The 84790-nt window shown below is 68.1% G+C and carries 76 protein-coding genes (1 of these 76 only partly in view); 50 read left to right on the top strand and 26 right to left on the bottom strand.

Translation table 11 applies throughout. From position 1 onward, the window contains the following. From ABH933_RS30560 to ABH933_RS30575, 4 genes are all read left to right on the top strand, one after another. Positions 1-209, top strand: the 3' end of a protein-coding gene (locus ABH933_RS30560) for a S28 family serine protease (protein WP_429422115.1). It extends 1165 nt beyond the left edge of the window; only the last 209 of its 1374 coding nucleotides appear in the window; its start codon lies beyond the left edge, outside the window; it ends in the stop codon at positions 207-209. A 119-nt stretch (positions 210-328) separates the two neighbouring features. Beyond that, positions 329-1480 carry an aminotransferase class I/II-fold pyridoxal phosphate-dependent enzyme gene (locus ABH933_RS30565; RefSeq protein WP_429422113.1) on the top strand — a complete coding sequence of 384 codons (1152 nt, stop codon included), beginning with the start codon at positions 329-331 and terminating at the stop codon, positions 1478-1480. 170 nt (positions 1481-1650) lie between these two features. Then, on the top strand, positions 1651-2382 hold the full coding sequence (locus ABH933_RS30570) for a hypothetical protein (RefSeq protein WP_429422111.1): 732 nt from the start codon (positions 1651-1653) through the stop codon (positions 2380-2382). 465 nt (positions 2383-2847) lie between these two features. Beyond that, positions 2848-3222 carry an ankyrin repeat domain-containing protein gene (locus tag ABH933_RS30575; protein ID WP_429422581.1) on the top strand — a complete coding sequence of 125 codons (375 nt, stop codon included), beginning with the start codon at positions 2848-2850 and terminating at the stop codon, positions 3220-3222. A 6-nt stretch (positions 3223-3228) separates the two neighbouring features. On the opposite strand, the gene ABH933_RS30580 is transcribed toward ABH933_RS30575, so the two are convergent. Further along, complete coding sequence (locus ABH933_RS30580; RefSeq protein WP_429422109.1) at positions 3229-3678, bottom strand: nucleoside deaminase; 450 nt, start codon at positions 3676-3678, stop codon at positions 3229-3231. Between the two features lie 172 nt (positions 3679-3850). On the opposite strand from ABH933_RS30580, the gene ABH933_RS30585 reads away from it, so the two are divergent. After that, positions 3851-4771, top strand: a complete 921-nt coding sequence (locus ABH933_RS30585; RefSeq protein ID WP_429422107.1) for an SMP-30/gluconolactonase/LRE family protein — start codon at positions 3851-3853, stop codon at positions 4769-4771. 52 nt (positions 4772-4823) lie between these two features. On the opposite strand, the gene ABH933_RS30590 is transcribed toward ABH933_RS30585, so the two are convergent. Together ABH933_RS30590 and ABH933_RS30595 are read right to left on the bottom strand one after the other, a co-directional pair. After that, positions 4824-5045 carry a hypothetical protein gene (locus ABH933_RS30590; protein WP_215922429.1) on the bottom strand — a complete coding sequence of 74 codons (222 nt, stop codon included), beginning with the start codon at positions 5043-5045 and terminating at the stop codon, positions 4824-4826. A gap of 247 nt (positions 5046-5292) precedes the next feature. Next, complete coding sequence (locus tag ABH933_RS30595; protein WP_429455172.1) at positions 5293-6450, bottom strand: epoxide hydrolase family protein; 1158 nt, start codon at positions 6448-6450, stop codon at positions 5293-5295. A gap of 61 nt (positions 6451-6511) precedes the next feature. Here ABH933_RS30595 and ABH933_RS30600 point away from each other — a divergent pair, with 61 nt between their 5' ends. Beyond that, positions 6512-7474 carry a helix-turn-helix transcriptional regulator gene (locus ABH933_RS30600; RefSeq protein WP_429422103.1) on the top strand — a complete coding sequence of 321 codons (963 nt, stop codon included), beginning with the start codon at positions 6512-6514 and terminating at the stop codon, positions 7472-7474. Positions 7475-7627: 153 nt separating this feature from the next. After that, positions 7628-8509, top strand: a complete 882-nt coding sequence (locus ABH933_RS30605; protein WP_429422101.1) for a hypothetical protein — start codon at positions 7628-7630, stop codon at positions 8507-8509. A gap of 315 nt (positions 8510-8824) precedes the next feature. Here the strand turns inward: ABH933_RS30605 and ABH933_RS30610 are convergent, their stop codons facing one another. The 3 genes from ABH933_RS30610 to ABH933_RS30620 all read right to left on the bottom strand — a co-directional run bounded on the left by ABH933_RS30610 (position 8825) and on the right by ABH933_RS30620 (position 12372). Continuing rightward, positions 8825-10369, bottom strand: a complete 1545-nt coding sequence (locus ABH933_RS30610) for an acyl-CoA synthetase (protein WP_429422099.1) — start codon at positions 10367-10369, stop codon at positions 8825-8827. An 8-nt stretch (positions 10370-10377) separates the two neighbouring features. Further along, complete coding sequence (locus ABH933_RS30615; protein ID WP_215922435.1) at positions 10378-11505, bottom strand: DUF5938 domain-containing protein; 1128 nt, start codon at positions 11503-11505, stop codon at positions 10378-10380. 63 nt (positions 11506-11568) lie between these two features. Next, positions 11569-12372, bottom strand: coding sequence for an SDR family NAD(P)-dependent oxidoreductase (locus ABH933_RS30620; protein ID WP_429422097.1), 804 nt, complete (start codon positions 12370-12372; stop codon positions 11569-11571). Between the two features lie 223 nt (positions 12373-12595). Here ABH933_RS30620 and ABH933_RS30625 point away from each other — a divergent pair, with 223 nt between their 5' ends. After that, entirely contained in the window at positions 12596-13243 is a 648-nt protein-coding gene (locus ABH933_RS30625; RefSeq protein ID WP_429422095.1) for a TetR/AcrR family transcriptional regulator, read from the top strand. Between the two features lie 46 nt (positions 13244-13289). On the opposite strand, the gene ABH933_RS30630 is transcribed toward ABH933_RS30625, so the two are convergent. From ABH933_RS30630 to ABH933_RS30640, 3 genes are all read right to left on the bottom strand, one after another. Further along, entirely contained in the window at positions 13290-13781 is a 492-nt protein-coding gene (locus ABH933_RS30630; RefSeq protein ID WP_429422579.1) for a VOC family protein, read from the bottom strand. Positions 13782-13840: 59 nt separating this feature from the next. Then, entirely contained in the window at positions 13841-14608 is a 768-nt protein-coding gene (locus tag ABH933_RS30635) for a pirin family protein (protein ID WP_429422093.1), read from the bottom strand. 171 nt (positions 14609-14779) lie between these two features. Next, positions 14780-15421, bottom strand: coding sequence for a TetR/AcrR family transcriptional regulator (locus ABH933_RS30640; RefSeq protein WP_429422091.1), 642 nt, complete (start codon positions 15419-15421; stop codon positions 14780-14782). Between the two features lie 101 nt (positions 15422-15522). On the opposite strand from ABH933_RS30640, the gene ABH933_RS30645 reads away from it, so the two are divergent. Continuing rightward, positions 15523-16767, top strand: a complete 1245-nt coding sequence (locus ABH933_RS30645; RefSeq protein WP_429422089.1) for a cytochrome P450 — start codon at positions 15523-15525, stop codon at positions 16765-16767. Positions 16768-16889: 122 nt separating this feature from the next. Here ABH933_RS30645 and ABH933_RS30650 read toward each other — a convergent pair whose 3' ends face one another. After that, a complete protein-coding gene (locus ABH933_RS30650; protein ID WP_429422087.1) occupies positions 16890-17816 on the bottom strand; it encodes a LysR family transcriptional regulator in 927 nt (308 codons plus the stop codon). Between the two features lie 80 nt (positions 17817-17896). Here ABH933_RS30650 and ABH933_RS30655 point away from each other — a divergent pair, with 80 nt between their 5' ends. Next, the gene (locus ABH933_RS30655) at positions 17897-18823 is read left to right on the top strand and encodes a serine/threonine dehydratase (RefSeq protein ID WP_429422085.1); all 927 of its coding nucleotides are present in this window, start codon (positions 17897-17899) and stop codon (positions 18821-18823) included. 84 nt (positions 18824-18907) lie between these two features. Here ABH933_RS30655 and ABH933_RS30660 read toward each other — a convergent pair whose 3' ends face one another. Then, positions 18908-20086, bottom strand: a complete 1179-nt coding sequence (locus tag ABH933_RS30660; RefSeq protein WP_429422083.1) for an MFS transporter — start codon at positions 20084-20086, stop codon at positions 18908-18910. A 281-nt stretch (positions 20087-20367) separates the two neighbouring features. Between ABH933_RS30660 and ABH933_RS30665 the strand changes: the two genes are divergently transcribed. Further along, positions 20368-21414: a maleylpyruvate isomerase family mycothiol-dependent enzyme gene (locus ABH933_RS30665; RefSeq protein ID WP_429422081.1), complete on the top strand. Its 1047-nt coding sequence runs from the start codon at positions 20368-20370 to the stop codon at positions 21412-21414. Positions 21415-21512: 98 nt separating this feature from the next. After that, positions 21513-22409: a TIGR03619 family F420-dependent LLM class oxidoreductase gene (locus ABH933_RS30670; RefSeq protein ID WP_429422079.1), complete on the top strand. Its 897-nt coding sequence runs from the start codon at positions 21513-21515 to the stop codon at positions 22407-22409. Positions 22410-22470: 61 nt separating this feature from the next. Here ABH933_RS30670 and mctP read toward each other — a convergent pair whose 3' ends face one another. The 3 genes from mctP to ABH933_RS30685 form a co-directional block, all read right to left on the bottom strand. Beyond that, positions 22471-24060, bottom strand: coding sequence for a monocarboxylate uptake permease MctP (gene mctP / locus ABH933_RS30675; protein ID WP_429422077.1), 1590 nt, complete (start codon positions 24058-24060; stop codon positions 22471-22473). After that, positions 24057-24272 carry a DUF3311 domain-containing protein gene (locus ABH933_RS30680; RefSeq protein ID WP_215922449.1) on the bottom strand — a complete coding sequence of 72 codons (216 nt, stop codon included), beginning with the start codon at positions 24270-24272 and terminating at the stop codon, positions 24057-24059. Before ABH933_RS30680 ends, mctP begins: the two co-directional genes overlap by 4 nt. A gap of 437 nt (positions 24273-24709) precedes the next feature. Next, the gene (locus tag ABH933_RS30685) at positions 24710-26233 is read right to left on the bottom strand and encodes an MFS transporter (RefSeq protein WP_429422074.1); all 1524 of its coding nucleotides are present in this window, start codon (positions 26231-26233) and stop codon (positions 24710-24712) included. Positions 26234-26387: 154 nt separating this feature from the next. On the opposite strand from ABH933_RS30685, the gene ABH933_RS30690 reads away from it, so the two are divergent. Further along, positions 26388-27116, top strand: a complete 729-nt coding sequence (locus ABH933_RS30690; RefSeq protein ID WP_429422072.1) for a TetR/AcrR family transcriptional regulator — start codon at positions 26388-26390, stop codon at positions 27114-27116. Between the two features lie 34 nt (positions 27117-27150). On the opposite strand, the gene ABH933_RS30695 is transcribed toward ABH933_RS30690, so the two are convergent. Next, entirely contained in the window at positions 27151-29100 is a 1950-nt protein-coding gene (locus ABH933_RS30695) for an AfsR/SARP family transcriptional regulator (protein ID WP_429422070.1), read from the bottom strand. A 107-nt stretch (positions 29101-29207) separates the two neighbouring features. Here ABH933_RS30695 and ABH933_RS30700 point away from each other — a divergent pair, with 107 nt between their 5' ends. The 4 genes from ABH933_RS30700 to ABH933_RS30715 all read left to right on the top strand — a co-directional run bounded on the left by ABH933_RS30700 (position 29208) and on the right by ABH933_RS30715 (position 33231). Next, positions 29208-30086: an alpha/beta hydrolase gene (locus tag ABH933_RS30700; protein WP_429422068.1), complete on the top strand. Its 879-nt coding sequence runs from the start codon at positions 29208-29210 to the stop codon at positions 30084-30086. An 18-nt stretch (positions 30087-30104) separates the two neighbouring features. Next, positions 30105-31781 (top strand): DUF885 domain-containing protein, encoded by a 1677-nt coding sequence (locus ABH933_RS30705; protein WP_429422066.1) that lies wholly within the window; start codon positions 30105-30107, stop codon positions 31779-31781. Between the two features lie 207 nt (positions 31782-31988). After that, positions 31989-32228 carry a hypothetical protein gene (locus tag ABH933_RS30710; protein WP_429422064.1) on the top strand — a complete coding sequence of 80 codons (240 nt, stop codon included), beginning with the start codon at positions 31989-31991 and terminating at the stop codon, positions 32226-32228. Positions 32229-32373: 145 nt separating this feature from the next. After that, positions 32374-33231 carry a cyclopropane mycolic acid synthase family methyltransferase gene (locus ABH933_RS30715; protein ID WP_429422062.1) on the top strand — a complete coding sequence of 286 codons (858 nt, stop codon included), beginning with the start codon at positions 32374-32376 and terminating at the stop codon, positions 33229-33231. Positions 33232-33324: 93 nt separating this feature from the next. Here the strand turns inward: ABH933_RS30715 and ABH933_RS30720 are convergent, their stop codons facing one another. Together ABH933_RS30720 and ABH933_RS30725 are read right to left on the bottom strand one after the other, a co-directional pair. Further along, the gene (locus ABH933_RS30720) at positions 33325-34527 is read right to left on the bottom strand and encodes a lipid-transfer protein (protein ID WP_215922458.1); all 1203 of its coding nucleotides are present in this window, start codon (positions 34525-34527) and stop codon (positions 33325-33327) included. Further along, the gene (locus ABH933_RS30725; RefSeq protein WP_429422060.1) at positions 34520-34966 is read right to left on the bottom strand and encodes a Zn-ribbon domain-containing OB-fold protein; all 447 of its coding nucleotides are present in this window, start codon (positions 34964-34966) and stop codon (positions 34520-34522) included. The genes ABH933_RS30720 and ABH933_RS30725 overlap by 8 nt, the downstream gene beginning before the upstream one ends. A 72-nt stretch (positions 34967-35038) precedes the next feature. Between ABH933_RS30725 and ABH933_RS30730 the strand changes: the two genes are divergently transcribed. The 3 genes from ABH933_RS30730 (at position 35039) to ABH933_RS30740 (ending at position 38033) form a co-directional block, all read left to right on the top strand. Next, positions 35039-35857, top strand: a complete 819-nt coding sequence (locus tag ABH933_RS30730) for a GTP-binding protein (protein ID WP_429422058.1) — start codon at positions 35039-35041, stop codon at positions 35855-35857. A 156-nt stretch (positions 35858-36013) separates the two neighbouring features. Next, the gene (locus ABH933_RS30735) at positions 36014-36925 is read left to right on the top strand and encodes an SGNH/GDSL hydrolase family protein (RefSeq protein ID WP_429422056.1); all 912 of its coding nucleotides are present in this window, start codon (positions 36014-36016) and stop codon (positions 36923-36925) included. A gap of 181 nt (positions 36926-37106) precedes the next feature. Continuing rightward, entirely contained in the window at positions 37107-38033 is a 927-nt protein-coding gene (locus ABH933_RS30740) for an SGNH/GDSL hydrolase family protein (protein ID WP_429422054.1), read from the top strand. A 131-nt stretch (positions 38034-38164) separates the two neighbouring features. On the opposite strand, the gene ABH933_RS30745 is transcribed toward ABH933_RS30740, so the two are convergent. Beyond that, positions 38165-39379, bottom strand: a complete 1215-nt coding sequence (locus ABH933_RS30745) for an alpha/beta fold hydrolase (protein WP_429422052.1) — start codon at positions 39377-39379, stop codon at positions 38165-38167. Between the two features lie 88 nt (positions 39380-39467). Between ABH933_RS30745 and ABH933_RS30750 the strand changes: the two genes are divergently transcribed. The 5 genes from ABH933_RS30750 (at position 39468) to ABH933_RS30770 (ending at position 45130) form a co-directional block, all read left to right on the top strand. Then, on the top strand, positions 39468-40046 hold the full coding sequence (locus ABH933_RS30750) for a TetR/AcrR family transcriptional regulator (RefSeq protein ID WP_429422050.1): 579 nt from the start codon (positions 39468-39470) through the stop codon (positions 40044-40046). A gap of 185 nt (positions 40047-40231) precedes the next feature. Then, a complete protein-coding gene (locus ABH933_RS30755) occupies positions 40232-40570 on the top strand; it encodes a hypothetical protein (RefSeq protein ID WP_429422048.1) in 339 nt (112 codons plus the stop codon). Between the two features lie 171 nt (positions 40571-40741). Next, entirely contained in the window at positions 40742-42289 is a 1548-nt protein-coding gene (locus tag ABH933_RS30760; protein ID WP_429422046.1) for an acyl-CoA synthetase, read from the top strand. Between the two features lie 65 nt (positions 42290-42354). Beyond that, positions 42355-43536, top strand: a complete 1182-nt coding sequence (locus tag ABH933_RS30765; RefSeq protein ID WP_429422044.1) for a TetR/AcrR family transcriptional regulator — start codon at positions 42355-42357, stop codon at positions 43534-43536. Between the two features lie 358 nt (positions 43537-43894). Further along, complete coding sequence (locus ABH933_RS30770; protein ID WP_429422042.1) at positions 43895-45130, top strand: acyltransferase family protein; 1236 nt, start codon at positions 43895-43897, stop codon at positions 45128-45130. Positions 45131-45281: 151 nt separating this feature from the next. On the opposite strand, the gene ABH933_RS30775 is transcribed toward ABH933_RS30770, so the two are convergent. Beyond that, positions 45282-46058 carry a methyltransferase domain-containing protein gene (locus tag ABH933_RS30775; RefSeq protein WP_429422040.1) on the bottom strand — a complete coding sequence of 259 codons (777 nt, stop codon included), beginning with the start codon at positions 46056-46058 and terminating at the stop codon, positions 45282-45284. A 331-nt stretch (positions 46059-46389) separates the two neighbouring features. Between ABH933_RS30775 and ABH933_RS30780 the strand changes: the two genes are divergently transcribed. Both ABH933_RS30780 and ABH933_RS30785 read left to right on the top strand, forming a co-directional pair. Next, positions 46390-46935 carry a Rieske (2Fe-2S) protein gene (locus ABH933_RS30780; RefSeq protein WP_429422038.1) on the top strand — a complete coding sequence of 182 codons (546 nt, stop codon included), beginning with the start codon at positions 46390-46392 and terminating at the stop codon, positions 46933-46935. A gap of 830 nt (positions 46936-47765) precedes the next feature. Beyond that, the gene (locus ABH933_RS30785; RefSeq protein ID WP_429422037.1) at positions 47766-48440 is read left to right on the top strand and encodes a DUF6875 domain-containing protein; all 675 of its coding nucleotides are present in this window, start codon (positions 47766-47768) and stop codon (positions 48438-48440) included. A gap of 239 nt (positions 48441-48679) precedes the next feature. Here the strand turns inward: ABH933_RS30785 and ABH933_RS30790 are convergent, their stop codons facing one another. Both ABH933_RS30790 and ABH933_RS30795 read right to left on the bottom strand, forming a co-directional pair. Continuing rightward, positions 48680-49873 carry a M20 family metallopeptidase gene (locus ABH933_RS30790; protein ID WP_429422035.1) on the bottom strand — a complete coding sequence of 398 codons (1194 nt, stop codon included), beginning with the start codon at positions 49871-49873 and terminating at the stop codon, positions 48680-48682. A 47-nt stretch (positions 49874-49920) separates the two neighbouring features. Further along, positions 49921-51474, bottom strand: coding sequence for an AbgT family transporter (locus tag ABH933_RS30795; protein ID WP_429422033.1), 1554 nt, complete (start codon positions 51472-51474; stop codon positions 49921-49923). 116 nt (positions 51475-51590) lie between these two features. On the opposite strand from ABH933_RS30795, the gene ABH933_RS30800 reads away from it, so the two are divergent. After that, positions 51591-52616, top strand: coding sequence for a winged helix-turn-helix transcriptional regulator (locus ABH933_RS30800; RefSeq protein WP_429422031.1), 1026 nt, complete (start codon positions 51591-51593; stop codon positions 52614-52616). Positions 52617-52874: 258 nt separating this feature from the next. Here ABH933_RS30800 and ABH933_RS30805 read toward each other — a convergent pair whose 3' ends face one another. Continuing rightward, positions 52875-53234 (bottom strand): Rv2640c family ArsR-like transcriptional regulator, encoded by a 360-nt coding sequence (locus ABH933_RS30805; protein WP_215922482.1) that lies wholly within the window; start codon positions 53232-53234, stop codon positions 52875-52877. A gap of 96 nt (positions 53235-53330) precedes the next feature. Here ABH933_RS30805 and ABH933_RS30810 point away from each other — a divergent pair, with 96 nt between their 5' ends. From ABH933_RS30810 to ABH933_RS30830, 5 genes are all read left to right on the top strand, one after another. Beyond that, positions 53331-53846: an ArsI/CadI family heavy metal resistance metalloenzyme gene (locus ABH933_RS30810; protein WP_429422029.1), complete on the top strand. Its 516-nt coding sequence runs from the start codon at positions 53331-53333 to the stop codon at positions 53844-53846. 71 nt (positions 53847-53917) lie between these two features. Then, positions 53918-54298: an ArsR/SmtB family transcription factor gene (locus ABH933_RS30815; RefSeq protein WP_429422027.1), complete on the top strand. Its 381-nt coding sequence runs from the start codon at positions 53918-53920 to the stop codon at positions 54296-54298. Continuing rightward, positions 54295-55056 (top strand): aquaporin, encoded by a 762-nt coding sequence (locus ABH933_RS30820; RefSeq protein ID WP_429422026.1) that lies wholly within the window; start codon positions 54295-54297, stop codon positions 55054-55056. Before ABH933_RS30815 ends, ABH933_RS30820 begins: the two co-directional genes overlap by 4 nt. An 82-nt stretch (positions 55057-55138) precedes the next feature. Further along, a complete protein-coding gene (locus ABH933_RS30825; protein ID WP_429422024.1) occupies positions 55139-55552 on the top strand; it encodes an arsenate reductase ArsC in 414 nt (137 codons plus the stop codon). Then, positions 55549-56058 (top strand): N-acetyltransferase family protein, encoded by a 510-nt coding sequence (locus tag ABH933_RS30830; RefSeq protein ID WP_429422022.1) that lies wholly within the window; start codon positions 55549-55551, stop codon positions 56056-56058. Before ABH933_RS30825 ends, ABH933_RS30830 begins: the two co-directional genes overlap by 4 nt. Before the next feature lie 102 nt (positions 56059-56160). Here the strand turns inward: ABH933_RS30830 and car are convergent, their stop codons facing one another. After that, positions 56161-59697 (bottom strand): carboxylic acid reductase, encoded by a 3537-nt coding sequence (gene car, locus ABH933_RS30835; RefSeq protein ID WP_429422577.1) that lies wholly within the window; start codon positions 59695-59697, stop codon positions 56161-56163. 166 nt (positions 59698-59863) lie between these two features. After that, positions 59864-60181 carry a hypothetical protein gene (locus ABH933_RS30840; RefSeq protein WP_429422020.1) on the bottom strand — a complete coding sequence of 106 codons (318 nt, stop codon included), beginning with the start codon at positions 60179-60181 and terminating at the stop codon, positions 59864-59866. A gap of 116 nt (positions 60182-60297) precedes the next feature. Here ABH933_RS30840 and ABH933_RS30845 point away from each other — a divergent pair, with 116 nt between their 5' ends. Beyond that, positions 60298-60909 (top strand): TetR/AcrR family transcriptional regulator, encoded by a 612-nt coding sequence (locus ABH933_RS30845; RefSeq protein WP_429422018.1) that lies wholly within the window; start codon positions 60298-60300, stop codon positions 60907-60909. A gap of 892 nt (positions 60910-61801) precedes the next feature. Next, positions 61802-62437 (top strand): hypothetical protein, encoded by a 636-nt coding sequence (locus ABH933_RS30850; protein ID WP_429422016.1) that lies wholly within the window; start codon positions 61802-61804, stop codon positions 62435-62437. Between the two features lie 132 nt (positions 62438-62569). Here ABH933_RS30850 and ABH933_RS30855 read toward each other — a convergent pair whose 3' ends face one another. Beyond that, positions 62570-63133, bottom strand: coding sequence for a hypothetical protein (locus ABH933_RS30855; protein ID WP_429422014.1), 564 nt, complete (start codon positions 63131-63133; stop codon positions 62570-62572). Positions 63134-63787: 654 nt separating this feature from the next. Here ABH933_RS30855 and ABH933_RS30860 point away from each other — a divergent pair. The 14 genes from ABH933_RS30860 (at position 63788) to ABH933_RS30925 (ending at position 79093) form a co-directional block, all read left to right on the top strand. Further along, positions 63788-64528 carry a hypothetical protein gene (locus ABH933_RS30860; protein ID WP_429422012.1) on the top strand — a complete coding sequence of 247 codons (741 nt, stop codon included), beginning with the start codon at positions 63788-63790 and terminating at the stop codon, positions 64526-64528. Next, positions 64516-65289 carry a class II glutamine amidotransferase gene (locus ABH933_RS30865; protein ID WP_429422010.1) on the top strand — a complete coding sequence of 258 codons (774 nt, stop codon included), beginning with the start codon at positions 64516-64518 and terminating at the stop codon, positions 65287-65289. The genes ABH933_RS30860 and ABH933_RS30865 overlap by 13 nt, the downstream gene beginning before the upstream one ends. Before the next feature lie 123 nt (positions 65290-65412). Then, the gene (locus ABH933_RS30870) at positions 65413-66642 is read left to right on the top strand and encodes a hypothetical protein (protein WP_429422008.1); all 1230 of its coding nucleotides are present in this window, start codon (positions 65413-65415) and stop codon (positions 66640-66642) included. Next, complete coding sequence (locus ABH933_RS30875; RefSeq protein ID WP_429422007.1) at positions 66630-67403, top strand: class II glutamine amidotransferase; 774 nt, start codon at positions 66630-66632, stop codon at positions 67401-67403. The genes ABH933_RS30870 and ABH933_RS30875 overlap by 13 nt, the downstream gene beginning before the upstream one ends. Positions 67404-67487: 84 nt before the next feature. Then, entirely contained in the window at positions 67488-67721 is a 234-nt protein-coding gene (locus ABH933_RS30880; protein ID WP_429422005.1) for a hypothetical protein, read from the top strand. Further along, positions 67711-68295, top strand: coding sequence for a hypothetical protein (locus ABH933_RS30885; RefSeq protein ID WP_429422003.1), 585 nt, complete (start codon positions 67711-67713; stop codon positions 68293-68295). The genes ABH933_RS30880 and ABH933_RS30885 overlap by 11 nt, the downstream gene beginning before the upstream one ends. Before the next feature lie 92 nt (positions 68296-68387). Beyond that, entirely contained in the window at positions 68388-69134 is a 747-nt protein-coding gene (locus ABH933_RS30890) for a hypothetical protein (RefSeq protein WP_429422001.1), read from the top strand. Beyond that, a complete protein-coding gene (locus ABH933_RS30895; protein ID WP_429421999.1) occupies positions 69131-69742 on the top strand; it encodes a hypothetical protein in 612 nt (203 codons plus the stop codon). Before ABH933_RS30890 ends, ABH933_RS30895 begins: the two co-directional genes overlap by 4 nt. 10 nt (positions 69743-69752) lie before the next feature. Then, positions 69753-70826: a DUF4192 domain-containing protein gene (locus tag ABH933_RS30900; protein ID WP_429421997.1), complete on the top strand. Its 1074-nt coding sequence runs from the start codon at positions 69753-69755 to the stop codon at positions 70824-70826. Positions 70827-71038: 212 nt separating this feature from the next. Continuing rightward, positions 71039-71857 (top strand): hypothetical protein, encoded by an 819-nt coding sequence (locus tag ABH933_RS30905; protein WP_429421995.1) that lies wholly within the window; start codon positions 71039-71041, stop codon positions 71855-71857. Positions 71858-72137: 280 nt separating this feature from the next. Next, positions 72138-73673: a ParB/RepB/Spo0J family partition protein gene (locus ABH933_RS30910; protein WP_429421994.1), complete on the top strand. Its 1536-nt coding sequence runs from the start codon at positions 72138-72140 to the stop codon at positions 73671-73673. 144 nt (positions 73674-73817) lie between these two features. Beyond that, positions 73818-74384: a single-stranded DNA-binding protein gene (locus ABH933_RS30915; protein WP_429421992.1), complete on the top strand. Its 567-nt coding sequence runs from the start codon at positions 73818-73820 to the stop codon at positions 74382-74384. 397 nt (positions 74385-74781) lie between these two features. Further along, positions 74782-76173, top strand: coding sequence for a hypothetical protein (locus ABH933_RS30920; protein WP_429421990.1), 1392 nt, complete (start codon positions 74782-74784; stop codon positions 76171-76173). A 910-nt stretch (positions 76174-77083) separates the two neighbouring features. After that, on the top strand, positions 77084-79093 hold the full coding sequence (locus ABH933_RS30925; protein WP_429421988.1) for a polyprenyl synthetase family protein: 2010 nt from the start codon (positions 77084-77086) through the stop codon (positions 79091-79093). A 190-nt stretch (positions 79094-79283) separates the two neighbouring features. Here ABH933_RS30925 and ABH933_RS30930 read toward each other — a convergent pair whose 3' ends face one another. Beyond that, positions 79284-79661 carry a hypothetical protein gene (locus tag ABH933_RS30930; RefSeq protein ID WP_429421986.1) on the bottom strand — a complete coding sequence of 126 codons (378 nt, stop codon included), beginning with the start codon at positions 79659-79661 and terminating at the stop codon, positions 79284-79286. A 286-nt stretch (positions 79662-79947) separates the two neighbouring features. Between ABH933_RS30930 and mobF the strand changes: the two genes are divergently transcribed. After that, positions 79948-84790: MobF family relaxase (mobF, locus tag ABH933_RS30935; protein WP_429421984.1), on the top strand; the 4843-nt coding region annotated here is incomplete at its 3' end.

Genomic DNA, 84790 nt, shown 5'->3' on the forward strand with positions numbered 1-84790 from the left:
CGTTCCGGCTCGGCCCCGGCACAACGAATTCCGCCGTGTACATAGCCCCGGCCACCAATCACCTCACCCGGCTTGCGAATCTCACCGGCCCGGATGGCGCGGCCGCCCGCGCAACGCTGACCGGTTGGGCGTCCGGCGAACATCCGGACCCCCACCAACACCAGATCGATTGCAGTCCGCACCGCTTGGAAGCAGGTCCGGCGCACTGAACGTCAGAGTTTCGTCATCGCTTCCTGAGCCTTCTCGCCACCCAGGTGGGTAATGATCGTGACAGGCGGCGAGTACGACCCGAATCGTTGCCGCCCGCACGCATCGAAAGGGAGCGGAAGTGGTCACCGTCGCCGCACGGATCAGGGACCGGATCGAGCATTTCTATGCCGAACGAGCCACCGGCGCGCCGGGGACCAGGCCGTTTCTACACGGCCGCAGACCCACGGCAGCCGACGTGGTGCTCACTGGCAACGACTACCTGGCCCTGGCGGGCGACCGGGATATCGCCGCGGCGGCGGCCGCCGCGGCGCACAGTGACGCCGCCGCGCCCCAGCCCGGCCCGGATCAAAGCATGCTGGAGCGGCGGCTGGCTCGATACATGCACGCCGGCGCGGGCGTCGTGTGCCAGTCCGGCTGGGACGCGAATCTCGGTCTGCTGCAAGCCATTGCGGACCCACGGACGCAGATCCACATCGATGCGAAGGCACACATGTCGCTGCGGCAGGGCGCCATTGCGGCCGGGGCGCCCATCCGCACCTTCCGGCACCACGACCCCGGGCACCTGCGCGCGCAGATCGCCACGCACGGTCCAGGCATCATCGCCGTCGACGCGATCTGCAGCACCAGCGGCAGCCACAGCCCGCTGCCCGAACTGTGCCGGGTCGCGGAGGACACCGGCAGCGTGCTGGTGGTCGACGAGTCCCATTCGCTGGGCGTCGACGGTCCGCACGGGGCGGGCACCGTGGTGGCGCTCGGACTCACCGACCGGGTGGCCTTCCGCACCGCCAGCCTCGCGAAGGCCTTCGCCGGACGCGCCGGATTCATCGCGGTGCACGACCCGGATTTCGTCGACTACTTCCGGTCGGCGTCGTACCCGGCGGTGTTCTCCTCCGCACTGCGGTACCCCGACATCGTCGGCCTGGCGGCGACCCTGGACGCCGTGCGCGCCGCGGACGACCGCCGCACGCGGGTGCACGAGGTATCGATCGCGGTGCGAAAGGCCATGGCGGATCTCGGATTCGACCTGTCGGGCTCGGACAGCCAGATCGTCGCCGTGCCGACCGGGCCCGAAACACACGCGCTGCGAGTGCGCGACATCCTCGAACGACACGGAATCCTGGGCGCACCCTTCTGCGCACCGGCCACGCCATCGGGTCGTACCCTGATCCGATTCTCCCTTCACGCCGCCCTCACCGATCGCGACGTGGACCGATTCCTGATGGCCTGCAACGAGATTCGAGACAAGCTTGGAGCGGCACCGCCGAGCTGACGAATATTCGGATGCACACTCGCCCGCAGTCCCGTACCGTCGGTTCGGCGCTGGGGGCCAACACTTCCCGGCTCAGACATCACTCGCGGGTCCACTTCGGAATCCATCTCGGGTGTGGCGGAACACTTTTCGGAATCGAAGCACGGAGACTGTGCGGGGAGGGAGGCATCATGGCGAAGCTCAATCAGATCATCGCGGTGGAGAAGGGCGTCAAGAGCGGAGCGCTGCGCGATCTCGCCGGAGTGCACGCCACCCTGCAGAAGCCCGCCCTGCTCGCGGGCATCTCCCGGACGTACCAGCCCAAGGACGAGGAGGGCGAGCAGCTGCCGCCGGAATCGACTCGCGTGCAGGTGAAGTCGGAGGATGTGCTGCGCCGCACCGCGGACACGCTGACCCGGCTGTTCGACGTGACCGCGACGAAGGACTGGGCGAACTGCGAGGCCCGGGCGGATGTGACCATCGACGGCCGCACGCTGCTGTCCGAAGCACCCGTCACGTACCTGCTGTTTCTCGAGAAGCAGCTGACCGATCTGCTCGCCTTCGTCAAGAAGCTGCCGGTGCTCGATGCCGCGGAGGCGTGGGTGTTCGACGACTCCGCGGACACGTGGCGTACCGATCCGGTGCGCACCATCCGCACCAAGAAGGTGCCGCGCAACCACGTCAAGGCCGAGGCCACCGAGAAGCACCCGGCGCAGGTCGAGGTGTACTACGAGGACATCGCGATCGGCTACTGGACGACCACCAAGTTCTCCGGCGCGCTGCCGGCCCGGCGCATCAACGAGCTGACCGGCCGGATCGAAAAGCTGCGCCAGGCAGTACAATTCGCACGGGAAGAGGCCAATTCGACGGAGGTGGCCGATCACAAGGTCGGCGCGACCCTGTTCGAATACCTGTTCCGCTGATCGAATCCGGGTTCCGCCCGGATCCATGGAATTCCCCCGCCTTCACAGGGCGGGGGAAGCGCGAGGAGCGCGAAGCTCAAACTGAAGATGAACCTGATTCAGCGGTATCAGTGCGGGTTCGAATCCCGCCCCGGGCAGCCTTCGGCCCGGGTAGCCCAAGTGGTAGAGGCAGCCGCCGCAAGCTCAGACTCTCGCTCCAGATTGAGTATTCGCCGCCGAACCACAGGAGGCTGAGGAACGGGCGACCGCGACGAGGTGCCGGCTCGTATCCGGCTCTCCGCGCTCTCATGCGGAGATGGTCCAACGGTAGGACGCGTCGCAGACCAGCCTGATCCGTTCCCTCCCCCGCAACGTGGTGCGAAATGGGCGGCACGATGGAGCCCGGCGGGCGGCAAAACCGCCGGGCTCCCCTCGCAGCCGCCATTCGCCGGCGGTGGTAGAAGTAGTTTCGTGGACACCGACGGGATGGATCCGGAACTGATCGAACTCGCGGGCCGGATCTTCGACACGGCCCGCACGGGTGATGCGGCCGCGTTGGCCGCGTACCTCGATGCCGGGGCGCCGGTGAACCTGACCAACGACCGGGGCGACACGCTGCTGATGCTGGCCGCGTACCACGGGCATCCGGACGCGGTCGCGGTGCTGCTGGATCGCGGCGCCGACCCCGACCGGGCCAACGACCGGGGCCAGACGCCCGCCGCCGGGGCGGTGTTCAAGGGCGAGGACGAGATCCTGCGCAAGCTGCTGGCCGCGGGCGCCGATCCGGACGCCGGAACCCCCTCCGCGCGGGATACCGCCACCATGTTCGGCAAGACCGACCTGCTGAAACTGTTCGGCTGACACCCGCTACTCGGGGACGCCGATGTCCTCGAACCAGAGTTCGGGCCGCTCGGCGATGAAACTGGTCATCAGATCGACACAGCGTGGATCGTCCAGCACCGTGATCGATACGCCGTGCTCGGCGAGCCAGTCGTGGCCGCCGGTGAAGGTTCGCGACTCCCCGACGACCACCGCGCCGATCCCGAATTGCCGCACCAGCCCGCTGCAGTACCAGCACGGCGAGAGCGTGGTGACCATGATGGTGTCGCGATAGTCGCGCCGGCGCCCGGCATTGCGGAACGCATCGGTCTCCGCGTGCAGGCTCGGATCCCCGGACTGCACGCGCCGATTGCGCCCGCGACCCAGCAGCTTTCCGTCCGCGTCGAACAACGCCGCACCGATCGGGATGCCACCCTCCGACAGTCCAAGCCTGGCCTCCGCGAGGGCCGTGTCCAAGAGCCGGGCCGCGTCGATCATGAAATCCATCGTGCCCTACGCCGTCGGCGTCGTCCGCGACGCACATCATTCGGCCCGAACGGTACCGACGGGACCGCCTCGACGGTACGTTTCGGGTATGCCGCTACAGCCTCAGCGTTGGACGCCGCCGCAGGCGCCCGCACGTGCTCGCGAACCTCATAGTGTGCCGCCGATGCCCGTGCCCCGGCTGCTGCCGCTGCCCGGGAGCAGTCCCGAGGATGTGGTGCTGGCCGCGGACGGCAGGCTGGTCACCGGGATCAGCGGCGGGCCGATCCTGGCCGTGCATCCCGCCGACGGCACGGTCGAGCAGATCGCGCACACCGGTGGGCGGCCGCTGGGCCTGCACGCGGAACCCGATGGCGCGCTGCTGATCTGCGATTCCGAGCGAGGTCTGCTCCGGCTGGACAAGCCGCACGGCGAGTTGGAGGTGCTCGTCGACGAGGTGGACGGCGAGCGCCTGAACTTCGCCAGCAACGTGGTCGCCGACACCGACGGCACGATCTATTTCTCGGCCTCCACCCGGCGGTACCCGTTCGAGCACTACATGGCCGATTTTTACGAGCATTCCGGCACCGGCCGCCTGCTGCGCCGCCTGCCCGACGGCCGGGTCGAAACCCTGTTGGACGGACTGCAATTCGCCAACGGGGTGGTGCTGGCGCCGGACCGCTCCTGTGTGCTGGTCGCCGAGACCGCCGGGTACCGGGTGGCCCGCTACCACCTGTCCGGCCCACGCGCCGGAACCAGCGACTACCTGGTGGAGAACCTGCCCGGATTCCCCGACAACATGGCCCTGGGCAGTGACGGCCTGTGCTGGGTCACCCTCGTCAGCCCGCGAAATCCCCTACTGGACAAGCTTCTTCCGCTACCGGGCATCCTGCGCCGGCTCGCCTACGCGATCCCGGACGCGCTGCAGCCCAAGCCGATCCGCTCCGCATGGGTGCAGGCCTACTCGCTCGACGGCGCCCTCGTGCACGACCTGCAACGCGAACCCGACCACTACGCGATGGTCACGGGCGTCGTCGAACAGGACGGCACGCTCTACCTCGGCAGCCTGGCCGCGTCGGCCATCGCGGTGGTCGAGCTGCCCTCCTGAGCACGGGCGGGCGGGTGCTCGGCGTCGCCTTCGGCGATGTCGAGCCGCGCACCTAGCCGCGCGGCGGCGCAAGGATGTGGACGGCCGCGTTCATGCGGCAGCGCAGGCACATCGCGTCACTGCTGCGATGCGTGTCGAGCATCCACCTGGAGCAACGATGGCAGTGGGTCGATTTCGGCGGGGCGGGAAGCTCGGACAGGCCCATGGCGAGCATGATGATGATCGTCGCCAGAAGTATCACTGCCAGGGAGAACGCCAGGGTGTCCAACACCATGAGGCCTCAGCTCCTCCGATAGTCACCAGCCTGTATCGCCTGTTGCACCCGATCAGCCGCCGCCTCGGCGCCGCTAGGGCTGGTCGACGCATCCGATGCGAGCGCACCCTCCACGGTAGTCCCAACCAGCGAAAACTCCACTCAGGTGGCGAATTTCCCATACACAACTCCAACCACAAATGAGCACTACGCAACAGTTGCATACTGCTTGAAGTGTCCTGGTGATCACATTGCACTCCCCGAACCCTCATCGATCGAGGGAGCCGAAGAACTCGCGGATGTCGGTGACGAGTTCGGCCGGGGCCTGGAGAGCCGCGAAGTGGCCGCCGACCGGGTACTCGTTCCAGCGGGCGATGCGGTGGGCCTGCTCGGCCAGGCCGCGGACGGCGCGGTCGCCTTGGAAGTTGGCTACGGCGGTCGGGACGCCCGAGGGGGCGGGTTTGCTGCCCCAGGACGAGCCCGACTCGCGGTAGATCCGGGCCGCCGAGCCGGCGGTGCCGGTCAGCCAGAGGGTGGTGACGTCGGTCAGGATGGCGTCGCGGGCGATGGGCGTCTGCTCGGTGGCGGTTGGGTCCCAGTCGACGAACCATTCCAGGTTCCAGGCCAGCTGGCCTGCCGGGGAGTCGTTGAGCGAGTAGGCGATGGTCTGCGGGCGCAGGGCCATCTGGGTCGCGTAGCCGTTGTGCCCGAACCACCAGATCTGGTTCGCTGCGGCCTTGGCGCGGTCCGACTCCGACAGAACCGCCAGATCATGGCCGGACCCGCTCGGTGTCGCGGCGTCGGCGAGCGCGTTCAGGTGCACTCCGATCACGTTGTCCGGGGCGACTCGCCCCAGCGCACCGGAGATGAGGCTGCCGTAGTCGCCACCCTGGGCACCGTAGTGCCGATAGCCCAAGCGCCGCATCAGTTCCGCCCACGCCCGCGCGATCCGGGGCACGTCCCAGCCCGAGTCGAGGGTCGGGCCGGAGAACCCGAAGCCGGGCACCGACGGCGCCACCACGTGGAACGCGCGGGCCGGATCCGCGCCGTGCGCCCGCGGATCGGTCAGCGGGCCGATGATGTCCGAGAAGTCCGCCGGTGTGCTGGGCCAGCCGTGGGTCACGATCAGCGGAGTCGCGTCCGGCTCGGGTGAGCGCACGTGCAGGAAATGCAGGTGCTGCCCGTCGATTTCCGTGGTGAACTGCGGAACCTTGTTCAGCCGGGCCTCCTGTTCGCGCCAGTCGTAGCCGGTGCGCCAGTACTCGATCAGGTCGATCAGGTAGTCCCGATCGACGCCGTAGGACCAGCCGACGCCCGGCAATACGTCGGGCAGGCGGGTGCGGGCCAGCCGGTCGTCGAGGTCGTCCAGGTCTGCCTGCGGAATGTCGATGCGGAAAGGCGTGATCGCGGAAGAGGTTTCGGTCATGAGACGATCTTCGACCGCATGTAGGACAGGATCGGTCCTACTGGTGCGAGATGATCGAGACATGCCGGATACCACCCCCGCCCGCCTGCTGCGCCTGCTGTCGCTGCTGCAGATGCATCGCGCCTGGACCGGAACCGAACTGGCCGAGCGGCTCGCGGTCACCACTCGCACGGTCCGCCGCGACGTGGATCGGTTGCGCGCGTTGGGATATCCGGTGCACGCGGTGATGGGACCGGTCGGCGGATATCGTCTTGGCGCGGGCGCGGCCCTGCCCCCGCTGCTGCTCGACGACGACGAGGCAGTAGCCGTCACCCTGGGCCTGCAGGCCAATACGACCAGCTCGGTCGCCGGTATCGAGGACGCATCCGTGCGCGCGCTGACCAAGGTCGAGCAGGTGCTGCCGGCTCGGCTGCGCCACCGCGTCGACATGCTGCGCGGGGCGGTGGTCACCATGTCGCCCCGGCGCGACCCGGCCCCGGCCGTCGACGCCGGCACGCTGACCGCGATTTCCGCCGCCATCCGCGTCGCGGAGACTCTGCGCTTCGACTACACCAGCCATACCGGCGAGCAGGCCCGCCGCACGGTCGAACCACACCGCATCGCGCACTGGGGCGACCGGTGGTACCTCGTCGGCTGGGACACCGGCCGCGCCGACTGGCGCACCTTCCGCATCGACCGAATATCGTTGCGAACCCCCAACGGTCCGCGCTTCACCCCGCGCTCCTCCCCGGACGGGGATGTCGCCGCGTACCTGCGCCGCACCCTGGGCTTCGCCATGTGGCCGTACCGCTGCATCATCCGCGTCCACGCCCCCGCCGAGGCGCTCGCCGGCCGCGCCCAGGGCATCGTCACACCCATCGACGAACACACCTGCCGCCTCGAAATGGCAACGGACTCCTACGCATTGGCCGCGCTGGCAATCGGCATACTCGACCTCGACTTCGATGTCGAATCGCCTCCGGAGTTGTCGACTCATCTCCGGGCGCTCGCGGCCCGGTTCACCCGCGCAACCGGTGCACACTAGCGCCGGAAATCAGGCGTTGGCCGCAACGGAACCCCCGGTGAGCCGCTCGCACTCGGTCCACAGTGGGGAGCGGGCGGACTTGTCCCCGCGCGCCCCGCAGCTCATCGTGGCGACTCGCGGAGCGGGGCGCGGACGACGGATACCATCGGCCGCGTGCTGCGGACTGTGCTGAGCCGGGACTGCCTGGAACTGTGCGTCGAGCGACCGGCGAGGCCCGGGCTGCGGTGGGAGGTCACCTCGGGTCGTCGTCTGTTACTGCGGCAGGACACCGGCGTGGTGGTGCTGGCCCGGGTGGAGACGGACCGGTCCGGGGTGCACGTCGCGCGCACGGACCGATACCGGTCCCCGATTCCACCGATCCGGGTCACACAGGCGCGGCGACTCCCGCCGCCGGGATCAACGCCGGAGCCGTCGTTGTCGTGGGCGCATTGGTTCGCCGGCCACCTGTCGGATAATCCGTTGGGGCCCTTACACAATGGACGCTGGCTCCTCCGCGCCCCGAAGTCGCTGCCGCCGTATACATTTCGCAGCGACCTGACGTCCGAGCATCCGCACGCATATCTGAGCTGGACGCGCGGCTGGAACGGGGTGCTGCCGCTGCGACCGTTGCCCGAGGTCGATGCGGCCCGGGTGAAGGCCTTTCGCAGGCAGGTTCGTGAGCAGGTGCTGCCGCCGGTCCTGCTGTGGGATGCCAGCTGCCTGGACGGGTACGTGCTGCTGGACGGTCATGCCCGGCTGGTGGCGGCGCTCGCGGAAAACGTCACTCCCCCAGCGCTTCTGCTGGGACGCGGCGACACCGACGACTCCCGTTCGGCACTGCTCGACCTCATCGCGGCCGAGCACCGCTCGGTCCTCGCGGACATCGCGCGGACCAAGGGCGAGGACCACCCGGCGTACCGGACATTCGCCGAGCGCGCGCAGCGGCAGATCGCCGACCTGTGCGTCACGGAACCGATGCGATTCACCCGCACGCGTGCCTGGACGATGCCGGGTGGTGCCCCCGCCTGGGATCGACTCGCCGCTGACCTTCACTAGCGCAGCAGTCCCCACTCCAGCGCCGAGGTGGCGCGCCAGGCCCTCGCGGTGACCGCCTCCGGCCTGTTGGCCCGCTGACCGGTCACCACCCCGACCCGCCGACTCCGCATCGTGACCGGTTCGGCTCGCGGGACAGGCTGTTCGGTCAAGCCGGACCCGGCGCGCCGCCGAAATCGAACGAGATGACTACCAAGGCGACCAGCAGGGCGGACGATGCGAACGATGCCGTCGCGATGATGGCGATCAAGCGCGTTCGCCTGCCTTCCCGACGCCACTTGCCGAATCCTTGATACACACAAGGTGCGACGACCCGGTTCAGCTCGTCCGCGCCTCCAGCATCGTCGCGCGAACCTCCTTCTTCAGGATCTTGCCCACCTTGGAGCGCGGAAGTTCGGACCAAATCTCGATGTCCTTGGGCGCCTTCACACTTCCGATTCGCTCCTTGACGAAGGCGATGATGTCCGCGCTCGCGATCTCGTGGCCGGCGCGCAGTTCGACAGCGGCCGTTACACGTTCGCCCCACTTGGGATCGGGGAGCCCGACGACCGCCGAATCCTTGACCGCGGGATGGGCGAGCAGGGCCTGCTCCACCTCCGCCGAGTACACGTTGAACCCGCCGGTGATGATCATGTCCTTCGCGCGGTCGACGACGAACAGCAGCCCCTCGTCGTCCAGATATCCGATATCACCGGTGTGATGCCACCCGAAGGCACCGACTTCCGCTGTCGCCTCGGGGTTTTCGTGATAGCCGTCCATCACCAGCGGGCCGCGCACGACGATCTCGCCGCGCTCGCCCCGGGGCAGCAGGGCGCCCTTGCCGTCCATGATGGCCACCGTGGTCAGTGGCGTCGGCCGGCCCGCCGAGGTCAGCCGCTCGGTCGCGATCGAACCGTCCGGGCGGAAATGGTCGGCCGGTGCGAGGGTGGCGATCATGTTGGGTGCCTCGGTCTGGCCGAACAGCTGGCCGAGCACGGGCCCGATCCGATGCAGCGCCTCCTCGAGCCGGGTCGGCGACATCGGGGCCGCCCCGTACCAGAGGCATCGCAGCGAACGGAGGTCGCGGCGGTCGAGATCCGGATGGTCCAGGACACCGTAGATGACCGTCGGCGGCAGGAACGCGTGCGTGATGCGATGCCGCTCGATCAACGCGAGGAACTCGCCGATGTCGGGCGCCGACATGATCACGACCTCACCGCCGAGGCTCAGGATCGGGAAGGTCAGCACGCCCGCCGAATGGGTCAGCGGCGCGAGCGCGAGATACCTGGGCCGCTCGCCGAACGGATAGCTCATCAGGGCCAGGGCGGTCGCGGTCATCATGTTGTCCTCGGTGAGCCGCACGCCCTTCGGCCGCCCGGTGGTACCTCCGGTGCCCGCCAGCATGCACAGGCCGCCGTCGGGCCGGCGCGACTCGTCGGGTTCGCCCCCGTGCGCGGCAAGCCAGTCGTCGAACCGGGTCGCCCACTCGACGTCACCGTCGAGGCAGACGAGCCACTGCAACTGCGGAAGCTCACCACGGATCCGGTCGACCAGCCCGGCGAACTTCTCCTGGAAGAACAGCAGCCGACAACCGAAGAGCGCGAACAGTTCCCGGTTCTCCCCGGCCTCGTTGCGGGGATTGACCGGGCACCACACCGCACCCGCCCGCGAGATGCCGAAGACGCAGGTGAGTGCGAGCGGGTCGTTGGCCGACAGCACCGCCACCCGATCCCCCGCGGCAACGCCCGTGTGCTGGAGTGCACCGGCGATGCGGACGGATCGGTCCTGAACCTCGCCGTAGCTGGCGCTCACGCCACCGGTGGTGAGGCAGGGCGCCTCGCGGCCGAGCGAGGCGCCCTTGTCGAGATAATCCGCGAGACGCATCGTCGGCCTCAGCGGTGAACGGAGACAATCGGATCCAGCACAAGGCCGAACGAGCGCAGCGTCCCGAGCAGTTCGCGGTACCCGAAAGCCTGGCAGCTGGAGGCGAATCCGGTGCGCCGCGGCGGGCCCTGCACCAGTGCGGCGGCGGCGTGCGCGTTGAGCAGCGCGGTCTGCTTGTAGTTGCAGTTACCGTGAATCACACAGTGCGCGCGTCCGAGTGGACCGGAGGCGTAGACCGAATCCAGCGAGGTATTGACCCGGGGATTCTCCCGCGGAGGCATCTCGCTGCGGATGGCCGCCGACTGCTCGTCGATGATGCGGTACTTCTCCTGCTCGGACTTGCCCTCCATCTGCTGCAGCGCCGCGGCCACCAGCACCGGAACTCCCTGCATCAGTGGACGATTGAACACCCCGCCCAGCGCCCGGACATTGGCGACGCGCGGATCGTTCTTGAACCACACCGGATGCGAGGTGCCGCCCCAGGGCAGCGCCAGGCCCAGTTCGTGCTGGCCCGGCACGCTGACCGTGTACAGCCCCTCCTCGGGCGGCCACTCGACATATTCGTTCTGTTCGAGGTAGTACGCCTTGGCGAAGGCCGCGTTGGTGAGGATGGTGTTGGTCGAGGCGACGGTGGGATGCCCCTTCCAGAACACCTCGATGTCGAGGGTATCCAGCCCCGGAGTCTCGAGGCAGATGTTCGCGGCGATCTCGCCGATCGAGTACATCTGCGCCAGGCCGGGCGTGAGAAGCAGTCCGCGCGAGATGAATTCGGCGCTGTACGCGGCTTCCGCCTCGATCATCCAGTTCTGCTCGCCGTTGGTGTCGGTGTAGTGGGCCCCGATCTCCAGGCAGGCCCGCACCACCTCGTGACCGTAGCGGGCGAAGGGCCCGACGGTGTTGAGCACGACACTCGCCCCGCGGAACGCCTCGGTCAGCGCGGCGGCGGTGTGCTCGACCTCGGCGATCTCGTGGTCGACGGTGTCGATGCCCGGTACGGCATCGATCGCGGCCTTGACGCGCCCGTGGTCGCGGCCGGCGGCCAGGAACGGAATATTGTACTCGCGCAGGTACTCACAGATGAGGCGGCCGGTGTAGCCGGAGGCCCCGTAGACGACGACGCGCTTGTCGGTGGGCATGACTGAACTCCTCGATAGGTCGGGTATCGGTGAAAGCTGTTGTGATGTATGGGAACTGGCTGGCTACATGCCCATGCCGCCGTCGACGGGCAGGCCCGCGCCGGTGATGAATTTCGCCGCGTCCGAGGCGAGGAAGACGACGGCATCGGCCATGTCGTCGATCTGGCCGAGGCGGCCGAGTGGGGTCAGCTCGGCGACCGCCTGAGCGGCGGCCTCGGGAGAGGGAAACAGGCCGAGCTCGGCGCAGTCGACGGCGAGCTTGTTACCCATGGCGGTCGGAGTCAGCGCCGGGTAGATGCAATTGACCCGCACCCCGTACCCGAGCCTGCCGGATTCGGCCGCCGCGACCCTGGTCAGACGGTCGATGCCGGACTTGGTCGCGGAGTACATGCTGATGCCGGGGAAGGCGATGGTCGCCGCGACCGACGCGATGTTGACAATGGCTCCGCCGTTTCCGGCCGCGCCGCCCGGGCGCATGGCGCGAAACGCGTGCTTGATGCCCAGGGCCGTACCGAGAAGGTTGACCTCCAGCATCTTCGTGGCCGCGACGGGGTCGAGATCGACCAGCAGATCGGTGACCTCGATGCCCGCGTTGTTGACGACGATGTCCAGCCCGCCCAGAGCCTGCACCGTCGTGGCGACCGCGGCCTCCCAGGCGGCGTCGTCGGTGACGTCGAAGGCGACGAACTCGGCCTTGACACCGGTCTGCCGGAGATTCTCGACGGCCATCTGGCCGCCCTCGACGTTGACATCGCCGATCGCCACCGAGGCGCCCGCCGCCGCCAGCGCCTGCGCCATGCCCGCTCCCAGACCCTGGGCCCCGCCGGTCACCAGCGCGGTACGTCCGGCCAGGTTGTCACTAGTCATGTCGATACCTCTTCGTCGAGTGTGGAGAAATCCGCGAGTGCGATGTGGGACACAACCGCCATGCGATGTGTTCCAGGCCACAGTAGGTGGAAATCTTGACAGTCGTCAAGACTTTTCTTGACAGTCGTCAAGACTTCTCTGGACACTTGTCAAAAGAGCGCGAAACACGCACCGCTACACTCATCAGGACAGCTATGACGTGACCCGGCCGACAGGACATAACGTGACTCAGGTCGCCGACCCCAAAGCCCGCGTGGAAGAGCGCGCCCGCGACAAGTTCCAGGCGCGCCGAACCGAGCTGGCCAGGGCGACCCTGCACACGCTGGCCGAGCTCGGTTACGCCCGCACGAGCCTGCGCGAGATCGCACAGAACTCCGAGTACTCGCACGGGGTGCTGCACTACTACTTCACCGACAAGCTGGACCTGATCGCCCACGCCGTGCGCCAGTACGAGGCCGTCTGCGTCACCCGGTACGACGAGGTCGTCGCCGCGGCGCAGAGCGCGCAGCAGCTCCACACCGATTTCGCCGCAATGTATTTCGGCACGCTGAAGGCCGACGCCGCGGTTCATCGGCTCTGGTACGACTTGCGCAACCAGAGCCTGTTCGACGACTCCTTCCGCGACGACGTGCTGGACATCGAGTCGCGCCGCGAGGAGATGATCTGGCGGGTGGTCTCGCGCTACTGCGAACTCTCGGGCGCCGAGCCCGCATGGACGTCCGCCACGGTCTACGTGACCATCGACGGCATCTTCCAGCGGGCACTGCTGCACCACTTTGCCGGGCGCGCAACGGAAATCGACCAGGCCCACGATCAGCTGGATGCGGTCTTCGCATCGCTCACCGCCCCCGCGGGGCCGACCGGCGCTTAGCCAGCTAAACCCGTTGCGCACCAGCGCAATCCGGACGATCCCGGTTCTACAGCACCGTGTGGCCGTACATCTCGCCGAGCCGGTCGGCGATCAACTCGATCCGGGCCCCGTCGGGATCGCGGAGGTACGCGGAGACCTGGCTGTGCGTCTCGTACGCCACGCCCGCCGCGTCCAGGCGCCCCAGAACCTCTTGCCAGCGCGAGGGTTCCATCGAGATCGCCAGGTGGTGCAGCCCGCCCAGCACCTCGGCGTAGGGCCCGACGTCCAGGCCCGGGAAATCGAAGAACGCGAGCAGATTGCCGTTGCCGATGTCGAAGAAGAAGTGCGAGGACCCGGCGTAGTCGCGGTTCTCGATCAGCTCGGTGAGCGGAAACCCGAGCAGATCCTGATAGAACCGGATTGTTCGCTCCACGTCGCTGCTGATCAGCGCCGTGTGATGCAGGCCGCGGGCGGTCGAGCCACCGCGCTCGGCGGGCGGGCGCAGGTAGGCCTCGCGCAGGCGCTGCCGGTCCGCGGGCGCATCGGAGGTGTAGGTCATATCGGCCTCCCGGGAGTTGCGGGTATATCCATGGTGGCGGTCATCGACACGCGCCGAGGTCACAACCGGACGGTGGCGTGCATTTCCCACACCAGGATTTCGGCCGGTTCCGTCGCTGTCACCTGCTGGCCGCCGGTCGCGGTGAACCGCACCGCGTCGCCGGCGCGCAACTCACCCGCACCCTCGAGCTGCACGGTGCCGCGGGGCACGAACAGGTGCAGGAACGGAGCCTCCGGCAGTTGCACCGACTGGCCCGGCGCGAGCCGCGCGGCGTGCAGGGCCGCGTACTTGTTCCGGATCCGGATGGCGGCGTTGCCATCGTGCTCGGGCATTCCGGACGCGACCGGCACCAATCCGCCTGCCAGCAGCTCGGATTCGATCTCCAGCTGCTCGTAGCCCGGCGTGATGCCCGGCTCGTCGGGCACGACCCACATCTGGACGAAGTGCACGGGATCGCGGTGCTCCTCCCCCTGCAGCCGCCAGGAGTCGTTCTTCTCCGAGTGCAGGATGCCGGTTCCGGCGCTCATGCGCTGGGCCAGGCCGGGGTAGATGACGCCGTTGTGGCCGGTCGAATCCTGGTGCACCAGCGAGCCCTGTAGCACCCAGGTGACGATCTCCATGTCGCGATGCGGATGGGTCTCGAAACCCGTTCCGGGATCCACGATGTCGTCATTGTTGACCAACAGCAGCCCGTGATGGGTGTTGGACGGGTCGTAGTGCTGGCCGAAGGAGAACGAGTGCTTGGAATCCAGCCAGTCGAAGCGGGACTTCATCCGGTCCTCGGCGCGGCGGACATCGATCTCGGGGGTCAGTTGGATGGTGCTCATGGTGTGAGTGCCCTCCTTGAGGGTTCCGGGGAACCTATTTGGTTTCCATGTCCACCAACTGGCGGCCGGGCTATTCTATTCCCACTCGGCCTTCAGAGCAGCGGAACCAGCGGGGCGCGGGCGTCGTCGAGATTGGGGACGAGGTCGACCAGCCCAGGCGATCCCGTTCGATCAGGCCCCTTCGGCGTCGCCCGCCCGCACTGGCCGGCGGAGCGGAAGATCCGCGATCATGTCCGCGGCGAACCTCGAAATGCGTTCGGGGGGAAAGGCTTCCGGTTCGGCGAGGGTGAGCCTGCCGGCATCCCAAATGAAGGCGTGCAGCGCGCGGGCGGTCATCTCGACGTCGCGGTCGGTGGTGGTGGCGCGGACGAAATCCTCCAGGACGCCGACCAGGGCGGCACGCAGGCGCTCCAGGTGCCGGCGGAAGGTCGGATTACTGCTGTCGACCAGGAGGAAGGCGGCGCGCCAGCGGTCGGGTTCGGCCGTGACCGCGCCCAGGAAGCCGGTGAGGAATTCGACGATCGCGGCGGCCGGGTCGCCGGGGCGCAGCGGCAACAGCGCCGCCACCTGAGCCAGGCCCCGCTCCTCCTCGCGGGCCAGCGAGGCGCGCAGCAGCTCGTCGGAATCGGCGAACACGCTGTAGACGACCGGGCGGGTAACCCCGGCCGCGCGGGCGACCGTGTCGATGGACACCTTGTGAATGCCCTGGTCGACGATGACGCGCAGGGTGGCGTCGAGCACGTGCTCGCGGCGCTGCTCGGGCGACCGCCGCGGCGCGTACGGACGATTGCGCCTGCTCGCGGGTTCGGTCACGGAATCTCCCTTTCGCAGCCTCTGGCGGTTTGCCCATCCTACAGCTACCGTAGCTTCGGTAAGTGAAGCTTCACTACCTGTAGCTTTTGGAGGTTTCCCCGGTGACAACCCCGACCGACGAGCACTCCGGCGCGGCCGCGTACCTGCGCCTCATCGACCCCGCGGTGCGTGCGGACCCGTACCCGGTGTACGCGCGGATTCGCGACGGCGGACCGTTCCGCGTGGCCGGCGCGCCGATCGTGGTGCTCTCCGGCTATGCCGACTGCGCCGCGATGCTGCGCCATCCGGCCGCCGGCGTCGACCGGACGCTGTCCACGGCGCGGCTGGCGACGATGCCCGTCTATCGCGCGGGCTCCGACGACCGGACGGACGAGGCGGTGCCGTCGTTTCTGTTCCTCGATCCCCCGGACCACACCCGGCTACGCCGGCTGGTGTCCAAGGCGTTCACGCCCCGCGTCGTGGCCCGGCTCGAGCCACGGATCACCGAAATCGTCGACACACTACTGGATTCCGCGCTCACCGCCGGCGGCTTCGACGCCGTCGCCGACCTCGCCTACCCACTGCCGGTGACGGTCATCTGCGAACTACTCGGCGTGCCGCTGGCCGACGAACAACGCCTCGGGCACTGGTCGCGCATCGTCTCGCGCTGCCTCGACCCGACCTCGCGCTCGCTGCCGCAGTTCCGCGCCGATCCGGACGAGCTACGCCGCGCCGCCGACGACATGTACGCCTACTTCGAAGAGCTCATCGACGTCCGGCGTGCGCACCCCGGCCCGGACCTGCTCTCGGAGTTGATCGCCGCCGAGGAGGCCGGCGACACGCTGACCCATGGCGAGTTGATCTCGACCTGCGCCCTGCTGCTGACCGCCGGACACGAGACCACCGTCAATCTCATCGCCAACGCGGTCCTGGCACTCCTGCGCGACCCGCGGCACCTCGCCGCGCTGCGCGCCGATCCCGGATCCGCGGCCGGCATCGTCGAGGAGACCCTGCGCTACGACCCACCGGTCCAGCTGATCCCCCGCATCGCCGCCGACGATCTGGATATCGGCGGCACCCGCATCGACCACGGCGACATCGTCATCATGCTGATCGCCGCCGCGCATCGCGACCCAGTGGTCTTCTCCGACCCCGACCGCTTCGACCCCACCCGGGAGAACCGGCATCTGGCATTCGGCCTCGGCGCGCATTTCTGCCTCGGTGCGCCCCTGGCCCGCCGCGAGGCGATCGTCGCGCTCACCCGATTCGCACAGCGCGTGGAATCTCCACGCCTGCACTCGGATCCGCCGCCCTACCGGCCCCACATCAACCTGCGCGGGCCGGAGGCCATCCAGATAACCCTGTGAGCCGCAACCGATCCTCGGATAGTCGTCTGCAGAAAGTTACCCGGAACCGCCTGCGCTACAACGCAGATCGAACCATGACCACCCCTGGCGCGCAGAACAACGCCGCTCGGCGTCATGCCCCCTCAGCGCTCACCGACGCCCGTCGCCGCGGTGTGCAGGTCCGTAATCAGTTCCCGCACAAGCGCTGTCGGCCTTCGGCGATGGACAATGCTGATCTCGCGGGCGGGCCGGTACCCCCGCAGGCCGTGAACCGCGACGCGGCGGCCGTCGGCCGCGGCGAGAATGCTCTGCGGGACGAGCGCGATCCCCAGCCCCGCGTCGACCAGCGCCAGGATGACGTGGTAATCGGCGGACTCGTAGGCGACGCGCGGTGCGATATCGGCCTGGCGCGCAAGGGTTTCCAGACACGTCCTGTTCGGGATGCCCGGCGCGCCGGAGATCCACGTCTCGTCCGAGAGGCGGGTGAGGTCCAGTCCGCGCGGAGCGGCCTTGCGCGCCAGGCGATGATCCGCAGGCACCGCCAGCCGGAGTGGGTCCTCGAGCAACACCCGCCGCTCGAGCCCCGGATGCGGGACCTGCGCCACGCCCGGGTAGCGATGGGTGATCAACACGTCGAGGTCGCCGGACGTCACCAGCCCGTAGCCGTCGGGCGGCTCGATGTCGACGAGCGACAGCTCCGCGCGCGGATGCCGGGATTGCAGCGCCGCCAGCGCCGCGGGCACCAGCAGCTGCGTGGCAGTGGAGAAGGATCCGAGCGCGAGCCGCTGCGGCTGCATCGCCAGTGCGGCATCGAGCGCGGTCCGCGCCTGGCGGAGCTCGCCGATCACGCGTTCCGCGTGTTCCACCAGCACCGCACCGACCGGTGTCGGGGTGACACCGGTCGGATGACGTTCCAGCAGACGGGTTCCCAGCTCGGCCTCGAGTTTGGCGATCTGTTGCGACAGCGCCGAGGGCGTGAAGGACAGGGTGCGCGCGGCCTCGGCAATGGACCTGGCGTGGGCCACCTCCATCAGCACCCGTAGGCGGTTCACATCGAGCTCTCGCACCATGCACTCATATTAAGCGTTGCTAATGTCAGCTTATTGATCGTTGCTTGTGCTAATGGGGCGGCGCGCGAAGCATGAAGGTCATGCCGAGCCCAACCACCAGTCCCACCCCCGCACTGTCGGTCACCGACGTCCACGCGGCCGCCGAGCGGATCCGCCCGTACATTCGCCGAACCCCCGTGTTCGAGCTGGAGATCGACGGCCGGCGGGTGCTGCTGAAGCTCGAATACCTCCAGCGCAGCGGCTCGTTCAAACTGCGCGGCGCGGTCAACGCGCTGCTGTCCGGCGCGCGGGAGGATCGGGTGATCGCCGCGTCCGGCGGCAACCACGGCCTCGCGGTCGCGACCGCGGCGTCGCTGCTCGACCTGCCCGCGACAATCTATGTGCCCCAGTCTGTTCCGGACGCGAAGGCGCGGCGCATCGAGGCCGCGGGCGCGAAACTGATCCGGCACGGCGCCACCTTCGCCGAGGCCGCGGCGGTCGCATCGGAGGTCGCCGCGCGGCCGGGGCACCGGATGGTGCACCCCTTCGACGATCCGGCCGTTGTCGCCGGACAGGGCACGGTGACGGCCGAGATCGTCACCGACGCACCGGAGGTCGACACGATCGCCGTGGCCGCCGGCGGCGGTGGGCTGGCCGCCGGAACGGCCCTGGCCGCCGGGGACCGCCGCGTCGTCGCGATAGAACCCGAGCACTGCTGCTGCCTGCACGACGCGCTCGCCGCGGGCCACCCGACGGATTCCGAGGTGCGCTCCGTCGCCGCGTCCGCGACGGGAGCCAGCCGGGTCGGCCGGGTGCCATTCGATGTCCTGACCTCCCACGCGGTGTCCTCCCAGCTGGTCGACGACGAGCAGATCCTGCGGGCCCGCGACCGACTGTGGGAGGAATGCCGGATCGCGGTCGAACCCGCCGCCGCGATTCCGTTCGCCGCATGGCTCGCCGGGCTGGTGCCCGGAGAACTGCCGTGCCTGATCGTCTGCGGCGCGAATGCGGACTGGACGGCCGCCTGAGCCCACTCCCCCACGGCCCTGATGGGCGCCGTCGGCGAAGCCGTCCGAAACCCGCGCATGGCCGGAGCGAATGCGGAGGTACGCCTAACCGATCTCGACCCGATCCGGGCTCGCCGCACGCCGAACGGGCCTGCGCAGCAGGGTTCCCGCGATCGCCGCGGCGGCGATTCCCAGCGCGGCGGCCAGCACGAACGCCGCGCGGTAGCCCGCGGTGACGGCCAGCACGCCACCTATCGGACCGGCCGCGAGAATGCCCATATCCCACGAGGAGGTGACCGCCCCTACCGCGGCGCCGGGGCGCGGAGTGCGGATGCGCCGCAAGGTGACCGCTACCGTCGCCGGGTACATCAGCGCCAGCCCGGCGCCGGTCAGCGTCGCGCCGATCAGGATCGCCGGTTCGGTGCGCAGCAGACCCGCGAGCAGCAGGCCCGCGGCCTCGACACTCAGCGACCAGATCGCCACCCGCACGCCACCCACCCGATCGACCAGCGGGCTGCCCGCGAACCGCGTCGTCACGAACGCCACCGCGAACAGGGGCAGGGCCGCGGCCTGGCCGCCGCCGTGGAAGCTGCGCAAATACAGTACCGCCAGCGCGGAGACGGTGCCGTACCCGTAGGCCGAGAGCCCGAAAACCATGCCGGGCAACCCGATTCCGGCGGGCATCACCTCCGCCGGCCGCCACGGTACGGCGGTGCCGGGGCGGTCGGCCTGACGCGGGGTCGCGATCGTGAGCGCGGCGGAGAACAGTGCCAGCGCCGTCACCATCCACCAGACGCCGCGATACCCCGCCGCCGGGTCCACCAGCGCGGCCAGCACCGGCCCCACCGACAGCCCGCCCCACATCGACAGCCCGAACCATCCGGCCACGCGTCCGCGCTGCCCGGGGTCCGCACCCGAAAGCACCCACGGCAGCGCCCCGGAGAACAGGGCGGCCTCTCCGGCTCCCATCACCAGTCGGGACGCCAGCAGCGCGGCGGGGGCGGGCGCCACCAGGTGCCCGATGCCACCGAGCGCGGTCAGGATCCCCCCGAGGATCACCACCGTCCGCGCCCGGCCGTTGTCCGCGGCGGCGCCGGCGAACGGGCGCCCCAGCGCGGTGGCCAGGAATGCGATGCCCACGGCGCCGGCGCTGAGGACGGGCCCGCCGCCGAATCGGTGTACCACGAAGGCAGGCATCTCCTGAATGGTGGCGCCGAGGGCCAGATAACCGGCCAGCACCGCCAGCCAGAGCCGGATCAGAGGAACCTTCGAGCGTTCGATCATCCTCGGATAGTAACGATCGTTACCATCAATTGGCAATCGTTGTCCGGCAAGGGCTTCGGGTATTGATATCCACCGGCGCGATGACCGGACCCAGCACCGTTACGGTCGGCGGCACCACCCGGGTGGAGCCGGGAGTGGCGTGGGCACAACGGCGTTGCTCCGCTGGGTCCAGCTCTGCGACCACCGCGTCCGCCGCGCACTCGGGCGCGCCCGCGACGATAAGGTGGGATGTATCGGGCCGATGCACCTACCGCCCGGCCTGTCATCGGAAGGGCCACGTCATGGACTGCGCGGAATTCGCCGAGCTGGCCTCGGAATTCCTGGACGGCGCACTGGACGAGGTCACCGAGATGCGATTCGTCGAGCACCTGGCCGGCTGTGCGGACTGCGAAACCCACCTGGCCCGGATGCGGGAGACGACCCGGCTGATCGGCGCCCTGGGCACCCCGGAGCAGCCACAGCTCGGCGCCCCGGCCCGCGACCGGCTGCTCAGCGAATTCCGGCAGTGGCATCACGACACGACCACCGAACACTGGCTTCAGGTGTTGCGCGACGCCTCCGCGTGGTGCCCCTACGCGGCGCAGGTGCTGGCCCTGAATACACTGCTGGACACGGTCCCGGAGTCCGAATGGCAGCGCCCGGTGCGATATCGCTGGAGCAACCACGCCCCCGACTGGACCGTCGGCAATCTGATCAGCCGTCTGTCGGCCGTGGACAGCCTGCTCGCGCAGCGGCTCGGCCTGGACCCGGTGCTCCCCGGGGAGGCCGCATCCGCCGCGGACCCGCTGATCAGGACCGAATCCGTACTCGCGGCGGACACCTCGCCGACCCCCGATCTCATCCGGGCGCGCTGGTTCGCCCAGGCCGCGCGAATCTGCCTGACGCTGCCTACGATTCCGCCGGGCACGATCATCGATATGCCGGTGCCGCTGCCACTGCCCGACACAATGGCCCGCCGCGCCTTCGAAACCTGGGTGCACGCAGTCGACGTCGCCGACACGTCCGGCGCGGCCGCCCCCACCCCGCAGCCCCGGCACCTGAACGCGATGGCGGGCCTGGGCGTTCGCATGTTGCCGCGGGCATTCGGGCAGCGGCCCGGCGCCACCGTGGAGGTGATCCTGTCCGGACCGGGCGGTGACCGGTGGACCGTTGCCCTCGGCCCGCACCCGCCCGCCCAGCCGGATGCCCGGATCACGATGGATGTGATCGACTTCTGCCTGCTCTCCGGCGGCAGGCTCGACCCCGGCACCATTTCCTATGCCGTCGAGGGTGATTCGGCGCTCGCCCGCGAGATCATCGCGGCGGCACCGGCATTCGCGGAGTCCTGAGTCGGGACCGGCTTTCATGCACCGGCCACGCCGGAGGCGAGCGGGGAACGGTGCGCTAATGTCGAAAATCGGTTCGGCGTCGACTCGAAGGGAACGCAATGAAGGTCGGATTCTCGCTACCGCAATACGGAGGTCAGGCCAGCGGCGGCGCCCACATCGCCCGATTCGCCCGGGAGTTGGAACAGGCGGGCGCGGATAGCCTCTGGGTCGGCGATCGGCTGCTGGCGGCGGTGAATCCCAGCGTCGGCTACGGCGGCAGGCCCACCATCCCGGCACAGTTCAACGCGGTGCTGGACCCCTTCGCCGTGCTCGCCGTGGCCGCCGGGGTCACCGAACGAGTCCGGCTGGGCACCAACGTGCTCATCGCCCCGCTGTATCCCCCGGCGATCCTGGCGCGGATGCTGACCACCCTGGATGTCGTCAGCGCCGGGCGGCTCGTCCCCGGGCTCGGGATCGGCTGGTCCCCCGAGGAATACGCCGCCGCCGGAATCCCGTTCAGCCACCGCGGCGCCCGGTTCGACGAGACCCTCGATGCGCTGCAGGCGATCTGGGGCGCGGACCGAGCCGAGTACCGGGGCGCCTGGGTCACGGTGCCGGACCACCACACCGAACTGGCGACTGTGCAGCGCCCCCACCCGCCGATTCACCTGGGCGCCTTCAGCGCCGCAGGTATCGCCCGGATCGGGCGCCGCGCCGACGGCTGGCTGCCCGTGCTGATGGTCCCGGGCCCGCCCGAGCAGCCCGCCGGACTGCTGCGGCAGCGCCGGGCCATCGACGAGAGCGCGGAGCGAGCCGGGCGCGACCCCGGCGCCATCGCCACGATCGTCCGCGTGAATGCGGCGGCGGGCAGCACGCCGCAGGTGATCGCGGACGCCGTCCGGCGGCTCGTCGACGAGACCGGGTTCGACGACCTGTTCATCGACCCGCTGCACCTCGCCGATTCCGTCGACGGCACGCTGGAGGTGGCGCTCCAACTCCTGAAACTCCTCGCCTGAACCGGACTCCGGCCCGGGACGACTGCCGATCGACGGTCGTCCCGGGCTGCGGAACGCGGCGTCAGGCCGCTACTTCGACCTCGGGCTCACTGGGCTCGGTCACGTCGAAGAAGTAATCGTCGGCCTGCGTGCTGTCGGTGCCGTCGGACACCTTGGCGGCCCGCACGATCAGCGTGACGACCACCGCCACAACGAGATTCACCACCAGCGCGAGCAGCCCCGGATAGACCGTGGCCTTGGTGACGAAGCCCAGGTGCGAGAGCGCGTACGCCGAACCGCCGAAATGCTTCTGGTGCACAGCGGGATTCGGGGTCACCCACAGCATCCACAGCGCCGCGACCAGGCCCGCGAGCACGCCGGCGACCAGCCCGACCCGATGGAACCAGCGGGTGAACAGGCCCAGCGCCACCGGCGGCAGCGTCTGCAGCACGATGGCGCCGCCGATGAGTTGCAGGTTGATCGAGAACTGCGGATTCAGGGCCAGGATCGCTACCAGTGCACCGAGTTTCACCACCAGCGAGGCCGCCTTGCTGACCCTGGCCTCCTCCGCCGGGGTGGCGTTGCGGCGGAAGTACTCCTTGTAGATGTTGCGGGTGAACAGGTTTGCCGCCGCGATGGACATGATCGCCGCGGGCACCAGCGCGCCGATCCCGATCGCCGCGAACGCGATGCCGGTGAACCAGCTCGGGAACAGATGCTGGAACAGCTCCGGAACGATGGTGCTGCTGTTGGCCTTTCCGTTCTCGACCAGCGGTTTGACGCCGGCCGCGATCGCGGCGTACCCCAGCATCGCCAGCAGGGCGAGCAGGAAGCTGTAGGCGGGCAGCGCGGACATGTTCCGCTTGATCACCCCGCGGTTCTTGCTGGCCAGGGCGCCGGTGATGCTGTGCGGGTAGAGGAACAGCGCCAGGGCCGAGCCGAGAGCCAGTGTGGCGTACTGCAACTGGTCCGACCCGTGCAGGGTGATACCGCCGGTGTGCGCCTTGGTGAACTTCGCCTGCGAGACGTCGAAGATGTGCCCCCAGCCGCCGAGGCGAGTGGGCACGTAGATCACCGCGACGATGATCACCGCGTAGATCAGCAGATCCTTGACGAAGGCGATGAGCGCCGGCGCCCGCAGCCCGGACTGATACGTGTACGCGGCCAGGATCGCGAACGCCACGATCAGCGGCCAGTCGCCGTGCAGGCCGATCGAGGCCAGCACCGCCTGAATACCGGTGAGCTGCAACGCGATATACGGCATCGTCGCGACGATGCCGGCCAGCGCCACCACCAGCGCCAGGGTCGGGGATCCGAACCGGGCGCGCACGAAGTCGGCGGGGGTGACGAAGCCGTTCACGTGCGACACCGACCAGAGCCGGATCACCACCAGATACACCATCGGATACAGGATCACGGTGTAGGGCAGGGCATAGAAGCCGATCGCCCCCGCGCCGAATACCAGCGCGGGCACCGCGACGAAGGTGTAGGCGGTGTAGAGGTCGCCGCCGACCAGGAACCAGGTGACCCAGGTGCCGAAGCTGCGTCCGCCCAGACCCCATTCGTCGAGGTGGTCCATGGTGGCGGGGCGGCGCCAGCGCGCGGCCAGGAAGCCGACGACGGTCACCACGAGGAACAGGATGACGAAGATGACCAGTTCGGTGACGTTCACTTGCCGCTCCGCTTCTTACCCACCCAGTACACGATCGTCGTGCTGGCCACGGACAGCAGGATGAACAGCATCTGGAGCCAGTAGAACATCGGGAAGCCCGCGATCCGGGGCTTGTCGAAGTTGAACAGGAAGGTCAGCAGGGGCACGACGACCGGTACCAGGAGCAGCCAGTTCCATGGTGTTCGGTCGGAGCGGTCGGGTTGTGTGGCCACGGGGCTCCTTCAGCGATCAGATTCGGCGGCAACCTTACTGCGTTCACGCAGCGAGTGGTTTCGAATTCGGACATGATGGGCATTGTGGGCGCGCTCCGGCGTCACCGGGTGTCCGCAGGATCCGCTCCGGAGGCGCAGGTGACGTGCCCGAAACGGTCAGCGGATGTGGCCGCGCAGAGGGCGTGGAGCGTGCCGCAGCCGGACGCGACCGTCCCCGCGGATATCGGCGGCATCCGCTCGACGCCAGGTGTATTCGTCGTCCATCGTGGGTAATCCTTTGCGCCCGGCAACCTACGGCGGAACACTACCGGGGAGCGGGGCGATGTGACAGCCGAGCGAGAGATGGCGGCCCGCAGCCGGTTCCCGCCCGGGTCCGCACACAACGAAGGCGGCGGGCGCATCGTGTGATGCACCCGCCGCCCGGCCGGTCGCGTCGCTCAGTGGGTGCGGACCAGTTCCTCCTCCTGCGCCGAGTCCTCCTGCGCCGCAACAGTGCCGGTGCCGCGCATAAGGAAGAAGGCGACCACCGCCGCGGCCAGCGAGCACACCGCGCCGACACCGAAGGTGACGTGCATGGCCGTGACGAAGGCGTCCCGCGCCAGGCCGAACACGTTGACGTTGCCCACGGCGCCCGCGATCGACTGGCGGGCGGCGGCGGGAGCCGAGTGCGGCATCGCGCCGGTGTAGGTGCCGGCCAGGACCGCGCCCAGCACGGCCACGCCCAGCGCGCCGCCGGTCTGCTGGATGGTGTCGTTCAGCGCGGAACCGACACCGGCGTGCTCGGCGGGCACCGCGCTCATCAGCGCACCCACCGCGGCGGGCATGGCCAGCCCGGCACCGGCGCCGATCAGCGCCATGGCCAGGGCGGGGAGCCAGAAGCCGGAGCCCGCCGACAGCACGGCCAGCACCGCGAAGCCCACCGCGACGACCGCCAGCCCGATCACCGCCATCGCCCGGGCGCCGAACTTGTTCACCAGTGCCGCGCCGGCGCCGTTGCAGACCAGCGCCGCGATCGCCAGCGGGGTGAAGGCCAGGGCGGTGCGCATCGGGGTGTAGCCGAGCACGAACTGCAGGTACTGCGTCAGCACCAGGGCCAGACCGGCATTGGCGAACGAGGCCAGCACCAGGGAGAAGCTGGATCCGGTGAAGGTGCGGTTGCGGAACAGGTGCAGCGGAATCATCGGCACGTCGGTGGTGAGCTCGCGAACCGCGAAGGCACCCAACGCGATCACGGCCACGGCCGCCGCGCTCAGGGTCTGCGCACCGGTCCAGCCGTACTGCGGCACCCCGATGATCGTCCACACCAGCGCGGTCACGCCCACGATCGAGGTCACCATGCCGGGCACGTCCAGCGGCCGGGCCGGGCCCTTGGACTCGGGCATGAACACCAGTGCCGCCACGATCGCGACCACGGCGATCGGCACGTTCAGCACGAAGACCGCGCCCCACCAGAAGTGCGCCAGCAGCACGCCGCCCAGCGCGGGACCGCCCACCATGCCGAGCACGGACACCGCGGTCCAGGCGGAGATCGCCTTCGGACGCTCCTGCTCGTCGAACACCGTGATCAGGATGGACAACGTACTGGGCAGGATCAGCACCCCACCCACGGCCATCGCGGCCCGGCTCGCGATGAGCAGATCCGGGCTGCTCGCGTACGCGGCCAGCAGTGAGGCCGCACCGAACAGGACCAGGCCGATGATCATCACCAGCCGACGGCCGAACCGGTCGGAAAGGCTGCCCGAGGTGAGCAGCAGGCCCGCGAACACCAGCAGGTAGGCGTCGATGACCCACTGAATCTGCTGCGCACCGGCGTGCAGGCTGGTCGAGATCTGCGGGATCGCCACGGTCAGCACCATGTTGTCGATCACCAGCACCAGGGAGCTGAGGCACAGCACCGCCAGGACCAGCCAGCGGCGCGGATTGCGGGTGACCGCCGCGGCGGTCGAGTCGAGCGTTTGCATCGGGGACTCCTTCGAGAAGCGTTCCGCACACTGTGCGGTATGACGAACACTGTACGGCCAATCGCACACTGTGTGCAAGAGGTACACCGTTCGGGGCTACGCACAGTGTTCGGATCGGGCGTATGCTCGGTCCGGACAAGGGAAGGAGGCCACCGTGGCCGCAGTGAAGCCCCGCGCGATCCCATCGGTCTGGGCCCGCCCGGAACGCGGGCGCCGCGATCTACCCGCACTGAGTCGCGACCAGATCGTCGCCGAGTCGGTCGCGCTGCTCGATGCCGACGGATTCGAGGCGCTGAGCATGCGCAAGCTCGGCGCCCGGCTCGGCGCCGGCGCCACCTCGCTCTACACCCACGTCGCCAACAAGGAGGAGCTGCTCGAGCTCGTCGTGGACCAGGTGCTCGGCGAAATCGAGCTGCCCGCACCGGATCCCGTCCGGTGGCGCGCGGCCGCGACCGAACTCCTCGGCAACGTGCGCGCGACGATCCTGCGGCATCCGTGGATCAGCACCGTGCTGTCCACCGCTGGGCTGGTCTACCTGGGCCCCAACATGATGCGCCTGTCCGAGGCGATCCTGGCCATCCTGGAGACCGCGGGCTTCTCCGAGACCGACGCCGATCTGGCCTCCAACGCGATGTTCTCCTACGTCGTGGGCGCCAGTACCACCGAGGCCGCCATGTTGACCACCGTCGCCCGCTCGGGCATGGGCGAACAGCAGTGGCTGGACCAGCTGATGCGCGCGGCCGAATCCGCCTCGACCCCCTACCCCCGAATGCACAAGCGCTACAGCGCATTCCGCGACACCGACGCCGCCACCGAACGCGCCAGCGGTTTCGAGACCCAGCTGGAGCTGATCCTGGACGGACTGGAGCAACGCGCCCACTGAGCACGACGAGCGAAACCTCCTGGGGGATGCGCTCCTATCGTCGCTCGAGCCACCGGTCGAGGGTCGCCAGGATGTCGTCGACGGGGCCGAAGCTGAGTAGGGCGGTTGTGCCACCGGCGATTTCGCCACGCAACGGAGTGAGGGCGTCACGTGTTCGAACGGCGAGCGAATCGTCCCCTAGCAGAATCGCGGTGTGCGCGTTGATCGCCCAGAGCGCGTCGTACAGGTGGTCGGCGGGCGGCGTCGGCAGGACCGCGGCTGCGCGGCGGGCCGCGGGGAGGTCGCCGCGGGCGAGGTCCAGTAAAGGCTGCGCCCAGGGCCGGTAGGGACCCCAGTCCAGGACGGGATCCGTTGGTGCGGAAAGCTTGTGACGGATACCGATCGACAGCAGGGCGAGCGGGAGTATTCCGGCCTCGAGTCCGGGCATGCCCGCGGCGGTGAGGTCGGCCGCCAGGGCGCGATAGGCGTGCACGACCTCGGCGGGGTCATTCGCTCTCCGCGCCAGGCACATCACCCGGAATGCGGCGGTGAGTACGTGCACCGCCGGGCTCTCATGAGCCAGCGCCAGCCCCTCGGCGGCCGCCGCGTGCTGGGCGGCCGTCTCGGTGTCGCCCCGGGCCGCGCAGACCTGGATGCCGATCAGGTGGCCGAGGATCTCGAAGGTCGTGATGTCGTGCCGCGCAGCGACATCGATGAGCTCGCGGGCGATGGCGTCTCGTTCGCCGGTGCCGCCCGGACGCTGGAACGATTGCACGAAGCGGGCGTTGAGCGCGAGCACCAGCACGGCGGGATCGTGGAGATCCCGGGCCAGGCGCTCGGCCTCGATCGCCGCCTCGGCGGCCCAGCGGTCCCGGGTGCCGCGATGCTCGAGCCCGATGGTCGCCAGCAGGCGCGCGCGCAACGCGGGCGAGACGTCTGGCCCGATCCGCCGCAGGGTGCGCCGTGCGGTCGCGACCAGCGCGTCCGATCGTTCGAGATCGTCGGAGCGCGTCCAGATCGTCGGGACCGCATACGCCGCGATCACGCGGGCGGTCAGGACCGGATCCCCGGCCCGTTCGGCCTCCGCGACGGCCGCGGCCCGCTGTTGCTGAGCGAGAACGAGATTGGTGCCGCCGGTGATCGCGGCGGCCCCGGCGACGGTGCTCATCGAACGCAGCCGGGTGTAGATCCCCGTCGCCTCCGTGCGAGAGAGCAGGCGCAACCGGTCCTCGTCCCGCGGTGCGGGCGTGAGATGCGCCGCGTGCCCGAGGATGTCACGTTCGAGATGATCGAGACCGTCCGCCGACTCCAGTCCGAATCGATCCAGCAGCGCGGCTCGCGCACCACGCAGCGAGTCCACCGCATCGACCTGACGACCGGCCTGATAGAGGGCATGAGAGAGCAGGACCCACGCGTGCTCTCGCCACGGATGCGCGCTCGCGTACGCCTCCAACTCGGCAATGAGGGCCGCGCCGCCGCCGAGGTCGAGCACGGCGCGGGCGCGCAGTTCGACGGCTCGACCGTGGAGTTCGCTCAGGCGGGCGCGCTCGGCCGTGACCCAGCGCGCGGCATCCAGGTCCTCGTACGGCTCGCCCCGCCACCGGGAAAGCGCATCGCCCAGCCCCTCGGCGACCTCCCCACTGGACGAATTGCGCAGTGCCGCAAGAGTATCCTCGAAACGGCAGACGTCGATTCCGGCCCGCGGAATCCGCAGGGCGTATCCGGTTCCGACGGTCTCGATGGCCTGCGATCGCGCTCGCGGCCGCCGGTCGGGCTCGAGGGCGCGGCGCAACTCGGCGACGAAGGTGCGGATCGCGCCGGACGCCGCAGGCGGAGGGGCACTCCCCCAGAGGTCGTCGACCAGCGCCTCCAGCGGGACGGCCCGGCCGCCGGCCGCGACAAGCCGCCCCAGCAACTCGCGGCGACGCCGGCTGCCCACCGCCACGGGGCGACCCTCGGCGTCCGTGACCTCGATCGGCCCGAGCACCTTGACGAGGATCTCCATGTCCGCATTGTCGTCGGTCGCGGACCGGCATCGCTAATCGGTTGCTGATCCGGCTCACCGAACCTCTTCCGGACGGATATTCGCGCGTTCGGAAGAAGGAGACAACGGTGAGCATCACCATCCCACGATTCGAAACCAGGTCGATCGGCGTGGCCGCCGACGTCGAACTGCACACGGCGATCGGCGGGGACGGACCGGCCCTGGTGCTGCTGCACGGATTCCCCCAGACCCACCTGATGTGGCGGCACGTCGCTCCCCTCCTCGCCGAGCGCCACACCGTGATCTGCCCCGACCTGCGCGGCTACGGCGCCAGCAGCAAGCCGGGCGCGACCACCCCGGACACCTACTCCAAGCGAACCATGGCCGCGGACATCGTCGCGCTGGCCGATGTGCTCGGATTCGACCGGTTCGCGCTGGTCGGGCACGACCGCGGCGCGCACGTCGCCTTCCGGGCCGGCCTGGACCACCCCGGGCGGATCAGCCACCTGGGCATCCTGGACATCGTCCCGACCCTGGACATCTGGAACGTCCTGCACGGCCTCGATGCCGCGGTCGCCTTCCATCTGTACCTGATGGCCCAGCCGCCCGGCCTGCCCGAGCAGATGATCGCGCACAGCGCCGACGCGTTCTTCGGCCACTTCCTCGACGCCTGGTCCGCGACCCCCGACGCGATCCCCGCCGACGTGCGCGCCGAATACCTGCGCGCCTGCCGCACTGCGGTGCCCTCGATCGTCGCGGACTATCGGGCCACCGCGACGATCGACATCGAGCACGACCGGGCCGACCTGGACGCCGGCACCCGGCTCACGATGCCGGTGACGGTCGTGCAGCAGGATTGGGGCAGCGCGCTAGGATTCGACGCCACCGCGATCTGGCGGCCGTGGACCACCGACCTGCGGCACTTCACCACCTGCGCAGGCCATTTCATGGCCGAGGAGGCTCCGGCGGACATCGCGGGGCTGATCCTGGAGCTGACGACGTGGTGACGATGCGATGATGATGCGATGGACAGCCACGACGAACTTATCGACCTGGCCGAACGGTACTGGGACAGCGTGCTAGAGGCCGCGCCCAGCGAGGCGACCCTGCTGGGCGACCGCCGCTTCGACGACCGCATCGAGGACTACTCCCAGGCAGCCGAGGACCGGCTGCTGGCCACCTGGCGGGGCCTGCTCGCCGAGGTGCGGCAGCTGGATCCGGCCGGCCTGTCCGACGCCGACCGCACCACGCACAGCCTGCTGCGCGCCGAATTGGATTCGGCGATAGATCATGTGGGGTGGCGGCCGGTGGAGCTGGCGTCGGATCAGATGGACGGCGTGCACGCGCGACTGCTCACCGCCGCACCACAGCTGAATGCTCCGCGTCCGGAGAACGCCGAGGCGCTGGTGCGCCGCTTCGAGCAGATCGGTACTTCGCTGAAGAGTGCGACGGACCGGTTCCGGGCGGGCCTGGCCGCCGGGCGTACCCCCGCCCGGGTCGCCATGGAACGCTCGCTCAACCAGCTGGACGGATACCTGGCCGGTGATCCCGAGTCGGACCCGTTCGTCACCTTCTCCGGGCCGTCCGACTGGGACGGCGAAAAGCAATGGCGCGCAACGCTGGCCGAGGTCGCGCGCGATGTCGTCCGTCCGGCATTCGCGTCCTACCGCCGGGTGCTCGCCGAGGAACTGCTGCCCGCCGCCCGCCCGGACGAGCGGGCCGGGCTGTGCTGGCTCGGGTCCGACGGTGAGGATATCTATCGGCGCCTGCTGCGTTACCACACCACCCTGCCCGACCTGGGCGCGGACGAGATCCACGAGCTCGGACTGGCCGAAATCGACCGGCTGCGTGCGGAATACGCCGAACTGGGTGCGCGCCTGTTCGGCCGCACCGAGCAGGCGGAGATCTTCGAACGGCTGCGCAACGATCCGGGCCTGCACTACACCGACGGCGATCAGATCATGGCCGACGCGCGGAAGGCCTTGGCGGCGGCCGAGACCGAGATGCCGAACTGGTTCGGCCGGCTGCCCCGCCAGTCCTGCGACATCGTGCCGGTCCCGGAGTTCCTGGCCGCCGATGCGCCCGGGGCGTACTACTTCCCACCCGCGGCCGACGGCTCGCGCCCCGGCACGTACTTCGTGAATCAGCACGATCCGGCCGATCAACCGCGCTACAAGACCGCCGCTATCGCGTATCACGAGGCGATTCCCGGCCACCACCTGCAGCTCACCATCGCCGGCGAACTCGAGAATGTGCCGCGCTTCCAACGGCAATCGCTGACCAACACCGCCTTCGTCGAGGGGTGGGCGCTCTATACCGAACGCCTCGCCGACGAAATGGGTTTGTACGCGGACGATCTGGCCCGCATCGGCATGCTGGCCGCCGATTCCTTCCGGTCCTGCCGCCTGGTCGTGGACACCGGCCTGCACGCCAAGGGCTGGTCCCGGCAGCAAGCCCTGGACTACATGATCGCCACGGTTCCGATCGGCCTGACCGAGATCGCCTCCGAGATCGACCGCTACATCGCGATGCCCGGCCAGGCCGTAGCCTACAAGGTCGGCCAGCTCGAAATCCGCCGCCTGCGTGCGCAAGCCACCGAACGACTCGGAAATGCCTTCGACATCAAGGCATTCCACGACACCGTGCTGGGATCCGGATCGATCAGCCTGCCGGTGCTGCGGGAGCTTGCCGCCGCACTGTGAGAGACGAGGCGAACGACCGCGCGCGCAGCGGCACTTCGTCGCCGACACCAGGTGCGGTCTCGCTCGCCGGCGCCCCTGAGCGGGGGGCCGCACGCACGGCCGGTCACGACTAACCAAGGTCCCCGAAACGGATGGACCTGCGATTATGCGGCGAAACCGGAGTAAACTGACCGCCTACGGGACCAAGGAGGCTCAGCGATGTCGTTAATGTCCGCTTCTCTCATAGCGACCGGGGCCGCCGTCGGCATCGTCCTGGCCGGCGCGATCGCCCAGGCCGACCCGCTCGGCCCGCCGGGATCCTCCTGCGACACGAACAAGGTGGTCACCGACAACCACACGTGCGAGGCGTTCAACGCACCCTGCACCGGCTACGACATGATGGTCATCGGACGGGTCGACCACCAGGGACACTGCGTGATCCCCGGCGTGAACGGCACATCACCGTAACGGCGACGAACACCCCCGGGTGGTGACCGCCAGCGTCGACGGCACCTTTCACCAGCTTCATCCCGGCAGACGACGCCCGTGAACCCCGAGCCGGTCCCGAACGTAATGACAAGTGCAGCCTTGCCACGTAACGAGGGAGGCCACCATGACCCGGCTGGCTCCGTTCTATCGGAACGTACAGTCGCACTACGACGTGTCCGACGACTTCTACCGCCTGTTCCTCGATCCATCGATGACCTACAGCTGCGCGTATTTCGAACGCCCGGACATGTCGCTGGAGCAGGCACAACTGGCCAAGATCGACCTGTCGCTCGGCAAACTCGACCTGCACGCGGGGCAGACCCTGCTCGACGTCGGCTGCGGCTGGGGCGCAACGATGTTCCGGGCGGCCGCCCGATACGACGTACATGTCACCGGACTCACCTTGAGCCGCAACCAGTTCGACCATGTCCGGAGCGAGATCGAGCGCCGGGGGCTGACCGGCGTCGAGGTGCGATTGCAGGGCTGGGAGGAATTCCACGAGCCGGTGGACCGCATCGTCAGCATCGGCGCGTTCGAGCATTTCCGCCGCGAACGGTACGAGGAGTTCTTCGACAGCTGCTACCGGAACCTGCCCGAGGACGGACGGATGCTGCTGCACACCATCATCGGACACACCCTCGCCGATCTGCACCGCCTCGGAATCCCGGTCACCCGCGAGGATGCCCGGTTCCACATCTTCATCCGGCGCGAGATCTTCCCCGGCGGGCAGCTACCCCAACCGGCCGTGATCACCCGGCTCGCCGGGCAGGCCGGATTCGGCACCGAACAGATCCAATCCCTGCAATCGCACTACGCCCGCACCCTCGATCTGTGGGCGAGCGCGCTGCGGGAAAACCGTTCCGAGGCAGAGCGAATCACCTCACCGGAGACCTACGAGCGCTACCTGCGATACCTCACCGGATCCGCCGACCACTTCCGCAGCGGTCACATCGACGTCATGCAGTTCACCCTCGCCAAGTGAGCGGAGCGAAGCGGAGTGAACCGATGGGCCAGCGTGCCGTGCGCACGACGGAGCCGAGCGCCAGCGAGGTGGAGTCGTGAGTAGGTTCCTCGTTCAACGTGTGGCGATGATTGCCGAGCCGTGGCCGAACAGGCCCTGGTTCACCGCGATTCCCGCACGCGCGTCCTCCACCTGACGACCGTCGGCCTGGCCGCGCAGCTGCCAGGTGAGCTCGCAGATCTGCGCGATGGCCTGCGCGGGTATCGCCTCGCCGAAACAGGCCAGCCCGCCGCTGGGGTTCACCGGCACCCGTCCGCCCAATGTCGTTGCGCCGCTGCGCAGTAACTCCTCGGCGCCGCCGGTCTCGCAGAGCCCGATGTCCTCGTACCAGTCCAGCTCCAGCGCGGTGGACAGGTCGTAGACCTCCGCGAAGGACAGGTCGGCGGGCCCGAGCCCGGCCTCCTCGTACGCGGCATCCGCGATGGCGGAACGGAATGCGCGCGGCGGGGCCGGCACGGCCACGGCGGAATCGGTCGCGAAGTCCGGCAGATCGAGCACGGTCTTAGGGAAGGTCGGCGTCACCGTGGACAGCGCCCGAATCCGGACCGGATCGGAAATCCCGTGGCGGCGTGCGTATTCCATCGATGTGAGCACCAGCGCCGCGCCGCCGTCGCTGGTCGCGCAGATGTCCAGCAGCCGCAGCGGATCCGAGACGACCGCCGAGGCCGCGATCTCCTCGACCGAAACCTCCTTGCGATAGCGGGCATACGGGTTGTTCAGCCCGTGCCGGGCGTTCTTCACCTTGACCGCGGCGAAATCGTCGAGCGTCGCGCCGTGCATCGCCATCCGGCGGCGGGCGTACAGCGCGAAATAGATGGGGTTGGTGGCGCCGATCAGGTGAAAACGCAGCCAGTCCGGATCGTCGCGGCGCTCGCCGCCGACCGGCTGGAAGAAGCCCTTCGGGGCCGCATCCGCGCCGACCACCAGCGCCACATCGGTCAGCCCGGCCAGAATCTGGGCGCGCGCGTTGGCGATGGCCTGCGCGCCGGAGGCGCAGGCGGCGTAGCTGCTCGAGATCCGCGCGCCCGACCACCCCAGCGCCTGGGCGAACGTGGCGCCGGAGACGAATCCGGGGTACCCGTTGCGAATGGTGTCCGCGCCCGCGATGTACCCGACGTCGAGCAGGTTCACCCCGGCATCCGCGAGCGCCGCCCGGGCGGCGACCAGCCCGTATTCGACGAAGTTGCGGCCCCACTTGCCCCACTGGTGCATGCCCGCACCGAGGACGGCGATGTCGCGATCGTTCGTGTCAGTCATTGACCGGCCTCCACATCCACACCGTGTGCTCCGCTTCGTCGTCCTCGTACAGCGTGCCCAGCGCCAATTCGACCGGCATCCCGACGGCCAGATCGTCCACCGTGAACCCGCGCACGACCTGCCCGAGGATCACCATCTGCTCGACCTCGAGCTCGACCGCCGCGACGACGTACGGCTCGAACGGATCGGCGGAGACATAGGGGCCGGGTGGCTTGTACCGGGCATCGGCATACGACCAGATCCGCCCACGCGTCGAGAACAGGTACTCGATCAGCTCGGAGCCGTCGTGCGGACCCGCACAGCGCGGATTGCGGCAGGCCAGTGTGTTGCGCGGGAAATACGGTGTGCCGCAGGACTTACAGCGGGTGCCCTGCAGACGCACCGCGCCGTCTTCCGCGGTGAACCAGTCGGCCACGGCGGGGCGTTGTTCTTTCTGCACAACCCGACGTTATAGGAACACGTTCTACTTTGGGGCGGAAATCCCGCACAGCGGCCCGCGGCCGGGAGTACGGTGAGCGAATCGGGAAGCCACGACACCCGAGCCGACCTGGAGTACCGCAGCACGATGGGCGCCGAAGTCATTGAACCGCAGTCGATCCGCAACGTCACCATCGTCGGGGAGCCCGGCGAGACGGCCGGAGTTCTCGACCGCCTGCGCCGCCGTTTCGGCATCGCCGGTTACCCCGCGATCTCCTGGCTGACGGGCCAGGAACCGCACACGATCCGCATCGCGGAGCTGTCGAGCCGCGCCCCCGGCCCGGACCTGGAGCGATCCATCCGGTTGGCCGACGGCCTGATCGCGGTCGTGCCTGCCGCCGCCCCCAGCACCCCGCGACTCGAGACGGTGCTGCGGGTCGCCGACGACCACCAGGTCGCCCGCCTGTGCCTGGTCACCGGACTGGATCGGCCCGGCGCCGACTTCGACCGCGCGGTCCGCACCATCGCCGACACCCGCGGGGCGGCGCCGCTGACACTGCAGATTCCGCTCGGCCTCGGCGCCGCCGGAGAGGGCGTCGCCGATCTGCTCGCGACCGGGGCGCTCGGCCCACTCGCCGCCGAAATCTACGGTCCCCATTGGCAACTCGCACAGCAGCGATACCACGCCCTCGCGGCGGCCGTACTGGAACGCGACGACCACCATCCCGCCACCAAGCACCCGCACGAGGTTCCCCCGGCACACCTGCGGCGCCGCATCCGCGACCTCACGCGTCTCGGCGATGTCGTGCCCGTCCTGTGCGGCACGGACCTCACCCCGCTCCTGGACGCGATCGTCCGATACCTGCCGTCCCCCCTGGACGTCTGCCAGCCGGAGCACGCCCTCGACTACTGACCGCGCGCCGATCCGCTGCGGCCGTGGGTCCACCCGGCACCGGGTGCTGGGTCACACTGCGCGGCCTGATCCAATAGTGGTGGGCCACGGTGGTCCCGGCGATCATGGATTCGAATATCGCGATGATCCGCTCCGAAGACCCAGGAAGGCTCCGCAATGAGGTTTGCGCGCTGCGCGGCGGTGGTAGCCCTAACGGCTGGACTGTCGGCCCTGGCGGGCGGCACCGTGTCCGCCCACACGGAGACCCAGCACTCCTCCTACCGCTACGTGGCCCTGGGCAGCTCCTACGCCTCGGGCCCCGGGATCGCCCCGCAGATCGACACGCGCTGCGCGCGTTCGGCCGCCGACTATCCCCATCTCCTCGCGCAACGAATCGGCGCGACCCTCACGGACGTCACCTGTGCCGGAGCCACCACGACCAACATTCTCACCCGCGGTCAGCACACCCGCAGCGGCGTGACCGTTCCCCCGCAGATCGACGCCGTCACCGCCGACACGACGCTGGTGACCGTCAGCGTCGGCGGCAACGATCTGAACCTGATCGGCGGCATGATCGGCCGCAGCTGCCACTCGGCCCTCATCGCCGCCGCCCCCACCGCGGCCGCGACCACCTCACGGATGTGCGCGGTGTTCGGTTCCGGCGCCGCGCCGAGCGCGGCCAAGGTGACCGCGGTCGAGCACGCCCTGTCCGACGTCGTGCGCGCCGTGCGGGTGCGGGCGCCGCAGGCCACGGTGCTGCTCGTGCAGTACCTCCCCGCGATCGACGCCCGCGCCACCACGTGCCCGGGCGTCGTGGTCATGTCCCCCGCCGACGCGGCGACCCTGCGGCGCACCTACAACTCCCTGATCAGCGCCACCCGCGCCGCCGCGGCGGCCACCGGCGCGATGAGCATCGCGGTCCCCGACTCCGAGCAGCACACCGCGTGCAGCGCGACGCCCTGGGTCAACGGCTTCCACAATCCGCTCGCCACCGGGAACATCGCCTCGATCACCAGCTCGTACCATCCGAACCTCGCCGGAATGCAGGCGATCGCCGACCGCCTGGCGGACATGCTGCCCGAGTACTGAGGCCCGGTCGTGCGTGGCCGCTTCGCGCCAAGTTTTTCGTTCGGCTAGGCGCATTGCGGCTCGGGCTGATCAAATAGAGCCGGACCACCGTGGTCCCGCACCGACGGCCAGGGAGATTTCCTCGATGAGGTTAGCGCGAAGTGCGACGGTGACGGCCCTTGCGGCCGGACTGTCGGCCCTCGTGAGCACGGTATCTGCCCAAGCGCAGCCCCAGCACGGGGATCGCTATGTCGCCCTGGGCAGTTCGTATGCCTCGGGCCCCGGGATCGCCCCGCAGATCGATACGAAGTGTGCGCGCTCGGGCGTCGACTATCCCCATCTGCTGGCGCAGCGGATCGGCGCCGATCTGACCGACGTCACCTGCAGCGGCGCGGTTACCGCCGACATTCTCAGCCGCGGCCAGCGCATCCGCAGCGGCGGCACCGTCCCCCCGCAGATCGACGCGGTCACTCCCGATACCAAGCTGGTCACCGTCAGCATCGGCGGCAACGATCTGAACCTGATCGGCGGCATGATCGGCCGCAGCTGCCGCTCGGCCCTCACCGCCGCGGCCCCGTCCGTGGCCACCGTCCCCGCCGCGGCTGTGCGCGCGCTGCGCACGTGCACCTCATTCGCCTCCACCGCCGAACCGTCGGCAGCGGAGGTGGCTACGCTCGGGCGTGACCTGACCGATGTCGTCCGCGCGGTCCGTGCGAGGGCGCCCCACGCCAAAGTGCTGCTCGTGCAGTATCTTCCCGTTCTCGACACCCACGCCACCACGTGCCCCGGCGTCGTCATGTCACCGGCCGACGCGAGCGCCACGCGGCGCACCTACGACGAACTCGTCACCGCCACCCGCGCCGCCGCCACCGCATCGGGCGCGACGGTCGTCGACATGCCCGACGCCGACTCACACACCGCCTGCAGCTCGACCCCCTGGGTCAACGGATTCCACAACCCGCTGTCCGGCGACAACAACTCGATCGGCACGTCCTACCACCCGAACCAGGCCGGCATGCAGGCCGTCGCCGACCGCCTGGCCACCTTCGCGCCGTCCAACGAAACCCTGCTCCCAGCCATCGACAGCGCTCCCCGCATCCTCGCGCCCCTGGTGTCGCACACCGGTTAGCGAGGGCGGCCAGGCCGGGGTATCGCCGGGTGCGCATCGCCTGCAGGCCAGCTCTACCCGGCCCGAGGGGCGGTCGCATCGACGAGGAAGTGCAGGCATCGCCAGGGGCAGGGCGAAAGCTCGCGACTCCGTCAGCCCTGGCCGACGGTCGATGACGTTGCAGCCGGCGGCTTTCCGGATTCGCGGATATGCAGCCAGGTCAGGATGACCTGTAGGCAGAGGCCGATATTGCCTATCTGGCAATGGTTTTGGGCCTGTTCGGCGGGGGTGAACACGCGGGTCGTGATCGAATTGGCGTTCGTGAGCGCGGCGGCCTGGCGGCGGAGCTGGTGAGCGGGCACGTAGTGGTCCTCGGCACCGGCCAGTAGCAGGACATCGGCGGTCACGCGGGCGGAATCGGCGTGGGTCGACAGGCTTTGGGCGGCACGGAAAAATCCGTAGGCGTCGCGGGTTCCGGTGACGTGCATGCCGTGGCGCAGGCCCCATGCAGCGATCGGTTTCCGTGCCGCGGCGAGACCGGCGACGCGGTGGATCAGGCGGCGGGCGCGGCACGCGAGGGCGATGCGCAGGAGCGGCCCGGCGGCGGGAAAGGCCTGGCGGGTAAGGCATTCGAGGAAGTCGTCGAGCACGTCGAGCGCGACGACCCGGCGAATCCTGGGTTCGTGGGCGGCAGCGCGGATCACGAGCCCGCCGCCGAGCGAGACGCCGATGAGAGTGACCTCGTCAAGTCCGAAATGGTCCAGCACGGCAGCCACCGGACGTTCCCAGGCCGCGGTGAGGGGCAGGGCATGGTCCTCGAGTGCGCCGCCCTGGCCGGGGCCGTCGAAGGCGATGAGGCGGTATCCGGCGCGGGCGCCGGCGAGCAGGAGCGGGAAGACCTCCTCGGGGTATTCGTCGAATCCGCCGCAGACCACGATGACCCCGCGCGGCGGCGCATCCGGCGGCGCGACGTCGTAGGCGGGCAGGGCCGCCGCGCCGTAGGGCACATCCACCGGCTGCAGCTGATAGAGCTCGCGCATGGCGTGCACGAAGCGGCCGCGCGCCGGGCCGCGACGCGGGTCGCCGGCCACCATGAAGAATTCCGCGGCGCGATCGTAGTAGGCGCCGGCCATCGCACGCCCAGAATCCCTTGCCTGCTCGGCCAGTTCGAGAAATACCGTCACCCACTCCGCGTAGGTCCCGATCCGGCCCGCGGCGGTCCGGATCTCGGGCAGCGCCGACGGGCCGATCCATTGCAGGAATCGGTTGAGCTGGAACTCCATCCCCCGATCCGGATGCATGCGGTGATAGCCGACCGCCACCGCGGCCGGATCGATGTCGGTGATCGGCGCATCCCAGTTGACCATGCCCACTCCTTAACGCAGGTATACTTGCGATAAGCAGCATCACACGGTCGAGATGTAAACGCAAGAACACTTGCGTTAGATTGGATCGATGCCCGAGCCATCACCCCCCGTGCGCCGTACCGGCGGCCGCAGCGCGCGAGTCCGCGGCGCGGTCGTCGAGTCCGCGTTGCACGTGCTGTTCGAGCTGGGCCCGGACCAGTTCACCGTCGCGGAGGTGGCCGCGCGCGCCGGCGTCCACGAGACGTCGATCTACCGCCGCTGGCGCACCCGGGAGAACCTGATCGTCGACGCCATGCTCGCGAACACCGGCGAGATGATCCCGACGCCCGACACCGGTTCGGTCCGTGGCGATCTCACCGCGCTGGTCCGCGCCCTCGCGGCATTCCTGGCGCAGCCGGCCGGGGAGACCTTCGTGCGCGCGGCGGCGATGACGGTCGACGACTCCGACGTCGCCGAGGCCCGGCGCACGTTCTGGCAATCGCGCCTGCACCTCGCCACGGCCATCGTCGAACGGGGAATCGAGCGGGGAGAACTACCCCCGGACACCGATGCGGGCCTATTGCTGGAAACCGTTGTGGCGCCGCTGTATCTGCGGATCCTGCTCACGCACGAACCCATCGATGGGACGTTTCCGGAGCGAGTGGTGGACCTGGTCCTACATCCCTGACATGGACTGGCGTTCCTGGTTCATGAGCAGGTCGGCAAGAGCGCGCACGAACTCGCCTCGGAACTCCAGTAATCCGCCGAGCCAAGTCATGAGATCGAGGCCACGAAACCCTGACCGAGCCTTGCCCACCGGACGACTCGGCGCCATTGCCCGCAACAGCCCGTCACGCTATTATCACTTCGATAGTGAACGACTGTGCACCGAGTTTCTCCGAGTCGATCGAGGTGTGGACGATCATGCGCAAACGGCAGACCGCGGAGCCGCGTACCGCTTCGGACGTGATTCGCCGCTACTCCCGGACCCTGGAGGCCGAGGCCGCATGGGTGGAGGAACTCGCTCGGGAGGTGCGCGCCACCTCCGCCGACCACACCCGCCGGGCGCATCGCTCGATGCGGGAGGCGATGCAGGACACGGACGTAGAGCTCCGCGGCCTGGTCGCGGAGATCGCGGCCCTGACCCGAGGCGCGCTCCGGGCCCGATCGGCACAGCGCACGCAGCACAGGCGGCGTCGGATCTGGAAGTAGCCGGTCTCGGGCCGCAATCGAGTGCACAGGCATTCACCCCACCGGGTTGAGGCACCACATCGATTCGCCCGGTATCTCGGCCGGCTCGCGGTCGGGATGGTAGAGCCGCTGCTCGCACCCGCATCACTCCTACTCTCTTAAGAGAATCATCATTAGGTTGGAGAGGACGCGATGCACCTGACCCAGTTCCTGCACCGAGCGGTGCAACAGCATCCGGACGCGAACGCGACGGTGTTCGGCGATCGGGTCCGGACCGTCTCGGAGTCCGCGGACCGGATCGCGCGGCTCGCGGGCGGACTGGCCAGGCTGGGCGTCGAGCGGGGCGACCGGGTGGCGATGCTGGCTCTCAACTCCGACCGATATCACGAGTACTTCCTGGCCACCGCCTGGCTGGGGGCCGTGGCGACCCCCGTCAACACCCGCTGGAGCCCCGGCGAGATCGCTTACTCGCTGCTCGATTCCGGCACCGGCACCCTGCTGGTCGACGACGCCTTCGCCGCGCTCGTACCGGAATTGCGCGACCGCTGCCCGGACGTGCACCGCATCGTCTTCCTCGGCGAGGGCGAGCTGCCCGCCGGCACCACCGGCTACGAAGAACTGATCGCGTCCGCCGACCCGATACCTGACACCCGGACCGGCGGCGACGAGCTGCTCGGCATCTTCTACACCGGCGGGACCACCGGAAATCCCAAGGGCGTCATGCTGAGTCACGACAACGTCTGCGCCTCGGCAGCCGGTTCGATGGTGACCACCGAGCTGCTCACGCGAGGCGGGCGAATGCTGCACGCCGCGCCCATGTTCCACCTGGCCGACTTCGCACAGTGGGTGTGCGGGAACATGATCGGCTCGACGCACGTCATCGTGCCCGCCTTCACCCCCGCCGGGGTCCGCGAGGCCGTCGAACGGCACACGGTCACCGATGCGCTGTTGGTGCCCACCATGATTCAGATGCTCGTCGACGATCCCGCCACCGCCGCAGCCGATCTCGGCTCGGTCCGGCACATCCTCTACGGCGCGTCACCGATCTCGACCGCGGTGCTGGAACGCGCCCGAAAGGCCTTCCCGGCAGCGGCTTTCACCCAGCTCTACGGCATGACGGAGGTGGCGCCCGTGGCGACGGTGCTCGATGCCGCCGACCACGAGGACCCGGCGCTGCGGCGATCGGCCGGACGCGCGGCCGTCCACGCCGAGGTCCGGATCGTCGACCCGGAGGACGCCGAGGTGCCACGCGGGACCGTCGGCGAGGTCGTGGTGCGCGGGGACGGGGTGATGCTCGGCTACTGGAATCGACCGCAGGAGACGGCGGCGGCCCTGCGCGACGGCTGGATGCACACCGGCGACGGCGGCCGCATGGACGAGAACGGCTACGTGTTCATCGTCGATCGACTCAAGGACATGATCATCACCGGCGGCGAGAACGTCTACTCCGCGGAGGTGGAGAACGCGCTGGCCCAGCATCCGGCGGTGGCGTCCTGCGCGGTGATCGGAATTCCGGATCCCGCCTGGGGCGAACGGGTGCACGCGGTGGTGGTCCTGCATCCGGACGCGCGCCTGACCACGGAGCAGATGCAAGCGCACTGCAAGGCCCTGATCGCGAACTACAAGATCCCCCGCAGCCTCGCGATCATGGATGCGCTACCGCTGTCCGGGGCGGGCAAGATCCTCAAACGCGAACTGCGCGAGCAGTTCTGGGGTGACGCGGACTCCCAGGTGTCCTGAGGAATCCTCCGTTTGCTCACCGGATGTGAATCTGCACTAGTTTCCGAGCATGGAGGGACGGGTGGATGACGGCGACCGGTGAGCGCCCGGCGCGCGGGACGCGCCCGGCCAACCGGCGCGAGCTGATCGTCGCGGCGGCGGGACCGCTGTTCTACCGGGACGGCTACGCGGGCACCAGCATGAGCGGCATCGCCGAGGCCGTCGCCATGGGCCCGTCGGCGCTGTACCGGCACTTCCGGTCCAAGCAGAAGGTGCTCGACGCCGTCGTGCTCGGCTCCATCGACCGGGTGCACGAGCAGCTGGCCACCGCGACGAGCGCCGACCTGGCCGCCGCCGCGGCGCGCGCCACCGTGCGCGACCGCAATCTGGGGGTGATCTGGCATCGCGAGGCCCGCTACCTCACCCCCGAGGATCGCCGGGCCGCCGCGCGGCGGATCGGCCGGGTACTGGCCGACCTCGCCGCGCTGATCCGGGTGCGACGTCCTGGATCGAGCCCCGCGGACGCGGAGTTCCTGGCCGCCTGCGTGCTGGGCATCATGACCGGCCTCTCGTTCCAGCGCATCCAGATGCCCGATGATCGCCTGACCCGTCTGGTGGAGCGGTTGATGCTCGCCGCACTCGACTGCGAGCTGCCCGCGCTCGCGCCGACTGCCGCCGGGACACCCTCCCGAACCGGCGTCGCCGCCACCGGTCGCCGCAACGTCATCCTCGATACCGCCACGGAACTGTTTGCCGGGCAGGGCTATTCGAGTGTCGGCATGGAGGACATCGGGCGGGCGGTGGGCATGGCGGGCCCCAGCCTCTACCACCATTTCGAGGGCAAGACCGAGATTCTCGAGGCGGCGTTCCTGCGGGCCAACGAATGGTTGCAGCGGGACCTGCAGCGCGCGCTGGCCGAGGCCGGCGACGAGGCGGACGGGCTGCGCCGCCTGCTGACCGGCTACACCGATTTCGCGCTCGAGCGTCCCGCCGAGGTCCGGCTGCTGCTCACCGAGACCGTCGAGCTGCCCGAGCCACGCGGTCATCGGGTGCGGGCGATACAGCATCAGTACGTCAGCGAATGGGTGCGGTTGCTGCGCCGGGTGCGGCCCGACATGGATGCCACCACCGCGCGAGTACGGGTGCAATCGGCCATACACATCGCCAATGACGTGGCGCTGTCCCCGCGGCTGCGCGCGGCGGGCGGGACCGGGGCACGCGTGTCGGCCGTCGGCACGCGACTGCTGGAGTTGCCCCCGCAGTTCTGATCGCGCCGCAGGAGAACGCCGACTATCCTGCCCGACATGGATCGGGAAGACTTCGCCCACACCGCCGACGCGCATGGCGCTGTCCAGCCCATGACGACGCACCGCGGCGCGGCGCGCACCGGCCGTTGATCGGCCGCAACTCCCCGCTGCGACTGGATGATTCGCGGCCGGCGGCACAAAAGATCACCCGGTTCGATTCGATTCCGACCATAGTGGGCATACTGGTCGCCGACAGAGTCAGTACATCTGTGGTTCAGACGGGCCTCTACTCGAGCCGATCGGAATCGGCCACACCGCCGATTCCGGTTGGGGAGCACCTGATCACCAGCACAGGTGACAGGATTGTGGAGGGTACGGTATGACCGAAGCAGCCAGCCCGATCAGGGCCGCCGATCCGGCCGACGCGGCCCCGGGCGGTGTCCGGACCGCGCCCGCCGAGGCGGCGAGCCCGCCAAAGATCAAGCGGCCCTACCTGTATCAGGCCGACCTGTTCCGGATCATCACGTTCCTGTGTGTCATCGGCGGACACGTCGTCGACGGTGCCAACTCCATGAATCCCGGGAACGTGACCGCCCAGGGCGCGGAGGTGCTGCTGCACTACACGCGCCAGGCGTTCTTCACGCTCACCGCATTCGTGCTGGTGTACCAGTACGCCCGGCGGCCGTTCTCGGCGCGGGGCTTCTGGCGGCGCCGGTTCGCCCTGGTCGGAATCCCGTACGTGGCATGGTCGGTGGTCTACTGGGCGTATCCGCTGATCACCGGCATGTGGCACGAGACGGTGCCGCAGGCGCTGCAGCAGTTGCTCGTCGAACTCGCCACCGGCAATGCCTGGTATCAGATGTACTTCCTGCTGGTGACCATGCAGGTGTATCTGCTGTTCCCGCTGATCCTGAAGCTGCTGGACGCGACGCAGGGGTATCACCGATGGCTGGTGGCCGCCGGCGCGGCCCTGCAGCTGGTCTTCCTGTGGTACTTCGTCCATCCGCCGGAGTTCACGGGCCTCGTCGCCTCGATCTGGAACCACGTCTACGCGCTGGTCATCGCCTACCCGTTCTACGTGATCTTCGGCGCGGTCGCGGCCTGGCACATGGACACCGTCATCAGGATCGTGCGCCGGTTCGGGCCGCTGCTCGTCGCGGGCGGGATCACCGCGGCCGTCTTCGCGGAGTGGTACTATCTGCGCTCGGTCGACCTCGGCATGCCCCCCTGGACGGCCAGCAACGTCTTCATGCCGCACCTGCTCCCGGTCTTCGCACTGATCATCCTGGGCCAGTACACGGTCTGCTACTGGTGGGCCGGAATCCGGCGCGACGGCACCCTCGTCGCCCGCACGGTGAGCTGGGGCGCCGACCGCTCCTTCGGCGTCTTCCTACTGCACCCGCTGGCCCTGCAACTCCTGGCCCCCTACATCGTTCCGCTGCAGCAGCAGGTCGGCTCCCTCCTGTGCACGACGATCATCTTCGTGTCCGTCCTGGCGATGTCCCTCGCGGGAACCGAAGTCCTCCGCCGCATCCCCGGCAGCCTCTGGCTCACCGGCCGGCCGATGATCCACACCGACTTCACCCCCCTAACCCGCCGGTCCCGCACCACGTAACCGGACCCCTATCTCGACCGCGGTCAGATCATCGCAGGGAGCGTAGGCGACGAAATTCCGCGAGGCGCTCAGCCAACGCCGAGCCGATGCTTGCGACACTGCTGTGGCACCTTCTCCGTGCCGGACCGGATAATCGCCATGCGCCCCCGGCTTACGCGGTTCGGGTCGCGCTCACGATGAACAGGGTCACGGATGCGAAAAACGGTTCGGCGGCAAGGCCTTCGAGCCAGCGGTCCGCTTGCTCGCGCGTCAGGTACTCGGCCTCGACGGCGCGGTGACACACTCGCGCGAACCCGAGTACTCGATCCGCCGGCTCGAGGTCGCGAAAGACGGTCGTGATCGGTAGCACGTCCCCGACCTCCAGCCCGGCTCGCAAGGCAAGGGCCGGGAGCTGTCGGCCGATCGCACCGTTGCGGACCGCCACGTCGGCGACGAAACGGGTGTAAGCGCGCGACAATTCACGATCCCGGCTGTCGACGACCAGGGTCTCCCAGTCCGGTTCGGCGAAAACCACCGTGCCCCCGGGCCGGAGAAGCCGACGGATCTCGTCGAGGACGACATCCGGCCGATTCACATGCTGCAGAACACGATCCGTGCGTGCCCGATCGGCGCTGCCGTCGGCGAGCGGAAGGTCGTGGATATCACCGTGGTGCACCTCGATCCGCGAATCGAGAGCATGCTCGGCCCGCGCCTGCTCGACGGCCGCGGCATCGACGTCGACCCCGATGACACGCCCATCCGGCCCAACGGCCTCCGCCAGCGCGACCAGATCGGCCCCCGGACCACACCCGAGATCCACCACGGTATCCCCACCCCGAACCCCCAACTGCTCCACCGCAATCGCCTTGTACCGCCGTCCGATATCGGAATCGGCGAGCCGACGCAGGTAGTCGTCCGGGCGAGTTGTCTCGAGCACAAGTTTTTCCACCGGATCGAGCCTACCGAGGACCGCCCCGAGGGCGTCCGGAACCGAAGGGTGGAGTCGTGCCTTCGGGCCCGAGCTGTCGCTGCTGCGCGCCGAGTTCGGCTTCTCCTACACGATGATCAGCGTCTACTCAGCACTGTGGGCGGCTGGGTCGATCGTGGCCGGGCTGGTCTTTCCAGCTCTGGCCGCCCGGGTCGAGCGGCGCGCACTCGCGCTCGCGATGCTCTGGCCGCCGACCGCAGCCGACGAGTGCGCCACTCGTAGTCAGCCTCTTGTATCACTGGCGCCTTGGTGCGGTACTGGAAATGTAGCGGCCCTACTGTAAGGAGTGGATATGTCCGGGCAAGAACTGAACTCAGCAGATTCCGGTATCAATCGGCGCACCGTGATGTTTGCCGGTGTCGGGGCGGCCGTCGCAGCCACGGCACTGACGTCGGTCGATCAGAGCGGCGCGCCGAGAGCAACCGCCGCGCCCGCCGCGGGACAGGCCGAGTGCTCTGCGGTCGCGAAGGTGATCGCCAAGACCGCCGATATCCCGGTCGGCGGCGGCGTAATTCTCGGCGATGTGGTTGTGACGCAGCCTATGGCCGGCGAATTTCGGGCATTCTGTGCAACCTGCACTCATCTCGGCTGCCATCTCGGGTCGGTGACCAACGGCACCATCAATTGCCCGTGCCACGGCAGTAAGTTCCACCTCGACGGCGAGGTAGCGCACGGCCCCGCATTCTTGCCGCTGGTTCAACGTCCAGTACATGTTGATGGTACTGCTGTGGTGCTGGAGCCGATCCTGCCCGGTGCGGATATACCCTGCCCGAGTCTGCCGAACCTGTTCCCGAGCCGGACACCGACGCTTACGGCTCCCCTGTCCGCCCGAGGGTGAGCTTGCTGATGCCGGTATGAGAACAAGTTCCCGCTCCGTGAGCTCAGGCAGTGGTGCCGTTCCGGTCACAGCACTGCTCGGCGCCGCCGACGGAGTGCCCGTCCGATTGTTGGCCGACATTGAAAATGCCTACGCGGCACCGACCGCGCGGATTGCTCGGCACCGAACAAATACGGCCCTTCGGCTCCGGTGAGTCGCTGCGTCTGTCAACCGGACACGACTTCACGTGGTGCCGACACCGTCGCGCCCCCGTACGGATGTGGTGATTCCACGCCAAAAACACATGCAGTCTTGAACCGGCCGGTCGTGCACTACGTTTAACCGGGTAGGCGCTGGTCAACTGGCTGCCTCATCTACTCGCCTCTGGAGAGTGCGTCATGAAGGGAATACGACCGTTCAGTGCGTCAGGTCTGGAACGAACCTCGCGTCGTCTCGATCGGCGATCGGCCGCGACGGCTCGCAGAGTACGCAGAGGATTCGGAACTGTCGACAACCGGCTGACGCCCGCGCCTTTCACGGGCACCCCCGCCCTCACTGGCAAGCTCGACCACAATGGTTTCCCTGCACCCGCCGCAATCTCCACGTCGGCGATTCGCTGACCGCCGCCACACTTGCGGCCCGGCTGTGCGAGCGAACCGGCCACATCGTGCCGGTGCAACGAGTCCTCGTCGACCCGGCACCGCGGTCGCCGGCCGGCACACCGAGAACGACCGCCCCGGACGAGACCAGAACGACCGGGCGGCATCGCGCGTGATCGGACTGGTCCTGACAAGGCAATTCCATTCTGCGTCAGCCCATCTCGACCGCACCACGGTACACAGGACTCGATCATGAATACCGCCGAGGAATTCATCGGGACACGCTCCAGCGTGATACCGACCAGACTCTTCGCCGTCGAACCCGGCACACGCGCGGACGAGCACCCCCGCGCCGAGGAATTGCGCAGGTGGACTGTGGAATACCTGTGTCAACCCCATCCTGACCTCGGCCGCCCCGGCCCGGTCTGCCCCTACACCGGACGCGCGGTGGCAGGCCGATACCTCTGGGCCGCGTTCATCGACGGCGACGAGATCGACAGGACTTTCATCACCGCGGTGGTCGACGATATGAACGACCTGTTTCCCCTGCTACCACCCGAGCACCAACCCGAGTCCAGTCTCAAGGCCGTCTTGTCGGTCTTTCCCGACCTGACCCGCTACGACGACCTCGAGGCCGTACAACGCAGCCAGAAGACCAAGTTCGTCCGACAAGGACTGATGCTCGGCCAGTTCTACCCGGGATGCACCGTGGCCGGACTGCACAACCCGCACTTTCCCGCGCTCGACTCTCCGCTGCCCCTGCTCGCCGTGCGCCACATGGCGCCAACAGACTTCGCATTCCTCGAGACCCGGCCCGAATGGGTCGAACCGTATCTCGAGATCTTCGCACCCGATATCCCCAGCTTCCTGAGTCATTACCTGGCCAACAAACTCGTCGAACGCCACGAAGGACCGCCGGAGAACTGATCCCGGGGGCGTCGGCGCGCACGATCCGGCCCTAGGGTGCGACGCCAACGTGCGAGAGCACGTCCGCGTCACGTGTAGCCCGAAACGTCACCTCCGTGGGGTTCGGCGATCCGGGACTGCCAGATGCTGCCGAACTCGGTGCGGACTGGCTGAGCCGTATCGGTTCGTCTTCGGCGGTTGGCGGCCAGTACTCGGTGCGCCTGGTGTGTCGTGCGCACGGTGGGCTTGTGTGCTGTGGGTCAGGCTGCCGTCGCTCGGTTCCGCAGTGGCTTGGCCAGTCTGCCCAGGAGCCCTGCGATGAGTGCGGTCTGAGCGGGCACGGTGTCGGGGTAGATGAACTCGCCCTGGGCATGGGCGCCGTCGCCAACCGCGCCCATGCCGCAGAGCACGGGCAGGCCGAGGGCGGCGACGAAGTTGGCGTCGCTGGCACCGCCGACCGCGGTGTCGGGCAACTGGCGGCCCTGTTCGCCGGCGACCTCGCGAGCGAGGTCGAGGAGTGGGGCGGAGGCAGGATTCATGACCATCGGCGGCCGGTTCCAGCCGTGGACGATCGTGATGTCCACGCGGGGGTCGCTGACCTGGATGGCGTCGAACTCGGCGTCCACGCGGTCCTGTTCGGACTCGGTGGTGACCCGGACGTCGATGTTCGCGGTGGCGTGGCCCGCGACGACGTTGGTGGCGCTGCCGCCTTCGATGAGTCCGGGGTTGATCGTGGTGCCCCGGTCGGGGTCGGCGATGGCTGCGGCGGCGACCACGAACTCGGACAGCGCGGTGATGGCGCTCGCCCCGTCCTGCGGCGCGAGCCCGGCGTGGGACTCGACGCCGGAGGCAGTGACCTCGAACATTCCGGTGCCCTTGCGGGCGGTCTTGACGGCGCCGTGCGCGGTGGGCTCCAGCACCAGGGTGACGTCGGCCTGCTGGGCGACCTGCTCGATCACCGGACGGGAGGAGTGCGAGCCGATCTCCTCGTCGCCGTTGAAGAGGAAGGTGACGGTGGGTACGGGGGCGCCGCTCTCGCGGGCGAGTTTCAGGGCCCAGATCCCTTGTGCCAGGCCGGTCTTCATGTCGAAGATGCCCGGTCCGCTGAGCTTGTCCCGCCCGTCGGACGCGATCGGTGCCTGGTTCCATCCGGCGAGCGTGCCGGTCGGCCACACGGTGTCGTAGTGACCGAAGAGGGCGACGTGCCCGGGGCCGGTGCCGGTGTAGGTCAGGGTGAGGGTGTCTGCGCACGCTCCGCCGGGGTGGCGGTGTTCGTGGTCGGGCCGCCCGAGCCGGTGGACGACCAGTTCGCGCAGCAGGTCCCGGCCCGCCGACAGGGCGGGCAGGTCGTAGCTACTGGTCTCCTGGCGGACGAGCGTCAGGATGTCGGTGACGATTTGCGACGAGACATCCTGGGCGTGGGCGGTCAGGGCAGCAGCGGGCGACGCGGTCATGAGTGGCTTTCTCGGGTGGCGGAAGGGTTTGCGGGTTGGGCGGCGGGTCAGCCGAGGCCGAAGGGGATGCCGAGCAGGTACCAGGCCAGGAAGAAACCGACCCAGACGACCCAGGCGACGACGGCGATCGGGAGGGTGAAGGCGGCGAGGGTGCCGAGGCCGGCGTCCTGGCGGTACTGCCTGATGAAGCCCACGGCCATCACGAAGAAGGGGCTCATCGGAGTGATGCACTTGGTGACCGAGTCGGCGACCCGGTAGATGGCCTGGGTGGTCTCGGGGTGGATGCCGAGAAGCATCAGCATGGGCACGAGTATCGGGGCGATCAGCGCCCACAGCGCGGACCCGCTGGTGATGAGGAGGTTCATCAGCGAGACCAGCACGGCGATGCCGAGCAGGAGGAGCCAGCCGTTCAGGTGCAGGGCGCGCAGTGCGTCCGCGCCCCGGACGGCGAGGATGTCGCTGATGTTCGTCCACTTGAAGCAGGCGAGGAACTGGGAGATCGCGAAGAACAGCACGAGGGTCGACGCCATCGCCTTGGTGCCGGTGATCATCGAGTCGACGACGTCCCGGGGGGCAGTGAAGGTCCGCGTCATGCGGCCGTAGACGGTGCCGAGCAGGGCGAAGAACACGAACAACACCAGCGACATGCCGCTGAACAGCGGCGAGTCGAGGATGCCGCCGCCCTTGCCGCGCAGCGGCGAGACCTGCGGGATCATCACCGCCACCAGGAGTGCGAGGAAGCCTAGCGCGACCAGGCCCGTCACCCGCAGCGCGCGGCGCTGTTCCTGGGTCGGCTCGATCTGTGCCCGTTCGGCGGTGTCCGGTTCGGTGTCCGGTGCGTCGGCGGCCAGGTCCGGGCGGCGGGCGAGGAACTTGTCGGCGACGACCGTGATCACGACGGCCATGAGCAGCGATGAGGCGACCCCGAAGAAGTAGTTCGCCACCGGGGTGACGACGTAGTGCGGGTCGATGGTGCGGGCCGCGGCGGTCGACAGATTCGACAGCAGGATGTCGGTCGGGGTGAGGGCGGGTGACGCGTTGAAGCCCGCGGAGATCGAGACGTAGGCGACGATGCAGCCGAGCATGGGGCTACGGCCCGCGGCGCGGTAGACCAGGGCCCCCAGCGGGATCAGCATGACGTACGCGGCGTCGCCCGCGACGTGGCTGACCATCGCCGTCAGCGCCAGGACGAAGGTCAGATACCGGCCCGGCACCCGCGCGACCATGCGATGCAGCAGGGCCGCGAACATGCCGCTCTGCTCGGCGATGGCGATGCCGAACCCGACGACCAGAATCGTGGCGATGGGCGGGAAGCTGGTGAAGTTCTTGTCGCCGCCCTGGATGATCAGCGCGAGACCGGCCTTGCTCAGCAGGCTGTGCACCTTGACAACCTCGGGCGAGCCGGGGAGCACGGCGCCGACGTCCGCCGCCGCCAGGATGGCGCTGAGCACGACGACGAGCCCGGCCAGCAGCCAGAACAGCCAGAACGGGTCGGGCAGCTTGTTTCCGGCCTGCTCGATCAGCGCCAGGCTGCGGAACGCGGCCCGGGCGAGTCTCGACGGGGGCGTGATCGCCTGGGGCTCGATCTCGGTGGCACTCATCACTACCTCTTCAGTGTCTCCGGGGGATGTTTCGACAGATAATGCCGAAAGAATGAGAGATTATCTAGTCTTAGCATGTAAAAATGGGATTGGCTAGCGGTCTAAGGTGGAGTGCCATGACCCCTCCCCAGCTCGACGGGCTCGACCGGCGTCTCATCGGAGCCCTGCACCTGGCGCCCCGGGCCACCTGGGACGATATCGGCGCGGTCCTGTCCGCCGACGCGAGCACCCTCAAGCGTCGCTTCGACCGCCTGGTGGAAGCCCGGATGCTCCGCGTGATCGGGCAGGCCGACTGGGGCATGCACTCCACCGCGATGCCGGTGCACGTCTACCTGGACGTCACCGGCGAAACCCCGCTCGCCGTCCTGGACCGGCTCCGTGACCTGCCCCATCTGCAGTTCCTGGCACAGATCTCCGGCAACTACCCGCTCTACGCGGTCGCCCACGCCCCCTCCGAAGCAGCCACCAGCGAGGCGGTCGACCGAATGTTCGCCATCCCCGGCGTCCGCCGCGTCAACGCCTTACCCGCGCTCAGCACGCTGCGCCGAGGCATCACCTGGGACCCGGGGTTCCTGACCGGCACCGAACGGGCCGACCTGCTGGCACTCACCGCGGCCCGCCCCGAGGGCCCGGCAACCGCGACACCCCCCGCCAATCCCCTCAGCGAGACCGAACGCACCATCGTCACCCAGCTGATGCAGAACGGCCGGGCCTCCGCCGCCGGCATCGCCCGCGCCGCGGGGCTCGCCACCTCCACCGCCCACCGGGTCGTCCGCCGGGTCCTCGACGAGCAATGGGTCAAACCCCGGCTGGAGATCGTCTCGGAATGGCTCGGCTTCCACACCCCGTTCCAGCTGCGCTTGCGGGTCGCCCCCGGCGAGACCCCCGACGTCATGCGCCGCCTCGACGAACTCCCCCAGACCCGCCTCACCGTCCACGTCGCCAGCGACGTCTCCGTCCTGTGCAACGGCCTGGTCACCGACCGCACCGCCCTGGCCGCGTTCATCGACGACGACATCGCGAAGATCCCCGGCATCCTCGCAGTCAACGTCGATGTCGCGCTTGCCGAACCGCGCCGCTACTGGCTGGACCGTGACCGAACCTCGGGCCTCGGCCACTTCCACGCACCAGCGCTGCTGTGATTCCCGCGCTACAGGATCGCGCGCCAACCTCTGATGCCTTTGGCTCCTTAACTGCTCGCCTTGGGGCCCGACCAGCAGACCGGCCCGAAAGGACTGGAAGCCTCGCACCGCCGCAACTGGCAACTCGCCGACGAGAACGACCTCCTGCGCCGCCAACTGGCCCATGCCCTCGGTCAACTTCGCGCAACTTCGACCACCTCGCGGCCACAACCGACGGCGAGCCCTTCCCGACTGATGCCCCGGAGTCTGCCGGGTGCGTCAGGTGCAGCAGTCGGGGTCCAGGATCCGACACATCGCGCCGAGCGCATCCCGGCGAGCACGGTGGACCGTGTTCATCCCGCGACGCTCCGATTCGACCATGCCGGCGTTGCGCAGCTGGGCGAGATGATGGCTGACCGTGGACTCCGACAACCCCACCGCCGCCGCCAACTCGCCGCTGTTCGGTTCACCGGACGGACTGGTCAACAGCAGCGACATCAACCGCACCCGCGCCGGGTCGGCCAGCGCCTTCAACCGCAGCGCCACCTCCAACGCCGCCGCCTCGTCCATCGCCGCCGCGGCCACCGGTGTGCAGCACACCGGGGCGGACATGTCGATCACGGGCAACGCCTTGGGCATGACACCCACCCTACTAGGGAAATTGACATATGTCGAAAAGATGGCACACTCGACTACGCAAGTTCTTCGACATATATGAAACAACCGGAGGTTGCCATGTCCCGCGTCCAGCTCGCCCTCAACGTCGACGACCTCGACCAGGCCGTGACGTTCTACTCGACCCTGTTCGGCACCGAGCCGGCCAAGCGCAAGCCGGGCTACGCCAACTTCGCCGTCGCCGAGCCTCCGCTGAAGCTGGTGCTGATCGAGAACCCCGGCCACGGCGGCAGTCTCAATCATCTCGGCGTCGAGGTCGAGACCTCCGAGCAGGTTCATGGTGAGATCGCGCGCCTGTCGGAGGCGGGCCTGTTCACCGAGGAGCAGATCGCGACCACGTGTTGCTTCGCGACCCAGGACAAGGTGTGGGTCACCGCGCCGGACGCCGAGCGGTGGGAGGTTTACACCGTGCTCGCCGACAGCGACACCTTCGGCACCGCACCCCAACTCGCGTCAAGCGACGCCGAAGCGGTCGCGGTCTGCTGCGGCACCCCCGAGGACGCCGCCGCCGAAGGCGCATGCTGCTCGACACAGGCCAAGAAGGACGCGGTCGCCTCCGGCGCAACCTGCTGCTGACCGCGATCGAACGAAGCCTGTTCACCGAGAGTTCGCTTGCTCACGGATTCGATCCACATCAATATCAACGCGTGTCTAGGTCCGAGTTGCCGTTGACGGTCGTGGCCTCGGCGTCATGTGAGGTCACAACCCTGATCCGCGAACCACTCACCGGCGAGGCCGCCGCCGAGTTGGCCGGGGTGTTCAAAGCGTTGTCGGATCCGGTGCGGTTGCGCTTGTTGTCGCTGGTGGCCAGCCATGCCGGGCAGGAAGCGTGTGTCTGCGACATCTCCGACGGATTCGAGGTCAGCCAACCCACCATCTCGCATCACCTGAAGGTGCTGCGGGAGGCCGGACTGCTGGCCAGCGAACGGCGCGGATCGTGGGTCTACTACCGCATCGAACCCGCCGCGCTGCGACAGCTCTCCCAGCTGCTCGACATCACCGACCCCGCTGCGGCGGTGGCGCGGTGAACGATCTCGCGCGGCGGCTGCTCGCCGAATTCACTGGCACCGCTCTGCTGGTCACCGTCGTCGTGGGCTCCGGTATCGCCGCGCAGCAGCTCTCGCCCGGCGACACCGGATTGCAGTTGCTGGAGAACTCCACCGCGACCGTGTTCGGGTTGGCTGTGTTGATCCTCGTGTTCGGACCGGTCTCCGGCGCCCACTTCAACCCGGTCGTGTCCGCCGTGGACTGGCTCGCGGGCCGTCGTCACGGCACCGGCCTGCCCGCCGCCGACCTCGGCGGCTACATCCTCGCCCAAACCGCGGGCGGGATCGCCGGGGCGATCCTGGCCAACGTCATGTTCGACCAACGCGCCATGCAAATATCCACCCATCACCGCATCACCGGCGGCCACGTTGTCGGCGAGGTTGTTGCCACTGCCGGGTTGATCGCGGTCATCTTCGCCCTGGCCCGCACCGGTCGCGCGGGGTTGTCGGCCGCCGCCGTGGGCGGATACATCGGTGCGGCTTACTGGTTCACCAGCTCGACCTCGTTCGCCAACCCGGCCGTCACGATCGGGCGGATCTTCTCCGACACCTTCGCCGGGATCGCACCGTCCTCGACACCAGGATTCATCGCCGCCCAGATCGCCGGAGCCCTGCTCGGACTAGGACTGATCGCCCTGCTCTACCCGACCACCCCTGCTGCGGCGGCCGACAACGTCGTCGTCCCACACCACACCGATCCCGCCACCACCACCGACAACCCGATACCCACCACACGCTGAACCCGGGGCGCCCCCGATGACCGAAGGCCCGCTCGACGTCGCTAACCCCTGACCACCCCTCTCCGAAAGACACAGTCCACCAATGGCTTCCACGCCCACCGTCCTGTTCGTCTGCGTCCACAACGCCGGACGATCCCAAATGGCCGCCGCCTTCCTCACCCATCTCGGGGGAGACCGCATCAAGGTCCGCTCCGCAGGCTCCGCCCCCGCCGACGAGGTCAACCCCGTGGCTGTCGAGGCAATGACCGAAATCGGCATCGACATGTCCACCGAAGTGCCCAAGATGCTCACCGTCGAAGCCGTGGAGGCATCCGATGTGGTGATCACCATGGGCTGCGGCGACGCCTGCCCGATCTTCCCCGGAAAGCGTTACTTGGACTGGAAACTCGACGACCCCGCCGGGCAGGGCATCGACGCCATCCGACCGATCCGCGATGAAATCGAACAACGCATCCGCGGCCTGCTCGACGAACTCGGCATATCGTCAGCGGCGTGACCATCACGACAACCGGGGTCCACATCGCGGCAATGCGGACCGAGCACGCCGCGCAGGTGCTCGACATCTACCAGCGCGGCATCGACGACGGGGACGCCACCTTCGAAACCCACGCGCCGACCTGGGAGAAATTCGACAACACGAAACTGCCGTCGCATCGACTCGTCGCACTCGATCCCCACAACCGCGTACTGGGCTGGGTCGCGGTCGTGGCCGTCTCCGACCGCTGCGCCTACGCGGGCGTCGTCGAACATTCCGTCTACGTCCACCCCGACGCCCGCGGCCGAGGCATCGGAATGGCGCTGCTGTCCGCCCTGCTCGAATCCACCGACAACGCCGGGATCTGGACCGTCCAATCCGGCATCTTCCCCGAAAACGCCGCCAGCCCGGCCCTGCACACACGAGCCGGATTCCGCGTGATCGGCACCCGCGAACGCATCGGCCGCCACCACGGACGCTGGCGCGACGTCATCCTCATCGAACGACGCAGCCCCCACTTCAACTGACCCGCACCCGCCGCCGGAACCAAGACGGCACCGCGAGCATGCGCCCTTCGCCGGTGCAATGCAGGCCGTGGTGTTCTCACTCAGGTCTCGTTCAGGACATGTCTACAGCCAGCCGAGGTGTTCCATGTCGGTGGCGTATTTCTGGAGCCATTCTTCGGTCAGGTGGGGGATATCGCCGTCGGCGCCGACTTTTTCGGCTTGTACGGCGGCGCGGAACTTCTCGTTGGAGGGCGCCGAGGTGTCGACGCGGTCCAGGGTGTATCCGTCGTCTCCGTGCTCGGGGTGCCGGTAGTGACCGAGCACCATGAGCATCGAGTGTTGGCGTTGCTGTTCGGGCAGGGCGCGCATGGCGGTTTCGATGCGGGCGAGCCACTCGTCGTAGTCGCGGATCCGTTGGATCGGGTAGCCCGCGTCGATGAGCCAGTCGATGAACTGATCGAGCCCGACGCCGTCGTCGTGCTGGTTGAGCACGTTGTAGGCACGGATTCCGTCATGGGATAAACAGAGGGCGGCCATGGCTTCGGCCATGAAGTTCACCGGCATACCGTCGTAGTGCGCGCGCTGGCGTGTGCCGTCCGGGCCCAGCTCGTAGAACGAGTAAGGCGCGATCCCGGTGACCAGCACGCTGAACAGCATGCGAGACAACACGTCGTTCTGGTTGAACTGACCGGAATAGTTGTCGGGGGCCAGGATCATGTCCGGGCGCACAATGGTGACCGGCAACCTGACCAGGTCATGGGCATTACGCACGAGCACTTCACCGGCCCATTTACTGATGCCGTAGCCGTCGGCGTAGGCGGCGCGCGCGATGTCCTGGGTGGGGGCCGCTAGCCGGATGTCGACGTCCTCATCAACTGCGGGCGGCACGGCAAGCATGGGCACCCCGACGGTGGACACGTAGGCGAAGCGCTTGAGCTTGGTGGTCAGCGCCAGCCCGATCAGCTCGGCGGTGCCGGCGACGTTCGCCGCGAACACCTGGCTGTAGGGCAGGACGTGGTTGACCAGCGCGCCGGCATGGAACACCAGGTCCACCTCGGCGGCCAACCGGTCCCAGGTGCCCTGATCCAAACCCAGACGAGGCTCGCCGAGGTCACCGGCCAGCACATGCATGTGCTGGGCGGACAGTTCCCGGTAGCGGCGGGCCAGCGTTGCGTCGCCGCCGGAGGTGATGACGTCGTCGAGTCGGGCGTGCGCGGCGGCGTCATCTTTGCCGCGTACCACCACAACGACCTTGCCGCCGACGGGAGCGAGCCGCTGTAGCCATTCCAGGGCCAGAAACCGACCCAGGAATCCGTTCGCCCCGGTGAGCAGCACCGTGCGCACCGGCCCACTCGGGCTGGGCATGGTGGGTGCAGCGGCCAGCACATCCGCGTCGATGAACTTGTCCAACGTCAGCTCGCCGGCGTGGATCTCTTTCGCGTCGGCGCCGTGTACCGACGCGAACGTGGGGCGCTTCTGGTCCCCGCTGCGCAGCCTGTCGATGTGGTCAGCGATGCCGGCCAGGTCGTTGGCTGCGTTGATGACCACGCTGACCGGAACTTCCAGACCGAAGATCTCACTGAGGCGATTCGACAGCGACAACGCTGACAACGAGTCTCCGCCCAGATCGGTGAAATGCAGCTGCGGGTTCAGCTGCGCAGCCGTGATGCCAAGTGTCACGGCCACCGCGCGCCGGACCGTCTCGAGAACCGGCCGCTGGTCTGCGCCCTGCCGCAATGTCAGCAGTTCAGTGGCCTGACCCTCGGCGAGCTGCGCATACAGCCGCTCCAGACGCTGGCCGTAGCGGTCTTTCAGCCTGGCGCGCGCGATTTTTCCGCTCCCGCTGATCAGCCCGTTCTCCGTGCTGAAGGGCTGAGTCTCGATCAGGAAATCCGGCGGGATCTCATAAGGCTGCAACCCGTCGCGCTTGGCGATCTCACGCAGTGCATCCGCAAGCAGTCGCTCGAGCTGGTTCACGTCCTCACCCGCGCGCTGCACGGCAGCGTGGCTCGGCACGATCACCGCCAACACCGATGGCTGCGCGCTGTTGCCGTAGATGTAGATCTGCTCGATCAGCGGGCTGCTCGCGTACGCTTGCTCCACCGCGGCGCCGGACACGAACTCGCCTTGGGACAACTTGAACACGTCATTGCGCCGATCCACGAACTCGAACCGATCGGGGGCGATCTCGGCGAAGACGTCTCCGGTCTTGTAGAAGCCGTCCGGGTCGAACACCGACGCGGTCGCCTCCGGGCGCTGGTAGTAGCCGGCGAACATCGTGTCGGTCTTGACGTACAGCTCGCCGCGGGGATGGGGGCGATCGGTCCGGAAGTACCCGAGCTCGGGTACATCGACGAACTTGTAGTCGGTCGTCGGCGGACGCCGCATCATGCCGTTGAGCATGATCGTCCCGGCAAGCTCGGTGGATCCGTACACGTTGGTCACCGGCATCTCGAGCAAGGATTCGTAGAACGACAGCAGTTGCGGGGAACCGATGGTGAACACGTCGATGACCCGTTCGTGTTCGTGGATGTCGGCCCTGACCGCCCGCTCGGCCACCGCGGAGTCCTCTCCCGCGGCGACGCGTCGCTCGATCCTGGTCCGATACTCCTGGACAACCAGATCCCAGACCCGCGGAACCAGCATGGTCATTGTGGGGCGCGCTGCCGCGAAATCGGCGAGCAGACTCGACTGGTCGCTTTCGGCAGTGAAGTAGCCGATCCCACCCGCGGCGAGGGTCGAGTACACGAAGGCCAACCCGGCCCAATGGCTCAGCGGTAGATAGTGCAGGGTGATGATCGGTACCTCGCTCGGCGCCGCCCACAGCCCGGTCAGTACACGTCGGGAGTGCATGGCCCCCTTGGGCGTGCCGGTACTGCCCGAGGTGTAAATCAATAGCGAGATGGAGTTTTCGTCCGTCTCCGGCAGCCCGACCGGTGGTAGCGTGCGCCCCCGCTCGATCAGCTCCGTGAGGGTCTGCACTACCGCGCCTGTTCCGGCGAGCTGTGCGGTTGCCTTCTCCAGCGCCTCGCGTTGCTCATCGACCTCGGGGTGATAGTCGAGCACCACCAGCCGCTGCGGGGCCGGACCAGTCAGCAGCACCTGCGCCGCGGCCGCGAGGTTGTGCACGCTCACCGCGAACACCGACGGCTCGGTCTCGGCGACGATCGCCGACAGCTGCTTCGGCGTTGAGCTGGTCTGCAACGGCACCGCGATCACGTCCAATTGGGTCATGGCGATATCGAAAGTCACGTAGTCCACACCGGTGAACCCCAAGGTGCAGACCCGATCAGCGGCCTGGAGGGGATGGCTATCGTGATGTGCCAAGGCGCCGGCCACCGCGCTGGCGCGCTCCCACAACTGTCGGTAGCTGATCGTGTCGAACCCGGAACGCCATCGCATCGAGGCCCGGCCGGTGTGCGGGTCGGTGGCTACGTCGAAAGCGCGGGTCGCCAGAGCGGGCCGGTCCGCATACCCCTCGAACACGGTCCGCACAACCTGTGCCAACCGCTGACCGGGCCGGCCCACGGCCGCACTGACTTTCGGGTCGGGCGTGGCCGCCGCGAACTGCGCATCGGTCGCATATAACTCGGCGATCCGTCGGTCGCGTCGCGCCACCGCCTCCTCCGGCCACGCGCCACCACCGGCCCGACCGAACATCGATCTATTCGCCATTGTCAATCGCTCCTAATCATTTGGTAGGGGTATGAAGTCCGCGACTGTGACCGGTCGCGGAGTTCTTTCGTTCCATCCGTGGGCTGCTCGATCACATGGGCACCTGCAGTGCCGTGATGGCTGCTGTGCGCATGTTGTCTTTCCCTTCGGCTCAGGCAGGCTCGCCGGTCGGGAAGTTCGGGGCGGTCTGCCGCCGCTGCTCGGTCGAGTAGGGGCAGGCGTCTTCGGCGACCAGGACCCGCATCGCCGCCGGACTGGGCGCGGTCAGCACGCTGGTACCTGCCGCGACGGCGGCCGGGGCCTGAATGGTGGTCCAGGCATCGAGGATGTCGTCGACCAAGGAAGTCAGGTTCTGCACGCGGCGCCGCAGCTCGGCGATCTCCGCGTCACGGTGCCGGAATGGGTGGATGAGCGTCGCCACCGCACCGCGATCATCCCGGTCGTTTGCCATCTCGATGAGGGAAGTCATCGCGAATCATCTCCATTGTCCGAACGGAGCGGCACCATCAAGTGTCACTGATGACACTCTCTAGTGTCACCACGGCACTGTAGGATGTCAATACTCGTAGGGATGGAGGTTGTGACATGGCGCTGAAAGACACGGACCGGACCAGCGTGCAGCGACAGAAGCAGCAGGTCACCGTCGACGCACTGATCGATGCCGCCCGGCGCGGCATGAACGAGCACGGCCTCGATGTCACCGTGGACGACATCGCAGCCCTGGCCGAGGTGGGCCGCCGGACGGTGTTCAGGCACTTCGCCACCCGCGAAGACCTCCTACAGGCCGCCCTGGCCGCGTACAACGCCGAATTTATGCGTTCCTTGCCCGGCTACAGCGGCGGTGACTGGCTAGCCTGGCTCGCTGACCTGGCCCGCGTGGCGCACCAGGATGCGGCCAACGCCGGACGGCTCGTCTGGGACCTCAGAATGCGGCGCCTGCCGCCGCGCCTCATGGCGAGCTACACCGAACATCGCCAGGATCTCGACAATCTGCTCGGCACCACCGCCACCACGCTCTGGCAGGCGGCGGGAGGCGACGGCGCGGCACCACAACAGTTGCGCCAGGTCGTCGCCGCACACCTGAGTCCCCTGTTCACCCAGGTGATACTGCTTGACGCCGACGGAACCCCCGAACTCGCCGCCGACATGGCGACCGACGCCATCACCGCCACCGTGCGCCAACTCCTCAGCAGCTGACCCACCGCCCGACACGACGCCCAGCCTGCACATCGACACCCTCCCCGGGCCTGACTGTCACCTGCCGAGCGCGCGTCGAACGCCCCCAGCAACTCACCACACCGACCGAACCGGGATATGCCACGGCGCAAGGACTCACGTCGCGCGCCCGGCGCCTGCCGGCCGCCGTGCACGAGGACGGAACGCCGATCCGGCCCGAGCGGTACAGCGACGAATTCCAGCGATTGACGAATTCCAGCGATTGAGGAACCAGGCTGGACTTCGTCGCATCGCTCTGAAGGGATTACGGAGCACATCGGCCTCCGTCATGTTGTCACGTGGCATCCTGCCCCATGTAGTCGCGGCCTGGCACGGACACGACCCCGCGGTATCCCTCCGGATCTACAACGATCCGCGGCCCGAGGATCTGCGGGCGGCCGGTGCCGCCCTCTTCAGATGACCCACTGCGGGCCCGCTGTCCATCACGGAAAGCATCCTAGAAGATCGAAATGGCCGTTGACCTGGGTGGGCGCAGAGGGGTTCGAACCCCCGACCGCTGGTGTGTAAAAGCACCGCACCTCGTCCGGCGGGCGTCGCCCGTCCACCCCGTCCAGGTCAGAGGCTATTTCATGTCCGCCCTGCGCCGCCTCGTCCATCGTGTTCGTGCCCGTCTTGGGACACTCCAGGGACACTGTGGGATCCGCGTAATGGCCTACCGACCTGCGCATTCATACCGCCCGGTGCATCCGTCGAGCGCGGCCCGTATCAGATCGCGGCAACGTCATCGTATGTGTGACAGGATGGTCCTCGGCCATCGTCGGTCCACCAACCACTACGGACCGCCGTCACATCACGTCGACGTCGATCCCGGTCGGGGCATGCGCCATCGAGCCAACTGATGAAGGGGGTACCCGTGGATTACGACATCTCCTGCCCGAGTTGTGGACGAGCCGATTGGGTTCAGAGCATCCCCGCGTTGCGATCTTCAGGTGTATCCACGCTATCGGGCACCGACTACCATGCCGGCGTCGGAATCAGCTCAGCCGGCCTAGTCCCGGTGGTTGGCACCACGACTATCGAGCGCACCCAGACCACCGCCTTGGCGCAAGCCATCGCCTACGCACCGCGCGAAGTTTCACCGACCCGCCCCCTATTGCTTGGGTGCCTACTCACGGTTCCGGCACTTGGCGTGCTCTATCCGACGATTGACAATATTGTGACCCACCCTAGTCTCGACAACATCACGCCAATCACCTGGATCATCAACGCCGCCTTCAGCATTGCTATCCAGTTGGTCGCCACCGCCCCGGCGATCGGTGCATTCGCCTTCTCTGCTGCGCGGACTCGCCGAAACAGGCTGATATGGCGCGGCCGTGCCGCAGCGTCCGCTATCTGGCAGACCGGGTACTACTGTCACCGCTGCGGGTCGTGCTACTTCCCGGTCTCACCTGCCTCACACATTCCCGCTCGACAACCGATGTCCACCCGCCAATTCCGCTGGATAGTGTGGAATGCCGGAGGGTACGCGCAACTCACGCAGACCGGATAGGTAGTGCTCTTCTGATCCGACTGGTCCGCAGCGGTTTGCTCGTACCCTCGCGGCTCAACGGGGATGCTCGGGCGAAGTTCTTTCGCGAATTTCGGCTACGTCGTTGACACTTGGAGACGGCTCAGCCACCTGTCAACGGACATCAAGCGATTCTGGTGGGCGTAGACCTTCCGCCGTCCCCGCTCCCCCGCCGTGCTCGAATGAACCGTCGCTCTCTAGCGGCTGAGAACTCTCCGACTTGTCCCGGCCAGCGCAACCCGAGCGGTTTTCGTTGGAATCCGATTTGTATCCGCTTCCAATTAGCCTTGCCGCAGCGATCAATCGTCGTGCTTGCTTCGCGCTGATCTCGAATAGCTCCGCGATGTCGTCATCACTGTGTCCCATGGCCTGGACGATTGCCGCTGCCTCAGCTTGGGCCTGTTCGTGCCCAGCGATCTCTTCGGCCGCACGCGCGTTGACGTAATCGATTTGGTTGTTCAGCTCGGCGATGTTGTTGTCCCGCCGTTGCTGTGCGAGTTCGATGGCGTGCCAAGCGCTGATGTAGTCACCGACTGCTGCGCTGACGGCCTTTTCGCGTTGGCGGGCAGCCGCACGGCGGTCCAATGCTCGGCGGCGTGAGCGTTGGAGGCGGGCAACGACTTCCGGGGATGACCGTTTGCGCGGTCGCGGTTTGCGGGGTTGGCGGTTCTCGCCCATGGTGAACTCCTGACAGGTCCGAAACCGGTCAGTCCCTCGCACGTCCCACGATACCGCCTCTTGGCGCCCTGCATCGCCGCATCCCGGCCCCGATGTGGCGCCCACTTCGGATTCCTCGCTTCTTGTTCGCGCCGTGACGGAGATCCGTTGCGGCGTTTCGGTTCTGGCTCCCTGATCCGGAGGTGTTGTGTCATGCCTGATTCGCTGGTGGCCGCGCCGGAGTGCGCGGATTGTCATTCGGTATCGCCGGGTGACCGTTTCACGACCGTCGACGGTGAACTCGTGTGCACTGGCTGCGGGTCGCGATTGGAGCGATGTTTCAACTGCGCGGCTCTCGGCAGTGGGCTGGCGCTGACGTGGCGCGCTAACCGGTTGTGTACAGGGTGCGCACGCGGCTGGGTCGAGTGTGTGCGATGCCTGAGCCTGACGCCGCCGGCGTGGCCCATCGATACCGGCAGGTTCGCGTGTCAAAGGTGTGCGCATCGGGATTTCGATCGGTGCAGTTTGTGTCCCCGATACTCGGCCGCGTCCAGGTATTTGTCGGGTGGTTCGCGGGTGTGCCGTAGGTGCGCGGAGGGTTTGGCGTCGTGCGCCGAGTGCGGGGCACTAGTTGCCGAGGGAGGGGTTTGTGATGGCTGCGAACCGGGGCATCGGGTGTGGAACTACTCCTACAAGCCCGACCCGCGGTTCTTCGGGGCTGGCCCGCTGTTCCTGGGCATGGAACTGGAGATCGTTGTGCCGCAGGAGTGTTACCAGGACTGCGTCGAGGTGGTCGGTGATCGTGTCGGCTCGCTGGTGTATCTGAAGCGGGATTCCTCGATCCACCCGGTGGGATTCGAGTTGGTTTCTCATCCGATGGATTACCGGTTCGCGATGCAGGAGTTCCCGTGGCCGCTGCTGGGTGAGCTTGCCGAGATGGGCTGCGTGTCCGATGAGGGTGTCGGGTTGCATGTGCATGCGTCTCGCGCCGGGTTCACCTCGCCAGCGCATATCTATCGGTGGGCGAAGTTGGTGTACCGCAATGAATCCGATGCTGTGGCCCTGGCTCGCCGTCGTTCACCGTATGCAGAGTTCTGGCCGGATGCGCGGGCGCGGATCAAGGATTCGGCGAAGGGAGATCTGTGCCGGTTCGGGCCGAACCGGCATCACGCGATCAACCCGCACCCTCGGCACACCCTCGAGCTGAGGGTGTTCGCGGGCTCGTTGCAGATCCAGCAGGTCCAGGCGGCGCTGGCATTCACCGCCGCCAGCATCGAATACACCCGCGGATTGACCGCGGCCGATGTGGTGCACCGTGATGGCTGGGCCTGGTCGCGGTTCACCGACTGGGTACGCGAGCGAGCCGAGTATGCGCCGCTGACCGCGGAACTGGAGGCCCTGGCATGTGCCTGCTGACCTTCCACCCACCGCATGTTTCGCCCGACCTGACCGCGTTGCGGACCGGTGCGGAGAACAACGACAACGGGCACGGCTTCGCGATAGCCAGTGGCTCGGAAATCCTTGTGGGGCACGGTATGGACGCTGAGGTGGTGCTCGAGGAGTTTGCTCGTGCCCGCTCTCGGTCCCCGGAGGGTCCGGCGTTGTTCCACAGTCGGTGGGCCACTCACGGTGCGGTCAACATCGGCAACTGTCATCCCTTCCGGCTGGGTCGGGATCAACGAACTGTGGTGGCGCACAACGGAGTGCTGCCCAAGCGGGTGCGGCCGGGTCGGTTCGATCGCCGCTCGGACACCCGGATCGCTGCCGAGACATACCTGCCGTCCCAGCCGTTCGGGTCCGTGGACACTCCTGGTGGGCGTCGGGGGCTGGAATCGTGGCTCGGCTCTAGCAAACTCGTGCTGTTGACAGTGAATCCCGCCTATGCGCACCGCGGCTACATTTTCAACGAGCGCGCCGGGCTGTGGGACAACGGGGTCTGGTACTCCAACGCCAGTTACCACTCCGGCTCGTCCCGCAGCACCCTGCGGTGGCTGTATGTCTGCGCGCTGTGCCGCACCCGGGACTACCAGCGACGCGACCGTTACTGCAGGACATGCGGCTGGTGCTTCACCTGCCTGAACACCTCGCTTCAGTGCTTGTGCCGCGAACGGCGTTCTGACACTTCACCGGTGCCTCAGAACCGCCATCGCACCGGCGACTCGATGCACACCTCCTGAGCCGTCCTGCCCACAGCGGGCACGAGCTCCGCTCCACGCCCTGCGCCCCGCCGCTCTCCCTCCGGAGATCGGCGGGGCGCGGTGGTTTCCGGCCTATTCCTTCTTCGTGAAAGGCGACCGCTCATGTCTGCTCCGTTGCCCCGCCTGCGTTGCTCGGTGTGTTCGAGCGCGCTGCTGCCCGACGACCCACCCGCGACCGACACGCTGTGCGGGGCGTGTGCACAAGCACCGGTGTGTGACGGCTGCGAGCTGCCCGCATCCCAGCAGCACCGCACCATCGGCGAGGAGATCTTGTGTGCCGACTGCGTCACCGACTGGGAGCTGTGCGAGTACTGCACCCTCTACACCGATTCGGGCGTCCGCACCGCGTCGGACAACTTTGTCTGCGCCCGATGCCAGCGAGATCACTACACCTACTGCGACAACTGCCGCCGTCCAGCGCTGGATCTGTATTCGGTCGATGACGGCGATCAGGTGTGCGATAGCTGCGCCTCGGACTACTCGTGCTGCGATGGATGCGACCGGCTCACCGCCACCATCCCGGATTTCTACGACCCGTCGACCTATTGCAATCGCTGCGCCGGCGCCAGCAGTGACCTGGTCCGGGACTACGGCTACAAACCCACGCCGATCTTCCACGGACAGGGTCCGCTGTTTCTGGGGTTAGAGCTCGAACTCAAGACCGTTCGCTCTGCTTTCACCGATTGCGCCCAGCTGGCCGCCGCTGCTCTGGGTGATCTCGGGTATTTGAAGGAGGACGGCTCGATCGGATATGCGGGCGGGTTCGAGCTCGTCACCCACCCGATGTCCTACCAGTACGCGATCGAGAAGTTTCCGTGGGACCTGTTGCCACAGTTGAAGTCCCGCGGCGCGTATGTGGACGGCGACGTCGGAATCCACGTGCACGTCTCGCGTGCCGGTTTCGCTTCCCCCGCGCACATGTACCGGTGGATGAAGTTCGTGTACCGCAACGAATCCAATGCGGTCGAGCTGGCGCGGCGAACCTCGGATCAGTGGGCCAGCTTCTCTCCGCGCGCCCGCGCCCGAATCGTGCACTGTCTCAAGGGCAGTGACGAGTGCGGGCTGGGGAATCTGGGCCGCTATCAGGCGATCAACACCTTGCCCGATCACACGTTCGAGGTACGCATTTTCGCCAGTTCCCTTGTCCCACAGCAGGTGCAGGCCACGCTGGCGTTCGTCGCCGCGTCGGTCGAATACACCCGAACGCTCACCAGCGCCGATGTGATGCGCCACCGCGGCTGGGAGTGGGGCGCGTTCGTGACTTGGCTGCGCTCCCGACCCATCTATACGCCGTTGCTCGCGGAAATGGAGGACCTTGCATGTGCATCCTGACCTTCTACAAGCCCGGCGTCACCCCCGACCTGACCGCCCTGGCCACCGGCGCCGCAGTGAACCCGGACGGCCACGGCTACGCCGTCGTCGCCGACAACCACATCATCGTGGGCCACAGCATGAACCCGGACCGGGCGATCGACGAGTTCGCCGCGGTCCGTGCACGATTCCCCGACACCCCCGCGCTGTTCCATTCACGGCTCGCGACCGCCGGCCGGATCGACACCGCCAACTGCCATCCCTTCTTCCTCGGCAAGGACGAGCGGACCGTGCTGGCGCACAACGGGGTCCTGCCCTCGACCATGCACCCCCGACGAGGGGATCCCCGGTCGGACACCCGGATCGCAGCGCAGGAGTTCCTGCCCAACGAACCGTTCGGGCCGCTGGATTCGTGGACCGGCCGCGAGGGGCTCGAGGCGTGGCTGCGCACCGACAAGATGGTGCTGCTCACCGTCAACCCCGCCTACCAGAACACCGCCTACGTGTTCAACGAACACCTCGGGCACTACGACGCCGACGGGGCCTGGTACTCCAACACCTCCTACCGGTGGGTCACAGCGGCCAACTGGCACAGCGACTGCCCGGACGAGGCGTTTTGCAGCTGGTGCGAGGAATGGGACCCCGAACGCATCGGCACGCACTGCACCTACTGCGAAATGTGCCAGCTATGCGGACGGTGGGTCCTGCACTGCCAATGCCACGCGCCCGAGCACCGCGACCAATACACCGACCCGCTAGCACACACCGACAACGCCGCCTGAACCAACCCACGATCGGCGCTCACCGGCCGGGCGGCTCTTCTATCACCTCCCTGTCATCAACTGCTGTGTCCCCCAGGAGGTTTCATGTCTTCGTCTGTGCGGTCTCTGCTGTTCGCGGTTTCCGGGTACGTCGAGAACACCCGGCAGGTCCTCGAGCTTGCGGACGAGCTGGCCCGCGCGGTGGGTGGCGGTCGCGCCCGCACCCAGGTGGCGAATCTGCGCGCGACCCTTAGTCGATTGGAGAGCACGCTGCTGACCGAGCACGCCGTCGTCGCTGCTGCCCTCGATGATCAGCAGGCCGCCCACCATGAACGATGAGTTGGCTTCGTTCACCGCGCGACGGTGCGTGCGGGCCCACGGTTCTGGCATCACCTCGGCCCCGGCGCCCGATGCCGCGGTCGTGGTGGTCGGCTACCGGACTGCGTACGACGTGGTCCCGTCCCCCGGTACAGTGATCGTGCCGTTCCGTGGCCTGGACCTCGATGCCGTTGCTCGCTCCGGATCGCTCGCAGTGGCGCTGATCGCGGTCGAGCACGCCACCAACATCACCGCCAGCGCGGGTTTCCGCGAGCTCCTGCCCACGCCCGGCCCGTGGCGCCGAACAGCGGCAAGCGAATTCGCCTGGTACCTGCTACCGGTCGCCCGAGAGCCGGGCGACCGGTACCGGATCACGCGGGGCCCCTGGGCCGACAGCGGCCACGACGCCGTGCTGCCGCGTACCCTCCTCACTCGGCACGCGCCAACCGCTCCGTCGGTCGTAGCCATCTACGACCTCGGCGCGCCGGAGAGCGCTGCGGGTGCCGCCCACGACCGGCCACGCTCAACTGGCGTGGGCAACGTCGCTGACTGGTGTCGCCCTCAGGCGAACCGCCGGACATCACCGCCGTCATAGCCGGTGTGGCGTCTTGCAGCTCCGAGAACGTCCCCGCTTGTTGCCGGCTCCCCTACTCATTCCTTCTGTTTCGTTGCAAGGAGTCCCTTCTCATGAACTCTGGTGTGCCATTATCTGATTCGCCGCGCCCGCCGATCCTGGCCCGTCTGCACCAGGCTCCGGCTGCGCAAGGGTTGACGATCCCGTTCGTCACGTTGTGTCATCACGGCCGCCGCGCGCCGGTGTGGGGTGGGATCGATCCGGCCCGGCTACACACGGTCCTGTCGCTGCGGCTATGCCAGATCTGCGGACAACGACTCGAGGACCGGGTCGTGGTCATGCTGCGCCCGCAGGACTGGCTGCGCGGGATCGCGCCCGAGCCGGGGATGCACCCCGAATGCGCACATTATTCGACCCGAAGTTGTCCCGTCCTGTCCGGGCGGATGTCGCACCATCGTCCGGCCGCGACCTCGGCCCGGATGACCCGCTGCACCGATCCCAGGTGTGACTGCGGTCTGTGGAAGCCACCCACCGCTGGCTCGGATGAGGATGTGCGCGCGGGCAAACCGATCGACGCCTGGTACGCACTGTGGATCGACGGAGACGACTACGAGATCGTCCATTCGCCCGATGGCGACCGCTCGCTGGGCGCGGCGGGAGTCCGGATGCGCGGGGTCAGGGTACTCGGGATCCGAAAAGTCCGCGACGCGACCGAGAATCCGGACACCGGCATCGGCCCTGCGACTCCGACCGTGCTGGATTTCCTGGCCACCCAGATAATCTCGGAGCACTTTGCTCGCAGCACCCGAGCTGCCCCTGATCCCGATGCGTCGGTGAATCCGCCGGAGGAGAGGTCGTGAGTTTCCTCGACATCGGTACTGCTATCGCCGCCGAGATGGGCCAGGAGTGGACCGCCGAGCCTGGCTACGTCTCCTACACCGACCATGCGATCTTGCGCCACCCCGACGGCCGATGCCTGGACCTTCGCTCCGACAACGGCTCTCATCGCCGTTCGGAGCACGGCCGTCTGATTATCCGCGGGAGCTTCGGTGGCCTGTCCGGATTCGGGACCGCCGCGTCGCGAACTCACATGATCACCGTCGCGGCGTCCCGCTCGCCCGCGACGATCGCGCGGGATATCGCGCGCCGGCTGCTGCCGGACTACGAGACCGACCTCGCGGTGTGCCGGACCCGAGATCGGGCCCACCACGCTGCGGTGGCTCGCCGCGACACCACCGTCGAACAACTCCACCGAATCTTCGCCCACAGCCAGATCATTCGCAACAACCACGTCTGCTTCGGCGACGGCAGCGACCCGATATCGGGCACCGTGCGGGTCCTGCTCAACGGCGGCGCCGAGTTCACCCTCACCGTCTCCGACGCCCGAGTGCTCGACCTCGCCGGTCACATCACGAACCTCACGGCCCCGGTAGAACGCGGACACATCGGATACGCCCGCGCCGCGTAAGGACCCACCGATGCCCCGGGTAGTGCGGACGGTCGGTCTGGCGCGATTCCACGGCCCGAGGTCCCGCTGGGGCGGCTTCACCCGGGTCTGTGTCCTGCTTCGGAAAGGAGCTTCCCCGTTGATATCCATCGAGGATCCTGGTGCGGTGATCGCCGCTGTCCCTGGCTGGTTCGGCTATGTACCGCGCCGGTCGGTAGTGCTGATCCTATTGTCTGCCAGCGACGCACCCGAGGGTCTAGTGCGTGCCACGCGGGTGGCTCGCGTGGACCTGTACACAGCGAATCAAATGGTCGATACCCAGGCGATCGCGATGGCAGCGTTCGCCGAGTGCGCCCGGTACCACCCAGACGCGGTGTGCGTGGTCGTCGTCGACGACACCCCCACCACCGGGCCCGGCGACCGATACCGAGCCCTGATATCTGTGCTGTCCGACCGGATCATGGTGTGGGGCACACCGTTGTTGGATGTGTGGTTCACCCCGGCCATCGAGGCGGGTGCGACGTGGTGGAGTCTGCTGCACCCACACAATCGCGCTCGCCAACCCGTCCCCGGGTCGCAGGTCCCTGGTGTCCTGGCTCCCGAGCCCGACCGTGCCGCCGAGACCGCCCGCTGGCTCGCGGCCCACGCCCGCGGCGCCGCCTCCTCGGACGGTGATGACGATTGGTTCGAGCAGCATCGCGCACGCCGCCATTTCGTTCTGCGTCTTGTACGGCGGGTCGAGGCCGGAACCTGGTCGACCGCACAGCAAGTCGCCGAGCTGGCGGTGAGCCTGCGCGATCCGCACCTGCACGACTACTGCTACGCCTTGGGCCGTACCCGGTACGCCGAATCGGCGTACATGGTGTGGACGTTGGCGTGGCAGGCCCTGCCTCCGGGGGATAGAGCCCACGCCGCACTCCTGACCGCCGTCGGCGCGGCCGCTGTTCAGGAATTCAGCATCGCGCGGGCAGCGGTGCAGTCGATTCTCATCGATCACCCCGATCACCCCGACGCACCGCTGCTGTCGCGGGTGATCGCCGACAACACCTACGTCGATCTTCGGCAACTGTTCCCGGGCCCTGGGTCAGCCGGCGCGACCGATTGACCGCGCGATCACGTCAACCGATCGCGAGTTGCCGACAGTTGGTGGCACGCACCGCTGGTCGGCTCTGGTGCGAATCGCATCGTGCACCGGGCATCGATGTGAGAGCCAGTGTGTCCGAACCGGATTCCCGAAAAGGTGCACATGAGTTCCGTTACCGCTGCGGCTGATCACCGGCCGCGGCATTGCCGACGCGCTGGAAGGGAGTCCTGATCATGGGGCAGTTCTTCATAGCGGTATTCCTCGCCGACGACGCCCAGGCGGCCATCGGGCACGCTATTCCGCAGCACTACGGAAGTTTCGGCCAGCTCGTGGAGCACGGCTGGATCGGGGATCCGTTCGCCCTGGCGGTCGAACGGTTTCTGGCCACACCTGCACGGGTGGTCTGGGCCGGGGAGCACGCCGACCCCGAGGCGGGGTCCGAACCAACGGCAAATCTGTACTGGCGGGCTCGATCAGCGCCGCTCATGCCCGAGTGCGGTCCCGGCCCCGTGGGCCGGTATGTGGTCGACCACGACACGCACCGCTACATCGACAAGATCGCAGTCCCCCTCGACCGTGACGGACAGCAGGTACATCCGCTGGTGGCGCTCACCGCCGAGGGGTGCACGTTCGGGCTCGGCGACTTCGGGTATCACCGGCTGATCGGCACCTGGGCCCGCCATCGCGTCCAGGTCACCGACATCGTCCCGAACGGCTACCGGGAACTGGCTTTCCCACTCAACCACCGACAGCTCCACTGCCTGTACTGGCGGTGGTCCGTTGTTCCTCAACCCCTTCAGGAGGCCAAACCAGTGCCCGCGCCCATCACGGTGCCGACTGTATCGCGCACCGAATTCGAGCAGCTCGCTCACCATGGCCTGGCCGGGGACACCCCCGTCCCGGAGTCCGCGCCCGCCGCCGAACAGTGGCGTTCGGAAAATTCGGGGTGGCGGGGCCGTCACTGGGCCTACCACCAGGACGAGCTCGGCGTGCTGCGCCTGCAGCCACTCAACGTCGCTCGCAGCACACGCCGACCGGCCGCAGCAACCTAATCCCAGCTCGGTCTGCGTACAGCACGCATCCCCTGTTCCCATCTCGGCGGGGCCACCACGATCGCCATTGGTTTGCGGTCGCGGTGGTTCCGCCGCTCGCATGTCAGGAGCACTTGTGGCATCCAACTAAACCCTCACTGCAGTCGCGGTTCTCGATTCGGATACCGCCGCCAGCGGTTCCGGCAGCACGGTCGAGCACTCGGGCGCGGGCGACATCCGCCTCATCGCCGACCCCGTTGATCACGCCGGAACGGTCCGGCCCGCGCCGCATGCCTATGCGATGCGTGTGTCGCCGGAAGATCTGGTGATCGCCGAGAATGCTCGCAAGACTTTCAATTTGGACGATCACCCTGAGCTGCGGGACTCGATCCGGGAGTTCGGTGTCGAGATCCCCCTCATCGTCGAGCGGCAACTCGACGGCGCGCTGCATGTGGTAGATGGGCAGCTTCGGACGCTGACTTCTTTGGCGGTCGGCACGCCGGATGTGGACATCTGGGTGACCGACGTGGATCCGAACGAATCGGAAAGTGAACGCCGGATCCGCATCACGTTGATGCAGATGAATGTCAACCATCGGAGGGTTCCGATGACCACGGCCGACGACGCCGCGGGCATCGCGCTGATGCTGGACCTCGGTGCATCGGTCACCCGGGTCGCGACAGGGTTGCAGCGCAGTCGGACCCAGGTCAAGAAGCAGGCCGCGATCGCCGCGTCGCCCACGGCCAAGAGTCTGGTCGATTCCAGCAACTTCAACCTAGACCAGCTGGCGATCCTGGCCGAATTCGAACGACTCGGCGATACCGACGCGGTCACGCGGCTGCGAGACGCGGGCGCGTTCAACTTCACCTACCGCGCCAAGACGATCGCTTACGATCGGCAAGCGGTGCGCGCCCGTCTACAGGCGTCGGTGTTGTACGCGGCATTGGAGTTCGGGATCCTGTCCGCCGAGCCCGATACCAGCAGCACCCCACCGCAATTCATCCCGGCCGAGCTGCTGGAGACCGATTCCGGCGAGGCGGTTGGCGAGGACCTGATCCGCGGCGATGCCGCTCGCTGGGTGGTGTGGGTCGATGTGCAGGCCGAGGCCGAGCTCGCCGACCGCGAGACCGGAGAGGTCATCGATCCCGACACCGTCGACCCGGATACCCGCGGCCACAGCGACGCGCAACCCCGGAGCGGGTTGCGGCACGCGGACACCGTCATCCGTCGTGACCGGTGGATGCCGTCGTACTACCTGCTCGCCGATCAGCTGCCCGGGTCCGGGCTCCGGTTTCGCGCACGCGCATCCGGCGCGAGCGGTGACTCGAGTGTCGCGGAGGTCGAGCAGGCCATGGTCGCCGCGGCCGCCGAGCGGGAATTGGCGCGGTTGCAGCGGCGGCGGGTGCGAGTGCTCAACACCCGCGGGTCCGCAGCCAACGAGCGGCGGCAGGAATTCCTGGCCCGGTTACTCAAGCGGCGCACCCCGCCCGCGCAGGCTGCGGCGTTCGTGGCCGAGTCCCTGGCTCGGTACCCCGATCTGCTCAGCTCCTCGGGCGCATCCTGGCTCGGACACGAGCTGTTCGGTGCCAGCGACCTGGCCGACACCGCTGCGACCGCGACGCCACAGCGCGCTCAGATCATCACCCTGGGCCTGGTGCTGGCCGCCTACGAATCGCGGGCGGAGAAAACGTTGTGGCGCAGCCCCGGTCGTCTGCCCCGGTACCTGGCCTTCCTCGCCGAGGTCGGCGCACCACTGGGGTTCGAACTCGTCGACGTCGAGCAGGCCGCCGCCGGACTGATCGACTACCACGACATCGATATCGCCACCGCAGCCTAAATATCCCGCGCGGCCCCGGGACTCGGCCATCCCCGTGGCCACTGGGCACTGCAGCTCCGCGCCGACTGCGCTGAATCACTCGGGACCAGAGGACACATCGAAATCGGTAAACCCTCACCTCAATCCGCGAAGGAGAACGACGCCATGACGCAAGACACCGTCCTGACGATCAAGGGAAATCTGACTGCCGACCCGCAGCTGACGTACTCCCCGCGCGGGGACGCGGTCGTGAACTTCACCGTGGCCTCCACACCCCGCTTCTTCCACCGGGCTACGAACGAATGGCGCGACGGTGAGCCGTTGTTCATGCAGTGCAGCCAATGGAGGCAGGCTGCGGAGAATCTGGCCGAGTCCCTGACCCGCGGGGCACGGGTCATTGTGACCGGACGACTCAAGCAGCGCTCGTTCACCACCCGTGAGGGCGAGCAACGCACCGTCGTCGAGCTCGATGTCGACGAGGTGGGGCCCTCGCTGCGGTACGCGACCGCGCAGGTGACACGCAATCCCTCCGGCCAGTATGGCAGTGCCGACACCGGCCGCCGAGACTCCGGCACCGTCAACGGTCGCGGCTTCGGTCGCGCCAGCACCACGGGACCCGCCTCGGCGGGCGATCCGGTCGATACGAGCGCGCAGGACGAGCCGTGGGCCACGCCCGCGCTCGCCGGTGTGGGAGCCGGAAGTTTCGGCGGCACCGACGATCCCGGCTTCTGACCCGGGCTCACCAACTCCCCGTTCCACCCTTTCTTGCCCCGCCCGGGCATCTCTGGGCGGGGCAAGTCGCGTGTGGGGGGATGTCCAGCTGGTCGGTGCGACCAGCCACCCGTAGGGCTACCAGCTCGTGCCACGCCACGCGAACGGCCCCGCGCCCGGCACAACCGAATTTCCCCGGCGCGACGCTCTGGCTCGCAGTGCTGGTTCGCGTTGTGTGCGCAGGAAATTCGCTTGCGCACGCTGTGGCGCGTTCCCGCCCGCGCGTCGCAGCCCGACCCGGTTACTGCGCCCTCGGCTGGTCGCACCGACCAGCCGGACATCCCGCGTTGCTGGGGGCCTCACGGTTCCTGGCGCGATGCCCTTCCGCTGAATTCACTGACGAGAACAGGAAACTGACGTGTCCGAAACCAGCGCATTCCTCGATACCATCGCCGACCTTCGCCTCCTCGCCGACACCGACCGGCACGCGGCCATCGACGCGGCCCGCGACATACTCGACCTCGCCGACCCCGCCGAGCGGGAATTCCTCGACGGCCTGGTCCGTACCTTCACCCTGCACCCGTACCCGACCGCGATGCAGCTGCTCGAGCAACAGTACGAGGCCGAACCGTACAACAGGGACCGGCTCGCGATTCTGACCGCCGACACTGACCCACACCTGTACCTGCGCGATTCCACTCACCGTTCCACCGTGGTCGCGGACCATCTCCTGGGCGCGGAGTACCTCTACCCGGACGCCTCGCTGCTCGCCGCGCTTCCGCGCCAGTCGATCCGGTTGTGGCGCAACCCTCCCGCCCGCCTTGAGGTCGAACCGGCCCCAGAGACGGACGACTCCCGCGAGACCGACGAACAGCAACAGCGCCGCGCGCGTGCGCGCGCCAAGCGACGTCCAACGGTGCGCGACCCGAAGGTGGTGCGCGACTACGTCGCGGAGAACCTGTACGTGGACACCATGGCCCGCGAGATCGCCGGCGCCCAGGCTCTCGACGAGCGCCGCGCCGCGCGCGGCCTCGTCCGTCCATCGACCGAGTCCACGTCCGCGCACCACAAGCCGATACGCGACAGCGACGAGGTTCGCGCGGTGTGGGATCACCAATTCGTGCACTACGTCGCCGAGCAACGCCACCGCGCGATCGCGCTCGCCGGGCGACGCCCGATCTCAGAGGACAACGCCCTCATCCACGCCGACAAGCGCACCACCCTACGAGGGGACCGGCGTGCGCCGATCCCGACCGGCGGCAACGGCCTGGACTACGACCACGAGGCCATGAGCCCCATCACCGGGTGGCGATGCGTGTCCTGCTTCATCGAACGTCCCCTGGCCGATCAGTATGTCGTCCACGCCCGCAACGGAATCCGGCGCAGTGACGACGGCCTGTGCGACATGTGCCGCACTGACGACACCGTTGCGCGTCTGCCCGAGCTTCCCGCCGGGGCCACCGCCGCAGACCTTGCGCGCACCTACTGCCGGTTCCTCACCGACACCTACCCGCATGCGGTGCAAGGCATCCTCGCCGAGGTTCGTCACCGCGCACCGCAGTGGCTCACGATCATCGTCGATGGCTACCTCCCCGCCGAACCCGTAGACCGACCCGCGCCCGAACCGGTCACGGTGGCAGCTCTAACGCGCCGCACCCGCGGGATGGTCGCCGGTGCAGGTCAGCATCGCGCTCGCTGCCAAGGCTGTACCCGCATTCGCGCGGTGAACGACCAGGACGGGTACTGCACCGAATGCCGGGTCTGGCTTGGCCTGGCCACCGCCACCCCGCGCACCCGCGTCGCCGCCTGAACCGGCACGTCTCCTGTTCTCCGGTCCGCCGCGCTGTCAACTCCGCGCGGCGGACCGGCCACCACCCAAGGGCTTCTCCGCCACGAACCCAACCACCCCCGTCCCGCTTCCGAACGGGTCCCGGTATACCTGGAAGGACCACACAACCTATGCCACCTGGCACCTGGACGGCACGCTGCTGCTCTGCGACGGCTATGGCATCGACGCAACCTAGCCCGCAGCGCCCGACGCTCCCGGAGAGCTGGTCCGACGGCCCCTGCCGACCAACTCCTATCCACCTGTCCACCACATGCCGCTGCAACTTTCCCCACGTCTACGTATTTCCCGCACTCTCCCCTCCGGACCCTCCACCTATCGCCTTTCCTCCGTTCTTGTCCGGTCCGCGCCAACCTTTCGGGCCGCGCTTGGCTGACCTGCGGCCCGAAAGATTGGCGCGTCAGCGCGGCCGGGCGCCGGGTTCGGATCTACTTTGCGGATTCGGTGGGAATTTCGAGCTGTCGGAGCTGGAGGACGGTCCGGCGATTCTGGCATCGATCCGGTTGGACTCAAGCAACGTCGGCTTGAACACGATGCTGGCCGAGATCGCCGAGCTGGAGGCCGTGCGGACGGCCGCCCGTCTTCGCCACCACCGAATAATGCATTTACACAACAGATTTCAGGTGCGGAACGCTAGTTCGGCGACCCCGGGTAGGTCATTTCGGGAGGACGTTCTCCCTGGCTGATCGGCTTGTCCCCCGCAACGTCGATCGGGGAGACACTCGCCCCCAACAGCACTCACCAACCGACATCACCCGAGTTGCGGAGGCATCAAAATCGGTCGATACCAACATCTTCCACGCCAGAGTGGTGTCAAATTACCATTGATCAACGGTGTCGTAGATGACCGATGTAATCAGTCAGGAGTGCCCGCGTGCCACATGAAAGCGATTCCGCTGTCTTCCCACATCTGGACACGGACCTGGACCGCGTCCGTGACGTTCTCGGACCCGTTCGACTGGAGGGCAGGCCCGAACTGACCGCACTTACAGACGAAGGGCCGGGCACCACTCGCCGCCTCGTCCGCCCCACTCTGACCTTGCTGTCGTACTACCTGCTCACCGATCCCGCAGCCCCGGCCGACGACCGGGCGGTGCGCGCCGCCGCCGCCGTGGAGTTGCTGCACCTGGGCTCGCTCTACCACGATGACGTCATCGATGACGTGTACGAGCGTCGAGGCCATCCCAACGCCAACGCGGTGTGGGGTTCGCGCATGGCCGTGTTGGGTGGGGACTGCGTGACGGCCGCGGGTGGGCGCTTGATGGCCGAACTCGGCCTACGCGAAGTTCTCGCGGGGTCGATCGTGAGTGAGCAGATGTGCGCGGGCATGGTGATCGAGGCCGCCGACCAGTATGTGGTCTCCCGCAGCGAGCAGTCCTACCTGGAGTCGATCGACGGCAAGACCGCGGCGCTGCTGTCGCTGGCCTGCCGGGTCGGCGCTATGCAGGCCGGCCGCTCCGAGGAGCAGGAAGAGGCGCTGGCCGGGTTCGGCCGCCAGTTCGGGATGGCCTACCAGCTGTATGACGACATCCTCGATTTGACCTCGACCGCCGAAGAAATGGGCAAGCCCGTCAACGCGGATCTGCCCGAGGGCATCTACACACTGCCCGTGATCCGCGCGGCTGCCCGCGACCGGGACCTTGCCCGCCTGCTGCGCCGAGCGATGACGCGCGAGCAAGCCACACGCGCCCGCGAGCTCGCCATCGCCTCCGGCGCCGTGCAAGAAGCACAAGCGATGGCCGATGAATTCATGGACCAGGCTGCCGGTCAACTCGCCGCACTGCCCGTTGACCCGAACGCCCGCCACGCGATGACCGCCTACGCCCGGTCGATACTCGACCGGCGAACTCCCCGCCCCACGGCATCCAGGCCTTCGACGCAGTCACCCCAAGCCCACCGTGATGTGTTCCCGCAGGAGGTCACGCGATGGTTGAGGGGCTGGCTGCTGGACACCGGCCTTGTGGTCACCCCAGCCGAGTTGGACCACCCCCGGTGGGCAGGTACATTCCGGATCCCGGCAGCGCTGGCCTTGGCCCCAGTGGACGCGGCCCGTGGACAGGCCGCTGTCGGCCTCGCCGTGCTGGCCTTTCTGTGGGACGACCTGTTCGAGGATCCGCAGCTGACCGACCCGGAAGCCGTCACTGCGCTGCGGCGTGGCCTGGTGGCAACGCTGCGCCAGGACCCGCAGACACCGTGGCGGCCCGGCGCGATCCCGACGTCCTGGGCGAGTTTGTGGCCGCGCGCGCGCGAGGGCCGCAGCGCCCGCTGGCAGGAGCGGTTCCTCGACGGCCTCGAGGAGTGGTGCGAAGCGTGCGAACGCGAAGCGCACCATCGCATCAACGGCTACATCCCCTCTACGGCCGACTATCTGCCGCTGCGGAAGTCGACCGGCGCGTTCGACAGCATGATTGCCGGCCTGGAGGTGTACCAGGACCGGGAACTGCCGTTGATGCTGCGCAACCATCCCGTGCTCCGCCGTCTCGAGGAACTGCTCTTCAAGGTGACCTTCGCGGAGAACGACCTGGTGTCACTGGATCGGGACGAGGCAGACCACGTCCCCTACAACCTGGTCAGGGCGATCCGGCACGAGACCGGCTGCACCCGCCGCGAAGCCGTCGAGCAGGTGCAGCGCCAACTGGCCGAGCATCGCACCCAACTCGACGCGGTGACCCGCTACCTTCCCGCGCTCTTCCGCGTGCTTCCCGGCCTGTCCGGCCGATGGAAGGAGTACGCGTCGATCTATGGGGACCTGACGACCGTGTTGCTCCGGACGCATCAGCTCGATCGGTACACGCAGACCTCCACTTCCGCAGCGCCGGACTTGGAACGCCTGCGCCGTGAGATCTACTACCCCGCCACCGAACCGGCTCCTACCGGGCCGTAAGCCCCTGCGGCCCGGCCCAACGCACGGTGTGTCCCGCGCGATCCACCGTGGTGGTCACGCGAGACGCCCCCTCAGGGCTTCGCCGACTGTCTATACCTCGTCGGACCGGGGATGCGAGGTCCGGGGATACGGATCCACATCGTGGGTCGAAGAGACGAGCGGGTGCGCAGATGGAAAGCAGCCGAGCCCATCACACACGGCGCGAGTCACCGCGACCACGTCGGCATCCCGCGGCTTGATTCGGTGGGCGGGCCGGCAGTCCAGCACCCAGCGCGGCACCGTCGGCCGACCCGGCGAAGTAGTAGTCCGGCACGTGTGAACGTGGCTTGCCCTCCGGTGTGGTCCAGAACAACCAGAACGGCGCCGTCCACCAACAGCCGACGTGATTGCGCTGCCCTTTGTAGGAGAGGAACCCGCGCACCGGCAGGCACTCCTCGAATGGCACCGACCATGCATCGGTCAGCGCCACACGCCGCTCATCGGCTTCCGCGTCGACATAGGCGATCTCGAACTCTCGATCCCACGGCGACGCCGACGCGCCGCCGCGGACCACACTCAGGCCCGGCACGGGCACGCAGTCTTCCGGGCCGACCGCCCCTATGTCCCCAGAATCCGCAACCCATGTCCGAACTCCGCAACCACCCCCGCAAACTACCCCCGGACACCGCAACCTATACCTGGACAGAACAGTTCTTCTGTACCCCACTCGCCCACTCGTCCGCTTCATTTTTACGAGCAGACCTCTTGCATCCAGGTAACAATTAAATAAATACCAGCAGAAATGCCGAATGTGATGCAAATTGCGTCACACGGAACAGTAGCGCTGAGCATACCGTGAGGGTGTCGTAAATGGTGTGACAGCGACGCTGCACAAGATCTTCGCCGGGAACGGCTACCTGTACTACCTGCGTCAGGTCGCGCCCGGCGACACCACCGATCTCGGGACCGATCCGCTCGGCGATTACTACTCCGCGCGCGGCGAATCCCCCGGCGTCTGGCACGGTTCCGGGCTCACTGCATTGAACCTCTCCCCCGGTGACCCGGTCACCGAAGAACAGATGAGAGCCCTGTTCGGGGAGGGCCGGCACCCGAACGCCGAGGCGATACAGGCCACCGCGGTCGATGCGGAGATGGCCACCGGGGCGCACCCCGATGTCGCGGCCCGCATCGCAGAGCTCGCCACCCGGTTGGGGAATCCGTACCGCGTCTATTCCGGCGTCAACAAGTTCCGGCAACGATGCGCAGAAGCATTCGCCGCGCACAATATCGAACACGGTAAACCATCACAGGAACCTATTTCCGAAGATATTCGTGCGCGCATCCGCACCGACGTCGCGACGGAAATGTTCACCGAACATTACGAGCGTGCACCGTTGGATGCCCGCGAATTATCGGGATGGGTGACACGGATTTCGCGCCCGCAATCCGCGGCCGTGGCCGGTATCGACATCACCTTCAGCCCGGTCAAGAGCGTCTCGGCGCTGTGGGCCATCGCCCCGAAACACATGTCCGAGCGCATCGCCGCCGCGCATCACGCCGCCGTGGACGACGCTCTGGAGTGGCTCGAACGAAACGGCATCTACACCCGGTTGGGCCGCAACGGGATCCGGCAAGTCGAGGTGGAGGGCATCGTCGCCGCGCGGTTCTTTCATCGCGAATCGCGGTGCGGCGACCCGGATTGCCACACCCATGTCGTGATCGCGAACAGGGTCCGCACGCTGGATGGGCGCTGGCGCACCCTGGACGCGTCGATGATCTACAAGCTGTTGGTCACCGTGTCGGAGATCTACAACACCCGCCTCGAGCACCATTTGGAAGCCGACGTCGGGCTGGAGTTCGCCGAGCGTCCGGGAACCGATCCTGGCAAGCGGCCGATCCGCGAGATCATCGGCATGCCCCGGGTGTTGATCGAGCACTGGTCTCGACGCGATGCGGCGATCACCGCCCGCCTCGGTGAGCTCGCGACCATATTTCAACGCCAGCTCGGGCGCGAACCGATGCCCTCGGAAATGTACGACCTCGCCGAACGAGCAACCCTGGAAACCCGCCCCGCCAAACATGTTCTGCGGTCATGGGCGCAGCAACGTGCCGACTGGCGGGCACAAGCCAGCGCGCTGTTTGGTGGCCGGGAAGTCCTCGCGCGCATCGTGTCCGGGTGCGTCCGCGGCCCGCGGCCACCGCGCGCATCTCTCGATGGCGCCCAGATCGTACGCGTCGCCGAACAGGTGCTGGCCACGGTGTCCGCGGAACGGTCGACCTGGCAGGCGCATCATGTTCGCTCCGAAGCCGAACGGTGTTTACGGGGGTTGCTCGACCGAGATCAGTGGGCACCTACCGTCGATGCGGTGGTCGCCGAGGCGTTGGCGCCGTCGCGGTCGATCCCGCGCGGGGACCCCGATATCGCCGCCGAACCAGACCTGGCCGATGTGCCAACGGTGTTCGCGCGCAGCGAGGGCAGCAGCGTCCACTCCACCGTCGGTGCGCAGTCGTTCACCTCCGCACGGCGTCTCGGGGTCGCCGACCGATTGATCGAGCTGTCGCTGCAGTCCGGTGCACGCACAATTCCCGAACCCGTTGTTACCGGTGCGATCCAGGTTTTCAATACCGATCCGGCCAACAAGGACCGGCAGCTGAATGCCGGCCAGATCGCGATGGTGAACAACTTCGCGTCCTCCCCGTGGCGTATCGAAACCAGCAACGCGCCCGCGGGAGCGGGGAAAACCACCGCGATGCGGGTACTGGTCGATGCCTGGCGCGCCTCCGGGGGCACCGTTCTCGGGTTCGCCCCGACCGCCGCCGCCGCGGCCGTGCTCGCTGAATCCACCGGCGCCCGCACCGAAACCATCGACAAACTCCTCACCATCATCGATCACCACGCCCCCGGATCACCGCGATCAGCGATGCGGGACAAGCCCTTTCCAGCATCACTACCGCAGTGGGCGTTGCAGATCGACGGGCAGACCCTGGTGATCGTCGATGAACATGTGCGACTCGGCGACGACAAACGGCTGCGGCTGTTCGAGTTCCTGGCCGCCCGCCACGCCACGATCCGATGCGTCGGAGACGACAAACAGCTGCCCTCGATCGAGGCCGGCGGCACCGCCGCGAACACCGCCGACGCCGCCCGCGCCTCGACCCTGACGCACGTGGTGCGGTTCGCTTCGACCGCCGAAGCCGCTGCGAGCCTGCTGATCCGCGACGGTGATCCCGCCGGCCTCGGGTTCTACCTGGACCACGGTCGCATCCATGCCGGAGCCCCGGCCACGGTCACCGACCAGGCGTACACCGCATGGTTTGCCGACCATGTCAGCGGCCGGGACACCGTCATGCTCGCACCCACCCACATCACAGTGAACGAGCTCAACGCCCGCGCACGTGCCGACCGACTCGCCCGCGCCACCGAAACCCCCGGCCCGGAAACGGAATTAGCGGACACGTTGTGCGCCTCGGCCGGGGACATCATCTGCACCCGGCACAACGATCCCCGCCTGCGTCTCGGAGACCACGATTGGGTACGCAACGGATACCGGTGGATCGTCACCGACGTCCGCGCGGACGGCTCCCTGGCCGCCACCCACCTGCGGCGAGGCCGGCAGCAGGGCCACAGCGCGGTGCTGCCCGCCGCCTATGTACGGGCGCATGTGCGGCTCGGGTACGCGATGACCATCGATTCCGCCCAGGGCATCACCGCCGACACCTGCCACATCGCGCTCACCGGGCACGAATCCCGCAACCAGTTGTACGTCGCGCTGACCCGGGGCATGCTCGCCAATCACCTGTACGTCCCGACCGCGATCGACGGTTCGGAAGCAAGTTTCTGGACCGAACCCGGCGTCCTGCCGCGCACCGCGGTGGAAATGCTGCAACGGGTCCTGGCCCGCGACGCCAGTCGGATCTCCCCTCATACCGAACTCCGCGACGCCCTGGACCCGCACAGCCGGCTCGGCCGCGCTGTGGACATCTATCTCGACGCCGCCGGGCTGGCAGCCGAACACGCCCTGGGCCCAGACGGATTGGCCCGCCTCGACACCGCCGCCGACGCGCTCGTACCTCATCTCACCGACGCACCCGCCTACCCTGTTCTGCGCCAACACCTCGCCGTCATCGCGCTCACGGGCCGCGACCCGATCGCCGAATTGCGGGCCGCGGCAGCCGAACGCGAACTCGACACCGCCAAGGATGCTGCCGCCGTGCTGGATTGGCGACTGGACTCCAGCGGCGCCCACTCCACCAGCCCCGGCCCTCTCCCGTGGGTGCGGGGCCTGCCCGACGCGCTGCCCGAGGTTCAGCTCACCGCACATCTGCGCGCGCGTGCGCGCCTCATCACCCGCTTGGCAGAGCAGATCACCGCCGACACCCGCACCTGGACCCCCGCGACTGCCCCGGTCTGGGCGCGCCCACTGATCGGCGGCAACCCGCGGCTGCTGGCAGACCTGGCCGTATGGCGCGCGGCAAACCATCTCGACGACACCGACCTACGCCCCACTGGCCCCACCCGGTATCCGAAACTCGAACGCGCCCAGCAACTCCTGCTCGATGCCCGCACCACCGAAGCCATCGGCGATCTGAACACCGCCGCCAACACCTGGTCCGGACTGGCCAAACGGATAGACGTACGCATCACCACCGACCCATGGTGGCCCGTGCTGGCCGACCGACTCGACACCGCCGCCCGAGCCGGCCTACCCATCGACACCCTCCTCACCACCGGCGCACAACAACACCCCCTCCCCGACGAGATGCCCGCCGCCGCACTGTGGTTCCGCCTCGACCTCGAACCCGCCACCCTCACCAGCAACCAACCACTACGCCCGGCATGGACCCCACACCTGCACCACCTACTCGGACACGACACCGCCGAACACATACTCGCCGATCCCACATGGCCCCGCATCATCGCGGCCATCGACCGCGCCACCGACACCGACTGGACACCCCACGACCTGCTCACCACCGCACACGAACTCCTCACCGCCGCCCAGCCCGACCACACCACCAGCCCCCGCCCCGACCAACTCGCCACCGCCCTGGCCTGGCGCATCGAAGCACTCCTACACCCCGACACCATCACCGACCACCCGCCAACGACCACCCCGCCAATCGAACCGTCAACCCCCACAACAACTATGAACGACACATCTGACATGACATCCGAACCCAGCACCCCCGACCCCGGACAGATCAGCGGACCGCAGCGCCTCCACGCCGCCGATTCACCGCTTCCACAACAAATTCGAGCGATCAGTGACCTTTTCTCGACCGGCCACGTCCAGGACGCCGTGCGCGCCTTCCGACAGCTCACCAACCAGATCACCGCCGAACAACGAGACATCCTCGAACGCGTCGCCACCACCCTCTACACCCGCAGCTACCCCGTCGCCAAAGCCCGACTCCTCTGGGCCGCCGAACAACACCCACAACACGCCGCACTCATCACCGCCTGCATACCAGCCACCGATCCACGCACACAACAAACCGAACCAGCCAGCCGCACACCGCAATACCGACGAGACCGACCACACGAAGCCGCCCGAGACCACGACCCGGACACCACACCACTGCGGCCCCGCGCCCCGATCACCCCGCCCGAACCAACCCCGACATCGGTTGCCGCCTACCTCATTACCCGCACCGGCACCGATGACGACCCCGACCACATGCCCATCCCACACGGTTTCGAGCACCACTACCCGGACG

It is taken from the genome of Nocardia sp. GP40 (assembly GCF_050434125.1).
GTDB lineage: Bacteria > Actinomycetota > Actinomycetes > Mycobacteriales > Mycobacteriaceae > Nocardia > Nocardia albiluteola.

Excerpts from the sequence above, each read along its gene's own strand:
- ABH933_RS30570 (WP_429422111.1), top strand. The coding sequence starts at position 1,651 with ATGGCGAAGCTCAATCAGATCATCGCGGTGGAGAAGGGCGTCAAGAGC.
- ABH933_RS30575 (WP_429422581.1), top strand. The coding sequence starts at position 2,848 with ATGGATCCGGAACTGATCGAACTCGCGGGCCGGATCTTCGACACGGCC.
- ABH933_RS30580 (WP_429422109.1), bottom strand. The coding sequence starts at position 3,678 with ATGATCGACGCGGCCCGGCTCTTGGACACGGCCCTCGCGGAGGCCAGG.
- ABH933_RS30585 (WP_429422107.1), top strand. The coding sequence starts at position 3,851 with ATGCCCGTGCCCCGGCTGCTGCCGCTGCCCGGGAGCAGTCCCGAGGAT.
- ABH933_RS30590 (WP_215922429.1), bottom strand. The coding sequence starts at position 5,045 with ATGGTGTTGGACACCCTGGCGTTCTCCCTGGCAGTGATACTTCTGGCG.
- ABH933_RS30595 (WP_429455172.1), bottom strand. The coding sequence starts at position 6,450 with ATGACCGAAACCTCTTCCGCGATCACGCCTTTCCGCATCGACATTCCG.
- ABH933_RS30600 (WP_429422103.1), top strand. The coding sequence starts at position 6,512 with ATGCCGGATACCACCCCCGCCCGCCTGCTGCGCCTGCTGTCGCTGCTG.
- ABH933_RS30610 (WP_429422099.1), bottom strand. The coding sequence starts at position 10,369 with ATGCGTCTCGCGGATTATCTCGACAAGGGCGCCTCGCTCGGCCGCGAG.
- ABH933_RS30615 (WP_215922435.1), bottom strand. The coding sequence starts at position 11,505 with ATGCCCACCGACAAGCGCGTCGTCGTCTACGGGGCCTCCGGCTACACC.
- ABH933_RS30620 (WP_429422097.1), bottom strand. The coding sequence starts at position 12,372 with ATGACTAGTGACAACCTGGCCGGACGTACCGCGCTGGTGACCGGCGGG.
- ABH933_RS30630 (WP_429422579.1), bottom strand. The coding sequence starts at position 13,781 with ATGACCTACACCTCCGATGCGCCCGCGGACCGGCAGCGCCTGCGCGAG.
- ABH933_RS30635 (WP_429422093.1), bottom strand. The coding sequence starts at position 14,608 with ATGAGCACCATCCAACTGACCCCCGAGATCGATGTCCGCCGCGCCGAG.
- ABH933_RS30650 (WP_429422087.1), bottom strand. The coding sequence starts at position 17,816 with ATGGTGCGAGAGCTCGATGTGAACCGCCTACGGGTGCTGATGGAGGTG.
- ABH933_RS30655 (WP_429422085.1), top strand. The coding sequence starts at position 17,897 with ATGCCGAGCCCAACCACCAGTCCCACCCCCGCACTGTCGGTCACCGAC.
- ABH933_RS30660 (WP_429422083.1), bottom strand. The coding sequence starts at position 20,086 with ATGATCGAACGCTCGAAGGTTCCTCTGATCCGGCTCTGGCTGGCGGTG.
- ABH933_RS30665 (WP_429422081.1), top strand. The coding sequence starts at position 20,368 with ATGGACTGCGCGGAATTCGCCGAGCTGGCCTCGGAATTCCTGGACGGC.
- ABH933_RS30670 (WP_429422079.1), top strand. The coding sequence starts at position 21,513 with ATGAAGGTCGGATTCTCGCTACCGCAATACGGAGGTCAGGCCAGCGGC.
- ABH933_RS30685 (WP_429422074.1), bottom strand. The coding sequence starts at position 26,233 with ATGCAAACGCTCGACTCGACCGCCGCGGCGGTCACCCGCAATCCGCGC.
- ABH933_RS30695 (WP_429422070.1), bottom strand. The coding sequence starts at position 29,100 with ATGGAGATCCTCGTCAAGGTGCTCGGGCCGATCGAGGTCACGGACGCC.
- ABH933_RS30705 (WP_429422066.1), top strand. The coding sequence starts at position 30,105 with ATGGACAGCCACGACGAACTTATCGACCTGGCCGAACGGTACTGGGAC.
- ABH933_RS30710 (WP_429422064.1), top strand. The coding sequence starts at position 31,989 with ATGTCCGCTTCTCTCATAGCGACCGGGGCCGCCGTCGGCATCGTCCTG.
- ABH933_RS30715 (WP_429422062.1), top strand. The coding sequence starts at position 32,374 with ATGACCCGGCTGGCTCCGTTCTATCGGAACGTACAGTCGCACTACGAC.
- ABH933_RS30720 (WP_215922458.1), bottom strand. The coding sequence starts at position 34,527 with ATGACTGACACGAACGATCGCGACATCGCCGTCCTCGGTGCGGGCATG.
- ABH933_RS30735 (WP_429422056.1), top strand. The coding sequence starts at position 36,014 with ATGAGGTTTGCGCGCTGCGCGGCGGTGGTAGCCCTAACGGCTGGACTG.
- ABH933_RS30745 (WP_429422052.1), bottom strand. The coding sequence starts at position 39,379 with ATGGTCAACTGGGATGCGCCGATCACCGACATCGATCCGGCCGCGGTG.
- ABH933_RS30750 (WP_429422050.1), top strand. The coding sequence starts at position 39,468 with ATGCCCGAGCCATCACCCCCCGTGCGCCGTACCGGCGGCCGCAGCGCG.
- ABH933_RS30760 (WP_429422046.1), top strand. The coding sequence starts at position 40,742 with ATGCACCTGACCCAGTTCCTGCACCGAGCGGTGCAACAGCATCCGGAC.
- ABH933_RS30765 (WP_429422044.1), top strand. The coding sequence starts at position 42,355 with ATGACGGCGACCGGTGAGCGCCCGGCGCGCGGGACGCGCCCGGCCAAC.
- ABH933_RS30770 (WP_429422042.1), top strand. The coding sequence starts at position 43,895 with ATGACCGAAGCAGCCAGCCCGATCAGGGCCGCCGATCCGGCCGACGCG.
- ABH933_RS30780 (WP_429422038.1), top strand. The coding sequence starts at position 46,390 with ATGTCCGGGCAAGAACTGAACTCAGCAGATTCCGGTATCAATCGGCGC.
- ABH933_RS30785 (WP_429422037.1), top strand. The coding sequence starts at position 47,766 with ATGAATACCGCCGAGGAATTCATCGGGACACGCTCCAGCGTGATACCG.
- ABH933_RS30790 (WP_429422035.1), bottom strand. The coding sequence starts at position 49,873 with ATGACCGCGTCGCCCGCTGCTGCCCTGACCGCCCACGCCCAGGATGTC.
- ABH933_RS30795 (WP_429422033.1), bottom strand. The coding sequence starts at position 51,474 with ATGAGTGCCACCGAGATCGAGCCCCAGGCGATCACGCCCCCGTCGAGA.
- ABH933_RS30800 (WP_429422031.1), top strand. The coding sequence starts at position 51,591 with ATGACCCCTCCCCAGCTCGACGGGCTCGACCGGCGTCTCATCGGAGCC.
- ABH933_RS30805 (WP_215922482.1), bottom strand. The coding sequence starts at position 53,234 with ATGCCCAAGGCGTTGCCCGTGATCGACATGTCCGCCCCGGTGTGCTGC.
- ABH933_RS30810 (WP_429422029.1), top strand. The coding sequence starts at position 53,331 with ATGTCCCGCGTCCAGCTCGCCCTCAACGTCGACGACCTCGACCAGGCC.
- ABH933_RS30825 (WP_429422024.1), top strand. The coding sequence starts at position 55,139 with ATGGCTTCCACGCCCACCGTCCTGTTCGTCTGCGTCCACAACGCCGGA.
- car (WP_429422577.1), bottom strand. The coding sequence starts at position 59,697 with ATGTTCGGTCGGGCCGGTGGTGGCGCGTGGCCGGAGGAGGCGGTGGCG.
- ABH933_RS30840 (WP_429422020.1), bottom strand. The coding sequence starts at position 60,181 with ATGACTTCCCTCATCGAGATGGCAAACGACCGGGATGATCGCGGTGCG.
- ABH933_RS30845 (WP_429422018.1), top strand. The coding sequence starts at position 60,298 with ATGGCGCTGAAAGACACGGACCGGACCAGCGTGCAGCGACAGAAGCAG.
- ABH933_RS30855 (WP_429422014.1), bottom strand. The coding sequence starts at position 63,133 with ATGGGCGAGAACCGCCAACCCCGCAAACCGCGACCGCGCAAACGGTCA.
- ABH933_RS30865 (WP_429422010.1), top strand. The coding sequence starts at position 64,516 with ATGTGCCTGCTGACCTTCCACCCACCGCATGTTTCGCCCGACCTGACC.
- ABH933_RS30870 (WP_429422008.1), top strand. The coding sequence starts at position 65,413 with ATGTCTGCTCCGTTGCCCCGCCTGCGTTGCTCGGTGTGTTCGAGCGCG.
- ABH933_RS30875 (WP_429422007.1), top strand. The coding sequence starts at position 66,630 with ATGTGCATCCTGACCTTCTACAAGCCCGGCGTCACCCCCGACCTGACC.
- ABH933_RS30880 (WP_429422005.1), top strand. The coding sequence starts at position 67,488 with ATGTCTTCGTCTGTGCGGTCTCTGCTGTTCGCGGTTTCCGGGTACGTC.
- ABH933_RS30885 (WP_429422003.1), top strand. The coding sequence starts at position 67,711 with ATGAACGATGAGTTGGCTTCGTTCACCGCGCGACGGTGCGTGCGGGCC.
- ABH933_RS30890 (WP_429422001.1), top strand. The coding sequence starts at position 68,388 with ATGAACTCTGGTGTGCCATTATCTGATTCGCCGCGCCCGCCGATCCTG.
- ABH933_RS30900 (WP_429421997.1), top strand. The coding sequence starts at position 69,753 with ATGCCCCGGGTAGTGCGGACGGTCGGTCTGGCGCGATTCCACGGCCCG.
- ABH933_RS30905 (WP_429421995.1), top strand. The coding sequence starts at position 71,039 with ATGGGGCAGTTCTTCATAGCGGTATTCCTCGCCGACGACGCCCAGGCG.
- ABH933_RS30910 (WP_429421994.1), top strand. The coding sequence starts at position 72,138 with ATGCGTGTGTCGCCGGAAGATCTGGTGATCGCCGAGAATGCTCGCAAG.
- ABH933_RS30915 (WP_429421992.1), top strand. The coding sequence starts at position 73,818 with ATGACGCAAGACACCGTCCTGACGATCAAGGGAAATCTGACTGCCGAC.